This window comes from Vibrio sp. 03-59-1 (genome assembly GCF_013114135.1).
GTDB classification, from domain to species: Bacteria; Pseudomonadota; Gammaproteobacteria; order Enterobacterales; family Vibrionaceae; genus Vibrio; species Vibrio cortegadensis.
Genome location: NZ_VTYA01000011.1, coordinates 1 through 115343 on the forward strand (window position 1 = coordinate 1; position 115343 = coordinate 115343).

100 protein-coding genes, 1 tRNA gene, 1 other RNA gene and 1 pseudogene (1 of these 103 running past the window's edge) are annotated in these 115343 nt (G+C 41.8%); 55 read left to right on the forward strand and 48 right to left on the reverse strand.

All coding sequences use genetic code 11. From position 1 onward, the window contains the following. The first annotated feature begins 11 nt into the window (after positions 1 to 11). Positions 12 to 96: transfer RNA gene (locus tag F0249_RS12275), tRNA-Leu, on the forward strand. A gap of 225 nt (positions 97 to 321) precedes the next feature. On the opposite strand, the gene F0249_RS12280 is transcribed toward F0249_RS12275, so the two are convergent. Beyond that, a complete protein-coding gene (locus F0249_RS12280; RefSeq protein WP_171756878.1) occupies positions 322 to 1476 on the reverse strand; it encodes a 2-octaprenyl-3-methyl-6-methoxy-1,4-benzoquinol hydroxylase in 1155 nt (384 codons plus the stop codon). Between the two features lie 281 nt (positions 1477 to 1757). Here F0249_RS12280 and miaB point away from each other — a divergent pair, with 281 nt between their 5' ends. The 5 genes from miaB to lnt all read left to right on the forward strand — a co-directional run bounded on the left by miaB (position 1758) and on the right by lnt (position 7374). Further along, positions 1758 to 3182, forward strand: coding sequence for a tRNA (N6-isopentenyl adenosine(37)-C2)-methylthiotransferase MiaB (miaB, locus tag F0249_RS12285; protein ID WP_029203265.1), 1425 nt, complete (start codon positions 1758 to 1760; stop codon positions 3180 to 3182). Positions 3183 to 3274: 92 nt separating this feature from the next. After that, positions 3275 to 4342 carry a PhoH family protein gene (locus F0249_RS12290; protein WP_171756879.1) on the forward strand — a complete coding sequence of 356 codons (1068 nt, stop codon included), beginning with the start codon at positions 3275 to 3277 and terminating at the stop codon, positions 4340 to 4342. 38 nt (positions 4343 to 4380) lie between these two features. Further along, positions 4381 to 4845: an rRNA maturation RNase YbeY gene (ybeY, locus tag F0249_RS12295; RefSeq protein WP_017051694.1), complete on the forward strand. Its 465-nt coding sequence runs from the start codon at positions 4381 to 4383 to the stop codon at positions 4843 to 4845. A gap of 72 nt (positions 4846 to 4917) precedes the next feature. Continuing rightward, on the forward strand, positions 4918 to 5811 hold the full coding sequence (corC, locus tag F0249_RS12300) for a CNNM family magnesium/cobalt transport protein CorC (RefSeq protein WP_017051695.1): 894 nt from the start codon (positions 4918 to 4920) through the stop codon (positions 5809 to 5811). Positions 5812 to 5850: 39 nt separating this feature from the next. Beyond that, entirely contained in the window at positions 5851 to 7374 is a 1524-nt protein-coding gene (lnt, locus tag F0249_RS12305; protein WP_113796457.1) for an apolipoprotein N-acyltransferase, read from the forward strand. An 84-nt stretch (positions 7375 to 7458) separates the two neighbouring features. Here the strand turns inward: lnt and F0249_RS12310 are convergent, their stop codons facing one another. After that, positions 7459 to 7929 carry a zinc ribbon-containing protein gene (locus F0249_RS12310; RefSeq protein WP_017053032.1) on the reverse strand — a complete coding sequence of 157 codons (471 nt, stop codon included), beginning with the start codon at positions 7927 to 7929 and terminating at the stop codon, positions 7459 to 7461. A 178-nt stretch (positions 7930 to 8107) separates the two neighbouring features. Here F0249_RS12310 and leuS point away from each other — a divergent pair, with 178 nt between their 5' ends. The 12 genes from leuS to lipA all read left to right on the forward strand — a co-directional run bounded on the left by leuS (position 8108) and on the right by lipA (position 20752). Then, positions 8108 to 10684: a leucine--tRNA ligase gene (gene leuS, locus F0249_RS12315; protein WP_171756880.1), complete on the forward strand. Its 2577-nt coding sequence runs from the start codon at positions 8108 to 8110 to the stop codon at positions 10682 to 10684. Between the two features lie 186 nt (positions 10685 to 10870). Next, the gene (lptE, locus tag F0249_RS12320) at positions 10871 to 11458 is read left to right on the forward strand and encodes an LPS assembly lipoprotein LptE (RefSeq protein WP_171756881.1); all 588 of its coding nucleotides are present in this window, start codon (positions 10871 to 10873) and stop codon (positions 11456 to 11458) included. Positions 11459 to 11466: 8 nt separating this feature from the next. Then, the gene (holA, locus tag F0249_RS12325) at positions 11467 to 12504 is read left to right on the forward strand and encodes a DNA polymerase III subunit delta (protein ID WP_171756882.1); all 1038 of its coding nucleotides are present in this window, start codon (positions 11467 to 11469) and stop codon (positions 12502 to 12504) included. An 85-nt stretch (positions 12505 to 12589) separates the two neighbouring features. Beyond that, positions 12590 to 12907, forward strand: a complete 318-nt coding sequence (rsfS, locus tag F0249_RS12330) for a ribosome silencing factor (RefSeq protein WP_017053028.1) — start codon at positions 12590 to 12592, stop codon at positions 12905 to 12907. A gap of 4 nt (positions 12908 to 12911) precedes the next feature. Then, entirely contained in the window at positions 12912 to 13382 is a 471-nt protein-coding gene (rlmH, locus tag F0249_RS12335) for a 23S rRNA (pseudouridine(1915)-N(3))-methyltransferase RlmH (protein WP_029203417.1), read from the forward strand. Between the two features lie 6 nt (positions 13383 to 13388). Beyond that, entirely contained in the window at positions 13389 to 15272 is a 1884-nt protein-coding gene (gene mrdA, locus F0249_RS12340; RefSeq protein WP_113796463.1) for a penicillin-binding protein 2, read from the forward strand. Continuing rightward, positions 15272 to 16393 (forward strand): rod shape-determining protein RodA, encoded by a 1122-nt coding sequence (gene rodA, locus F0249_RS12345; RefSeq protein WP_017053025.1) that lies wholly within the window; start codon positions 15272 to 15274, stop codon positions 16391 to 16393. The genes mrdA and rodA overlap by 1 nt, the downstream gene beginning before the upstream one ends. Positions 16394 to 16396: 3 nt before the next feature. After that, complete coding sequence (locus F0249_RS12350; protein WP_136996081.1) at positions 16397 to 17221, forward strand: septal ring lytic transglycosylase RlpA family protein; 825 nt, start codon at positions 16397 to 16399, stop codon at positions 17219 to 17221. Between the two features lie 83 nt (positions 17222 to 17304). Continuing rightward, a complete protein-coding gene (locus F0249_RS12355) occupies positions 17305 to 18486 on the forward strand; it encodes a serine hydrolase (RefSeq protein WP_017053023.1) in 1182 nt (393 codons plus the stop codon). A gap of 128 nt (positions 18487 to 18614) precedes the next feature. Beyond that, positions 18615 to 18890 (forward strand): DUF493 family protein YbeD, encoded by a 276-nt coding sequence (ybeD, locus tag F0249_RS12360; protein WP_017053022.1) that lies wholly within the window; start codon positions 18615 to 18617, stop codon positions 18888 to 18890. 232 nt (positions 18891 to 19122) lie between these two features. Further along, positions 19123 to 19782, forward strand: coding sequence for a lipoyl(octanoyl) transferase LipB (gene lipB, locus F0249_RS12365; protein WP_113796467.1), 660 nt, complete (start codon positions 19123 to 19125; stop codon positions 19780 to 19782). 4 nt (positions 19783 to 19786) lie between these two features. After that, positions 19787 to 20752: a lipoyl synthase gene (lipA, locus tag F0249_RS12370; protein WP_171756883.1), complete on the forward strand. Its 966-nt coding sequence runs from the start codon at positions 19787 to 19789 to the stop codon at positions 20750 to 20752. 202 nt (positions 20753 to 20954) lie between these two features. Here lipA and glyA read toward each other — a convergent pair whose 3' ends face one another. Further along, positions 20955 to 22205 carry a serine hydroxymethyltransferase gene (gene glyA / locus F0249_RS12375; protein ID WP_017053019.1) on the reverse strand — a complete coding sequence of 417 codons (1251 nt, stop codon included), beginning with the start codon at positions 22203 to 22205 and terminating at the stop codon, positions 20955 to 20957. 348 nt (positions 22206 to 22553) lie between these two features. Here glyA and F0249_RS12380 point away from each other — a divergent pair, with 348 nt between their 5' ends. Beyond that, on the forward strand, positions 22554 to 23162 hold the full coding sequence (locus tag F0249_RS12380; RefSeq protein WP_171756935.1) for a YitT family protein: 609 nt from the start codon (positions 22554 to 22556) through the stop codon (positions 23160 to 23162). 152 nt (positions 23163 to 23314) lie between these two features. Here F0249_RS12380 and treC read toward each other — a convergent pair whose 3' ends face one another. The 4 genes from treC to gmhB all read right to left on the reverse strand — a co-directional run bounded on the left by treC (position 23315) and on the right by gmhB (position 28297). Further along, a complete protein-coding gene (treC, locus tag F0249_RS12385; RefSeq protein ID WP_171756884.1) occupies positions 23315 to 25000 on the reverse strand; it encodes an alpha,alpha-phosphotrehalase in 1686 nt (561 codons plus the stop codon). 60 nt (positions 25001 to 25060) lie between these two features. Then, the gene (gene treB / locus F0249_RS12390) at positions 25061 to 26485 is read right to left on the reverse strand and encodes a PTS trehalose transporter subunit IIBC (protein ID WP_017053014.1); all 1425 of its coding nucleotides are present in this window, start codon (positions 26483 to 26485) and stop codon (positions 25061 to 25063) included. Between the two features lie 313 nt (positions 26486 to 26798). Next, a complete protein-coding gene (treR, locus tag F0249_RS12395) occupies positions 26799 to 27743 on the reverse strand; it encodes a trehalose operon repressor TreR (RefSeq protein WP_171756885.1) in 945 nt (314 codons plus the stop codon). Then, positions 27743 to 28297 carry a D-glycero-beta-D-manno-heptose 1,7-bisphosphate 7-phosphatase gene (gene gmhB, locus F0249_RS12400; protein ID WP_017053012.1) on the reverse strand — a complete coding sequence of 185 codons (555 nt, stop codon included), beginning with the start codon at positions 28295 to 28297 and terminating at the stop codon, positions 27743 to 27745. Before gmhB ends, treR begins: the two co-directional genes overlap by 1 nt. Positions 28298 to 28489: 192 nt before the next feature. Between gmhB and metN the strand changes: the two genes are divergently transcribed. From metN to F0249_RS12415, 3 genes are read left to right on the forward strand one after another with little or no spacing between them, the layout of a single operon-like run. Then, positions 28490 to 29524, forward strand: a complete 1035-nt coding sequence (gene metN, locus F0249_RS12405) for a methionine ABC transporter ATP-binding protein MetN (protein ID WP_017053011.1) — start codon at positions 28490 to 28492, stop codon at positions 29522 to 29524. Next, the gene (locus tag F0249_RS12410; protein WP_017053010.1) at positions 29514 to 30191 is read left to right on the forward strand and encodes a methionine ABC transporter permease; all 678 of its coding nucleotides are present in this window, start codon (positions 29514 to 29516) and stop codon (positions 30189 to 30191) included. Before metN ends, F0249_RS12410 begins: the two co-directional genes overlap by 11 nt. A gap of 38 nt (positions 30192 to 30229) precedes the next feature. Continuing rightward, positions 30230 to 31039 carry a MetQ/NlpA family lipoprotein gene (locus F0249_RS12415; RefSeq protein WP_113796478.1) on the forward strand — a complete coding sequence of 270 codons (810 nt, stop codon included), beginning with the start codon at positions 30230 to 30232 and terminating at the stop codon, positions 31037 to 31039. A gap of 92 nt (positions 31040 to 31131) precedes the next feature. On the opposite strand, the gene F0249_RS12420 is transcribed toward F0249_RS12415, so the two are convergent. The 3 genes from F0249_RS12420 to syd all read right to left on the reverse strand — a co-directional run bounded on the left by F0249_RS12420 (position 31132) and on the right by syd (position 34066). Further along, a complete protein-coding gene (locus F0249_RS12420; protein WP_017053008.1) occupies positions 31132 to 32337 on the reverse strand; it encodes a carbohydrate porin in 1206 nt (401 codons plus the stop codon). 404 nt (positions 32338 to 32741) lie between these two features. Then, a complete protein-coding gene (locus F0249_RS12425) occupies positions 32742 to 33518 on the reverse strand; it encodes a Zn-ribbon-containing protein (RefSeq protein ID WP_017053007.1) in 777 nt (258 codons plus the stop codon). A 2-nt stretch (positions 33519 to 33520) separates the two neighbouring features. Continuing rightward, positions 33521 to 34066, reverse strand: a complete 546-nt coding sequence (syd, locus tag F0249_RS12430; RefSeq protein ID WP_171756886.1) for a SecY-interacting protein — start codon at positions 34064 to 34066, stop codon at positions 33521 to 33523. Positions 34067 to 34210: 144 nt separating this feature from the next. Here syd and queF point away from each other — a divergent pair, with 144 nt between their 5' ends. From queF to xni, 5 genes are all read left to right on the forward strand, one after another. Beyond that, on the forward strand, positions 34211 to 35056 hold the full coding sequence (queF, locus tag F0249_RS12435; RefSeq protein ID WP_171756887.1) for an NADPH-dependent 7-cyano-7-deazaguanine reductase QueF: 846 nt from the start codon (positions 34211 to 34213) through the stop codon (positions 35054 to 35056). Between the two features lie 43 nt (positions 35057 to 35099). Then, complete coding sequence (locus F0249_RS12440) at positions 35100 to 37358, forward strand: lipopolysaccharide assembly protein LapB (protein ID WP_171756888.1); 2259 nt, start codon at positions 35100 to 35102, stop codon at positions 37356 to 37358. Positions 37359 to 37467: 109 nt separating this feature from the next. Continuing rightward, positions 37468 to 39033 carry a diguanylate cyclase gene (locus tag F0249_RS12445; RefSeq protein ID WP_113796488.1) on the forward strand — a complete coding sequence of 522 codons (1566 nt, stop codon included), beginning with the start codon at positions 37468 to 37470 and terminating at the stop codon, positions 39031 to 39033. Between the two features lie 253 nt (positions 39034 to 39286). Continuing rightward, positions 39287 to 40645, forward strand: coding sequence for a nucleotide 5'-monophosphate nucleosidase PpnN (ppnN, locus tag F0249_RS12450; RefSeq protein ID WP_017053002.1), 1359 nt, complete (start codon positions 39287 to 39289; stop codon positions 40643 to 40645). An 82-nt stretch (positions 40646 to 40727) separates the two neighbouring features. Then, a complete protein-coding gene (gene xni, locus F0249_RS12455; protein ID WP_113796492.1) occupies positions 40728 to 41504 on the forward strand; it encodes a flap endonuclease Xni in 777 nt (258 codons plus the stop codon). A 141-nt stretch (positions 41505 to 41645) separates the two neighbouring features. On the opposite strand, the gene rlmM is transcribed toward xni, so the two are convergent. The 7 genes from rlmM to pomA form a co-directional block, all read right to left on the reverse strand. Next, positions 41646 to 42737, reverse strand: a complete 1092-nt coding sequence (gene rlmM / locus F0249_RS12460) for a 23S rRNA (cytidine(2498)-2'-O)-methyltransferase RlmM (RefSeq protein WP_017053000.1) — start codon at positions 42735 to 42737, stop codon at positions 41646 to 41648. Further along, positions 42734 to 43132 carry a DUF423 domain-containing protein gene (locus F0249_RS12465; RefSeq protein WP_017052999.1) on the reverse strand — a complete coding sequence of 133 codons (399 nt, stop codon included), beginning with the start codon at positions 43130 to 43132 and terminating at the stop codon, positions 42734 to 42736. The genes rlmM and F0249_RS12465 overlap by 4 nt, the downstream gene beginning before the upstream one ends. Next, positions 43122 to 43754, reverse strand: a complete 633-nt coding sequence (locus F0249_RS12470) for an alpha/beta fold hydrolase (protein WP_171756889.1) — start codon at positions 43752 to 43754, stop codon at positions 43122 to 43124. Before F0249_RS12470 ends, F0249_RS12465 begins: the two co-directional genes overlap by 11 nt. Next, positions 43747 to 44655, reverse strand: a complete 909-nt coding sequence (locus F0249_RS12475; protein ID WP_017052997.1) for a transcriptional regulator GcvA — start codon at positions 44653 to 44655, stop codon at positions 43747 to 43749. The genes F0249_RS12470 and F0249_RS12475 overlap by 8 nt, the downstream gene beginning before the upstream one ends. A 505-nt stretch (positions 44656 to 45160) precedes the next feature. Beyond that, on the reverse strand, positions 45161 to 46609 hold the full coding sequence (thiI, locus tag F0249_RS12480) for a tRNA uracil 4-sulfurtransferase ThiI (protein WP_171756890.1): 1449 nt from the start codon (positions 46607 to 46609) through the stop codon (positions 45161 to 45163). Between the two features lie 331 nt (positions 46610 to 46940). After that, positions 46941 to 47882 (reverse strand): flagellar motor protein MotB, encoded by a 942-nt coding sequence (locus F0249_RS12485; RefSeq protein ID WP_017051721.1) that lies wholly within the window; start codon positions 47880 to 47882, stop codon positions 46941 to 46943. A 14-nt stretch (positions 47883 to 47896) separates the two neighbouring features. Next, entirely contained in the window at positions 47897 to 48661 is a 765-nt protein-coding gene (gene pomA, locus F0249_RS12490; protein ID WP_017051720.1) for a flagellar motor protein PomA, read from the reverse strand. A gap of 309 nt (positions 48662 to 48970) precedes the next feature. On the opposite strand from pomA, the gene xseB reads away from it, so the two are divergent. From xseB to dxs, 3 genes are read left to right on the forward strand one after another with little or no spacing between them, the layout of a single operon-like run. Beyond that, a complete protein-coding gene (xseB, locus tag F0249_RS12495) occupies positions 48971 to 49213 on the forward strand; it encodes an exodeoxyribonuclease VII small subunit (RefSeq protein ID WP_113796498.1) in 243 nt (80 codons plus the stop codon). Between the two features lie 22 nt (positions 49214 to 49235). Further along, on the forward strand, positions 49236 to 50120 hold the full coding sequence (gene ispA, locus F0249_RS12500) for a (2E,6E)-farnesyl diphosphate synthase (RefSeq protein ID WP_113796500.1): 885 nt from the start codon (positions 49236 to 49238) through the stop codon (positions 50118 to 50120). Positions 50121 to 50140: 20 nt separating this feature from the next. Next, complete coding sequence (gene dxs / locus F0249_RS12505) at positions 50141 to 52024, forward strand: 1-deoxy-D-xylulose-5-phosphate synthase (protein ID WP_171756891.1); 1884 nt, start codon at positions 50141 to 50143, stop codon at positions 52022 to 52024. Between the two features lie 99 nt (positions 52025 to 52123). Here dxs and pgpA read toward each other — a convergent pair whose 3' ends face one another. From pgpA to F0249_RS12575, 14 genes are all read right to left on the reverse strand, one after another. Further along, positions 52124 to 52627 carry a phosphatidylglycerophosphatase A gene (gene pgpA / locus F0249_RS12510; RefSeq protein ID WP_017051716.1) on the reverse strand — a complete coding sequence of 168 codons (504 nt, stop codon included), beginning with the start codon at positions 52625 to 52627 and terminating at the stop codon, positions 52124 to 52126. 2 nt (positions 52628 to 52629) lie between these two features. Next, positions 52630 to 53601 carry a thiamine-phosphate kinase gene (thiL, locus tag F0249_RS12515; RefSeq protein ID WP_171756892.1) on the reverse strand — a complete coding sequence of 324 codons (972 nt, stop codon included), beginning with the start codon at positions 53599 to 53601 and terminating at the stop codon, positions 52630 to 52632. A 190-nt stretch (positions 53602 to 53791) separates the two neighbouring features. Continuing rightward, positions 53792 to 54259, reverse strand: coding sequence for a transcription antitermination factor NusB (gene nusB / locus F0249_RS12520; protein WP_017051714.1), 468 nt, complete (start codon positions 54257 to 54259; stop codon positions 53792 to 53794). Next, positions 54259 to 54729: a 6,7-dimethyl-8-ribityllumazine synthase gene (gene ribE, locus F0249_RS12525; protein WP_017051713.1), complete on the reverse strand. Its 471-nt coding sequence runs from the start codon at positions 54727 to 54729 to the stop codon at positions 54259 to 54261. The genes nusB and ribE overlap by 1 nt, the downstream gene beginning before the upstream one ends. A gap of 158 nt (positions 54730 to 54887) precedes the next feature. Further along, entirely contained in the window at positions 54888 to 55997 is a 1110-nt protein-coding gene (gene ribBA / locus F0249_RS12530; protein ID WP_136995878.1) for a bifunctional 3,4-dihydroxy-2-butanone-4-phosphate synthase/GTP cyclohydrolase II, read from the reverse strand. Positions 55998 to 56140: 143 nt separating this feature from the next. Continuing rightward, positions 56141 to 56794, reverse strand: a complete 654-nt coding sequence (locus tag F0249_RS12535) for a riboflavin synthase (RefSeq protein WP_017051711.1) — start codon at positions 56792 to 56794, stop codon at positions 56141 to 56143. A 20-nt stretch (positions 56795 to 56814) separates the two neighbouring features. Next, positions 56815 to 58068: a bifunctional diaminohydroxyphosphoribosylaminopyrimidine deaminase/5-amino-6-(5-phosphoribosylamino)uracil reductase RibD gene (ribD, locus tag F0249_RS12540; protein WP_171756893.1), complete on the reverse strand. Its 1254-nt coding sequence runs from the start codon at positions 58066 to 58068 to the stop codon at positions 56815 to 56817. A gap of 5 nt (positions 58069 to 58073) precedes the next feature. Beyond that, the gene (gene nrdR, locus F0249_RS12545) at positions 58074 to 58523 is read right to left on the reverse strand and encodes a transcriptional regulator NrdR (RefSeq protein WP_017051709.1); all 450 of its coding nucleotides are present in this window, start codon (positions 58521 to 58523) and stop codon (positions 58074 to 58076) included. 234 nt (positions 58524 to 58757) lie between these two features. After that, positions 58758 to 60011 carry a glutamate-5-semialdehyde dehydrogenase gene (locus tag F0249_RS12550; RefSeq protein ID WP_171756936.1) on the reverse strand — a complete coding sequence of 418 codons (1254 nt, stop codon included), beginning with the start codon at positions 60009 to 60011 and terminating at the stop codon, positions 58758 to 58760. Positions 60012 to 60059: 48 nt separating this feature from the next. After that, positions 60060 to 61223, reverse strand: coding sequence for a glutamate 5-kinase (gene proB, locus F0249_RS12555; RefSeq protein ID WP_171756894.1), 1164 nt, complete (start codon positions 61221 to 61223; stop codon positions 60060 to 60062). Positions 61224 to 61321: 98 nt separating this feature from the next. After that, positions 61322 to 61711 (reverse strand): sigma factor-binding protein Crl, encoded by a 390-nt coding sequence (crl, locus tag F0249_RS12560; protein ID WP_017051706.1) that lies wholly within the window; start codon positions 61709 to 61711, stop codon positions 61322 to 61324. Between the two features lie 136 nt (positions 61712 to 61847). Next, a complete protein-coding gene (frsA, locus tag F0249_RS12565; RefSeq protein WP_113796516.1) occupies positions 61848 to 63095 on the reverse strand; it encodes an esterase FrsA in 1248 nt (415 codons plus the stop codon). Between the two features lie 87 nt (positions 63096 to 63182). After that, the gene (gene gpt, locus F0249_RS12570; protein WP_017051704.1) at positions 63183 to 63647 is read right to left on the reverse strand and encodes a xanthine phosphoribosyltransferase; all 465 of its coding nucleotides are present in this window, start codon (positions 63645 to 63647) and stop codon (positions 63183 to 63185) included. Between the two features lie 41 nt (positions 63648 to 63688). Then, a complete protein-coding gene (locus F0249_RS12575) occupies positions 63689 to 64984 on the reverse strand; it encodes an NCS2 family permease (RefSeq protein WP_017051703.1) in 1296 nt (431 codons plus the stop codon). Positions 64985 to 66053: 1069 nt separating this feature from the next. On the opposite strand from F0249_RS12575, the gene F0249_RS12580 reads away from it, so the two are divergent. Beyond that, complete coding sequence (locus F0249_RS12580) at positions 66054 to 67523, forward strand: aminoacyl-histidine dipeptidase (protein WP_017051700.1); 1470 nt, start codon at positions 66054 to 66056, stop codon at positions 67521 to 67523. 200 nt (positions 67524 to 67723) lie between these two features. Here the strand turns inward: F0249_RS12580 and dnaJ are convergent, their stop codons facing one another. From dnaJ to grpE, 4 genes are all read right to left on the reverse strand, one after another. After that, positions 67724 to 68869, reverse strand: coding sequence for a molecular chaperone DnaJ (gene dnaJ, locus F0249_RS12585; RefSeq protein WP_113796520.1), 1146 nt, complete (start codon positions 68867 to 68869; stop codon positions 67724 to 67726). A gap of 215 nt (positions 68870 to 69084) precedes the next feature. Continuing rightward, positions 69085 to 70998, reverse strand: a complete 1914-nt coding sequence (gene dnaK, locus F0249_RS12590; RefSeq protein WP_113796522.1) for a molecular chaperone DnaK — start codon at positions 70996 to 70998, stop codon at positions 69085 to 69087. 380 nt (positions 70999 to 71378) lie between these two features. Then, positions 71379 to 72653 carry a dicarboxylate/amino acid:cation symporter gene (locus tag F0249_RS12595; protein WP_113796524.1) on the reverse strand — a complete coding sequence of 425 codons (1275 nt, stop codon included), beginning with the start codon at positions 72651 to 72653 and terminating at the stop codon, positions 71379 to 71381. A gap of 323 nt (positions 72654 to 72976) precedes the next feature. After that, positions 72977 to 73582 (reverse strand): nucleotide exchange factor GrpE, encoded by a 606-nt coding sequence (grpE, locus tag F0249_RS12600; protein ID WP_113796526.1) that lies wholly within the window; start codon positions 73580 to 73582, stop codon positions 72977 to 72979. A gap of 146 nt (positions 73583 to 73728) precedes the next feature. Between grpE and nadK the strand changes: the two genes are divergently transcribed. From nadK to bamE, 3 genes are all read left to right on the forward strand, one after another. Then, the gene (nadK, locus tag F0249_RS12605) at positions 73729 to 74613 is read left to right on the forward strand and encodes an NAD(+) kinase (RefSeq protein WP_017053800.1); all 885 of its coding nucleotides are present in this window, start codon (positions 73729 to 73731) and stop codon (positions 74611 to 74613) included. 208 nt (positions 74614 to 74821) lie between these two features. Next, complete coding sequence (gene recN, locus F0249_RS12610; protein WP_113796528.1) at positions 74822 to 76486, forward strand: DNA repair protein RecN; 1665 nt, start codon at positions 74822 to 74824, stop codon at positions 76484 to 76486. 170 nt (positions 76487 to 76656) lie between these two features. After that, entirely contained in the window at positions 76657 to 77022 is a 366-nt protein-coding gene (bamE, locus tag F0249_RS12615; protein ID WP_171756895.1) for an outer membrane protein assembly factor BamE, read from the forward strand. Positions 77023 to 77275: 253 nt separating this feature from the next. Here bamE and F0249_RS12620 read toward each other — a convergent pair whose 3' ends face one another. Both F0249_RS12620 and F0249_RS12625 read right to left on the reverse strand, forming a co-directional pair. Further along, the gene (locus F0249_RS12620) at positions 77276 to 77626 is read right to left on the reverse strand and encodes an RnfH family protein (RefSeq protein WP_171756896.1); all 351 of its coding nucleotides are present in this window, start codon (positions 77624 to 77626) and stop codon (positions 77276 to 77278) included. 2 nt (positions 77627 to 77628) lie between these two features. Continuing rightward, a complete protein-coding gene (locus tag F0249_RS12625) occupies positions 77629 to 78057 on the reverse strand; it encodes an SRPBCC family protein (protein WP_113796532.1) in 429 nt (142 codons plus the stop codon). 116 nt (positions 78058 to 78173) lie between these two features. On the opposite strand from F0249_RS12625, the gene smpB reads away from it, so the two are divergent. From smpB to F0249_RS12655, 6 genes are all read left to right on the forward strand, one after another. Next, positions 78174 to 78659: an SsrA-binding protein SmpB gene (smpB, locus tag F0249_RS12630; RefSeq protein WP_017053795.1), complete on the forward strand. Its 486-nt coding sequence runs from the start codon at positions 78174 to 78176 to the stop codon at positions 78657 to 78659. Positions 78660 to 78725: 66 nt separating this feature from the next. Continuing rightward, positions 78726 to 79092, forward strand: a transfer-messenger RNA (tmRNA) gene (gene ssrA, locus F0249_RS12635). A gap of 183 nt (positions 79093 to 79275) precedes the next feature. Further along, a complete protein-coding gene (locus F0249_RS12640; protein ID WP_171756897.1) occupies positions 79276 to 80517 on the forward strand; it encodes an integrase domain-containing protein in 1242 nt (413 codons plus the stop codon). A 444-nt stretch (positions 80518 to 80961) separates the two neighbouring features. Further along, positions 80962 to 81627: a hypothetical protein gene (locus F0249_RS12645; RefSeq protein ID WP_171756898.1), complete on the forward strand. Its 666-nt coding sequence runs from the start codon at positions 80962 to 80964 to the stop codon at positions 81625 to 81627. Continuing rightward, a complete protein-coding gene (locus F0249_RS12650; protein ID WP_171756899.1) occupies positions 81624 to 82121 on the forward strand; it encodes an ImmA/IrrE family metallo-endopeptidase in 498 nt (165 codons plus the stop codon). Before F0249_RS12645 ends, F0249_RS12650 begins: the two co-directional genes overlap by 4 nt. Before the next feature lies 1 nt (position 82122). Continuing rightward, positions 82123 to 83250: a protein beta gene (locus tag F0249_RS12655; protein WP_171756900.1), complete on the forward strand. Its 1128-nt coding sequence runs from the start codon at positions 82123 to 82125 to the stop codon at positions 83248 to 83250. 31 nt (positions 83251 to 83281) lie between these two features. On the opposite strand, the gene F0249_RS12660 is transcribed toward F0249_RS12655, so the two are convergent. The 3 genes from F0249_RS12660 to F0249_RS12670 form a co-directional block, all read right to left on the reverse strand. Beyond that, complete coding sequence (locus tag F0249_RS12660; RefSeq protein WP_171756901.1) at positions 83282 to 84037, reverse strand: sce7726 family protein; 756 nt, start codon at positions 84035 to 84037, stop codon at positions 83282 to 83284. 156 nt (positions 84038 to 84193) lie between these two features. Beyond that, positions 84194 to 84631, reverse strand: a complete 438-nt coding sequence (locus F0249_RS12665; protein ID WP_171756902.1) for a ribonuclease HI — start codon at positions 84629 to 84631, stop codon at positions 84194 to 84196. A 77-nt stretch (positions 84632 to 84708) separates the two neighbouring features. Then, entirely contained in the window at positions 84709 to 84903 is a 195-nt protein-coding gene (locus tag F0249_RS12670) for an AlpA family transcriptional regulator (protein WP_171756903.1), read from the reverse strand. A gap of 146 nt (positions 84904 to 85049) precedes the next feature. Here F0249_RS12670 and radC point away from each other — a divergent pair, with 146 nt between their 5' ends. The 6 genes from radC to F0249_RS12700 all read left to right on the forward strand — a co-directional run bounded on the left by radC (position 85050) and on the right by F0249_RS12700 (position 89199). After that, on the forward strand, positions 85050 to 85526 hold the full coding sequence (gene radC, locus F0249_RS12675; RefSeq protein ID WP_171756904.1) for a DNA repair protein RadC: 477 nt from the start codon (positions 85050 to 85052) through the stop codon (positions 85524 to 85526). Next, a complete protein-coding gene (locus tag F0249_RS12680; RefSeq protein ID WP_171756905.1) occupies positions 85523 to 85951 on the forward strand; it encodes a DUF2787 family protein in 429 nt (142 codons plus the stop codon). Before radC ends, F0249_RS12680 begins: the two co-directional genes overlap by 4 nt. 52 nt (positions 85952 to 86003) lie before the next feature. After that, positions 86004 to 86450, forward strand: coding sequence for a DUF2787 domain-containing protein (locus F0249_RS12685; RefSeq protein ID WP_171756906.1), 447 nt, complete (start codon positions 86004 to 86006; stop codon positions 86448 to 86450). A 75-nt stretch (positions 86451 to 86525) separates the two neighbouring features. Continuing rightward, positions 86526 to 86702 carry a hypothetical protein gene (locus tag F0249_RS12690; protein ID WP_171756907.1) on the forward strand — a complete coding sequence of 59 codons (177 nt, stop codon included), beginning with the start codon at positions 86526 to 86528 and terminating at the stop codon, positions 86700 to 86702. Between the two features lie 183 nt (positions 86703 to 86885). After that, positions 86886 to 87644, forward strand: coding sequence for a WYL domain-containing protein (locus F0249_RS12695; RefSeq protein WP_171756908.1), 759 nt, complete (start codon positions 86886 to 86888; stop codon positions 87642 to 87644). 85 nt (positions 87645 to 87729) lie between these two features. Then, positions 87730 to 89199, forward strand: coding sequence for a hypothetical protein (locus tag F0249_RS12700; protein ID WP_171756909.1), 1470 nt, complete (start codon positions 87730 to 87732; stop codon positions 89197 to 89199). 280 nt (positions 89200 to 89479) lie between these two features. Here F0249_RS12700 and F0249_RS12705 read toward each other — a convergent pair whose 3' ends face one another. Together F0249_RS12705 and F0249_RS12710 are read right to left on the reverse strand one after the other, a co-directional pair. Continuing rightward, a complete protein-coding gene (locus F0249_RS12705) occupies positions 89480 to 90148 on the reverse strand; it encodes a hypothetical protein (protein WP_171756910.1) in 669 nt (222 codons plus the stop codon). A gap of 91 nt (positions 90149 to 90239) precedes the next feature. Continuing rightward, positions 90240 to 90899: an inovirus Gp2 family protein gene (locus F0249_RS12710; protein ID WP_171756911.1), complete on the reverse strand. Its 660-nt coding sequence runs from the start codon at positions 90897 to 90899 to the stop codon at positions 90240 to 90242. Positions 90900 to 91298: 399 nt separating this feature from the next. Between F0249_RS12710 and F0249_RS12715 the strand changes: the two genes are divergently transcribed. From F0249_RS12715 to F0249_RS12725, 3 genes are all read left to right on the forward strand, one after another. Beyond that, on the forward strand, positions 91299 to 92147 hold the full coding sequence (locus tag F0249_RS12715) for a helix-turn-helix domain-containing protein (protein ID WP_171756912.1): 849 nt from the start codon (positions 91299 to 91301) through the stop codon (positions 92145 to 92147). Between the two features lie 277 nt (positions 92148 to 92424). After that, complete coding sequence (locus tag F0249_RS12720; protein ID WP_171756913.1) at positions 92425 to 95262, forward strand: hypothetical protein; 2838 nt, start codon at positions 92425 to 92427, stop codon at positions 95260 to 95262. After that, positions 95262 to 97760 (forward strand): hypothetical protein, encoded by a 2499-nt coding sequence (locus F0249_RS12725; protein ID WP_171756914.1) that lies wholly within the window; start codon positions 95262 to 95264, stop codon positions 97758 to 97760. The genes F0249_RS12720 and F0249_RS12725 overlap by 1 nt, the downstream gene beginning before the upstream one ends. A gap of 1095 nt (positions 97761 to 98855) precedes the next feature. Here the strand turns inward: F0249_RS12725 and F0249_RS12730 are convergent. After that, positions 98856 to 99407 (reverse strand): prepilin-type N-terminal cleavage/methylation domain-containing protein, encoded by a 552-nt coding sequence (locus F0249_RS12730; RefSeq protein WP_171756915.1) that lies wholly within the window; start codon positions 99405 to 99407, stop codon positions 98856 to 98858. A gap of 296 nt (positions 99408 to 99703) precedes the next feature. Between F0249_RS12730 and F0249_RS12735 the strand changes: the two genes are divergently transcribed. The 3 genes from F0249_RS12735 (at position 99704) to F0249_RS12745 (ending at position 104368) form a co-directional block, all read left to right on the forward strand. Beyond that, positions 99704 to 100135: a YccF domain-containing protein gene (locus tag F0249_RS12735; RefSeq protein WP_113796548.1), complete on the forward strand. Its 432-nt coding sequence runs from the start codon at positions 99704 to 99706 to the stop codon at positions 100133 to 100135. Positions 100136 to 100385: 250 nt separating this feature from the next. After that, positions 100386 to 102407: an alpha-amylase family glycosyl hydrolase gene (locus F0249_RS12740; protein ID WP_171756916.1), complete on the forward strand. Its 2022-nt coding sequence runs from the start codon at positions 100386 to 100388 to the stop codon at positions 102405 to 102407. Between the two features lie 335 nt (positions 102408 to 102742). Continuing rightward, positions 102743 to 104368, forward strand: a complete 1626-nt coding sequence (locus F0249_RS12745) for an endonuclease (RefSeq protein ID WP_017053790.1) — start codon at positions 102743 to 102745, stop codon at positions 104366 to 104368. Positions 104369 to 104522: 154 nt separating this feature from the next. Here the strand turns inward: F0249_RS12745 and F0249_RS20245 are convergent. Both F0249_RS20245 and F0249_RS12755 read right to left on the reverse strand, forming a co-directional pair. Beyond that, positions 104523 to 105122, reverse strand: a pseudogene (locus F0249_RS20245) (HD-GYP domain-containing protein); the annotation flags it as partial. A gap of 1562 nt (positions 105123 to 106684) precedes the next feature. After that, positions 106685 to 107446, reverse strand: a complete 762-nt coding sequence (locus tag F0249_RS12755; RefSeq protein WP_171756917.1) for an ABC transporter substrate-binding protein — start codon at positions 107444 to 107446, stop codon at positions 106685 to 106687. Positions 107447 to 107838: 392 nt separating this feature from the next. On the opposite strand from F0249_RS12755, the gene F0249_RS12760 reads away from it, so the two are divergent. Continuing rightward, positions 107839 to 109347 carry a sensor domain-containing diguanylate cyclase gene (locus F0249_RS12760; RefSeq protein WP_171756918.1) on the forward strand — a complete coding sequence of 503 codons (1509 nt, stop codon included), beginning with the start codon at positions 107839 to 107841 and terminating at the stop codon, positions 109345 to 109347. Between the two features lie 48 nt (positions 109348 to 109395). Here F0249_RS12760 and F0249_RS12765 read toward each other — a convergent pair whose 3' ends face one another. Next, positions 109396 to 110304 (reverse strand): LysR substrate-binding domain-containing protein, encoded by a 909-nt coding sequence (locus F0249_RS12765; protein ID WP_171756938.1) that lies wholly within the window; start codon positions 110302 to 110304, stop codon positions 109396 to 109398. A gap of 170 nt (positions 110305 to 110474) precedes the next feature. On the opposite strand from F0249_RS12765, the gene F0249_RS12770 reads away from it, so the two are divergent. Together F0249_RS12770 and F0249_RS12775 are read left to right on the forward strand one after the other, a co-directional pair. Continuing rightward, positions 110475 to 111731, forward strand: a complete 1257-nt coding sequence (locus tag F0249_RS12770; RefSeq protein WP_171756919.1) for a D-amino acid dehydrogenase — start codon at positions 110475 to 110477, stop codon at positions 111729 to 111731. Between the two features lie 329 nt (positions 111732 to 112060). Then, positions 112061 to 113608 (forward strand): sodium:alanine symporter family protein, encoded by a 1548-nt coding sequence (locus F0249_RS12775; RefSeq protein ID WP_017053784.1) that lies wholly within the window; start codon positions 112061 to 112063, stop codon positions 113606 to 113608. A gap of 139 nt (positions 113609 to 113747) precedes the next feature. On the opposite strand, the gene F0249_RS12780 is transcribed toward F0249_RS12775, so the two are convergent. Then, on the reverse strand, positions 113748 to 114344 hold the full coding sequence (locus F0249_RS12780; RefSeq protein ID WP_171756920.1) for an acetate uptake transporter: 597 nt from the start codon (positions 114342 to 114344) through the stop codon (positions 113748 to 113750). 235 nt (positions 114345 to 114579) lie between these two features. After that, positions 114580 to 115343 carry the 3' portion of a chitinase gene (locus tag F0249_RS12785; protein ID WP_171756921.1) on the reverse strand. It continues 967 nt past the right edge of the window, so only the last 764 of its 1731 coding nucleotides appear in the window; its start codon lies off the right edge, out of view; its stop codon occupies positions 114580 to 114582.

Below are 115343 nucleotides of genomic sequence, written 5' to 3' on the forward strand. Positions count from 1 at the left end.
AAAGACTTGCTGCGGTCGTGGCGGAATTGGTAGACGCACCAGATTTAGGTTCTGGCGCCGAGAGGTGTGAGAGTTCAAGTCTCTCCGACCGCACCATTATTTCTTGTAAAAGAAAATTAGAAACCCAGCTTTTAGTTGGGTTTTCTTTTATCTGTTGTTTATCTATTTCTACCAGTCCCCATTTCTTTCTATACCTACTTATTTCTAAGTCTATACCCCTGTCTATATATTTCTTCAGCAATAAAAAAGAGCCTATTAAAGACTCTCTTCTACTCTATTTACTCTTCGAGTTAGTTAAACTTACAGCATTGCCCGAAACCGCTACAACCCTAAGGCATATTTCAGTACTTGCTGCTTCATTGGCCCTGAGTTTTCAGCCACTTTAAGCACTGCATTTCTTACCATCTTTAAAGGCATAAGATCATTGCTGAATGTTTTGTAGAAAAAATCCATCCCGCTTTGCATCAATAAATTATCACCACGGCGACATCGCTCATACTTTCTCAGTAAGTCAGTCGTGAGCTCATCTTGTTCAGCCGTTATATCTAATAATGCTGCGACATCTTTAAAGCCAAGATTAACGCCTTGTCCCGCTAATGGGTTAATCGTATGAGCAGAGTCACCCACAAGAACACATCCATTTTTGTGATATTGCTGAGCATGACGGCGAGTAAGTGGAAATGATCCGGTTTGGAGCACTTTGATATCACCTAACTCGCGAGGGAAAACACTCACAATTTCATTACGCAATTGTACATGGCTCATATTCATTAGCTGCTTAACTCGCTTTGGTGAATCATACCAAACGAGTGAACCTTGATTCCCACACAATGGTAGGAATGATCGAGGCCCTGAAGGGGTAAACTGTTGCCACGTAATATCTTGCTGCGGAAGTTCCGTTTCAACATTAATTAACATGCAGTGCTGACGATAATCCCATGCGGTTACGCCTATATTTGCTTGTTGCCTAACTACAGAATTAGCTCCATCAGCACCAACAACCCAATTAGCTGTGAGTTTGGTTCCTGATTCTAGGGCTATTTGATTCTCTTCGACTCCGAATGCAATTGATTTCAATTTATCCGGACAGAAAAGGGATAATGAAGGTTGCTGTTCAAATTGCTCCCATAACCCTAATTGAATCAAACGATTTTCAACAATATAACCAAGCTGGACTAAATTAACGTCATCAGAACTAAAGCGAGTTCGGCATTCAGGGTGTTCCCACGTTTCCAAACGACGATATGGGCACACTCTCATTGAAGAAACAGCCTCCCATGCCCCTAACGAGCTCAATAGATTCACTGATGTCTGAGATATTGCAGAGACTCGAATGTCCATTGGTTGGTCATGTTCGTACCCCTTAGGACGTGCACCTTCAATAAGAGCAACGCTCCTACCCTGCTTTGCAAAACCAAGTGCAATCGCAGCACCAACCATGCCACCGCCCACCACTGCAATATCAAATTTGTTCATTTTTTACACTTCATCATGTTGATTTATCGCCTATTTTTAATTGTACGATTTCGTAACCTTATTGCGAAACTATTTAACGATAAAACTGCCCTTTTTGAGCAGTGAACACCTTGTGGAATGGTGGCTTGAAGAGATTTACGTCGACTACTAGTCAGTTGGTTTTTAAAGCAGTACAATACGCGGCTTGCCGCCTGAGCACAGCTATAGCTGACATATTCTAGGCGGAGAAATACTGGGCGATTTGCTCCCTTAAATTAAACTAACGATCGAGCGAACAAAAGATGAGTAAGAAACTGCTAATAAAAACTTGGGGCTGCCAGATGAACGAATACGATTCATCAAAAATGGCTGACCTGCTAAATGCTGCAAATGGCTACGAGCTAACAGAAGTACCTGAGGAAGCAGATGTACTCCTACTTAATACTTGTTCGATCCGTGAAAAAGCTCAAGAAAAAGTATTCCACCAGCTTGGTCGTTGGAAAACACTGAAAGATAAGAAAGAAGGCGTTGTGATTGGCGTCGGTGGTTGTGTTGCGACTCAAGAAGGCGACCATATTCGTCAACGTGCTCCTTATGTTGATGTAATTTTTGGCCCACAAACGCTGCACCGTCTACCTGAGATGATCCGCTCATCGCTATCAAACGAAAAGCCAGTGATGGATATTTCTTTCCCTGAGATCGAAAAATTCGACAATCTTCCTGAACCAAAAGCAGATGGCGCAACGGCGTTTGTCTCTATCATGGAAGGCTGCTCAAAATACTGCACTTACTGCGTTGTGCCTTACACGCGTGGTGAAGAAGTGAGTCGTCCGATGGATGATGTACTTTTTGAAATTGCACAATTAGCAGAGCAAGGCGTACGTGAAGTTAACCTGCTTGGCCAGAACGTAAACGCCTATCGTGGTCCTATGTTTGACGGCGATATTTGTTCATTTGCTGAATTACTACGTTTAGTGGCTTCTATCGATGGCATCGACCGTATTCGTTTCACCACTAGCCACCCGCTAGAATTTGGTGACGACATCATTGAAGTATATAAAGATACTCCAGAACTTGTGAGCTTCTTACACTTGCCAGTACAAAGCGGCTCAGATCGTATTTTGACCATGATGAAGCGTCCTCATACTGCTATTGAGTACAAATCAATTATTCGTAAGCTACGTAAAGCGCGTCCAGATATTCAGATCAGTTCAGATTTCATTGTTGGCTTCCCAGGTGAAACCGACAAAGATTTCCAAGACACAATGAAGCTGATTAAAGAAATCGACTTCGATATGAGCTTCAGCTTTGTCTTCTCTCCTCGCCCAGGCACTCCTGCGGCAGACTATCCATGTGATACTCCAGAGCAAGAGAAGAAAGAACGTTTGTACGAACTACAACAAACGGTCAACGCTCAAGCGATGCGTTTTTCTCGTCTAATGTTAGGTACAGAGCAGCGTATTTTAGTGGAAGGCCCATCGAAGAAAAACCTTATGGAACTTCGTGGTCGTACTGAAAACAGCCGTGTGGTTAACTTCGAAGGTTCTGCAGACCTAATCGGTCAATTTGTAGATGTTAAAATTACCGATGTTTTCACTAACTCATTGCGCGGTGAGCTGATACGTACAGAAAAAGAGATGGATCTTCGAAGCGTTACTTCTCCAACAGAAATGATGGAAAAAACACGAAAAGAAGATGAATTAGGCGTTGCAACCTTTACACCCTAGTTGCAAAAGCATAATCTCAAAATAACAATATAATGTATCAATAAAGCCCGATGTCCTCGGGCTTTATTAGATAGTCTGAATGTGAGGTCGCATTGAGCAATAAAATAGTAACTTTAGAAATTGATCTAGAACCTTCTGACAACCGCCGTTTATCCAGCCTTTGCGGTCCTTTCGACGATAATATCAAACAGCTAGAGCGTCGCTTAGGCGTCGAAATCAACCATAGAAATAACTATTTCAGTATTGTTGGTAAGGCATATTCAGCCTCTGCTGCACTTGATATTTTAAAAACGCTATATGTTGAAACCGCTCCTGTCCGTGGTAATACTCCCGACATCGAACCAGATCATATCCACTTAGCGATCAAAGAGTCTGGTGTATTAGAGCACGTTGCCGATTCAGTCATGGAGCACGGCAAAGAGGTGTTCATCAAGACCAAGAAAGGCGTCATCAAGCCACGAACGCCTAACCAAGGCCAATACTTGGTCAATATGGTCACTCACGACATTACCTTTGGTATTGGCCCTGCTGGTACGGGTAAAACCTACCTGGCTGTTGCGGCTGCGGTAGATGCACTAGAACGTCAAGAAGTTCGTCGCATTCTACTGACGCGTCCAGCGGTCGAGGCTGGAGAAAAGCTAGGATTTTTACCGGGCGATCTAAGCCAAAAAGTCGATCCATACCTACGCCCTCTTTACGATGCTCTATTTGAAATGCTTGGTTTTGAGCGTGTTGAAAAATTAATTGAGCGTAACGTCATTGAAGTTGCACCGCTGGCCTATATGCGCGGACGTACTTTGAACGATGCCTTTATCATTCTTGATGAAAGCCAAAATACGACTATCGAACAGATGAAGATGTTCTTAACTCGTATTGGTTTTAATTCGCGAGCGGTAATTACTGGCGATGTTACCCAGATAGACTTACCACGTGGCGTGCGTTCAGGTTTACGCCATGCCATTGAAGTGCTCAGTGATGTCGATGAGATTAGCTTCAATTTCTTCCTAGCTGACGATGTTGTACGACATCCAGTGGTTGCTCGTATCGTTAACGCTTATGAGAAATGGGAAAACAACGATCAAAAAGAGCGCAAATTAATCGAACAGCGCCGCCGTGAAGAGCGTGAATCTGCCCTTGCACAAAATACGCAGACAAACTAATTCAATTATTATTACGCACTAAGATTACTGGTGAACCAATGTCAATCGAACTAGATCTACAATTAGCGGTCGAAAATGAAAGCGGCCTTCCAAGCGAGAAAGATATTCAGGGATGGTTAGACAAAACCATCACTCAATTTCAACCTCAAGCTGAATTAACGGTTCGCATTGTGGATGAACAAGAAAGCCACCAGCTAAATTATGACTACCGTGGCAAAGATAAACCAACGAATGTGTTATCTTTTCCTTTTGAAGCGCCTCCGGGTATCGAAATCGATCTCTTAGGTGATCTCATCATTTGCCGCCAAGTTGTCGAAAAAGAAGCAGAAGAGCAAAGTAAGCCTCTACTGGCACACTGGGCGCATATGGTTGTACATGGTAGCTTGCATCTGCTAGGTTATGATCATATCGAGAACGATGAAGCTGAAGAGATGGAAAGTCTCGAAACAGAAATCATGCAATCTATGGGTTATGACGACCCGTACATCGCAGAAAAACAGTAGTATTAAGTATTTAGCTTAGATCTACTTTATGTGTGCTATCACACATCTGATAGCGTTATTTTTTGAGAAATCATGAACGAAGGTAACCCCCCCACTTCTGAGGGAAGTAAAAAGTCTGAAGGTCCGAGTAGAAAGTCCTTCTTAGAACGCATAGGTCAAATATTTCAAGGTGATCCAAAAGATCGCCAAGAGCTCGTAGATGTTATTCGAGATTCTGAAGTTAATGACCTTATTGACCACGACACCCGCGACATGCTTGAGGGTGTAATGGAAATTTCCGAAATGCGAGTACGTGACATCATGTTGCCACGTTCGCAAATGGTTACAGTAGAACGCACTGATGATTTAGATACATTAATTGCGTTGATTACTGATGCTCAACACTCTCGCTACCCAGTGATCAGTGAAGACAAAGACCATGTGGAAGGCATTCTATTAGCGAAGGACCTACTTAAGTACTTAGGTTCAGGAAGCGCACCATTCGATATTGAACAAGTGATCCGCCCTGCGGTGGTTGTTCCCGAAAGCAAACGCGTTGATCGACTATTGAAAGAGTTCCGAGAGGAACGCTATCACATGTCGATTGTCGTCGATGAATTCGGCGGTGTTTCTGGCCTAGTCACCATTGAAGATATCTTAGAAGAGATCGTTGGCGAAATTGAAGATGAATTCGACGATGAAGAAGAAGAGCTTGATATCCGTAAGCTGAGCAAACATACCTTTGCAGTTAAAGCTTTAACCACAATTGAAGATTTCAATGACACTTTTGGTACTCAATTCAGCGATGAAGAAGTAGATACTGTAGGTGGGTTGGTTATGACTAACTTTGGACACCTCCCTTCACGCGGAGAAATTGTCGAAATAGGTCGCTATAGCTTTAAGGTAACGGCAGCAGATAATCGAAGAGTTGTCCAATTGCAGGTAACAATTCCAGATGAAGAGCCTCTTCCGACTACCGAAGAGTAACGCTAGTTTCTTTATATAGAGAACATAGAAAATAATTAGATGAATAATAAACTTACTCATCGCCTACTACGGCCGCTTGCGGCCGTTTTTGTTGGCGCAACAACCACACTTGCCTTTGCTCCATATCAAATCTGGCCGTTAGCCATTCTCAGCCCTGCCATTTTTTTCCTGTTAATTCATAATCGCAGCCCTAAAAGTGCATTAGCGATTGGTTACGCTTGGGGAATTGGTCAATTTGGTGCTGGCATCAGTTGGGTATACGTCAGCATTGCAGGCTTCGGTGGAATGCCACTCATTGCTAACCTATTTCTCATGGCAATGCTGGTCGGCTATTTAGCCATTTACTCAGGCTTGTTTGCTTGGTGTTTAAACAAATTCTTCCCACATACTCAACAGCGCGGATCTCGATCTCGATATTTTCTCGTGCTGCCCGCTCTGTGGTTAGTCTTCGACTGGCTACGAGGCTGGGTAATGACGGGCTTCCCGTGGCTTTGGCTGGGTTATAGTCAAATTGATGGCCCCCTCGCCCCGTTTGCTCCTATTGGAGGTGTGGAGTTACTGACTCTTTTAATTGTCATTTCTGCATCTAGCTTAGCCTATGCAATCATTCATAAACGCTGGGCAGTCTCAATTATCCCAATGGTGATCCTTGCATCAGGTTTTGGAATTCGAAACATCGATTGGGTAACACCAAACCCAGAAAAAACAACGTCGGTGGCACTTATTCAAGGTAATATCGATCAAGAGCTAAAATGGTTACCAAGTCAACGCTGGCCGACCATCATGAAGTACACCGATCTAAGCCGTGAAAATTGGGATGCTGATATCGTCATCTGGCCAGAGGCTGCAATCCCGGCTTTTGAATCTGAAGTCTCATCCTTTCTAAGCAACTTAGATTCAGCGGCCAAAATGAACAGCAGCGCTATCATTACAGGTGTGGTTAACCAAGCTGAAAACCGAAAGTATTACAATAGTGTACTAGCAATAGGAACCACGCCTTACGGTGACTACCGCTATGATGTAAATCAGCGTTACCATAAACACCACCTATTACCATTTGGCGAATTTGTTCCTTTAGAAGCTCTATTAAGGCCATTAGCCCCTTTCTTCAACTTGCCGATGTCTTCGTTCAGTCGCGGTGATTTTGTGCAACCGAATATTGTGGCAAATGGGCGTCACTTAGCTCCTGCACTCTGTTATGAAATCATCTTCAATGAACAAGTTAGGCAGAACGTAACCGAAGAGACCGATTTTATCTTAACCTTGTCGAATGATGCTTGGTTTGGCCGCTCTATCGGGCCTTTGCAACACATGGAAATTGCGCGAATGCGTGCCCTAGAACTAGGCAAACCTCTGATACGTTCAACCAACAATGGCGTCACAGGTGTCACTGATTACAAAGGAAAGATAATTGAACTAGCACCACAATTTGAAACCGCGGTTCTTAACACTGAATTAACCTCAACGGATGGCATGACACCGTATCGAACGGTAGGCACTTGGCCGCTATATATTTGGGTACTATTAAGTTTAGTGATAGGTTGGAAATTCAGAAAAGAATAATCTAAGCCCTATCGTAATGGCATTAAAAAGGAGGTATGAGTGGATCATACCTCCTTTTTTTAGCTATAAAGCCAACTGGCCTCGCTATGGTTTTAACGCTTGGCGACTAAACCCGTTATTACCACAACGAGAACAGGTTGAAATAATAGTTGGGTGGCTATATTGCACTTTATGTCCGCAGTTTTCACAGACCAAAATACCTAGTCCGATCACCTCTCCTGATTGATAAAGCCCCTGATGTTCTAAATCTTTAAATAACTCGACCCATTCAACTTTGGTTCGGTCGGTAATTTCCAGTAACCCCTGCCAGATAGTATCGGTGATCATCAAATAAAATGGACCGCTTTTACTCTCTTCATAATTATCAGCAAACTCTTTCAAGTCAGATTTAACATAGGCAGAAACTAATGAGAGCTCATCTTTTGTCATATCATTGGCAGCATTAACAACTTTGCCCGAGGTTTCAAGCACATTGCCTATCTCATCAGGGCTGTGTTTGAGAGTTTCAACCACATCCTCTAGCACTTCTTCATAACCTTTTTTACGCTTTGGCATACCCCACCTCCGTGAATTTACCTTCATTCTATTGATCATAGTAGAACTCTTCGCCTACAGATAACCAATGGAATAGGTATTTCTATTGTTGTACTACGCTCCTTTAGGTATTCTATGACGATCAACTAGATTCTGTTCTAACCGAACTCACAAATTCCAAGATAACCGGATACCATCGATGCAAGAACAATATAACCCGCAAGAGATTGAACAAAAGGTTCAACAACACTGGGATAACAGCGAGACTTTCGTTGTAAGTGAAGACCCAAACAAAGAAAAATTCTACTGTCTTTCTATGTTCCCTTACCCAAGTGGCCGACTGCACATGGGTCACGTGCGTAACTACACCATCGGTGATGTGGTATCTCGTTTCCAACGACTGCAAGGCAAAAATGTTATGCAACCTATTGGTTGGGATGCATTTGGTCTACCTGCAGAAAACGCAGCAGTAAAAAACAAAACCGCTCCAGCACCGTGGACTTACGAAAACATCGAGTACATGAAAAACCAACTTAAGCTTCTTGGCTTTGGTTACGACTGGAAACGTGAATTCGCGACTTGTACTCCAGAGTACTACCGCTGGGAACAAGAGTTCTTCACTAAGCTTTACGAAAAAGGCCTAGTGTACAAAAAGACTTCTTCTGTTAACTGGTGTCCAAACGACCAAACTGTTCTTGCGAACGAGCAAGTAGAAGACGGTTGTTGCTGGCGTTGTGACACTCCAGTAGAACAAAAGAAAATTCCACAGTGGTTCATTAAAATCACTGAGTACGCTCAAGAGCTACTAGACGACCTAGACAACCTTGAAGGTTGGCCTGAAATGGTTAAAACCATGCAGCGCAACTGGATCGGTCGCTCTGAAGGTGTTGAGCTATCTTTCGCTGTTAACGGCGAAGAAGCACCACTAGAAGTGTATACAACACGTCCAGACACGCTAATGGGTGTTTCTTACGTTGGTATCGCTGCAGGTCACCCTCTTGCAGAGAAAGCATCTAAGAACAACCCTGAGCTTGCTGCATTCGTTGATGAATGTCGCAACACCAAAGTGGCAGAAGCTGAACTTGCAACGATGGAAAAGAAAGGTATGGATACTGGCCTAACAGCTATCCACCCTCTTAACGGTCGTGTTGTTCCTGTTTACGTAGCAAACTTCGTTCTTATGGATTACGGCACAGGTGCGGTAATGGCGGTTCCTGCTCACGATCAACGTGACTATGAATTCGCAACTAAGTACGGCATTGATATCATTCCAGTAATCAAGCCTGAAGACGGTTCTGAGTTAGATGTGTCTGAAGCAGCTTACACTGAAAAAGGTGTACTGTTCGATTCTGGTGAATTCGATGGCCTAGCGTTCCAAGAAGCGTTCGATGCAATCGCTGCGAAGCTAGAAGCTGAAGGCAAAGGTAAGAAGACAGTAAACTTCCGTCTACGTGACTGGGGTGTATCTCGTCAACGTTACTGGGGTGCTCCAATCCCAATGGTAACCACTGAAGACGGTGAAGTTCACCCAGTACCAGCAGACCAACTGCCAGTGATTCTTCCTGAAGATGTAGTTATGGATGGCGTAACTAGCCCAATCAAAGCTGACAAGTCTTGGGCTGAAACCACATTCAATGGCGAACCTGCGCTACGTGAAACTGATACGTTCGATACGTTCATGGAATCTTCATGGTACTACGCACGTTACTGTTCACCACAAGCTGACGACATTTTAGACCCAGAAAAAACAAACTACTGGTTGCCAGTTGACCAATACGTTGGTGGTATTGAACACGCTTGTATGCACCTGCTTTACTCTCGTTTCTTCCATAAGCTTCTACGTGATGCGGGTTATGTGACGTCTGACGAACCGTTCAAGCAACTACTATGTCAAGGCATGGTTCTGGCTGATGCGTTCTACCACACCAACGAGAAAGGCACGAAAGAGTGGATTGCTCCAACTGACGTGACTATCGAGCGTGATGGTAAAGGTCGCATTGAAACAGCGGTTGATAACGAAGGTCGTAACGTAGAACACTCAGGCATGATCAAAATGTCTAAGTCGAAAAACAACGGTATCGACCCGCAAGAGATGGTAGACAAGTACGGCGCAGATACAGTACGTCTATTCATGATGTTTGCATCACCTGCTGACATGACGCTTGAGTGGCAAGAGTCTGGTGTTGAAGGCGCAAACCGCTTCCTTAAGCGTGTTTGGAAGTTGGTTCACGCTCATTCTGCTAAGGGTGCAGCTGAATCTGTTGACGCTTCTGCGCTATCTGGTGACCAAAAAGCACTTCGTCGTGATATCCACAAAACTATCGCGAAAGTGACAGACGATATTGGCCGTCGCCAAACGTTCAACACTGCGATTGCGGCAATCATGGAACTGATGAACAAGCTTGCGAAAGCACCTCAAGAATCAGTACAAGATCGTGCAATCCTTGATGAAGCGCTTAAAGCAGTAGTTCGCATGCTTTACCCAATGACTCCACACATCTCTTACGAAATGTGGATTGCACTTGGTGAATCAAACGTAGACTCAGCAACATGGCCAACATTTGACGAGAAAGCACTTGTTGAAGACGAGAAAACGATCGTTGTCATGATCAACGGTAAGCTACGTGCGAAACTAACAGTTGCAGCTGACGCAACAGAAGAACAAGTTCGTGAACTTGGTCTAAACGATGAGAACGCTAAGAAGTTCCTAGATGGCCTAACGATTCGTAAAGTTATTTTCGTACCAGGTAAGCTTCTAAATATCGTTGCTAACTAAGATTGCGACGTTAATTTAATATGGCAGATTAATTACGAACTATTTTGTAGTTAGTCTGTCTCTAAACAGGACAGCCATTACTGTCCTGTTTATTATTTATAACTAACCCACTATTTATCTCAACCTATTCCATTATCACAACAGTGGGCTGAGATAAGTATTCCACTATATGAGAGCCATCAAACAATGCGCCTATTTTCCCTACCGTCAATGAAGATTTCACTTGTTGTCTTACTTACTAGTTTAGTCAGTGCATGTGGCTTTCACTTACGTGGCGAATACACCATTCCACAAGAGCTTGCAACACTCTCACTAACCAGCTTCGACCAATACAATGAGTTAACTCGTGAGGTCAAAGATCAACTAAAACTCAACAACATCACTCTTGTAACACCATCGAGCACCACTCCCAATATTCACCTCCTCGATGAAACCATCGATGAACGGACTCTTTCTCTATACCAAAACAGCCAAGCAGCAGAGAAAGAGCTGACCTATAAAGTCTCTTATCGAGTGACTCTGCCAACTATTGGTTCAGACGTTTTTTCCACTACCGTTAATCGTAATTACTTAGACAACCCATTAACGGCCCTAGCAAAATCGGTTGAACGAGATGTCATTGAAAGTGAAATGCGTACACAGGCTGCCGCTCAAATCATCCGTCAGCTTGCTCGAACTCGGGCTCAAATCAGTGAAGCTGAACTGAAAAAATCTCGTGATATCGCGACGTCAAGCTTGCCTAATAGCAATAACCAATCAACAAGCAGTAATTAAGATCAATAATGCGCATTTATGCAGACAAATTAACCGAGCACCTTAGCCGTCAACTTCAGAACGTCTATTTGCTATTTGGAAATGAACCATTACTGCTTCAAGAAAGCCGCGAAGCGATTCAACATATCGCTAAAGAGCAAGGGTTCGATGAAAAACATCGATTTTCAATTGATAACAGTTTGGATTGGAATCAAGTTGCGGATTGCTGCCAAGCTCTTAGCTTATTTTCTTCTCGCCAAATTATTGAATTAGAGCTTCCGGAATCAGGCGTAAATGCGGTAATAGCAAAAGAGTTGCTCGCACTATCAAGCTTGCTTCATGGCGATATTCTACTGATCCTTGTCGGCAGCAAACTGACGAAAGCGCAAGAAAATGCCAAATGGTTCAAAGCCCTCTCTGCACAGGGTGACTGGGTCAGCTGCTTAACACCAGACATCCAGCGTCTGCCACAGTTTGTTCAAGCTCGTTGTCGAAAACTAGGCTTAAAGCCAGATCCAGAAGCACTACAAATGCTTGCTCAGTGGCATGAAGGTAACTTATTTGCACTGGCTCAGAGCTTAGAAAAATTGGTTCTACTCTACCCTGACGGACAACTTACGCTCGTTCGCTTAGAAGAAGCCTTAAGCAGACACAATCATTTTACGACTTTTCATTGGATCGACGCCCTATTAATAGGCAAAGCTAATCGGGCTCAACGGATATTACGTCAGCTTGAAGCTGAAGGTGTCGAAACGGTCATTCTACTTCGAAGCATTCAAAAAGAGTTCAGCCTACTGCTTAGAATGCATCAACAATCGAAGCTGATGAATATGGCTCAAGTCTTTGAAAAAAATAGAATATGGCAATCAAAGCGACCGTTTTATAATGCCGCGCTTCAACGTTTATCTGTAGCGAAGATTCATCGACTGCTCATTTTGCTGACTCAAATAGAGCTCACAGCAAAAACGCAATATGAACATTCACCTTGGCCGCAATTGATACAGTTAAGCCTAGAAGTATGTAAGCCTGAGCATGAGATACCGTTCTCGACCGCTTTTCACAACTAAAATCGTGGTATACACTGCCCGCGAAATGAATTTCATTTTTACCATTTTATTTAAAGCTTATATCTAAGCCCCAGAGGAACACACCGTGTTACAAGCAGAATTGAACAACTTCTTAGCTGATAAAGCTGACGACATGAAAGCAGAAAACATTGTTACGATTAATGTAGAAGGAAAATCAAACATCACAGATTACATGATTGTTTGTACGGGCACTTCTAAGCGCCATGTCGCTTCTATCGCAGAACATGTAGCCGATGAAATGAAAAAATCAGGTATTGAACCTATCGCGATTAGCGGTGAGCAAGAAGGTGAATGGGTCGTTCTAGATTTAGGCACAAGCATGTTACATGTGATGCAAGAGGAACACCGTGAGCTTTACCAACTAGAAAAGTTGTGGAGCTAGTCTTTTGAAAATTCAATTAATCGCAGTCGGAACAAAGATGCCCAAGTGGGTAGAGGAAGGCTTTCAAGAATATCGTCGTCGATTCCCACATGACATGCCACTCGATTTAATTGAGATTACAGCAGGCAAGCGCGGAAAGAACGCTGATATTGCTCGTATTCTGCAAAAGGAAGGGGAAGCGATGTTGGCTGCCGTACCTAAAGGCAACCGCATTGTTACGCTCGATATCCCAGGTAAGAAATGGGATACCGAACAGCTAGCTGGTCAATTAGAGAGTTGGAAGTTAGACGCTCGTGATGTCTCTATCCTAATTGGTGGACCTGAAGGGTTAGCACCAGCTTGTAAAGCGGCAGCTGAGCAGAGTTGGTCTTTATCTGCACTCACACTTCCTCACCCCCTTGTTCGAATCGTTATGGCTGAAAGCTTATATCGAGCATGGAGTATTACAACTAATCATCCGTACCACCGAGAATAATTTGTAATGTTACGCAGACGTAGCCAAATACGAGATTACAAAGCAGAAGCACGGCTATTTTCTAGCCGTGCTGTTGTATCATTTATTGGTATTATTGTGATGATGGGGCTTCTCATTGCAAACCTATACAACATCCAAGTCAACCAATACCAAGATTATAAAACTCGCTCTAACGACAATCGCATTAAAGTCGTTCCTATCGCGCCCAACCGTGGCCTGATTTATGATCGTAATGGTGTATTACTTGCCGAAAATCGCCCTGTTTATAATTTAGAACTCACCTCTGAAAAAATTAAAAACATCGATGAGACGATTGAACGTCTTCGAGCAATTTTAGAGATCTCTCCAGAACGAGTGGCTCGCTTCAAAAAAGAGAAAAGACGCGCTCGCCGTTTTAAGTCGGTCCCGTTATTAACTCAGTTAACAGAAGAACAAGTCGCAATCTTTGCAGTTAATCAGCACAAATACCCTGGGGTTGAAGTGACTGCAACACTAAAGCGTTTCTACCCTTTTGGAAGAGAACTTACTCACGTTATTGGTTACGTGTCTCGCATCAATGACCGCGATATGCAGAAACTGATTCGAGAAGAGAAAGACTCCAATTATCAAGCAACCCGTGATATCGGGAAATTGGGCATCGAAAGCTATTACGAAGATGTCTTACATGGGATTGCCGGCTACCAAGAAGTGGAAGTCAATAGCCGCGGGCGAATTATCCGAACTCTAAAATATGTTCCTCCTGTGCCAGGGAAAGATATTGTTCTTAATTTAGATATTAAGCTACAACAGTACGTCACTAAATTATTAGATGGACGCCGAGGCTCTGCCGTTGTTCTGGATCCGAAAGACAATGGCGTACTTGCGATGGTCTCTAGCCCAAGTTATGACCCCAATGCATTTGTGCATGGAATATCGGTGAAAGGTTATAACGCACTACTCAACAACCCAGACCGCCCACTGGTAAATAGAGCCACACTCGGTATTTACCCACCAGCATCAACCATTAAGCCCTTTATTGCTGTCGCGGCATTAGAGGAAGGGGTTATTACACCAAGTACAACACGTAACGATCCCGGTTATTGGAAAATACCCAACTCAAAAACCAAACCTTTCAGAGACTGGCTTCGCTGGGGACATGGCAAAGTTAACATCTCCAAAGCAATTGAAGAGTCTGTGGATACCTTTTTCTATCAAATCGCGTTTGATCTGGGGATCGACCGCCTATCTCGTTGGATGATGATGTTTGGCTTTGGTGATTACACTGGCATTGATATCAACGAAGAGAGCAAAGCCAATATGCCAACCCGAGACTGGAAAATGGGCAGACACAGAACACCATGGTATCAAGGTGATACTATTCCTGTTGGTATTGGCCAAGGTTATTGGACGGCAACACCGATGCAAATTGCCAAGGCAACATCAGTATTGGTGAATGATGGCCAAGTGACAGCTCCTCACCTACTGCGTTCAACCATTGAGAATGGCGGCGAATTTTCTTCTCAACAACTTTCTGAGATCGTGACTTACCCGCCTATCACTAACGTGCCTACTCGTTATTGGGATATCGCAAAAGATGGGATGCGCCGAGTGAATCACGGCAAAAAGGGAACAGCAAGACGCTCATTTCAAAAAATGTCTTATGTGTCTGCGGGAAAATCGGGGACCGCACAAGTATTCGGCCTTAAAGAAGATCAAGAGTACAACGCAGATGAGCTCGCGGAACATTTACGCGATCACGCATTATTTACCGGTTTTGCCCCAGTTGATGATCCACAATTGATCGTGACCCTAGTTCTTGAAAATGCAGGCGGTGGTTCAAGCAATGGTGGGCCTGTGGTTCGCAAAATTTTCGACCATGTCATTCTCAATTCGAAAGAGGCTAACAAGTAATGAAACTGGATCCATCAACCGGTCGCAATCGAATTTTATTTGAGCGCTTCCACATTGATTTGCCTCTCCTTCTTGGCTTACTTGTGCTTATGGGGTTTGGTCTCATTGTGATGTATAGCGCCAGTGGTCAGAGCCTGGCGATGATGGATCGCCAAGCGATGCGTATGGCTTTAGCCTTAGGGGTTATGCTTTTTTTAGCGCAGATCTCTCCGAGAACCTATGAAACGCTTGCGCCCTTACTTTTTGTCAGTGGCGTGGTTCTACTGCTAGGCGTACTGTTTTTTGGTGAGGCTTCAAAAGGGGCACAACGCTGGCTTAACCTAGGCTTTGTTCGATTCCAACCATCAGAATTACTCAAACTTGCAGTACCATTAATGGTCGCTCGCTTTATCGGTAAGCGATCGCTCCCACCGACCTTTCAAACGCTCGTAATATCATTAGTGATGGTATTTCTTCCCACTATTTTGATTGCAAAACAGCCGGACTTAGGAACCTCAATCCTCATTGCTGCTTCTGGCATTTTTGTGATCTTTCTGGCTGGTATTAGTTGGAAGATCATCGCAGCTGCCGCAACAGCCTTAGGTTGTTTTATCCCTATCCTGTGGTTCTTTTTGATGCGTGAATATCAGAAGGTTCGCGTAAGAACACTCTTTGATCCGGAATCTGATCCTCTCGGAGCGGGTTACCACATTATTCAAAGTAAAATCGCAATCGGATCAGGTGGCATCTCAGGCAAAGGGTGGTTGCAAGGTACTCAATCACAATTGGAGTTCCTTCCAGAGCGACATACTGACTTTATCTTTGCAGTCATCGCAGAAGAATGGGGCATGATAGGTATTTTACTCCTATTAACGCTTTATCTATTTATCATCGGTCGTGGGCTATTCTTAGCGAGCCAAGCTCAAACCGCTTTTGGGAGAATGATGGCTGGTAGTATCGTTCTCAGTTTCTTTGTCTATGTTTTCGTAAATATAGGCATGGTGAGCGGCATTCTTCCCGTAGTTGGTGTACCACTGCCCCTGATAAGCTATGGTGGAACCTCTATGGTGACACTTATGGCAGGTTTCGGTATGTTAATGTCGATCCATACACATAGAAAAGCATTCTCAAAGGCAACATAAATTATGACCATGCGCAGCTGTTTCATTTTCGCTCTATTTGGCACCGTTTTAGTTGGGTGTACCTCAACTAAAGAGGATGCTAGCCGCTACTCAATAGATAATGATATTGCCCCTGATGCCCCACTGACTGTTGACCATATTGAAGATGCACATCCAAAATATGAACCTTACAGTCTAGGAGGGAATACGGACTACACACTCAGAGGGAAAGATTACAAAATAATCAAAAATACCAATGAGTTTAAACAGCAAGGAAAAGCCTCTTGGTACGGAGAGAAGTTTCACGGGCACCTAACTTCAAATGGTGAGATTTATGACATGTATTCCATGTCTGCCGCCCATAAAACGCTACCGATTCCGAGCTATGTTAAAGTCACCAATACGGATAATGGAAAATCAGCCGTTGTTCGAGTCAATGATCGTGGTCCTTTTCATGAAGGTCGAATCATAGATCTTAGCTATGCCGCCGCTTATAAACTCGATGTCGTTAAAACAGGGACAGCAAGTGTCGAGATTGAAGTGATCAATATCGATAAACCAGTAGGCGAACAAGCCAATAAGCTACTGCCTAAGTACATTATTCAAGTTGCCACTTCAAAACATCCTGAACGTACCCGAACTTTAGCGGATGAATTAGGTCAAAAACTATCAGTTGCTAGTTTTCTTGAGAGTACAGAGCAACAGCACCGAGTGTTCCTTGGCCCATTTAATGACTACGCTCTGACGCAGACAACTTTAGAACAAGTTAAAATGTTGGGCTATTCATCCGCTTTTATCAAAAAGCATACGCCAAAATTAACAATGAGTAACACTATTGACAATGAGTAGCACTGCTTCTAGTGTTACCATTTCTGACTTGCCAGAATGATTCTGTTAAGATACCGACAGTTAACCAAAGAATTGCACCCAAAATGAACAAAACTAAAAAAATCGTTACATCTATTTTAACTTCATCGGTCGCGCTTTCTGCCTCTATCGCATTTTCAGCGTTTGCCGCTCCTATTGTCGTACCTGACGCTCCGCAAATCGCAGCGAAGGGTTTTGTTCTAATGGACTTCCATTCAGGGAAAGTTCTCGCGCAAAAAGAGATGAACACCAAACTGTCTCCAGCGAGCTTAACCAAAATGATGACCAGCTACGTCATTGGTCAGGAGTTAGATCGCGGAAATATCAGCCTACAAGATGATGTCGTTATTAGCCAAAATGCTTGGGCTAAAAACTTCCCAGACTCCTCAAAGATGTTCATTGAAGTTGGCACAACGGTAAAAGTAGAAGAGCTAAATCGCGGCATTATTATCCAATCAGGTAACGATGCCTGTGTTGCGATGGCTGAACATATTGCAGGTTCTGAAGATTCATTTGTCGATTTAATGAATGCTTGGGCAAGCTCAATTGGCATGACAGATACGCATTTTGCTAACGTGCACGGCCTAGACAACCCTAATTTATACTCAACACCTTACGATATGGCTTTACTTGGCCAAGCGCTTATTCGTGATGTGCCAGCAGAGTACCGAATCTACTCTGAGAAGAAGTTCACCTACAACGGTATTACTCAATACAACCGTAATGGCCTTCTTTGGGATAAAAGCATGAATGTGGACGGCATTAAAACTGGCCACACAAGTAATGCTGGTTACAGCTTAGTTAGCTCAGCAACGGAAGGTAAAATGCGCCTTGTTGCCGTTGTGATGGGAACCAAAAATGCCAACGCTCGTAAATCTGAAAGTAAGAAATTACTGGGTTACGGCTTCCGCTTCTTCGAAACAGTCGCACCGCACACGGCTGGTGAAACGTTTGTTGAAGAGAAAATTTGGATGGGTGACAAAGATACCGTTGCTCTTGGTGTAGATACAGATACATATGTAACTTTACCTCGCGGCCAAGCGAAGAACCTAAAAGCGAGCTTTGTTCTAGAGAAAGAGCTTGAAGCGCCAATCAGTAAAGGTGATGTTGTTGGTAAACTTTTCTACCAAGTTGATGGTGAAGATGTCGCTGAATACCCACTGCTTGCACTTGAAAATGTAGAGCAAGGCAGCCTATTTAGCCGCTTATGGGATTACATCGTATTACTGCTAAAGGGCTTGTTCTAACTTAGAATTTGTTCTTTCTAATAACAAAAGCCGCTAAATGCGGCTTTTGTTATTCTTGAGTTCCAACCTCATTGCCAGTAATATCCCGCCCTTGTTATCGAAAATTGCTTTCCAACTTGGAGTCAAACATGAACATTAATTCTGATGCTAAACTAAAAGACCTACTGGAATTTCCTTGTTCGTTTACGTACAAAGTAATGGGTTATGCTAAACCAGAACTGCCTGAGTTGGTTTTAGAAGTTATCCAACGCCATGCACCAGGAGATTACTGCCCAACAGTAAAACCTAGTGGTAAAGGTACTTATAACTCAGTGTCCATTAATATTACGGCGACCTCTATCGAACAAGTCGAAACTCTATACAAAGAGTTAGGCGAGATTGATATCGTACGTATGGTTCTGTAATTCGGTATATCACCAGATTCCGAACAAAAACATCAAACAGCGGCTCAATAGTCGCTGTTTTGCTATCTAGACATAAGTTTCTTATCTAGCAGACGACTGAAACGTAACAGTATTTAAAACCAGTTGTAACGATTACTACCAACATCTGTTAATTGATACGGATTTCCGGTAGTGAGAAATGCTTTTCGAGTTTATAATGAAAACACTTTATTAATCCTTGAGGGAACGCGGTTTGCACAATCAACTGATCGTTAAAAAGTTAGGCAGACAAGATTATGAACCAGTCTGGAAAGCCATGCATGATTTTACCGATACTCGTGACGAAAATTCAGTCGATGAAATTTGGCTGGTTGAACATAACCCGGTGTTTACTCAAGGGCAAGCGGGCAAAGCAGAGCATGTCTTAAATCCAGGCGATATTCCGATAGTACAAAGCGATCGTGGCGGGCAAGTGACTTACCATGGCCCCGGCCAACTTGTTGTTTATTTTCTAATAAATATTCGCAGGAAAAAATTCGGGGTGCGAGATCTCGTTACGCACATTGAGAATCTCGTAATTAATACGCTAAAAGCATACAATATTGATTCAGCCGCCAGACCCGACGCCCCTGGTGTCTACGTCGATGGTAAGAAAATATGTTCGCTTGGACTTCGCATCCGTAAAGGCTGTTCATTCCATGGACTGGCTCTCAACGTCAATATGGACTTATCCCCTTTCCTGCGTATTAACCCATGTGGTTATGAAGGTATGGAAATGGTTCAGGTGAGTCAATTTGGTGGTCCAGAAAGCCTAGAACCCGTAGAACAACAACTAATACAAGAGCTTGTGGCTCTACTTGATTACGACCAAGTGGATATCCAAGCCGAAAGTAACATTACAGCAGAAGCATAAAATCATGAGCAAACCTATCCAAATGGAAAAAGGCGTTAAATACCGTGACGCTGAAAAGATGGCCTTAATTCCCGTTAAGAATATGCCAACCGAGCAAAAAGAAGTACTGCGTAAACCTGAATGGATGAAGATCAAACTTCCTTCTGACAGTAAACGTATTCAAGATATCAAATCGGCTCTGCGTAAAAACAAACTTCACTCGGTGTGTGAAGAGGCATCTTGTCCAAACCTCGCAGAATGCTTCAACCACGGCACCGCGACCTTTATGATTTTAGGCGCGATCTGTACTCGCCGTTGTCCATTCTGCGATGTTGCTCATGGGCGTCCAATTGCACCAGAAACGAATGAGCCACAAAAATTGGCGAAAACCATTCAGGATATGCAGCTTAAATACGTGGTGATCACTTCAGTTGACCGTGATGACCTACGTGATGGCGGCGCACAACACTTTGCAGATTGTAACCGTGAAATTCGCGCATTAAACCCAGAGATCAGAATCGAAACCTTGGTTCCTGATTTCCGTGGCCGTATGGATACTGCTCTTGAATTACTTAAAGACAATCCGCCAGATGTCTTTAACCACAACCTAGAAACAGCACCACGCTTGTACCGTAAAGCTCGCCCAGGTGCGAACTATAAATGGTCACTCAACCTATTGAAGAAATTCAAAGAACAGCATCCAGATATCCCGACTAAATCGGGTGTTATGATGGGACTTGGTGAAACCAAAGAAGAGATCGTTCAAGTACTGAAAGACCTTCGAGAGCACGGTGTAACCATGTTAACTCTAGGTCAATACCTAGCACCGAGCCGCCACCACTTACCAGTGGAGCGTTACGTGCCACCATCTGAGTTTGATGAGCTAAAAGAGATCGCTCTCGATCTGGGCTTTACTCATGCTGCATGTGGGCCATTTGTTCGTTCTTCTTACCATGCAGATTTACAAGCTCAAGGCATGGAAATTAAATAGTTCCGAGGACGAGAGACAGTGAATAGTCACTTCTCCCTGCTAGACGAATCCGATCTAAAAAGTTGATGTTTACCCATCAACTTTTTTTATGCCTATCACCTTTTCTCCTGCTCTTAGCATTTAGTTTTCAATTTTCTACAAATATAGCACGCACAAAAAAAGGAACGATTACCGTTCCTTTTTCTTTATTCTAGACATTCGATTATGCGTAAACAGGTAATCGCTTACAAATCTCTAATACCTTAGCTTTCGTCGCTTCGATAACGGACTCATCGCCCATGTTATCTAGGATGTCACACATCCAACCCGCTAACTCTTTCGCGTCTGCTTCTGAGAAACCGCGACGAGTGATAGAAGGAGAACCGATACGAATACCAGAAGTAACGAATGGGCTGCGAGGATCATTTGGTACTGAGTTCTTGTTCACTGTTATGTTCGCAGAACCAAGTGCTGCATCCGCTTCTTTACCTGTGATGTCTTTATCGATTAGGTCGACAAGGAACAGGTGGTTCTCTGTTGAACCTGAAACGATGTTGTAACCACGAGCTAGGAATTCTGCAACCATTGCTTTTGCATTAGCAACCACACGTGTTTGGTATTCTTTGAATTCTGGTTCTAGAGCTTCTTTGAACGCTACCGCTTTACCCGCGATAACGTGCATTAGAGGGCCGCCTTGACCACCAGGGAATACCGCAGAGTTTAGCTTCTTGTATAAGTCTTCGCCTTCATTAGAAAGAATAAGACCGCCACGAGGACCAGCAAGGGTTTTGTGCGTTGTTGTTGTAACAACATGAGCATGAGGTACAGGGTTTGGATAAACGCCAGCAGCAATAAGACCTGCAACGTGAGCCATATCAACGAAGAAGTAAGCACCAACTTTGTCCGCGATTTCACGCATACGCGCCCAATCACAAATTTGAGAGTAAGCCGAGAAACCACCGATGATCATCTTAGGTTTGTGCTCAATCGCAAGCGCTTCCATCTCTTCGTAATTGATCTGACCTGCTTCATCGATACCGTAAGGAATGATGTTGTAAAGCTTACCTGAGAAGTTTACAGGCGAACCATGAGTCAAGTGACCACCGTGAGCAAGGCTCATGCCTAAAACGGTATCACCAGCATTCAGTAGAGCCATGTATACAGCGTTATTTGCTTGAGAGCCTGAGTGAGGTTGTACGTTCGCGTACTCTGCACCAAATAGTTCACATGCTCGTTCAATTGCTAGCGTTTCAACTTTGTCAACGAACTCACAGCCGCCGTAGTAACGCTTGCCAGGGTAACCTTCAGCGTATTTGTTAGTAAGTTGAGAACCTTGAGCTTCCATTACACGTGGGCTTGTGTAGTTTTCTGAAGCGATTAGCTCGATGTGTTCTTCTTGACGAATCGTCTCTTCTTGGATTGCTGCGAATAGATCCGCATCGTAATCAGCAATGTTCATGTCACGCTTAAGCATCTGTATCTCCTGACTCAGATTGTACTGAAAGTTTCAAAAAAACCACTCAACGACCGAAAGCAAACGTTTTCGTAACCGTTTTTGATGAAATGCATTCTACATAATTTGATCTAGGTCATAAAGAGTAAATGCAAAATTTATCATGCAGTTTTTTCATAATGACATTCAACGCTCCTCATACTGAAACGACTTCACGCATGAGTCATTACATTGAGTGTCAATTTCACGTTTTACACCCTGTAAAACGCAGATTACATAGGTTTACCTTAATTTAACCTCTCAAGCTACCGAAAAGATCATCTTTTCTCTACTATGCACGCCATTATTAAGCAGTTAAAAATAAGAATGATGGAAAAACACTCACGTAAAGAAGATTGGATGGCAATACTGACAGGCACCTTTTTAGTTGCTCAGGGTGTTTTCTTCCTTCAGGCCGCGAACCTTTTAACCGGCGGCACAACAGGACTAGCACTATTATTAACCCAGTTCATTCCTCTGTCATTTGGCATACTGTATTTTGTGGCAAACTGCCCTTTCTACATTCTCGCTTGGCGACGTTTCGGACATCGATTTGCGATAAATAGTGCTATTTCTGGCGCGTTAGTTTCAGTTTTTGCCGATCATCTATATTTAGTGATCTCACTCGACACAATGAACATCATTTACTGTGCGATTGCAGGGGGATTACTGATGGGATTAGGCATGTTGATTCTATTCAGACACCGCTCAAGCTTAGGTGGTTTCAATGTACTTTGCTTGGTCATTCAAGACAAGTTTGGGATTTCAGTCGGTAAGACTCAGCTCGCTATCGATTGCTGTATTCTTTTCACATCTTGCTTCTTCGTTGCTCCAGAAGTCATTGCAGTCTCTGTACTAGGAGCTGTCGCGCTTAATGTCGTATTAGCAATGAACCACAAACCAACACGCTACACAGTGAAGTACGCACAAAAAAGCTAATTCCACGCAATAAGCAATAAGCAATAAGCAATAAGCAATAAGCAATAAGCAATAAATACAAAATAAGGCTTTGGTTCAATACCAAAGCCTTATTTTTTGGATCTCCTATTCTTTTAAATAGGTTCACCCGTTTTGAGCAGTTGTGGGGGTAATTAATGCTCTATCAGAATCACTTTTGTTTCATATGCTTTTAGCTCTTGATGGTGCGTCAACACTTGCTGTTCACTGGCCATATAGTTATTTAAAATGAATTTCCCTTTATTCAAATTAAGATGAGGGTCAAGCTCAACCTCTGCTTCCGTCGCGTAATAGTTATTTAAGCAAATAAGTGTTTGCGTGCTGGTCTGACGTCGATAACCAAAAACTTGCGGATGCTCAGGAAAGAGATCCACATAATCGCCATTGGTAATCACATCGAACTCTTTTCTTAAACCTATTAACTTACGGTAGAAGTGAAAGACTGAATGTTCATCAGCGACGGCCGATTGTGCATTAATCTCTTGATAGTTTTTCGCCACTTCCAACCAAGGTGTTCCCGCCGTAAAGCCAGCTTGTTTTTCTCGGTTCCATTGCATTGGCGCTCGTGAGTTATCGCGGGATTTTTGCGCTAAGATCGCCATCATATCCAGATGTTCCACCCCTTGTTGGTTCACCATAATGTCGTACATGTTAGTGCTCTCAACATCCTGATATTGGCTGATATCTGTATAATGAGGGTTAGTCATGCCGATCTCTTCACCTTGATAGATGTAAGGGGTTCCTTGCATCATGTGCAAAGACGCGGCAAGCATTTTGGCAGATTCAACTCGATATTGCTTATCATCACCCAGTCGGCTTACAACTCTAGGTTGATCATGGTTACACCAAAATAACGCCCCCCAACCTTTGCCGTTCAAGCCTGTCTGCCAATGATTGAAAATTGATTTCAGCTGAACAAAATCAAATGGCGCTTTTGTCCATTTGTCACCATTCGTATAATCCACTTTTAAATGATGAAAATTGAACACCATAGACAACTCTTTGTTATCCGTACTTGAGTACTGCTGGCAATGCTCTAACGTCGTTGAAGACATTTCACCAACCGAGACACTCCCGTATTTCTGGAAAACCGCTTCGCTGATCTCTTGCAGGTATTCGTGAACTCGTGGGCCGTCAGTATAAAAACGTCGCCCATCTCCAATCTCATCATTAAGGAAGTCTTGCTGTTTAGAGATCAGGTTGATCACATCTAGCCGGAAACCATCCACCCCTTTTTCAGCCCAATAACTGATGACTTTTTTCACTTCATCTCGAACTTGTGGATTCTCCCAATTTAAATCGGCTTGCTCTTTTGCAAAAAGATGTAAGTAGTATTGGCCTGTCGCCTCATCCATCTCCCATGCATTTCCACCAAATTTAGACTGCCAGTTCGTTGGAGTACCTCCGTTTACTGGATCTTTCCAAATATAATAATCACGATATGGACTTGTTTTGTCACCCAGAGCTGACTGAAACCAAGCATGAGCCGTTGAGGTATGGTTCACGACAATATCCATGATAATTCGAATGCCGCGCTGGTGAGCTTCCGACAGCAGACGTTCAAAATCTTCCATGGTTCCAAATTCTGGATTTATCGCGTAATAATCTGAAATATCATAACCATTGTCGATCATCGGTGATTCGTAGACTGGCGTTAACCAGATTGCCTCAATACCCAATGTTTTCAGATAATCTAATTTTGAAATAATGCCTTTAATGTCACCAGAACCTTGAGCACCACTGTCGCAAAAACTTTTTGGGTAAATTTGATAAATGGTTGCTGTTTTCCACCACAACGCATCTTTCTTTTGAATCATCATCTCGACTTACTCTTACTAAAAATCAAAAACGGAGTGACAAAAGCATCACTCCAAAATCTATTATCCGTTAACGGCAGTTAACTCACCTTTCGCTTGTGCTCGCTTGTAGCTGAGTAGTGTTAACGCCACAGGTACAACAATCGCCACCAGCATCGCTATTAAGTAAACTGTCCAGTACTGAGGTTGAATAGACAGAATACCGGGCAGACCACCAACACCGATACCGTTCGCCATAACGCCAGCGCTGCCACAAATCGCCGCCGCCGCTGCGCTACCGATCATCGCGCTAAGCATTGGGAACTTATATTTTAAGTTGATACCGTACATCGCAGGTTCCGTTACCCCTAGGTAAGCAGAGATAGCGGCAGGAATAGAGATATCACGTTCGCCCTCTTTCTTACTCAGAATAATAATACCCACTACAGCTGATGCCTGAGCAATATTAGACAAAGCAATTAGAGGCCAAATTGGCGTGCCACCTAAGTCTTGCATTAATTGAAGGTCGACAGCGTTCGTGGTGTGATGGATCCCGGTAATGACTAACGGTGCATACAAGAAACCGAAGATAATGGAACCAATCACCGCAAAATCTCCTGTCATTGCCGCTTTTGCCGCAAAAGCAACGCCATCACCTAACACACGTCCGAAGGGACCAATGAAAGCATGAGCTAAAATGACGGAAAGAATAATGGAGACAAATGGCACCACCACCAAGTACAAGTAGGCAGGTACAATACGTTTTAAGTTAGTTTCAATAAAGGCTAATGCTACACCGGCTAACATTGCAGGGATCACTTGAGCCTGATAGCCTACCTTCTCAATTACGAACAGCCCAAAATCCCAGACTTCTGGCACTTGTTTACCGATCATGTAAGCATTCATTAATTGAGGCGAGACTAAGGTAACCCCAAGCGTGATACCAAGAATTGGTGTTCCACCTAACTTCTTAACGGTAGACCAACAAACACCAACAGGAAGGAAGAAGAAGATTGCCTCACCAATCAACCATAAGAATGAGTGTACGGTTGCCCAGAATTGACTGATTTCAACAAGGGTTTTTCCGTCGAACATGCGAATGTCACCAATCACATTTCGGAAACCTAAAATCAAACCACCCGTAATAATTGCGGGCAAAAGCGGAACAAAAATTTCTGCTAAATGGGAAATTCCGCGCTCTAATATATTCATGTTCTGACGAGCAGCGAGCTTAGACTCATCTTTTGACGCTTCACTTTTGCCTGATAATTCAATGAGAATAGCGTAAACCTCATCAACTTCAGTACCGATAACAACCTGAAATTGTCCTGCATTAGTAAAACAGCCTTTCACCAAGCGCATTGATTCTAGTTCCTGCTTATTTGCAAGATCCGTATCATTTAATACAAAGCGCAACCGAGTGAGACAATGACTAACACTAGCAATGTTATCATTCCCTCCGACAAGCTGTATAAGACGCTCAACGTCTTGTCTCGCTATTTTACTCATAACTATCCACCCTATTTCTATTCCTGAATTCTGCACGTTAGTAAGGCTGTGCCCGCAAACAAGCTCTACTTTCATACCTATCACGATGGGAACATTCCCAAACACCAATGTGAGTATATTGCACAGATCAATAGAATCTTTAAATGGGAACATTCCCATTAATTGAAAGAGATCACACAATATTTTATTTTAAATGAATAAACAATAGCTTAAATAGATAGGAATCAATGGTGAGTTTCACGGCACGATTTAGGGTAACTTCCTTTAAAATCATGGATGAATAGTCATTATTTAAAAGGGTTACAAGCCTGCTTTAAACAACAGGCTTTTGGGTTACATGTGTGATACCACCCTCACCAGAAAGCTGAACAATCAACAACTTAGCTGCCTTTTCTCCAGCTTGAGAGTAGCCAGGGTCAATGCTATAGATGTTCGGAAAAAGAAAAGAAAGCAGATCATTTCCGCCGACACCTGTCACCGCAATATCCGTACGTTTCAGCTCTTGTAGACGTTTGATTACGCCTAGGGCAAGAGTATCACTCGCACAGACAATCGCTTGTGTTGTTTCCGTAATCACGTCATCGACTAACCCATAAGCACTTTCATGGTGCAGCTGGCCTGTCTTATAATTAGGCTCGACGCTCGTTCTCTTGCACCAATCAAGATAGGCACTTAAACGTAGTTCACCAGTGGAACGATCACTAGGATCTACCCCTATAAAGGCGATATCGTTAATACCCATCAGCTCTAAATGAGAAATGGCCAGTTGGATCACGGCTATGCTGTCATAATTGACCGAAGATACATCTTGAGTATCCAATGCAATAACGACGGCTTTTTCTTGCCATAAATTCAGAGCTTCAACATCACAATCAGTAAAGCCAAATACAATCACACCATCAACATTACGCTTTTGTAATACTGCTAAATGTTCATTGGTTTTACTCCGACTGAACTGGCTCTCCATAATAACGACATCATAGCCCGCACGATAAAGCTCAGCGAGCATCGTACTCACCGCTCGATTTTCAGAGGGAGAATCGAGGCGAGAGATAATAACCCCGATCACTTTTTGACTCCCACCTCGCATCAATTGCGCTGACTTTGATGGAACATAGCCAGACTCTTGTATTACTTGTTCAACTTTTGCTCGTGTTGCAGGTTTCACTTTCGGATCATTGGTTATAACTCGTGAAACGGTTGATTTCCCTACACCAGAAAGTTTGGCAATATCAAGAATAGTGAGTTTTTTGTTCATTAAGCACCTAGCACGTAATCTGGAACATTTTTAATACTATCAAGTACAACGGTGGCAATGGCTTCACCTTTTTCAGTGATTGGTTTACCTGTCCTCACTAAAATTTTCGTTCCAACCCCTGCCGCTTCGGCTGCCATCATATCTTCTGCTTTATCGCCAATCATAATGGATTTTTCCATATCGATTTTTAAGAAATCACGAGCAGAGATAAACATACCGGGTTTAGGCTTACGACAATCACAATCTTCTTTGTATTTACCCACGCCATGTTCTGCGTGATGCGGGCAGTAATAAATCCCATCAAGCTCAACGCCATGATCGACAAAATTCCAGTCCATCCATTGCGTTAAAGACAAAAAGCGGTCTTCACTGAACATGCCACGAGCGATGCCCGATTGGTTCGTCACGAGGACTAACATGTACCCCATATCTTGAAGCTTCTTTGTCGCCTCAAAGACACCATCGATGTATTCAAAATCATGCTCATCATGCACATAGCCATGATCAACATTAATCACACCATCGCGATCTAGAAAAACTGCTGGTTTCGCCAAAATTTATGTCTCTATCTACTCTATATGAAAAGAATTATTACACGCTTTATTTCTTACGGCACTACCTAATTGCCCTTTAGACGTCTAGACGTCAAAATATCTATTGACTTAAATCAAGTTAGCCCATAGCATCTTCTATAGATTCAAACTTTGAACAACATTTTCCACTGTTACTCCTGCATAGGTTTTTAGATGATTAAAATTAATCAAGTTAACAAAACTTTCTATCAAGGTACTAAAGAAATCAATGCCTTAATAGATATAAACCTCCAAGTCCCTCAAGGTGGTATTTTTGGGGTTATTGGTTCTTCAGGGGCAGGGAAAAGTACTCTTATACGCTGTGTCAACATGCTAGAAGCTCCAACCAGTGGCTCTGTCATTGTTGATGGTGTTGACTTAACACAACTCTCTAAATCTGAGCTAAGTGCTGCAAGACGTAACATCGGTATGATCTTTCAACACTTTAACCTGCTCTCTTCTCGAACTGTTTTTGGTAATATCGCCCTACCGTTAGAGCTTGCAGGAGTAGACAAAGGTGACATCAACAAAAAAGTCACTGAACTGCTCAATTTAGTTGGCTTGGCGGATAAGAAAGAGACCTACCCATCAAATTTAAGTGGCGGACAAAAACAGCGTGTCGCCATTGCTCGTGCGCTAGCGTCTGATCCAAAAGTACTGCTTTGTGATGAAGCCACCAGCGCGCTAGATCCCGCAACTACTCAATCAATTCTAGAGTTACTGCGCGAGATTAACCGTAAACTCAATATCACCATGTTATTGATCACTCACGAAATGGATGTGGTTAAAAGCATCTGTCATGAAGTGGCTATTATTGGTGGCGGAAAACTAGTAGAAAAAGGCAGTGTTGGCGATATTTTTGCTCATCCAAAAACAGAGTTAGCCCATCAATTTATCCGCTCGACCTTAGATCTTTCGATTCCTGAAGATTACCAAGCTCGACTACAAGAAACACGAGTACATGGCAGTTACCCTCTATTGCGTTTGGAGTTTACTGGGGAAACCGTTGACGCGCCGTTAATGACGCAAATCGCACGTAAATTCAATATCGATGTCAGTATTTTAAGCTCAGACTTAGATTACGCTGGCGGGGTTAAATTCGGCATGATGGTCGCTGAATTATTCGGAACAGAACAAGATGATAACGGCGCGATTGAATTTTTACGCGCACACAAAGTAAAAGTAGAGGTATTAGGTTATGTCCTTTAATTCAATCATCGATTGGCTAAGTTTAAATGGTGACCTACTACTAGGCGCAACTCTTGAAACCCTTTACATGGTCGCAGTCGCTGGCATTGTAGGTTTTGCTGTGGGGATCCCACTAGGTGTAATTCTGCATACCAGTAAAAAAGGTGGGCTGTTAGAAAATACCAAACTCAATAGTATTTTAGGTGCAGTCGTCAATATCGGACGTTCAGTCCCTTTCTTAGTTTTGATGGTCGCGATTATTCCTTTAACTAAATTGTTAATTGGCACCTTCATCGGCACGACTGCTGCCATTGTTCCTTTAACGATTGGCGCTATCCCATTTGTTGCACGCTTAATTGAAAGTGCGCTTTTAGAAGTCCCTACAGGTCTAGTCGAAGCCGCGCAATCAATGGGTGCTAAGCCACGCCAGATTATTACCAAAGTATTATTACCGGAAGCACTACCAACCATTATTAACTCAGTCACGATCACCATGGTGACGCTAGTCAGTTACTCTGCAATGGCAGGAACTGTTGGTGGTGGTGGTTTGGGTGATGTCGCCATACGCTACGGCTTCCACCGCTACGACGTTGTTATCATGGCAGTGACGGTTGTAATGCTTATTATATTAGTACAAATAATTCAATCGATTGGCGATGCACTAGTTCGCCGCGTTGATCACCGATAGTTAGATAAAAAATATAATCATATAACAAGGAGAGAGTCATGAAATTTAATCTTAAGGGCTTATTAGCCATTGCCGTTGCCGCCTCAGCACTTGTGCTTTCAGGTTGTGGAGAAAAAGAGATCGATACTTCAAAAATCAAAGTCGGCGTAATGGCAGGAGCAGAAGCTCAAGTAGCAGAAGTTGCCGCTAAAGTTGCTAAAGAGAAGTTTGGACTTGATGTTGAGCTCGTCACTTTTACTGACTATGTTACTCCTAATGCTGCGTTAGACGATGGTTCAATCGATATCAACGCGTTCCAACATAAGCCATACCTAGATCAACAGATCGCTGACCGTGAATACAAAATCACGATTGCGGGTAATACCTTTGTTTATCCAATTGCAGGCTATTCAAAGCAGGTTAAAAGTGTTGATGAAATCCAAGACAATGCACGTATTGCGGTACCGAACGATCCTACAAACCTTGGCCGCTCTCTACTTCTTTTAGAGCAGCAAGGCCTTATCACACTTCGTGATGGCGTTGGTCTTCTAGCAACCGTTCGCGATATCGTTGGCAACCCAAAGAATATTACGATTGTTGAGCTAGATGCAGCGCAACTTCCTCGCTCTCTAGACGATGTGGCTTTGTCAGTAATCAATACCACTTACGCAAGCAGCATCAACTTAACACCACAAAAAGACGGTATTTTTGTTGAAGATAAAGAGTCTCCATACGTGAACATCATTGTTTCTCGTATTGAAAATCTAGACGCTGAAAACGTACAAAACTTTGTAAAATCTTACCAAACAGACGAAGTATACAACGCAGCGTCTGAGATCTTCCAAGGTGGCGTAGTAAAAGGTTGGTAATCAACTAAACGACAGCACCCTATAGCTACCCGAAGAGGCTGACATAATGTCAGCCTCTTTTTTGTTGGTTGAGATTAGTTAGAAAAGTCGACTTACCACCAAGCTTCCACCTGCATACCAACGCTCATTTCGCTGTTTTTACCTTCACCGAAAGCATTGTCGTTTTCAGCGTCGTTTAGGTAAGTCGCAAAGATACGAAATTCAGGACGCGACCAGAAACCCACTTGCGGAACCCAAGCCTGAGCCACAGTAAGCTTGCCACCCGCACCATCTTGGTTATTAATAGTTTCAACAAAGCCACCAATTTCAAGGATGGTACGCATACGTTTATCCCACTTGTAAAGCGGGCGAATTACCGCACTAAAAGAATCATCATCACTGTTATTGGCGCCAACACCGGTTGACGCGGCATAACGAACAGTATGACCAAACTCGATGTTCTCACCGATCGCAAGTACGCCCCAGTTAATCAATCGGAAGCCATCGGCGTCATTGTTGTTTGCATCACGAACGATATTTTTACCCGTCCCAAAAGTCGTCATCTGCTCTGCATAACCAGAGTTAGCAACCTGTAGAATGGTTTTATTGAAGCCACCTGAAAGATTCTGATTCAAGCTCGCCGTTAGCATTACGCTGTCATCCGCATCCACAGTTTGACCTTGCTTTTCATTGGCAAAGTTCACATCAATACCGACCTCAAGATCAGCATTGTTCCACAGTGGAATGCCCGCATAACGTACATCAGCAATCATGGCTGTGGTTTCTTTACCATCGGCAATGTCACCCGTGACCGTGTCTTGAATCAAAGCCACCGATAATTTACCTGGGCCCATATTGATGTGTTCAACACCAGCACCAATACCACTTACATCCCAGTAATAGTTATCAACGATGTGCACATCATGACGTTGGTAGTAGCGCTCACCCGCCCAAATCCCAATATCCTTATCTTCAAAAACCCCTACAGCCTGAACATTCAATTGCACCACATCAACGTTTTTATCCGCAGCGTTCTCATCTTGTCCTTGCCAGTACGACAACATAGAATCAACTAAAAACGAAACGTCGCCCTCTGCATACACCTCTTTCTTAAAACCAAACTCACCATACAGGTCATTTTCATTGCCGAGGCGACCAACCTTACTCACCTCCCACTTGCTATTTGAACCACCTTCATTACTAAGGCCAACACCACCGCGCATGTAGCCATTAAATTCCAATGGTGCGGTTTCACCAGCGTATAAACTAGGAGTAAGTAAAGCAGTAGTAAGCGCTGCAGCAATAGGTAACAGTTTCATCGTCCATTCCTTTTAGATTTAGAATCAGGTGATTACCAAAAATGGGAATATTCCCATGGGATCGATCCCATTTATATTGAGATGAATATAAATTGAAAGAGAACTGATTGATTATTGTGATCAGGCTAACTATTGAGGTGACTAAAAGTTGATGAGTGTTGGATTATTTCAATGAATACATTGGAGCTGAAGCAAGAGGGGGATAACACGTTCTGCGCGTATTCAGGGAACAGTAGCTAACAATTAGGGAGTAAGAAATATTGGGAAAAGATCGGTATCGAAGTCATGAAATCGAGTAAGGAAACAAGAAGGTAAATAATTAATACCAAAGGGAAAGTCGATATCAGAACACTTAGGTAGTGCTCCGACATCTAAAATATGACGTTTAAATCAAAACAGGAGAGTTACTTAAGATGATCCCAAGAGATGTTTGACACCAGTCGACAATCATCACACTTGAAATAGAAAATATCGTGGATCGGCGCATCAAGCAGCCATTCACCACCACATTGAGGGCATTTGCGCTCTTTTTCATCTTTCAAGCTGATTCCACCCACACGGTATAAATAGTAGTAGGTTGGTACCTTAGTCAGATACTCAATACGCCCTCTTAACCCCCAACCACGTTTAAACAATACACTCTTAGTATCACTGATTTCAGCTAGCGTTGCATGTTCAGCACGGCAACCACCGCCCATTTGTACTTCATCACAGGCTTGCCATTCTGTCTGCCATTTCAGTACGGCTTTATGGTCGCCGTTGAATGTAGGAGGGTTGCGATACAAAGGGATTGGCAGCAAGCTATCGCCACTGCGCAAAGGTGAACAAGTATGAACGAATGTCGTGTATAACACCTGCCAACTCGGTGTTTCATCTTCTGCCACTTCTTCGGAGTTAAGATCTCGCCCTAACAAACGCATTTTAGGCGCAAGAAGGCACGCGTTAGACAAGCGATCAAAACACACTTTAACGAAGTCTGAGTGATTCCGCGGATGCAAACTATCTTGCTCTGGGCACACTACTCGAACAAAAAATTCTCCGTCGCCCATCACAATAGGAAATTCGCGGCCGAGTACCTGTCCATTGTAACGAAATGCATCCATCAAACCATTTACTGCTTTATCGACAGCTGAAACCGTCGTGTTATCAAAGCACTCAAACTGGAGTTCAACAACGTACATAATTAAACCTCAGGCTCAAGTTTCGTTAAAAATTCCGCTAAATCTTCAGCCAGTACATCACGATTGCTTGTCCCTAGGCGTTCCAGAATGACATTACCCGTTAAATTACAAATAGAGATCACATCCAACTCAGCATCGGTTGCCGCAATAAATACCGTCGGTTTTAACTTTAAACGACGCTGCGTTACTAAATGTCCCAAAATGTTCTCTTGTAAAAGTTCAAAATCATGATCGCTCCAAACTTGAAGCAGCGTCAGTGAGTTATCTTGCCATTTGGCATCCATATCCGCGCTATATTGCGTGCCATAGAAGGTTTTAATATCGTCATGTAACGTCAACTCAATGCCATTTTCAACATTCGTGAAATCCGCTTTCTGATCTCGAGAGTGCGCTCTCCATAACACGTCATCGGCACGTTTTTCTTCTACACAAGGGGAAACTAAATCCACCAGTTCTTGGTTAACTGGCAAGCTATTGTGCTGTTTTTGCCACTCATCAAGATAGCGTTGACTGAATGAATATAAAGCTTTCTCGGCAGATTGATCCATGAAGATCTCCTAAAAGATGGACAAGATAAATGTGTGACCCCACCTTTTATACAAATAGTTGAAGGCAACCAAGCAAATGCTTAATGACAGCAAAAGGGGGATTCAGTAAAATTCATGCCATTCTAATCGAATTTAAACGAAAGTATGAGCAAATATTCTGACGCAAAAGAGCTAGCAGGTTTAACCCTTGGTCAAAAGACTGAATACGCATCTCAGTACGATCCAAGCCTACTACAACCCGTACCACGTAGCCTAAACCGAGATGATCTTGAATTAGGTGACGAGTTGCCATTTATGGGGCACGATATTTGGACATTATACGAACTATCATGGCTCAATAATAAAGGTCTACCGCAAGTCGCCGTAGCTGAAGTGTATATCCCCGCGACGAGCTCAAACTTGATTGAATCTAAATCTTTTAAGCTCTACCTTAACAGCTACAATCAAACTCGCTTCAACGACTGGTCATCCGTTCAAGTAAGCCTTGCAAAAGATCTGTCACAGTGTGCAGGAGAAGCGGTTGAAGTCGAAGTAAACCCTGTTACCCAATACACCAATCAAGCGATTGTTACGATGGAAGGTGACTGTATTGACGGGCAAGATATTGAAATCACTAGCTATGATTTCGATGCTACACTGCTTTCTGGCGCGGCAGGTACTAACATCGTTGAAGAGTCTCTGCACAGCCACCTATTGAAGTCAAACTGCCTAATCACCAATCAACCAGATTGGGGCAGTGTTGAAATCCAATATAAAGGTAAACAGATTAACCGTGAGTCATTACTGCGTTACTTAGTTTCATTCCGTGAGCATAATGAATTTCACGAACAGTGTGTTGAGCGCATTTTCACTGATATTATGAAATACTGTCAGCCGAGCAAACTCACTGTTTTTGCACGCTATACTCGCCGTGGTGGATTAGACATCAACCCGTACCGTTCTACCGAGCAAGCAAAGCCAAGCCACAACTGTCGCATGGCTCGTCAGTAATCGATTTACAAATCAATCGATATATAAACTCAAAGGAATTAAAATGCGCTGGCTAAGACTGTTATTGCTATTTTGTGCACTGCTATCGTCAGGAGTAAATGCCACCATTTACTCATCGCCTCAGCTTAATGATGCAAATAAATTGGTTGAGATCTCACCAATACAGGCAAAAAAAATTGCAAGTAACTATCTTGTACAGCGCCAACTTTCCGATCAAAGTGATAAAAGCCTAACTGCACTTTCAAGAGAAGAGGCAGATAACCGACTTCGTTCACCTAGAGCCAGCATTGATGCATATAAGGTTCTGGCCAAAGCCGAATTCAATCTAGGTAATACTCGTCAAGCATTAGAACAACTCGATTTAGCCTCTACCCTTACCCAAACACATCGCCTTCCTTACCAAAAGATGGACGTTGATATTTTAAGAACTCGCCTTGTTTGGTTAACCGATCACGACTCAACAAAAGCGAAGCTATCCCTTGATAACATCGATCATAACTTACAGTTGCTAGACAACTCACAGCAACTAACCAGAGGCATTACCTACCGCCTAACCATGCTTAGAGCAAAGATCGCATCGAAAGAAAGTGAAATATCAGCGGCGGAGAATTTTTACGCCGAAGCAAAAAACTTCATTAATACCAGTAACTCCGAAAAAAACCTCATTGAATACCATTTACAAGTTGGGGAGTTCTACCTCAACCACAAACAGTACAATCGAGCTTTATCTGAATTACTGTTTGGTTATTGGAAGTCAGTAGAGAGCGATTTAAGCCCGCAACTGGCACAAGTAAACCGATTATTAGCGCAACTGTTCCTTGAAAGACGAGTGCTGGATAAAGCCATTGAGCATCTGTCTCAAGCGGCTGATTTCTACAATAAGTATGACCAGTCACCTATTCTATCTCATGTCTTAAAAATGATGGGCGAAATCTATTTTCAACAAGGAAAATATAATTTAGCCTTAGTGCACTTTTTTAATGTACTGGATCATGAAAGCACCGCACAAAACATAGAACAAGTTATCGAAGTGCGCATCAGTTTGGCGGCCACTTACCTAAACCTTTACAACTACCCTCTTGCAGAGCAGTACCTCAACCGCGCAATCGAACTTTTAGAATACACCGACATCTCAGCACTCAGAGCTAAAGCTGAACTATTAAGATCGGGATTAGCTTATCATCAGCATGAAAGTAAAAATGGCATTATTCACGCTCATAAAGCGTTAGCCATCGCGAAGAACATCAAAAACAAAGATCTTATGCAACGTTCATACGACTTACTTTCAATGGGTTACGAACAAAATGAGCAGTATGCCCTCGCCCTTGATTACATGAAAAAATACAACATGTTAGTGGCGATAAAACAGCAGCAACTCAACCAGATCAGTGAGGATGCCTTTAGACAACAAAAAGAGTTCGCTGAACAAACTCTGCATTACGCCAATCAAGAAAATGAGCTAAAGCAGATGGCGATCGAACATCGAAAATATCAAAAAATCGCGTTTTCCCTGTTTGCTCTCTCTATAATTCTGTTTTTTGTCGTCATGCGCAGAGGGTTCATTATCCAGGCTCTCAACCGACAAAATAGTAAATTAACCAAGCAGCTCTATACTCATTCACGCTCAAAATTGCGTAACTTACGCATGCTTAATGCCAAGTTATCAAGTTCACTCCAAAAAACGAGTGATACCTTTGAGCAGTGGCAAATGGGAGAGCTCATTCACGAGCCATTAAATGACCGACTACGGTTTGTGATGATTGATTTGCCTTTTTTACGCAGTATGTATATCCAACACGGATACAAATCTGGACTACAATTAGAAGAATCCTTTGGACAATACCTTGCTTCCAAAGTTGAAGGTTCCTCACGCCTTTATCACTTCTCTGATGCTAACTTGTTGTATATTGAATCAAATTCAGACCGTAATGCTTCACCAGAGGCGATGTTTAGCAAAATCCAAACTTGGATTAATGAGTTTGAACCCAATCGAAAAATCAATCGTCGTATTCGTATTGGTATCGCGGATTATCCATTTTTGCCACGCGCCTATACGGCAATAAACGATCAAGAACTGCTTGATGTTCTACTGATGTCAACACACCTTGCTCGTGATATAAGCCTCAAAGAACACAGTAGCGAATGGGTATATTTCAAAGCGATTGATAATGCCCCTGCGGCAAGCCTTGCAACTGGTAACATAAGAGAAGCGTGTAAACATGCAATAAATCAAGGCCTAATAAAAATTCAATCTTCTTACCAGAATGAGGATAACATCAAAAAAATGCTAAAAGATGAATAAAAACTGCCCTGTCGGCACTTGCAACACGTGACCTTGTGACTTTTTTTGCTATTATCGAGAGATTCATTAATAAGCTTACGCTTGATCATTTGTCGAAGTTTAACAATCCATGGGCATTCTCGAAAAAGATATTCAAACACAGTTACACCAGCTAAAAAGTCAGTTGGAACAAGTGCGTTTGACACAGAGAGATACATCATTCAAATTTAAACGAGAACAAAAGATTCTTAAGCGTATCGTCACATCTTTAAGTTCAGCTTGTGTAGGTACAAATTCTCAACTTGATAGCAACTTAATCGCGCTAAAACAAGAATTAGAACAACAAAAAGAAATTAGCGCCCTGATACCACGACTTGCGGTATTAGAAAGAATGCTAAAACAAAAAACGTTGGCTATGGAAAAACAAACTGGACATCTTGATGAACAGATCAAGCATAGTGGTGAAACACTTCAGAGAGTGACAGGCTTACCTGCTCAACTGAAACGTGACCTGCGTAATTTACTGAGTTTCCCGGCGACAAATGGGAACAAAAAGGTCGATCACGCGATTCGCTTACTAACAATTTATGAACGTGCCATTAAAATAATGGCGTCTAACTCTAGCCATTCGGTTGGGAGTTTTGATCACTCCCCTGATAAAGAGTTGTTCTCTTGCTTAACAGATGAGTTACAACACTTAATCACGGAACTCGATTTCGATGGTGAGTCCGGTGATGTCCTCATTGATATTCGAGCAAAGCTACTGATCGGAGTATCGACGGAGTCTCTCCTTGAGCTGACATTACAAATATTGAAACTGGTCATTCAGGGTACTCATTTAGAACGTAAAACGTCAGAACAGTTTTTAGAACAAATTAATTCATCACTCGCCTCTTCACTTAAAACCTCGTCACAAAATTCAGATCAAAGCCAAAGCTATTTTGAACACAGAAAAGGGATGAACGATGAGCTAAGCTCACTGGTTAAGCGAAGCCAGGAGTCCGTCCAAGATTCTTCAGAATTAGATGAATTAAAACAAACTATTAACCCACTTCTTAGCCAACTGTCATCACTGTCTGAACGCTTACATCATGCAGAACAGCGTGAACAAGCACTCAACGAAAGAATGGCATATGGTCAAAACCAGTTAGAAGCCCTTTTTGAAGTCACCCAAGATTATCGTCGACGTCTGGATGACCAAGCTCAAAGAATGCTGCTTGATCCTTTAACTAAGGTGTATAACCGTACCGCCTTAACGGATCGATTAGAGTTGGAATATCGTCGCTGGATACGTTCGCAAAAAGCATTGAAAATGGTGCTTTTTGATATCGATAACTTCAAAAAAATCAACGATAGCTTTGGTTATACTGCCGGAGATAAAGCGCTTAAAATCATTGCACGCACCATAGCAAAAGCGGCAAGTGATACCGACACTGTCGCTCGTTTTTCAGGTGAAGAGTTCATTTTGATCTTGCCTGAACAAACCGACGAATATTGCCATGAGTTAATCAAAGGCATTCAGCAAAGTGTCAGCAAGTTACCGTTCAAATTTAGAGATCAGAGCATCACGATCACTCTCTCGGCATCAACGACTAGCTTTAAAGATTCTGATACTCCCGAAATCATTTTAGAGCGATTAAATTGCTCACTGAATGAAGCGAAAAACCTAGGAACGAATCAAGTGGTATGGAAATAGTTTAAGTACTATTTCCACCTTTCCTCATTCCCTTTTGTCCTAATTATTCATTTGCTATAAATTTTTCAATCAGTTATCACAAAACAATCCCCAATTTGTTTGCTAAGCTAAATGATACCCACTACAAAAATGAACCTCTCCAAGTTGTTCACAACTGAACCATTTGCATTTGTTCTGTCATCAAATTAGTCCAGTAGCATCGATTCTAATTACAACGTGGGTATTTTGTTCACCTCTCACCAAAGGAGGCATTATGATCACTCATATTAGCCCAGCAGGTAGCATGGATCTGCTTTCTCAACTTGAAGTTGAGCGTCTTAAAAAAACTGCATCTAGTGATCTATACCAGTTATATCGAAACTGCACACTGGCGGTATTGAACTCAGGTAGCCACACCGATAACTCGCAAGAGTTGCTCGATAAGTATCAATCTTTCGATGTTAATGTGATGCGCCGTGAACGCGGAATAAAACTTGAGCTCCATAATCCACCAGAGCATGCCTTTGTGGACGGAGAGATCATTAAAGGGATCCAAGAACATCTGTTTTCTGTGCTTCGCGATATTGTTTACGTCAATATGCACTTAGCAGATAACCAGCATCTTAACCTCACGAATGCCACTCACATTACGAACCTCGTCTTTGGGATATTACGCAATGCAGGTGCTCTTACCCCTGGCATTGAGCCAAATTTAGTGGTGTGTTGGGGTGGTCACTCAATTAATCCTAGCGAATACCAATACACCCGTGAAGTTGGGCACGAGCTTGGGCTGCGTGAATTGAATATCTGTACAGGATGTGGCCCAGGGGCGATGGAAGGGCCGATGAAAGGTGCCGCTATCGGCCACGCTAAGCAGCGCTACGCTGAACAGCGTTATCTTGGATTAACTGAACCGTCAATCATTGCTGCAGAGCCGCCTAACCCAATTGTGAACGAACTTATCATTATGCCTGATATAGAGAAGCGTTTAGAAGCGTTTGTCCGCATGGCCCATGGGATCATTATTTTCCCTGGAGGACCGGGAACGGCTGAAGAGCTGCTGTATATTCTCGGCATTATGATGCACCCAGAAAATAAAGATCAGCCGATGCCAATCGTATTGACGGGCTCAAAAGAGAGTGAAGCCTACTTCCGCTCCATTGATAAATTCATTGGTGACACACTAGGCGAAGCGGCACAGAAACATTACCAAATCGTTATTGATGATCCGCAAAAAGCGGCGCAAATAATGAGCCAAGCCATGCCTGAAGTACGTGAGCATAGAAAACAGAGCGGCGATGCATACAGCTACAACTGGTCACTAAAAATAGCCCCGGAGTTCCAACTTCCTTTCGACCCGACTCATGACAATATGAAGAATCTGGATCTACACCTAAACCAACGCCCTGAAAACTTGGCCGCCAATTTACGCCAAGCGTTCTCTGGTATTGTGGCTGGTAATGTAAAAGCGGAGGGGATCAAAGAGATCAAACGTCACGGTCCATTCACCATTGATGGCGATGCGTCACTGATGAAAAAAATGGATAAGCTACTGAATGATTTTGTTGAGCAGCAACGCATGAAGCTACCGGGCAGTGCTTATGTTCCCTGCTACCGAATCGCAAACCGTTAAGATCATCGGCAACAGCGTTTAAACTGATTCCTAAGTCAGTTACTATAAGGGGCTAAATGGCCCCTTATTTTATTGGAATGTTATGTCTATTCATCTTGTTATTATCGATGCGCTCAACCTGATCCGCCGGGTGCACTCTGCCCAGCCAGATCCTAACGATATTGCAAGAACCATCACCACCACCACTCGCACATTAAATCGCATTTTATCGGAATCTCAACCGACTCATATCATCGCTGTATTCGATCACCACGAACAAGACAGAGGGTGGCGAGCCGAGGTACTTCCTACTTATAAGCAGAACCGCAAACCCATGCCTGAACCGCTTATGAAAGGGTTGGATGCGATCCAGCAAGCATGGTGGGAGCTAGGAATAGACTCACTGCTGTCTGAGGGCGATGAAGCCGATGATTTAGTCGCAACACTGGCAACCAAAGTCGCCAGTCACGGTGAGAAAGTCACCATCATTTCAACAGACAAAGGCTACTGCCAACTTCTTACCCCGACATTACAGATCCGTGATTATTTTCAGCACCGCTGGTTAGACGAACCCTTCATAGAGAAAGAGTTTGGCGTTACACCAGATCAACTAGCAGATTACTGGGGGCTCACGGGCGTAAGTTCTAGCCAAGTTCCCGGAATCCCCGGCATTGGCCCCAAAGCAGCAAAAGAGATTTTGACGCAGTTTAAAGATATAGAACAAGCACATGCTTCAGAAGAGTTGCTACCAAAATACCGTAAGAAATTCGATGAGCACATTGAATCAGCTCGAATCTGTAAGCAAATATCGGCACTCAAAACCGACATTGAACTCGGTTTTAATTTACAAGACCTGAGGTTCGAACAGCCAGACTCATAGCAAGCAGCTTTGACAATCCTACGGCTCAATAAACGAAAAGGCCGCTGTCTTAAAGTATAAGACAGCGGCCTTGAATTATTTGATGTAGAACATGCAAGCTTAAGCGAAGAACTTAACTTATCACTCTCACATTACTCGATATTAATAGGGTGAAATATTCGATAGAGATTGGATATGCACCGTGATCTCTTCGCGATCATGATAAAGATGCTTCGCTTGCAGCTTATATTTCACATCATTGTCACTCAAAAACTGCTTCAAGTTCTCGATATCTTGTAGCACTTCATCGTATCGACCTTTCATTGGCAGCTTAAGGTTAAAGATTGTTTCTTTCGCCCAACCACGGATCAACCACTCACCCATTAACTGAGCAACACGTGATGGTTTCTCAATCATGTCACAAATAAGCCATGTCACGTTCTTACGTGGTGGTTCAAACTTGAAGCCATCTTCCATATGGTGCTTAACTTGGCCAGTTTGCATTAAGCTATCTGCCATCATGCCGTTATCAACACAGTGAACGAACATTGAACGCTTAACAAGTTGGTAAGTCCAACCACCCGGGCAAGCACCTAAATCGACACCCCACATGCCTGATGCTAAACGCTCATCCCACTCATCACGAGGAATAAATACGTGAAACGCTTCTTCCAATTTCAGTGTAGAACGGCTTGGTGCATCAGATGGGAACTTCAGGCGTGGGATACCCATGAAGAACTGAGAGTTGTTAGTTGGTAGTGAATAACCAACGTAGCAGTGCCCAGGCGCAATAAAGCAAAGGTGCAGTACTGGTTTTTTAGGGTGGTCTTTATTGAACAAGATCCCTTTACCACGTAGAGCTTGACGCAGCGGCACCGTAAATTTACGACAGAACTTCAGCAACTCTTTCGCTTCGTTAGTGTCTGGAGTTTCGATGCGGATATCACCACAACGAGGGAAACCATCAATATCACCAAGTTCAGCCAAAATTGGCGAGATGCGGTCTTCAGACGGCAACTCTTTTAGTTCAGCGGCAACCGCAAACATTTGGCGAGCAAAAATCAATGATTGAAAATCGATTCTCTGGATCAGTTTTTCCGCGTCACCATCTTGGTAGCATTCAAAAAGAACATAACCACTATTATTCTTTACACGAGGAAAACCAAACACCTCAAGTTGCGTTGCTTTGTCTTGAATTTCACCTGCGCACTCTTTTTCAAAACCAGAACGACAATACAGTAATACGTGTTTCACTTAGTAACCTCATTAATATTGAATGCCGCGAAAGAGAAACTTCCCCATCCGACAATAAACAACAAACCACCAAATGGAGTGACTGGGCCAAACCATTTTATGCCTGTTAGTGCTAGCGCATACAAACTGCCGCTAAAACAAAGGATGCCGATAATAAAGCAAATTGCCGCAATGAAAAAATATTTTTGCGACTTTATTCCAAGATTAAAGCGCAGCAACACCGCACAAGCAATGATCGCGAAGGAGTGAAGCAATTGATAAAGCACTCCCGTATTAAAAACATCAAGCAAGTATGGCGCTAATTGAGCCTTTAAACCATGCGCGGCAAAGGCCCCTAACATCACACCAAGCCCAGAAAACATCCCTGCAATAGTGAGTAAATACTTACTTTTCATCTAAAACCTCAAAAATGAAAGCAGAGAGCTTATCTATTGTTAAGGTTAAATTCCCCTGCTCGGTAAAACCAGAACGTTTACGCGGTTTAAAGCCATGATCGCCATCAGGGAGAAACGCCACATCAATCATCGGAGATAGATCAAAGTCAGTAAACTCTTCACGCTTACCAAATGTATCCCTTTCCCCTTGCAAAATTAAACAAGGCTTTTCGATTGTCGCTAAGTGATCGCCTTTAAATTTTTCAGGCTTACCCGGAGGGTGAAATGGAAAACCCAAACAAGCCACTCCCGCGACGAGAGGGTTATCGGCTAATAAACTCGCCATCCTTCCCCCCATCGATTTGCCACCAATAACGACTGGTACGCCTGCATGTTCATTGATGACGTCAACATAAGCATCGAGCAACTTAGGAGCGCGATCGGGCGGACGCTTGGTGCCCATTTCTGCTCGCTGAATCATATAAGGAAAATTAAAGCGCACCACTTTAATGCCTTTTTCAGCTAACCCTTGCGCGACAGAAACCATAAAATGGTGATCCATTCCCGCGCCAGCGCCATGAGCAAAAATAAACGTCGCCTTATGCTCTGCGCCATTAATCAGCTGATGATTATTCTCAGTCATCCAGTAACTCTTCCTGCTCTTTATGCGCTTTCGCTAACATCCAATCACGGAAAGTGGCAATTCGCCCCATGTCAGCCTGTTTATCGTGGCACACTACATAGAACGCATTCTTACTCACCAATATTTCATCAAAAGGCGCAATCAGACGACCCGCTTCGATTTCCGGCTGAGCCAGTACATTATTACCAAGTGCAATCCCTTGTCCATGAGCCGCAGCTTGAAGCACCATCGTCGAGTGACTGAAAATTGGCCCTTGGTTAACATTTACACCTTCGATTGAGTTCTGCTTCACAAACGATTTCCAATCTTTCCTTGAGGTATCATGAAGCAAAGTGTGATGATTTAAATCAGTTAGAGTTTCTAATGGTTTGTTACTTAAAAGTAACGAGGGTGAACAGAGTGGAATCAGGAATTCTTGATAGAGTTTATCGGCTCTTAATCCTGGCCAATTTCCTCGTCCATAGTAGATCGCCACATCCACATCATCGGTCAGTGAACCTTCATCCATATCAACCGCTTTGATTCGTACATCAATATCAGGTTGCTGTTGATTAAAATCAGAAAGCCGAGGGACAAGCCATTGAATTGCAAAACTTGGCGGAAGGCTGATGGTCAAAGCCCCTTTTTCACTACGTTCAAGCACTTTATCGGTCGCTTCGGCTAAAGAAGTGAAGATATCTTTGATATCAAGAAAATAGCCTTGTCCTTCTTCTGTTAGTAACAAAGAGCGGTTTCGGCGGCGAAATAATTTCAACGCAAGGAACTCTTCCAGCGCTTTTATTTGATGGCTCACAGCGGCTTGAGTAACAAAAAGTTCTTCAGCGGCACGGGTAAAACTTAAGTGTCGAGCCGCAGCTTCAAACACTTTTAACGAGTTTAATGGTGGCAATCTTCTGGACATAAATACGCTCTAAAAAATACATTAGTTTTTTTAATCTGAAACATTATAAATTGTCCATTGCCTAAGGGCTAGAGAAATTCTATATTTCATCCCGCAGCGCTAGCCTGAACGGCTTGGTTCTCTCAGAATCAATTGGCTTAGTTGTTGCGATGTTGTGTTTGCAAACTCGTATTTCGAGTTAGGTAGAATTTCTACCGTAGTTTATTGCCCATTATCCCTGTGGCGATAAGACTGCTTCCTGTTTTTTTGACCTGTCTGTCAAATTTTTATACACCGCCTATATGGCGGTGTTTTTTTATCTGTCACTTTTTTCTTATCTTCTTATCTTCTTATCTTCTTATCTTCTTATCTTCTTATCTTCTTATCTTCTTATCTTAGAAAATCAGAAAGGCTTACGACAAAGAAACAATCTCAAAATAAAGTAGTGGCCATAAAAAAACCGCTCACTACTCACTTTATCAGTGAATCGTAAACGGTTTTAATTCAGCTAACGCTCTAACGGTTTCTAAGGGCGATAAACTTTTACATTGCTAAAACCTTGCTCTTGCAGGTAAAGCGCCTGTAAGCGGCTCATTACGCCACGGTCACAGTACAATAGGTATGTCTTAGACTGGTCCAAATCACCAAATTGAGTCGCAAGCTTAAAGAAAGGCAAATGCTTCACTTCAACGCTATCCAGTTCAAGTGGGCTAGCCTCTTCTTCTTCAGCACTACGAATATCAAGTACTACCGCATTCTCTTCAACCGCAGTCACTTGTTCAACTTCTGGCGCTTGTTCTTTACTCTCTTTCTCAATATCACGAATATCCATGATACGAGCATTCTCAATCACACCATCTAAGATAGAGAAATCAAAGTTCGCTTCTTCAGCTTCTAACTTCGCCTTTTCAGCTTTAATGGTCGGCTTCTTAGAGATAACACCACAATACTCTGGCATTACTTTGGCAAAATCTTCCGTGCCAATTTTTCGAGATAGATCGATAATGTCTTCTTTATCCCAGTTAATCAGTGGGCGCAAAATAAGAGTATCGGTCACGTTATCGATATGGCGTAAGTTAGTTAACGTTTGGCTTGAAACTTGGCCTAACGCTTCACCAGTCACTAAGGCTTGAATACCAAAACGTTCTGCCACCATGCCACCAGCACGCATGAACATACGTTTTAGAACGACACCCATTTGGCCGTCATCGACGTTTTCTAAAATTTCAGCCACGACAGGTTCAAAATCCACCGCAATAAACTTCACTTTTGCAGAAGATCCGTACTTATTCCAAAGATAGTGAGCAACTTGCTTAACACCAATCTCATGAGCAGGGCCGCCTAAGTTAAAGAAGCAGAAATGCGTTTTAGAACCGCGCTTGATGTGTAAGTAACTGGATACACCAGAATCGAAGCCACCAGAAATTAAGCTTAATACATCCTCTTGAGTACCTAGAGGGAAACCGCCTAATCCTTTGTGACGTTCAATCACTTGGTTTAATTTATCGTTTTCAACTTCAATGTTGATTGATACATCTGGCTTCTTCAGTTTAACCTTCGCACTTTCTACTGCTTGGTTTAAACCACCGCCAACATAACGCTCAAGTTCAATTGAAGTAAAATCATGCTGGCCGCGACGTTTAGCACGAACAACGAATGTTTTATCAACAATCTTGCTACCACTGCGCTCTAACACTTGCTCATAGATATTGTGCATATCAGTGAATTCAGTTTGAAGAACTTCAAGCGTATGGTGAATACCTGATGTATGAGTCAGGATTTCAAGCACTTGCTCGTAGTATTTATCACAGCTTGCGCTCACTTCAATATGATCGCGACGGTTGTATACCGCAACAGATTCAGTTCGGCGCTTAATGATAATGCGAAGGTTAGATTCTAAAATTTTGATGAAGCGCTTACGCACCGACTCACTTTTTACAAAAATTTCCGGATGGGGCTTAACAATAAATTTCATATTTTCTTCACAATAATTTTAGGGTTTGCAAGATGAGGTTGTCTCTCTGCGTGGGCATCAGATTGATTTATTCAACCTTGATTAGGTGCTAGCTTGTTTATATCCAAACTTTCGATTTTATATTCAAACTGTCGATAGGCTGAAACCTTCGAATGCACAGCCCCACTGAGGGCGCAAGATTATACATGAGATCTCAAACTAAAGGAAAGAGGGAGATGAATAACCACCTTCGAGTTTAGTTTATCTCAGAAATAAAAAAGGCTCCTAAAGCTAACGAATCGCTAATTAGAAGCCTTTATTAATGAGTGCTAACTATATTAATAAGAGTTAACTATAAGACAGGAACTTCATCACTAAAAATAGGTTCGCCTTGCATGATGCTGATTTCAACTCGTCGGTTAATTGAACGTTGAGCTTCTGTATCATTCGGCCCCAGAGGTGCGGTATCCGCCATGCCTCTCACTCGTAATCGCTGATGAGAAAATCCGCGAACTTTCTCCATCTCTTGGGCCACAGAAACCGCTCGCTGAGAAGAGAGATCCCAATTTGAACGATACAGTTCAGAATCGAGGCGTTGATCGTCTGTATGACCTGAAATTCTAACAATACCCGGAATGTCTTTAACCAACTCGGCAACTTGTCTTACCAACGGGCGGAATTTAGGCTGTAAGAACGCCGAACCACTAGGGAATGCGCCTTTCTCTCGAATACGAATGACAATCTGCTGACCTAGGTTTTCAACTTCAATCGCCCCCTGATCAATCTCTCGCTCCAGCGCTTTCTTGATGTTCTCCATCAATGTTTCCATCTCTTCCGACATGGATTCCGCTTGCTGTTGCTGCTGTTCAGATTCCGTATTTTGGTTATCTTGAGTAGAGGTTTCAGGCGATTGTCCGCCGTTCAACTTACCTTGATCACGCTTATTACCACCCGCACGGTCCGATTCACCTTCATGAAACTCTAACGTTTGTTGGGTAATATCAATCGTCTGCTGCATGATCACATCAATCGGCGTTGGCTCAGGTCTGCCCGGACGAAACTCTTGAGCAATAATACTGGTCCCCTTCGGAATATCTTTTACTTCAAGCTTATTCTGAACACCAAAGGCAAACTTCATCGAACCAGCGATTTGCTTGAACTTCAGTACATCCATTTCTGAAAAGGAAAGCAACAGAACGAAGAAGCACATCAGTAGTGACATTAAATCGGCAAACGTTCCCATCCATAACGCGAGACCTGGTGGTGGACATTTGCATTCATTTTCATCATCCATCTTAAGAGTCCTGTCTATTCACCATCAACACCAAGAAGTCGCTTACCTTCGTTGAGGTAGTTTTTCAGGTAGCTATCAATCACACGAGGGTTTTGCCCATCTTGAATCGCAAGCACACCATCCATAATTAAACGGCGGTTCAGTGTCTCTTGCTCTCGACGCAAGGCCAACTTATCGGCGATAGGGAAAAAGATCATATTGGATAATACCGCTCCATATAGTGTCGTTAGCAAAGCAACCGCCATCGCTGGACCGATGGATTTAGGGTCATCCATGTTTGAAAGCATTGCCACCAAACCAACTAAGGTACCGATCATCCCCATCGCTGGAGATACATCACCATAGGCCATGAATACTTTACCGCCTTGTTCATGACGTTCATTGGTTAAAGCGATATCTTTTTGCAAAGCGGCGCGCACCACATCAGCATCGTGACCGTCTACGAGAAGATCGATACCTTTTTGCATGAAGCTGTTCGTGATTTCCATTTCTTCAAGAGCAAGGAAGCCCCCTTTACGAGCTGCATCTGCCATTTCGACAACTTTAGCGATCAAATCTTCAGGTTCGTCTGACTTAAACATGAAAGCTTTACCTGCAATTTTGGCGGCTCCAAAGAACTGCCCCATGGTAAATTTCATTAATACAACAAACGTAGAGCCACCAACCACAATCAGAATCGAAGTGACATCAATAAACATGGATAGACTGCCACCAAGAATCATTGCCATGATTACAAAGGCGAAGCCACCTATTAGACCTATCAGCGTTGCTAAATCCACAAAGCACTCCTCATGCTATCTGTTTTGTGCCAACTATATGGAGAATAATCTTGTTATCGGCAAGATCGTAAGATCTTTAAGTGAAACCTTGGAGTAAATCTCATACTTTTTCATTAAATTTGATCAATACTCATTCTTAGCTATTTGAGTCTACGTGGGTTTTGTTCATCACACGAGCTGATATGTTAAGTTTTATCTTCGACTCAAGCACGTATGAGCTCCATTTTTCTAACAATTTTACTTGGTTAAATTTGACCATCTTCACGCCCTAAGGTAACTTTCGTGCATCTTTTGCAATGCAGAATTATTATGGCGACTAAGAAACCTGAAAATATGACCTTCGAAGCAACGATCGAAGAGCTCGACGGCCTAGTTGATCAACTAGAAAATGGTGAACTGGCTTTAGATGATGCGCTAAAGAAATTCGAGCGTGGCATCGCATTAGCCCGCGCCGGACAAAATAAATTAAGCGATGCTGAACAGCGTGTCAGTATTTTGCTACAAAATGACGACAATGCTGAATTAAGCGAATTTAATCCTCAGCAAGACTAGAACAAAATATATGAGACCCCCTATGGTTGAGGCCTTAACCTCTTATCAGGAAAGAAATAATTCCCAATTAAATTATTGGCTCGATCGCCTACCTCATCAAGATCAACCTCTCGTGCAAGCAATGCGCTATGGTTTATTACTTGGAGGAAAGCGAGCGCGCCCATTTTTGGTTTACATCACAGGGGAAATGCTCGGGTGCTCATCAGCCACTCTAGACACACCAGCATCAGCGATAGAGTGCATCCATGCTTACTCTTTAATTCATGATGATCTTCCTGCAATGGATGACGATGAACTGCGCCGTGGGCAAACGACTTGTCATATTAAATTTGATGAAGCCACCGCTATTTTAACTGGCGATGCTCTACAAACGTTAGCCTTTACCATCCTTGCAGAAGGTGAGCTATCCGCTGATGGCGAAGCGAACCGTATTAAGATGGTTCAAGTCTTAGCTCAAGCATCTGGCGCCTCAGGCATGTGCATTGGTCAGGCTCTTGATCTTGCAGCAGAAAACCGCTCGGTTTCGCTCGAAGAGCTAAAAGATATCCACAAAAACAAAACGGGCGCACTCATGAAGTGTGCTATTCGTTTAGGCGCGTTGGCTGCGGGTCAAAAAGGCGTGGAAATTTTACCTCAACTTGATAAATATGCTGATGCGATTGGTTTAGCCTTCCAAGTCCAAGATGATATTTTGGATATTATTGGCGATACTGAAACATTGGGTAAACCACAAGGTTCAGATCAAGAATTGAACAAGAGCACTTACCCTTCATTGCTCGGATTAGATGGCGCAATGAAAAAAGCTCAAACTCTGTTAACTGAAGCCCTTCAAGCTTTGGATGCAATCCCATACAATACCCAGTTACTCGAAGAGTTCGCCCGATACGTCATCGAGCGCAAGAACTAAGACTATAAGCGCGCAATTATATGACTCTTGATATTTCAAAGTATCCAACATTGGCTTTAGCAGACACTCCTGATGATCTGCGCCTTTTGCCAAAATCCACTCTGCCACAATTATGTGATGAACTACGCTCATACCTTCTAAACTCAGTGAGCCAATCAAGTGGTCACTTAGCGTCTGGTTTAGGTACAGTCGAGCTCACGGTAGCGTTGCACTATGTCTACAACACTCCATTCGATCAACTTGTTTGGGATGTTGGCCACCAAGCTTACCCGCACAAGATCCTTACTGGTCGAAGAGAGAAATTATCAACGATTCGCCAGAAAGATGGGTTACATCCTTTCCCTTGGCGTGAAGAGAGCGAGTACGACACCCTTTCAGTTGGACACTCTTCAACGTCGATAAGTGCCGCTCTTGGTATGGCAATTAGTGCTGAGAAGGAAGGCAAAGACCGCAAAGTGGTGAGCGTTATCGGTGACGGTGCAATTACCGCTGGTATGGCGTTCGAAGCGATGAATCACGCAGGTGATGTTCATTCGGATATGCTCGTGGTATTAAACGATAACGAAATGTCGATTTCAGAGAATGTCGGTGCGCTGAACAACCATTTAGCTCAAGTACTTTCAGGAAACCTTTACACATCTATTCGTGAAGGCGGTAAAAAAGTTCTTTCTGGTGTTCCACCAATCAAAGAATTAGTACGCCGCACTGAAGAACATCTTAAGGGCATGGTTGTTCCTGGAACCCTTTTTGAAGAGCTTGGATTTAATTATATTGGCCCTGTGGATGGTCACGACGTAAATGAGCTGATTAAAACGCTGCGCAACATGCGTGGGCTAAAAGGCCCTCAATTTCTGCATATTATGACCAAGAAAGGCAAAGGTTATGAGCCCGCAGAAAAAGATCCTATTGGCTATCATGGTGTCCCTAAATTTGACCCTAGCCACAGCAGCCTGCCTAAGAGCACAAGCAGTAAACCAACTTTCTCTAAGATATTTGGTGACTTCTTATGTGACATGGCCGCGCAAGATCCTAAGTTAAGAGCAATCACGCCAGCAATGCGTGAAGGTTCAGGCATGGTGCGCTTCTCCAAAGAGTTCCCAGACCAATATTATGATGTGGCAATCGCAGAACAACATGCTATTACTTTGGCAACAGGCATGGCTATCGCAGGGGATCACCCTATCGTCGCGATTTACTCTACCTTCTTACAGCGTGGTTATGACCAACTGATTCACGATGTTGCGATCATGGATTTACCCGTGATGTTTGCAATTGACCGAGCAGGTCTTGTGGGTGCCGATGGTCAAACTCACCAAGGAGCCTTTGATTTAAGCTTCATGCGCTGCATTCCTAATATGGTCATCATGGCACCAAGTGATGAAAATGAGTGCCGTCAGATGCTTTATACTGGCCATAAGCATACAGGTCCAAGTGCTGTGCGTTACCCAAGAGGTAATGGCATGGGCACTGAGTTAGTCGAAACGTTCACCGCACTTGAAATTGGCAAAGGTCGAATCATCAAGCAAAGCGATGCACCAAAAGATGGGAATAAAGTCGCGATTTTGAACTTTGGTACTTTCTTGCCAAATGCTTTGGAAGCGTCAGAAACACTAAACGCAACCGTTGCGGATATGCGTTTTGTTAAGCCTCTCGATGAAGAGTTAATCCGGCAACTGGCCGCTGATCATGATGTGCTTATTACTCTGGAAGAGAATGCCATCATTGGTGGTGCAGGCGCAGGCGTGATTGAATTCTTAATGCAAGATAAGCGCCCAATGCCCGTTCTTACTCTTGGTCTTCCTGACAAGTTTATTGCTCAAGGTACGCAAGGCGAACTGCATCAAGAGCTTGGGTTAGACAGTGATGGCATCATTCGTTCGATTCAACAATATCTTGAAAAATAACCAAAATTAGAAAGATACAAAAAAGCCCACAGCAAAATCTGTGGGCTTTTTTATTACCATTTAAGAACCGTTCATTTGTCTAACATTAGGCAGCTACCATTATAACCAACCAGAAAAATGCCCAACAAGATACAAAGCGACACCCGCCATTACACCAGCGACGATATCGTCTACCATGATCCCAAAGCCGCCATCGACGCGCTTATCTAGCCAACCAATAGGCCACGGCTTAACCATATCGAAGAAACGAAACAGTACAAAACCGGTGATAAGCCATTTCCAGTCATCTACGGGAAGGTCTAGCATAGGCACTAAGCTCATGGTGATCCAAAAGCCCGCAAATTCATCCCACACAATTGAACCATGATCGTGAACTTTCATGTCATCTGACGTAACTTGGCAGATCTTAACGCCAATAATGCATGAAATAACCACCACCACTAAATACATCGGAAGCGGCAACTGAACAAGAAGCAAATAGAATGGAATAGAAGCAAGAGTCCCCATTGTTCCCGGAATGATCGGCGATAAACCGCTGCCAAAGCCCGTCGCCAACAGATGCCATGGGTTTTTTAATGAAATTAAAGAGAGAGGGTTAGTCATAATTATTTAACCTTAAAGTGATCATAGCCATCTAAGTGCCAATCAAGAGGTTGCCCGTTGCTATGCAGTTCTAACATTCCTTGCGGACGGATCTGACCAATACATGTTACTTTCGCGCCAATATGAGCTAAAGCAGTTTCCAGTGATCCTTTATTCTCTTCAGGAACGGTAAAGCAGAGTTCATACTCTTCCCCACTCGTCAGAGCATACTGCTGAGCACTGTCCACATTACCACTAAATTGTATAAGTTCAGAAGAGAGAGGCAACAAATTAGCATTAATACTGGCCCCAACATTTGAGCGTTTGAGTATATGACTAAGATCAGATATCAACCCATCTGAGATATCAATCGCCGATGACGCTAAACCTAACAATGCTTGTCCTGCAAGTACTCTAGGTTGGCTAAGGTAATGACGTTTTTCAAGTTCTTGTGCAAAAGGTTGGCAACGGAGGCTATCATCTAAAATCACGGATAAACCCGCTTTACTGTCACCTAAGTTCCCAGTGACATAAATCCAATCCCCCACACTAGCGCCATCTCTGCGCAACGCTTTATCTTCAGGAACAAATCCTTGCACCGTTAAGGTTAAACTTAATGGGCCTTTGGTGGTATCTCCACCGATCAATTGAATCCCAAAATAGTCAGCTAACTCAAAGAACGCATCACAAAATGGAGCCAGCCACGCTTCATCAGCGTCCGGCATGGTCAACGCAAATGATACCCACGCAGGTGTCGCGCCCATCGCGGCTAAATCACTCACGTTGGAGGCTAATGCTTTATGTGCTACCCATGCAGGGTTTGCATCGGCTAAGAAGTGTGTACCTGCGACCAGCGTATCTGTACTAATCGCAATTTGAACATTACTTGGCGGTTTGACTAAGGCACAATCATCGCCTAATGATAACTGCACATCTTTTCGCTGACTTTGGCGATTAGAAAAATACTTTTCGATTAAATTGAATTCACCAGACATACATACATCCTTGATGTCTCGTTCAGACCCATCATTATAGAGCAGATATCAACACAGTTAGGTTTAATCACGAAAAGGCTTTATCACTAAATTTCATGATGTGTTGATTTAGGATCTAGAACGTTTGTTGAAAAAATACTCACAAAAAAGGCCAGCATATAGCTGACCTTTTCAATTCTTAGATAATCAATTACTTTTTACGCACGTGTGGCGCAGCTTTATCAAGCACACCATTAACGAACTTATGGCTATCTTCCGCTGCAAATACTTTTGCTAGCTCAATAGCTTCATTGATTACGACTTTGTATGGTACATCTTCACGACGAGTCATCTCGTACATAGCAAGACGTAGCAGAGCAAGTTCCATCATATCCAAATCTTGCATTGGACGTGATAGGTATGGACGCAATTTGCTGTCCAGCTCCATATGACCAAGTACAACACCAGAAAATAGATCACGGAAATACGCAACGTCTGTTTCTGGAGCCGACAAAGCCGGTTCTAATTCATGATGCTCTTCTTCATCATACTTGCCACCAGTTAGGAACTGTTCCTCAACTGTTGCGACATTTTCTTTAGTAATTTGCCAAGAATAAATTGCTTGCAGAGCAAATTGACGTGCGTTACGACGTGCGGCTGGTTTCACACTGGCCCCCATTAGGAATCGATTTCAGAAAGAACGTTAATCATCTCAAGTGCGCTTAGTGCAGCCTCTGCACCTTTATTACCAGCCTTGGTTCCTGCGCGTTCAATAGCTTGATCGATTGTATCAACAGTAAGTACACCAAATGCTACAGGAAGACTGAACTCCATAGACACTTGAGCTAAACCTTTATTACATTCACTGCAAACATAGTCAAAATGTGGCGTTCCGCCGCGAATTACAGTACCAAGTGATACGATAGCATCAAATTTTCCTGTTTTCGCAACACGTTGAGCAACTAACGGTAATTCAACTGCACCAGGGCAACGAACTACAGTAATATTGTCTTCGCTAACTTGTCCATGACGCTTTAAAGTATCGATTGCACCAGAAAGTAAACTTTCGTTAATAAAACTGTTGAAACGAGAAATAACGATAGCAATTTTTGCATTTGGCGCTGGGAAGCCACCCTCGATCACTTTCATAAGCCTTCCTTTAACTATGTTCATCAAGTGAGAATCGACGGATTCTAGCACAGAACTGTGAGCGATATCTAATACCAATTAACTTAATTAGCCCTATTCAAATAAAAAAGCGAACACAGCTTTCTGTATTCGCTTTTTTTGTATTGAATAAACGCTAATTATTCACAAACATACTCAACGACATTAAGGCCAAACCCGCCTAATGCATGGTAACGTTTTGAACTAGAAGAAAGCAGGCGCATATCGCTTACTCCTAAATCCGCCAAAATTTGAGAGCCAACACCAACACGGCGAGATGTACCCTGCTTTTTCGCCATTGTCGGAGCTTCACCTTTATCTTGTGCTTCAAAGGTTTTCACTTTATTGATCAAGGTGTCAGACGTCTCTTCGTTACCCAAAATCACTAAAACACCACCATCTGTGCCAATACGTTGCATCGCTTTATCTAACGTCCAGCTACGCTCTGTGCTGCGGTCTGAGTGCAGTAAATCGGTAAACGTATCATGCAGGTGAACACGCACAAGTGGAGCGCCCGTTTTCACATCGCCTTTTTTCAGCGCGTAGTGAACTTGGTTATCAATGGTGTCGCGGAAAGTCACAAGGTCAAAATCACCAAATTCCGTTGGCAACTTACACTCAGCAACACGCTCAATAGTGGTTTCTGTGTTGTTTCGGTATTCGATTAAATCAGCAATGGTGCCGAGTTTAATATCGTGTTTTTCTGCGAAGACTTCTAAATCTGGACGACGAGCCATTGTGCCATCTTCATTTAGGATCTCAACGATAACAGAAGCTGGCTCCAAGCCTGCGAGTCGACCTAAGTCACAGCCTGCTTCAGTATGTCCAGCGCGAGTTAGCACGCCACCTTCTTGAGCCGTAAGAGGGAAAATATGACCCGGCTGAACAAGATCAGCGGCTTTCGCATCTTTCGCTACAGCGGCTTGAACAGTAACCGCACGATCAGATGCTGAAATACCCGTTGTCACTCCTTCAGCAGCTTCAATAGAAACAGTAAAGTTAGTTGTGTATTGAGCATTATTATCTTGAACCATTGGCGGTAATCCAAGACGCTCACAACGCTCTTTTGTCATAGTTAGACAGATCAAACCGCGACCATACATTGCCATGAAGTTAATCGCTTCAGGGGTAATATGTTCCGCTGCCATGATTAAATCGCCTTCGTTTTCACGATCTTCGTCATCCATCAGGATAACCATTTTACCGAGGCGAATATCTTCAATAATTTCTTGAGGCGTACTAATTGGCATTATGTTGTTCCTATTTTATTAGGCGCTAGGTGTTAAGACTCTAGGCTTACATCTACGGTGATCATGAAAGTCTACTGTAATCATGAAAATCTTCGGTAATTCTAAAAGAGTGTAGGAGAAGCTCCCCTTACTTTTTCATTGAATCAAGCAAATCCATTTTGTTGCAAAAATTCCATCGTTAAACGAGATTCCGGTTGTTCTTCTTGTTGTCCTTGAAGTAGACGTTCCATATAACGAGCAAGCACATCTACTTCTAAATTAACTTTTCTGCCGACCTGAAAATCATCAATCGTCGTCTCTTCGGAGGTGTGAGGTACGATAGTTAATTTGAATGCATTTTTACGTAGAGCATTAACCGTTAAGCTAATTCCATCTACGGTAATAGAGCCTTTCTGAGCAACGTATTTTGCAATATCTGCTGGCATGTTGACCCAAAATTCAATCGAACGTCCGACATGGTTTCGCTCTACAATTTCACCAACACCATCCACATGGCCTGAAACAATGTGCCCACCAAAGCGGGTTGTCGGTAACATCGCCTTTTCCAGATTAACCTTATCGCCAGCTTGGTATTGAGCAAAACCTGTTTTTTTCAATGTTTCAAGTGAGAGGTCGGCGGTATAACTGCAAGCATCAAATTTTACAACCGTCAGACAAACGCCATTAGTCGCGATACTATCGCCTAAATTAACGTCTGACATATCTAACTTATCAGCATTAACTGTAATGCTAATGTCTTCCCCTTTTGGGGTGATAGCCGCCAATGTTCCGACAGCTTCTACGATTCCTGTAAACATATGATTCCTATGAATATCATCTATTTGTTTTCTTTCAATACAGGCTTAGCAATTAAGCGAATATCTTGACCCACTTGGCGAACATCTTGAATATCAAGCTCAATCACTTGCGACATACATTCTAAGCCGAGCGCTCCGATTAAGCCTCTGCCATCGCTTCCCATGAGTTTAGGTGCTAAATAAACGATCAACTCATCAACTAAACCATTAACGAGCAACTGTCCGGCCAGAGTCGCCCCAGCTTCAACCCACACGTGATTGATATTATGCTGCTCCGCTAACTGTGACATCAACTCAGCTAAATCCAGTTGATGACCCGTCTCCGTTAGGTTGATATCCGACCCTTCAGAGCCAACTCTCAGCACTTCACCTTGAGTTTGAAACAGATTAAGATCTTCGGTCAACTGATGCTGCCTATCAAGAATCACGCGAATAGGCTGCCTAACCGCACTCTTCTGAGCTTGAGAGTTCACCTCATCACTTAGCTTAAGTACATCGCTAGGTTTCAGTACATCGCTAGGTTTCAGTAAAGCACTAGGTTTCAGTAAAGCACTAGGTTTCAGTAAAGCACTAGGTTTTAGTAAAGCACTAGGTTTTAGGCCATAGCGAGACTGAACACTGCAAGGTAAGTCATCCCATCGCACATTCAACGAAGCATTATCGTCAATCACCGTCTTACTGGTTGAGAGAATAGCGCCAGACATCGCACGGAAAGTCTGAACATCTTGTCTTGCTTGGGGAGAAGTTATCCACTGGCTTTTACCATTGTTTAATGCGGTTTGCCCGTCTAAGCTCGCGGCCATTTTTAATTGAACAAATGGCATCCCCGTTTGCATTTTTTTGATAAATGCAGGGTTCAAAGCTTTTGCATCGGCTTCTAATAAACCGACTTCAACGTCAATACCAGCATCACGCAGCATTTGAATACCGCGGCCAGACACTTGAGGGTTCGGGTCTTGCATTGCACAGATAACTTTCGCGACTTTCGCTTTTATCAAGCCTTCAGCACAAGGTGGCGTTCGACCATAATGCGAACATGGCTCTAAAGTGACATAAGCCGTGGCTCCCACCGCTTTTTCACCCGCCATTCGTAAGGCATGAACTTCAGCATGAGGCTCACCTGCTTTTAGGTGAAAACCCTCTCCAACGATTTCGCCGTCACGCGCAATCACACAGCCGACATTAGGATTCGGAGCCGTGGTATAAATGCCACGCTTGGCAAGCTCAAGCGCACGCACCATAAATTGATAATCTAGAGGAGTGAAATTAGACATAACGGTTAGTCTTCTAGCTTGGCAATTTCTTCACCAAACTCTCGGATATCTTCAAAACTACGATAAACAGACGCAAAACGAATATAAGCCACTTTGTCTAAGACTTTAAGCTGTTCCATCACTAAGTTACCGATAAGGTCACTCGGAACCTCTCGCTCACCCGTTGCTCTCAGCTGAGATTTAATCGTACTGATTGCTAACTCAATCGAATCAGCACTGACTGGGCGTTTTTCTAGTGCGCGCTGTACTCCGCCCACCATTTTATCTTCATTAAATGGTTCACGGTTGCCATTTGATTTGATCACTTTAGGCATCACAAGCTCAGCACTTTCAAAAGTAGTGAAACGTTCACTACACGCTAAGCACTGGCGTCTACGACGAACTTGGTGACCGTCTGCGACTAAGCGCGAATCAATCACTTTAGTGTCATTTTCTGAACAAAAAGGACAATGCATATCACCTCCAATTAATTGGCATCAGTGTAACGGAATTGGGACAGGGAGTGAATGAAGAAGTCGATAGTTAGGCCGAGATTTGCCGAATAATGGTGCGTATATTGCGTTTTTCATATCAAATACGCAAACGCTTCACTCAAGAACTTAGGATAGAGATGGGATCTCCCCAATTCTAACCAAAACTCTATATGTGAAGCGTTTCATTATAGAGGCATCTCTGCCTAACGTTACGCGCTATGGACGAACCAAGTAATTCGCTTTACCTACCCATTTATAGCTGGTGAGTTCTTCCAGTCCCATCGGACCACGAGCATGTAGTTTCTGAGTCGATACTGCTACTTCAGCCCCTAAACCAAATTGAGCGCCATCGGTAAAACGCGTTGAAGCATTCACATAAACCGCCGCAGACCCTACCGAATTAATAAACAATTCCGCATTCGTTAAGCTGTTGGTCATGATGGCATCAGAGTGACTTGCATTGTGAACTCGCATGTGATCGATCGCCTCTTTCACACCCGATACCACTTTAATGCCCAAAGTGTAACTGAGCCATTCAGTATCAAAATCACCAGAAATTACATCACGTAATTGCAGGTCAGCATCCGTTTTCACCGTCTCGCTTAATAATGACTTTGCTTTCTCTTCGACCACAAACTCAACTTTACCACTCAAGCGTTTCGCTAACATTGGCAGAAAATCAACGGCAATGGATTCGTGCACCAGCAGCGTATCTAATGAGTTACATGCAGATGGGCGCTGTGCTTTCGAGTTTTCGACTACATCAACTGATTTTTCTAAATCTGCACTCTCGTCGACAAAGATATGGCTGATACCAAAACCGCCAATGATGACAGGAATGGTGCTGTTCTCTTTACACATTTTATGCAGACCAGCGCCGCCGCGTGGAATGATCATATCCACATAGTCATCCAATTTAAGCAGTTGTGACACTAATTCACGATCAGGTTTTTCAATGTATTGCACAGAAGCTGCTGGTAATTGTGCCTTTTCTAAAGCTGATTGAATGACTTTAACCAACTCCATATTTGAGAAAAAGGTCTCTTTACCACCACGCAAAATACTCGCATTACCGGTTTTCAGACACAACGCCGCGATATCAATCGTCACGTTTGGGCGAGCTTCGTAAATCACGCCAACCACACCCAGTGGTACTCGACGTCGCGACAATGACATGCCGTTTTCTAATACTTTACTGTCGATTTCACTGCCAACAGGATCGTTTAAGCTAATAACATTACGTACATCGTTAGCGATACCCGTTAAACGCTCTTCGTTCAGCATCAGTCGATCAAGCAGAGCATCGGTTAGCCCTGCATTGCGTCCAAGTTCAATATCTTTTGCATTCGCGGCTAAAATGGCCGCTGAATTGATTTCAAGTTCATCAGCAATCGTTGCTAATGCTTGGTTTTTTTGTGCCGTCGATGCGGTTGATAAATGGAAAGCCGCCTCTTTTGCCGCTATGCCCATATTTTGTAAGCTAGTCACGTTGAACGCTCCCTAAATTCGTTTAAATCGTTAATCTTGAATAACCACGAGGTCGTCACGGTGAATAACTTCTGAGCCATAGTCATAACCCAAAATCAAACCGATATCTTTACTGTGTTTACCGACAATTTTTGCTAAATCTTGGTTGGAATAACTCGAAATACCACGGGCGATAAGCTGGCCTTTCGTGTTGGTCACTCGTGCCACTTCACCACGTGCGAATTGTCCGCTCACCTTTACCACGCCTTTGGCAAGCAAGCTACTGCCCTTTTCAACCACAGCGCTTACCGCGCCATCATCAATAACAATATCTCCAGAAGCCGCTGGGCCCGCTAAGATCCAACGTTTGCGGTTTTCTAACGCTTCCGCTAAAGGCAAGAACCTTGTGCCTTGAGGTTCATCACTCAATGAATCAAAAATGACATTTTCTGCACTACCCGCAGCAATGATCACTTCGATTCCTGCTCGGCGTGCAATATCGGCAGCTTGAAGTTTAGTTGCCATTCCGCCCGTGCCTAATGTGCTTCCGCTACCACCTGCGATTTGACGTAACGTTTCATCAATGGTGGTCACTTCACGGATAAGTTCTGCATTCGGATTACTTCTTGGATCCGCCGTAAACAACCCGCGTTGATCCGTCAGCAGAAGCAGTTTATCGGCACCGCACAAAATCCCAACCAAAGCAGACAAGTTATCGTTATCGCCAACTTTAATCTCATTCGTCGCCACTGCATCGTTCTCATTCACAATAGGAATGATGTCGTGATCGACTAAAGCATTAATGGTATCGCGAGCATTTAAAAATCGCTCACGATCATCAAGGTCCGCTCGTGTCAGTAGCATTTGGCCGATTTTCAGGCCGTAGATAGCAAAAAGTGATTCCCACGCTTGAATCAGCTGGCTCTGCCCTACTGCCGCAAGTAGTTGTTTACTTGCCATTGAGTTGGGGAGTGCGGGGTATCCTAGATGTTCACGTCCAGCCGCAATAGCACCAGACGATACCATTACAATTGAGTGCCCTTGCTTTTTAAGCTCCGCACATTGACGCACAAGCTCAACCATATGAGCTCGGTCAAGCGCTAACGTTCCACCAGTTAAAACACTAGTACCTAGTTTAACAACCACTGTCTTGGAGTGTGTTGTGTTCCCGCTTTTCTGATTCGTATTCATGGGTTCTTTTGAATTAAAAAACATATAAGAACCGTTGTTTTAACAATCAAACCATCAATTCACAAGTAGAAAAGGTGCTAATAAGCACCTTTTTGTTCTAAGAAGAAGTTAGTTGGGTAAAATCAGACAAATTCGGCCGAATCTGCGTGAATAGTCACTTCCAAGTCAAATTTCGTCGCAAGTGTCTCGACAAGCTTAGCGTGGAAATTTTCTTGGGTTCGATTTATTTCGGCATGGGCTTTCTTTGGCACTTTTTCACCAACCCAATCACCCGCTTGATTGTATTTACCAATATGGTATTTCGCGGCAAAGCCCTCATCATTCCGCTCAAGCTCTAACCACCAGCACCAAAATTCTCGCTCTTCTGGTGATTTTTTATCGTTAACACAGACTGACAAGCAGTCGAATAGGTAATGACCGTCTTCCGATTGAGGCTCTCTCAAATATGGGCCAATCGCTTTTAGTGCTGGAAGTAGACGAAAGTGAGTCGACTTTGTGATTTCATCTGACATATTGAATCTCCATTTCAATGAAAAGCATAATATCCTTTATGACAATGTCCTCCCCACCCTCTCCAATAAATTATGAATGGGGATCATAAGCTTACGCTACATTGCTATATCATGCTTAACTAAATTAGGAAAAATGTCACCTAAATAATTCCTCTTCAAGCCACTTTATTGCTAAATCGAGGGATTGCTCATACCCTTTTGAAATAGTTTTAGAATCAATTTTTTTTGCTTTTCCATACTCACTAAAAAGTGCAACCAATTGATTATCAGAGTATGGCGAAATAGGATCGCCCTCTAAACCAATGGCAAGAATTGGCACTTTAGTTCGTCGGCTCGATAATATGCCTTGAACTTTTAATGACCACGCCATCATTTGCCCTGCAAGGCTATTGATATCCACCCCACTCTTTCCAAGTCGAGAGGCTAATACATCAAGATACATCTTGGGCATCTGTTTTAATTTTCCAGGAGTAGCGAGCACATCATGGATCGGAGCACCGAGGCTAATGCATGCTTTTATCTTAGTCTGCTCAATAAAAGAGAGGCGAACCATAGCATTACCACCAAAGCGAAAACCGATTAGACCAACCTTATAGTGATCCACCCAGGGTAAATTAGGCAGTTCATTCAATACAGCTTGATGCAAACATGAAGAGTCTTCAGTCAAACTCCAATGAGAACTATGCCCAACCGAAGGCATATCTACAGTCAGCATCGCTATATTCTTAGGCGCAAGATAATCTCTAAACAGACGCCACATATCCGTCTGAAGGCTGTCTAACCCCGCACTTACTATCACGACTGGCTGCTGTTTGTCAGTTGAAGACATATGTAAATTAGCGATAATTTTCTTATTCTTATATGGGATCTCTATCTGCTTAATTACATGTTTCGTGTGTTTCGCGGCTTCTTGGTAGGCACCTGTCGCAAGGGTTTGCGCTTGTAAGGCAAGGTTATCATTTTTAAGGTGTGGGTAGCCTGCAATGCTGAAACACAGAGAGGCAGAAAAAAGCTCATTGGCTGCTTCTTCATTCTGCATATCATTGGCTCTTTTTTGATGAAGCATGCCAAGCTTTGTCCACTCATAAGCCCAATTTCCACTGTGATAACCCATAACGGTATCGAGCCACTGTTCATCTGTTCGTGAGTGCGTTGAGCAAGCGATTCTAGACAATACCCCCTCTTGCTCAATAGGATCGATGCCCTGCCAAATCCATTGCAATCTACGTAGGTTACGATACCACGAAAAATTGTCCTGCTGTTTACGCTCATTGAGGATCTCTAATGAGCTTGGTAGGTAACGTGTTAAGGCAGAGGTTTCCTGTGCTTGTTTGTACTTAACAAACAGGGTCTCAGACAAATTTTTACTTGTTTCGTCAGTCATATCTACGCTTCTTACAATGATTTGCCTTAATCATAATAAAAAAAATGACCCAATAAAGGGTCATTTTCAAATAATCACATTTTGATCTTATTTTTGCTTACGATTAATTGGCTCTACGTAAGTAATCGCGGTATCCCACGGTTGTTCAATCCATGTGTCTTGAGCAATATCAACAATGTATTCGTCAACTAGATCTGCGCCCGCAGGTTTTGCACATACCGTCACAAATTTAGCTTTTGGGTACATTTCACGGATTTTACGTGCTGTATCGCCACTGTCTACTAAGTCATCAACAATCAAGAACCCTTCACCGTCATGCTCTGGCGCTTTCAAGATACGCATATCACGCTGATGATCGTGATCGTAGCTTGCAATGCACACTGTATCTACGTAACGAATACCAAGTTCACGAGCTAAAATTGCAGCAGGAACCAAACCACCACGGCTTACACCAAGGATCCCTTTCCATTGTTCTGCTGGCATTTGCTTCTCAGCAAGCTGGCGACAATATGTTTGCATGTTGTCCCAAGTAATGATGAATTTAGTCGTCATAATAATAAAACCTAATAGTTATAAACTTATTGTTTTACGAATTAAGCAGCTGTTAACACGTATTTTAGAATAAAGATTGCAGCCATGACCCACACGCTCATCGATACATCACGACCTTTACCACTGAATAACTTGATCGCCGCATACGCGATAAAACCAAGAGAAATACCTTCAGCAATCGAAAAAGTCAGTGGCATAAGCAAGCAAGTAACGACAACTGGAGCCGCTTCTGTCAGATCACGCCAATCAATACTAACTAAACCAGATAGCATCAAGATCGCGACATAAAACAGTGCGCCAGCGGTTGCGTAAGCCGGGATCATTCCAGCTAATGGCGAGAAGAATAAAGCAAGTAGGAAGAAAATACCAACAACAACCGCAGTTAAACCTGTTCGTCCACCCGCAGCGACCCCTGAAACACTTTCAATATATGACGTCGTATTTGAGGTACCAAGCAGAGCACCAACCGATGTTGCTGTTGAATCCGCAAGCAGTGCTTTATTAAGGCGAGGGATTTTGCCATCTTTACCGATAAGATCCGCTTTTTGTGCGACACCAACTAAAGTACCCGCAGTATCAAATAAATCGACAAATAAGAACGCAAACACAACAGAAATCATACCCAGTTCAAATACAGCAGAAAAGTCTAGCTGCAAGAAAGTCGGCGCAATGCTCGGTGGCGCAGACATAATACCGTGGTACTGCACATCACCAAAAATAAGACCAAGACCCGTGACCGCCAGAATGGCAATCATCACTCCACCTTTCACACCACGGTGAACTAATGCAATCGTAAGGAAAAACCCAATCGCACCCAGTACCGCAGGAACAGAAGTAATCGCACCCATAGAAACTAATGTCGCTGGGTTATCCACCACGATGCCTGCATTCTTTAGAGCAATGAACGCCAAGAAAAGTCCAATACCCGCAGAGATACCCGTTCTAAGAGACATAGGAATTGAATTGATGATCCATTCACGAATCTTGAAGATACTTAAAAGGACAAACAAAATACCTGAAACAAATACGGCTGCCAGTGCAACTTGCCATGTATATCCCATCCCAAGTACGACTGAATAGGTAAAGAAGGCGTTGAGTCCCATCCCAGGCGCTTGTGCAATTGGGTAGTTCGCCACAAATCCCATGATAAAACAGCCAATCGCCGCCGCTAAACAGGTCGCTACAAATACGGCTCCATGATCCATTCCTGCATCAGACAAAATCGCCGGGTTAACAAAGATGATGTATGCCATTGTCAGGAAAGTCGTCATACCTGCAATGATTTCAGTTCGAACGTTCGTTCCATGTTCGCTGAGTTTAAATAGCCTTTCGAGCATTTTGTTATTCCTAAAAAGTGTAATCAAATTCAGTAGCCCTCTTATCCGCTAAAAGTGGCTAGTGAATTATCAAAGTAAACGGTTGCGTAATCGATTGGCAGGGATTATAAAGTTATCAAATAACAAATTCCAGATAGAATTCATACTCTAATAAATATTTCTTTCTATAAAAGATAGAAACCATCAATCAGAAAGTATCCGTTCCACAACAAATAACTTTAAAAACAATGAATTAAACATAAATTTAAAAACCATCAATATGGATGTTATTTAATCTATTCGGTATTTTTCTACTGAATTCAGTGGTTCTTTAATTACGAGTTTATCCAGAATAATGGACTGTTGTGGCTAAGGGAGAAGAGAGTTGGTGGAATGACAACCGTTAAAGGTCAAAGATTAATCAAAAAATGGTTCAGATAAAAAAACGCCACTCAAGAGGAGTGGCGGTTGAATCTTGTCAGTCAAGGACTGTAGAAAAATTCTAATATATAGGGGTGAACATAATGTTCAATCACATGCGTTGGTATTAATTAGTAACCAAAGCTTGTTGGGTATGCAAAGTTGTTAGTAAAAACAGAGTTGTTTGTCCAAAACATTGCAGCTGGTAAACCTTTCATAAATATCACCTTAATAAATCAATAAACAAAAATTTGATTCTCAGTTCCTTGGAGGCGATTAACGGACTCATCCTTTGAGCATTTCTTCTTCGCTTCAGAAGTTGGGTTTAATATACCATTGAGAAAAAAAATTACAACAAAAAAGTAGACTTAAGTCACACTTATTTAAAAATAACGATCTAGATCAAATGATTTTCGTAATTAAATTACAGAAATGTTAGTTACAGAGCCTCTGTTGGACACTTCTAATAAAACGACACTCATATACTGAAATTCCCATTTAGATAAAAATTGAGAGCTCAGAGACATTTCACGATTTCTGCCACTACTAGCCCCATTCGAGTAGTGGTATGCTGTGGCCATACCAACGCAACTGTCGGTAGATAATAAATCTACTATTACTACGACTTTGCAATCATAAATCTGGTAATTAATCCATAAAGGAGTCATCCGTGTCTGAATTCCATTCTGAAATCAGCAGTTTATCACCTGCACTAATCTGGCAATTTTTCGATAAAATTTGTTCTATCCCACACCCATCTAAACATGAAGAACCTTTAGCGTTATACATTGTTGATTGGGCTAAGAGCCAAGGGCTAGATGTTCGTCGTGATCCAACAGGTAATGTTTTCATCAAAAAGCCTGCGACTGCTGGAATGGAAAACAAGAAAGGTGTCGTACTTCAAGCTCATATCGATATGGTGCCACAGAAGAATGAAGACACTGAGCATGACTTCGTAGCCGATCCAATTCAGCCATACATTGATGGTGAATGGGTGACAGCGAAAGGAACAACATTAGGTGCAGATAACGGTATTGGCATGGCTTCATGTCTTGCTGTGTTAGCTTCTAACGACCTTAAACACGGCCCATTAGAAGTTCTACTGACTATCGATGAAGAAGCAGGTATGACAGGCGCATTTGGCTTAGAAGCGGGCTGGCTAGAAGGTGACATCCTTCTTAACACCGATTCAGAGCAAGAAGGCGAAGTTTACATGGGCTGTGCTGGCGGTATTGATGGTGAAATGACTTTCAACATCACTCGCGAAGCTCAACCTGCCGGTTACGTAACTCGTAAGCTAATCCTAAAAGGTCTAAAAGGCGGTCACTCTGGCTGTGATATTCACACTGGCCGTGCTAACGCAAATAAACTGCTTGCTCGTTTCCTTGCTGGTCACGCTCAAGAACTTGATCTACGAATGATCGAATTCAAAGGCGGCAGCCTACGTAACGCAATCCCTCGAGAAGGCTTCGTTACTGTTGCGGTTCCTGCTGAGAATGAAGCAAAACTAGCAGAACTTTACACTTACTACACTGAGTTACTTTCTACTGAGCTTGGTAAAGTTGAAACTGACATCGTTACGTTTAACGAAGCGATTGAGACAGAGCAAGGCGTATTTGCGAATGCTGACCAAAGCCGCTTCGTTGCTGCGTTGAATGCTTGTCCAAACGGCGTTATTCGCATGAGTGACGAGATTGAAGGTGTAGTAGAAACCTCTTTGAATGTTGGTGTAATTACAACTGAAGACGATAAAGTATCTGTACTTTGCCTAATCCGCTCACTAATGGATTCAGGCCGTATGCAAGTAGAAAGCATGATTGCTTCTGTTGCTGAACTTGCAGGTGCTGATGTTGAATTTACAGGTGCTTACCCTGGTTGGAAACCTGATGCTGATTCTGAAATCATGGGTATTTTCCGTGATATGTACGAAGGTATCTACGGTCATAAACCAAATATCATGGTGATCCACGCAGGTCTTGAATGTGGTCTATTTAAAGAACCTTACCCGAACATGGATATGGTCTCTTTTGGTCCAACAATTAAATTCCCACACTCGCCTGACGAGAAAGTGAAAATCGATACCGTTACACTTTACTGGGAACAGATGTGTGCGCTATTAGAAGCGATTCCAAACAAGTAATCGGTTTGTGCTAAACGGCTAAATCTACTGCCGCATTAAACACCCAAAAGCCCAGTAATTTGATTGCTGGGCTTTTTGTCATCAACTCGCTAAATGTCCATTCACTTTCAGTTACGTCTTGGAACATCAGCACCCAAGCCCCCAACCTATAGATACAAAAAAGGCCTACCGCAGTAGACCTCTCATTTCATCTAATCCAATTAGCTGGTTAGATCATCGAAGAACTTCTTAACGCCATTAAAGAAACCTTCTGATTTTGGATTGTGCTTATTCGCAACTGCACCACCACAAGTGTCTTCAAATTCACGAAGTAACTCTTTTTGACGTGAACTTAATTTCACCGGAGTCTCAATCGCAAGTTTCACAATTAAGTCACCAACGCCACCGCTACGAACGCCTTTAACCCCTTTACCACGCATACGGAACATACGGCCTGTTTGCGTCTCTTCTGGCACTTTAAGGTTAACACGACCATCAAGTGTTGGAACTTCAACTTCACCACCTAGAGCCGCTTGAACAAAGCTTACTGGCACTTCACAGTAAAGGTTGTTGCCGTCACGCTCAAAAATATGGTGCTCTTTTACATGTACTTGAACATATAAATCACCGGTTGGCGCGCCCATTTCTCCGGCTTCACCTTCACCCGATAAACGGATGCGATCGCCAGTGTCCACGCCTGCTGGGATCTTAACATTAAGCGTTTTCGTTTTTTGTTTGCGACCTTGACCATGACAAGAGTTACAAGGGTCTTTAATGATCTGACCTTTACCATTACACGTAGGACATGTTTGCTGAACTGCAAAGAAACCTTGGCGCATTTGAACTTGGCCATGACCATGACAAGTGCCACACGTTTGTGCCGAAGAACCTTTCTTCGCACCACTACCATCACAAGTGTCACACTCGACTAATGTCGGTACTTGGATCTCTTTAGAACAGCCACGTACCGCTTCTTCTAATGATAGTTCCATGTTGTAACGTAAATCAGCACCACGTTGTGCACGTTGCTGACCACCGCCACGACGACCGCCGCCGAAGATATCACCAAACACATCGCCGAAAATATCACCGAAATCGCCTTGACCGCCGCCACCGAAGCCGCCGCCGCCCATTCCACCTTGCTCAAAAGCAGCGTGACCATACTGATCGTAAGCGGCTTTTTTCTGAGCGTCGGTTAGGATCTCATACGCTTCTTTTACTTCTTTAAACTTTTCAGGCGCACTCTTATCATCCTGATTACGGTCAGGGTGGAATTTCATTGCTAGGCGTTTGTACGCCTTTTTAATATCGCGCTCTGATGCATCGCGGCTCACGCCTAATACTTCGTAAAAATCACGTTTTGACATGTTCTAGGTCACCAATTATTGCTACCACATCGCACTCAACGTGCCATGGGCGGTTTATGTATCAATCTAGATAAAACCCCTAAAGAGATCATTAAAAATTGAGCTATTTATCTGAGTATTATCTAGAGTGATTCGTTACTTACAAGATTGCGGGCGTAAGAGTTACCTCTGACGCCCGCAAGACTATTAGATCTGAAGTTGATTAGCGAGAAGTATTACTTCTTAGCGTCTTCTTTAACTTCTTCAAATTCAGCGTCAACTACATCGTCTTCTTGCTTAGGTTGCTCACCTTCAGCGCCAGCTTGTTGAGCTTGAGCTTGTTGTTGAGCAATTTCCATTAGCTTTTGAGCCGCTTGCATAAGTTCTTGAACTTTAGCATCGATCGCTTCTTTATCATCACCAGACTTAACGCCTTCTAGTGCTGTAATAGCCGCTTCGATTTTCTCTTTCTCGTCTGCAGGTAGAGCTTCACCAGCTTCTTCCATTTGCTTACGAGTGCCGTGGATCATTTGGTCAGCTTGGTTGCGAGTAGTCACTAACTCTTCGAATTTTTTATCTTCTTCTTTGTTAGCTTCAGCTTCTTGTACCATTGCTTCGATTTCGTCGTCTGATAGACCGCCAGAAGCTTGGATAGTGATCTTCTGTTCTTTACCAGTCGCTTTATCTTTAGCAGATACGTTTAGGATACCATCAGCATCAAGGTCGAATGTAACTTCGATTTGTGGCATGCCACGTGGTGCTGGTTGAATACCTTCTAGATTGAATTGACCTAGAGACTTGTTGTAAGTCGCTTGCTTACGCTCACCTTGAAGAACGTGGATAGTTACCGCGCTTTGGTTATCTTCAGCTGTTGAGAACGTTTGGTTCGCTTTTGTTGGGATAGTTGTGTTTTTCTCAACTAGTTTAGTCATTACGCCGCCCATCGTTTCGATACCGAAAGATAGAGGAGTTACGTCTAGTAGAAGAACGTCTTTAACATCACCAGCAAGTACACCACCTTGAACTGCAGCACCCATTGCTACTGCTTCATCAGGGTTTACGTCACGACGAGCTTCTTTACCGAAGAACTCAGCAACTTTAGCTTGAACCATAGGCATACGTGTTTGACCACCAACTAGGATTACGTCAGTGATATCGCCTACTGATAAATCAGAGTCAGCTAGAGCAACTTTTAGTGGCTCAAGAGAACGTTGTACTAGGTCTTCAACTAAAGATTCTAGTTTTGCACGAGTCACTTTAACGTTCATGTGCTTAGGACCAGTCGCATCAGCGGTAACGTAAGGAAGGTTTACGTCAGTTTGCTGTGCAGAAGACAGTTCAATTTTCGCTTTTTCTGCAGCTTCTTTAACACGTTGCATTGCAAGAGGATCGTTCTTAAGATCGATACCTTGCTCTTTTTTGAATTCTTCAACCAAGTACTTGATCATGCGGTTATCGAAATCTTCACCACCAAGGTGAGTGTCACCGTTAGTTGCTAGTACTTCGAAAGTTTGGTCGCCGTCTACTTTGTCGATTTCAATGATAGAGATATCAAATGTACCGCCACCAAGGTCATATACAGCGATAGTGCGATCGCCATCTTTCTTATCAAGACCGTAAGCAAGTGCCGCTGCTGTTGGTTCGTTGATGATACGCTTAACTTCTAGACCAGCAATGCGACCAGCATCTTTTGTTGCTTGACGTTGTGCATCGTTGAAGTATGCAGGAACAGTGATTACTGCTGCTGTTACTTCTTCGCCTAGGAAATCTTCAGCTGTCTTCTTCATCTTCTTAAGAATTTCAGCAGAAACTTGAGGAGCAGCCATTTTTTGACCTTGCGCTTCAACCCAAGCATCACCATTGTCAGCTTTAACAATGTTGAAAGGCATGATTTCGATATCACGCTGAACTTCTTCATCCTCAAAACGACGACCGATTAGACGCTTAATTGCGAATAGTGTGTTTTGAGGGTTTGTTACGGCTTGACGTTTAGCTGGCTGGCCTACTAGCGTTTCACCTTCAGTATATGCAACTACTGATGCTGTAGTACGTTCGCCTTCAGCATTTTCAATTACGCGTGGTGCGTCGCCGTCTAAAACTGCAACACAAGAGTTAGTAGTACCTAAATCAATACCAATGATTCTACCCATCAGGCTATCTCCGAAATAAATTCTGTTTAGTTTTTGCTATGCCCCAAAATTGGAGCGAGTAAACAAGGACGCAATCCTCATTCACAAATTATGAAGCATAATCATGTTTGCTTCTTGTATGCCCAATAGATAGGGGCGGACAATTCCTTTTCAAGGGTCGCAAGCAAAAAAAATCACTTTTTTATCTGTATTAGTCAAAAAGCGAAGGGTTATTTTCAAAAAGGCGGTTTCTACTCTTTAAAAATGACACAGGTGCTCATAAGCAACTGTCTATCCTAAACACTGAAAACCACCAAAAGAAAGCGGAGCCAATTGGCTCCGCTGATTATATTCGTTGTATCGTTTCTTATGAGTTAGCTCGTCTTATGAGTTAGCTCGTCTTATGAGTTAGCTTGAGCTGGCTCTGCTTCTTTCTCAACTGATACCGAGATTTCATTCTCTGATTTAGCCACAATGGTATTCACAGCGGTATCACCAACCACATTTGAAGAAGTACAGAACATATCATTAATACGGTCAACCGCAGCAATGATTGCAAGACCTTCCGGTGGCAAGCCTAGTTGATGAAGAAGCACGCCCACCATCACAACACCACCACCAGGAACACCACCGGCACCAATAGACAGAAGTAGAATCGTTAATCCTAGAGTGAAGATGTCTGCAGAGTTAATTGGCTGACCAAATGCGTTCGCAACGAAAATAGTCGCCAGTGCAATATAGATAGACACACCTGACATGTTCATTGTCGCGCCGAGCGGAACACCAAAACCAGCCACTGACTTAGATACATTAAGCTTTTCAGTCAAAGTACGCATCGTTACAGGGATAGTTGCGTTAGAACTTGCTGTAGATAGTGAGAACAGTATTTGTTCACGAGTTGCACGCAAGAATTGGCGAGGAGAAATACCTGTTGTCAGTCCAACCATCATTGGATAGAAGACAAAAATCCAGAATACAAGCATTGCGACAACAAGCGCCACGTAACCAGCAACAGAAGCTAGAGTATTCGCATCTAAAGTGGCACCCAGTTGAATCATAAGGGCAAATACACCAAATGGAGCCAAGCTCATCACCAAGCCTACAAGCTTCATCATGATCTCATTGGCCATTTTGAACGTTTTGATCGCAGGGCCACCACGAGAGTCAAGCGCCTGAATAGCAAGACCAGTCAAAATAGCCATGAAGATGATTTGGAGCATGTCACCATTAGCAAAAGCTTGCACAGGGTTGCTTGGTACAATATTAACCACTAGAGAGAAAATGTCTGGCGTTTCTGTTGTCGTCAGCTTAACCGCTTCAGAGACCGTTCCAGCAAGATTTGCATCAGCACCCGGTTGGAAAATCATACCAACGGTTAAAGCAGCCGTAATCGCAATGATGGTGTTAATAATGTAAAGCGCAAAGGTTTTACCACCAAGACGACCAAATGCAGTGATGTCTTTTAAATCGACGATGCCACAAACGATAGAGACATAAACTAGAGGCACAACCAAAAGTTTAATCAGTGAAACAAACATGCCACCAGCGCCTTCTGCAAGGCCTAGTAAGTATGTATCGAAAATTGTTATCCCATTAAATAGATACTGAATGGCAGTACCAATAAGCAGACCAGCGAACAAGCCTACAAAAATTTTACTTGAGAGCGATTTATCCATCGTTCGTCTCCGGTTTGTTGTGTTGAATAATTGTAATATTTTAGTGAGCAAAGCGTTTAAAACGCTAAACTACCGCGCATAATACACAGCAAAATTACAATTTAAAGCATTTATTTACATTAATGTTACATAAAGCAAATCAGAACAAACAATCACCAACTCATAGCATTGCAATACAAAACTCCAATCACCAAAGATAACAATATGTTATTACATCGAACTCAATAAAGATTAGAAAGCCCTTATATATCGAGCCTCCCTTGAATTAAAAACAAAAAAAAGAGAAGCCTAAGCCTCTCTTTTTATGCATTCGATTTGGTATTTTATTTTGCAACCATAACCATTGCAGGGCGAACCACACGCCCGTTCAACTCATAGCCTTTTTGCATCACAAACATAACCGTGTTTGATTCGTGATCTGGACTTTCTTGAATTGACATAGCTTGGTGGAATTCTGGATTAAACACTTCACCTTCAGGGTTAATCTCTTTCAAACCAAACTTAGACACGGTATCTACGAATGTCTTGTGAGTCAGCTCAATGCCTTCAAGAATTGGCTTCACCGCTTCATGTTCTGCATCTGCTGCTTGAATTGCACGCTCAAGGTTATCAATAACCGGTAGCAAGCCTTCCGCAAATTTGTTCAGTGCGTATTTACGAGCTTTATCGATCTCTTGCTCAGTACGGCGGCGCATGTTTTCAACTTCAGCCTTAGCACGTAATACAGACTCTTGTTGCTCTTTAATTTTAGCTTCGCTAGAAAGCAATGCAGCTTCAAGTTGAGCGACTTGAGACTCTTCTTCTGGAAAAAGTTCTTCTTCTGGGTTCCAGTCCACATCCGCTTCAGTACCAACAGCTTCAACTTCTTGCTCGGCTGTTTCTTGCTGTTGCAGCTCTTCTTCTTTCAATTTGTTCTCTTCGTTGCTCATGTTCTCTCCAGAATTCAATTTTCTATGCATATCAAAAGGCGATATTAAACCTCTAAATTGAGATAAAAAACTCGCATAGACGTTCGACTTGCCTTTATTATGGGGACGAAGATTTGTGATTCAAGCATTAATAGTTTGGAAACGTTATGAAAAAGCCATTTGAGGTCATTGCCATCATAGGTAAACCTCGTGATCAAAAAGCAATTCAAACCCATCGAGAGCTATTTAATTGGCTAACTTCTGAGGGTTATCAAGTATTTATTGACGATCGTCTTGCTGCGATCTTAGATGATATCCCACAAGAACAATTTGCCAGCCTAGTCAGCCTAGGAAAAAAAGCCGATCTTGCCATTGTTGTTGGTGGTGATGGGAATATGCTTGGAGCGGCAAGGATCCTTTCACGCTTTGATATTTCCGTCATTGGAGTCAACCGTGGAAGCTTAGGATTTCTTACCGATCTCAACCCAGAAGACTTCCAAACCTCACTGCAAGCCGTATTGAGTGGTGAATACTCTGAAGAAGAACGCTTTCTATTAGAAACTGAAATACATCGCCATGGTCAAATAAAAAGTCATAATGCCGCATTAAATGAAGCCGTTTTACACCCGGGTCAAGTCGCACGAATGATCGAATTCGAAGTGTATATCGATGATAGTTTTGCTTTTTCTCAGCGTTCAGATGGATTAATCGTTTCCACACCTACAGGATCCACCGCTTATTCGCTTTCAGGTGGAGGCCCTATCCTCTCTTCAAGCCTTAATGCCATTTCACTTGTGCCTATGTTCCCACACACTTTATCGAGTCGACCGCTTGTAGTAGATGGAAATCGAAATATTAAGCTCATTGTTTCTCCTGATAATCCGGGCACTCAAGAGGTGAGTTGTGATGGACAAATATCGCTACCTGTTTCTCCTGGCGATGAAATTCATATTTACCGAAGCCCCAACGTACTTAAGTTGATTCACCCGAAAGATTACAGCTATTACCATGTACTGCGAAACAAACTTGGGTGGTCTAGTAAGCTGTTTTAATTCCGTGCTCGCTTAAGGCATTGGGCGGATATAAATCTACCAAGTTACTAAAACATAAATAGATTAAAGAGAAACGGCCATTAGATTGATGCTGCTCACAAAATGAAATCGCATAAGCAACAAAAATTACCTGTATAACTTTACTGTATAAAGAAACAGTATATACTGTCTTCTTATACAGTAGTTTTAGTTATACAGGTAATAAAAGATGCTGGCTCATTTAAGTGTTAATAATTTTGCAATTGTTAAGTCGCTACAGCTAGAGCTCTCTAAGGGCATGACCACCATCACTGGTGAAACAGGCGCAGGTAAATCTATTGCAATAGATGCACTCGGGTTATGTTTAGGCGGTCGAGCTGATGCAGGAATGGTAAGACAAGGTGAAGAAAAAACCGAAGTCAGTGCCGCGTTCTTACTCGACAACAATCTCAATGCCACTCGCTGGCTAGAAGACAACGATCTTTTTGATGGAAGCGAATGCATTTTACGCCGAACCATCACCAAAGAGGGTCGATCTCGCGCTTTTATTAATGGCAGCCCTGTTCCGCTATCTCAACTAAAATCACTCGCTCAACTATTGATCAACATTCATGGTCAACATGCGCACCATCAATTAATGAAAAGTGATTACCAACTCTCCATGTTGGATCAATATGCAGGCCATACTAATCTGCTAAAAAATGTCCGTAACGCTTATCAAGCGTGGCGACAAGCCGACAACACCCTAAAAACTTTACGTGATAATAGCCAACAGAACCAAGCTCAAAAGCAGCTTCTCGAATACCAAATTAAAGAGTTAACTGAACTCGCCATTGGTGAAGAGGAGTTCCAAACGTTAGAGCAAGAGCATAAACGCTTATCCAATAGCGGAGAGCTTGCCTCAAGTTGCCAACTCGCCATTGACCTCATCTATGAAGGCGATGAATACAATGCCCTCAGCGTGCTTCAAAAAGCCAATAGTTCGTTAATCCAACTGGCTGAACTAGACGAAAAACTATCCTCACTTCCTAATATGCTTGAGGAAGCGATCATTCAAATTGAAGAGACCAACAACGAACTGCGCTCATATCTAGACAGCATTGATGTAGATCCAGGAAGAATGGCCTTTGTGGAAGAACGCTTCTCAAAAATTATGTCTATCTCTCGTAAACATCATGTTCAACCCAATGAGCTCTATCAGCATCATCAAGATTTGTTGAAACAGATCGAAGAGCTTGATTGTTCAGACGAGAAACTCGACGAACTCGCTCAAGAAGTGCAGCAAAAATTCCAATTATTCCTCAATCATGGCGAGAAACTGCATAAGTCTCGTAGTCGCTATGCGAAAGAGTTAAATAAACTGATCACACAAAGCATGCATGAATTGAGCATGGAAAACGCGAAATTTGCGATTCAGGTTGAAGCTCAAGGTTCTCATCCCTCTCCTCTTGGATTAGATTGCGTCACTTTTGTGGTTTCGACTAACCCTGGGCAACCAATGCAGCCCATTGCGAAAGTCGCTTCTGGTGGTGAATTATCACGTATCTCATTGGCGATACAGGTCATCACCGCACAGAAGGTAGAAACACCAAGCCTTATTTTTGATGAAGTCGATGTCGGTATCAGCGGCCCAACCGCTGCCGTTGTCGGGAAGATGCTTCGTCAACTAGGAGAGTCCACTCAGGTAATGTGTGTTACTCACCTTCCTCAAGTCGCAGGGTGTGGGCATCAACAGTTGTTTGTCGCGAAAAATACTAAAGCGGGAAAAACTGAAACGCAGATGAACGTTTTGGATGAAACTCAGCGTATTGGAGAGCTAGCACGACTGCTTGGAGGCAGCACAATCACCGACTCGACATTAGCCAACGCGAAAGAACTACTCATGGTTGCTTAAGCCGAAAGTTTGTTTGAAAAGTTCAATCAGAGCACTATTTTTGTCCAATAATGCAACTTAACTCAAAAATAGCAGTCTGATTAGCATCAAATAACAGGGAGTTTTTTACTTCTGCCTCTAGCTTGTTTATTATCAGGCCAGATTTACGGATAACGACTAAGAATTTTACTATGCGATTTAAGAAGTGGTTAGTAGCAGTCCCACTAGCACTAACACTAACAATGTTGACGGGTTGCTCCGTATTAGAAAAGCTGGTTTATCGAATTGATATAAACCAAGGTAACTATGTAGAACAAGAAGCAGTTAGCCAACTCAAGTTTGGTATGACTAAAGACCAAGTTCGATATGTCATGGGATCCCCTATGCTAATTGAAAATGGCTACCCTGATACTTGGTACTACATCTACCATCATACCAAAGGCCATAACGATCCGATCCAAAAGGACTTAATCGTGAACTTTGGTGAACATGGTACATTATTGAATATTGCGGGTGATTTCCCGGAAAGCGACACATTTTTCGAAGGCTTAAACTAACCCTCACCGGAAAACACAACTCGCAATAAAAAGGCTCGCAATGACGAGCCTTTTCTATATCTGGCGCATAAGCAATCTTCCACAATGACATCACATTACGGTAACGACAACGGTTTCAAGTTAAACGCAGCAACGCCAATGCAGATGTGGTTAACGAAACCATTTTTACCGAAGACATCGTTGCCGAAGACATCGTTACCATAGATATAGTCAACGAAGACATGATAACAAAGAGATTGCAAACAAGACCTAACTAGCTTTTACGCATCTCATTCATCTTACCGCCTGTCACAGGGTCAATAGTCCCTGCGGCTTTGGCTTGTTCCGCTCGCCTACGTCTGATTTCTTTAGGATCAGCAAGCAGTGGTCGGTAAATCTCAATGCGATCTTTGTCTCTAACCGTCGCATCTAACTTAATATTGCGACTAAACACTCCCAGCTTATTTTTGGCTAAGTCAATCTCAGGGTACAAAGCCAACACGCCAGACTGCTGTACAATCTCTTCCACGGTCATATTACGGTTAACCACCAAGTTAAATACTCGCTGCTCGTGTGGCAACGCGTACACAACCTCTACATGGATCATGTCCGATTCAATACTCATCTTTAATACACCTGTTTCGCGCGTTGGGTAAATGCACTGACCATATTACTCGTCAGATCATTGAAGATCTTCCCAAAAGCCATCTCAATCATCCGGCTTGAAAATTCGAACTCCAACTTCAACTCAACCTTGCATGCCTGTTCATCTAATGGGATAAAAGACCAACCACCTTGTAACTTTCTGAACGGACCATCTACCAACTCCATCATAATAGAAGTACCATCAGTTAACTGATTAGAAGTAGTGAACGTTTTACTAATACCGGCTTTTGCAACATCAACTGATGCGACCATTGTCGTACTTGATGATTCCAAGACACGAGAGCCTGAACAACCAGGCAAAAATTCGGGATAACGAGCAACATCATTAACCAAAGCATACATCTGGTCAGCACTAAACGACACTAACGCTGAGCGAGTGACTTGTGGCATATAGACTCCTGTAAGTAACAGCGATACATTTAGCTGTCGAAAAATTTAATTCTATTGAGCTAGCGCGCAAATAAAGGATTCCCCAATTCAGGTGCAATCCGTATAATGAGGCCATTATGGCAAAGAATAAATCAAAATCAAAAGCGGGTAGCAATACCATTGCGCTAAATAAGAAAGCTCGCCACGAATATTTCATTGATGATGAGATAGAAGCGGGGCTTGAGCTACAAGGCTGGGAAGTAAAATCTCTACGTGAAGGTAAAACTAATATCGTGGAAAGTTACGTCTATGTTCGGGATGGAGAAGCATTTATCAGTGGTATGACTATCACTCCGCTTATCCAAGCATCAACACACGTTGTCGCTAACCCAACTCGTATTCGTAAACTTCTCTTATCTAGAAAAGAACTCGATAATCTTATCGGGCGCATTAATCGTGAAGGTATGACGCTAGTTGCAACTGCTATGTATTGGTCTCGCTCATGGGCGAAAATCAAAATTGGCGTAGCAAAAGGTAAAAAACTGCACGACAAACGTACTGATATGAAAGAAAAAGATTGGGCGAGAGATAAATCGCGAATTATGAAGAGTAGTTTGCGTTAATTTTAAGCACTTAAACGCACAGCGCTAGACAGGCTATGCTTTTCTGGTACTATGCAAATAACACTTGGGGCTGATTCAGGATTCGACAGGAATTTTGAAGTCTGAGGTGCATGCCGTGGGGCGGTTGGCCACGTAAAAAGCCGCAAAAAAATAGTCGCAAACGACGAAAACTACGCACTAGCAGCTTAATAACCTGCTGAGAGCCTTTCTGCCCTAGCTTCCGCTTGTAAGACGGGGAATAACAGAGAGTCAAACCCAAACTAGCTAGATCGGATTCTCCCGCCTGAGAGATGAAGTTCGAAATTTAATTCAGGATAGTCATTTACTAGCGTGTCGGTTCGCAGGTACTTGGTGAAATTAAAGATCGACTAAGCATGTAGTACCAATGATGAATGATTTCTGGACGCGGGTTCAACTCCCGCCAGCTCCACCAAATATAAGTTTAAAGACGTCCTAGGGCGTCTTTTTTCTTGCCTGCAATATAGTAAAATCAATAACTTAGCTTCCATTAACATCCATATCGTTCACCTGCTTCCATACACTTTGGTATTCCACGTGGTATTCCATGCGACAAATGGTAGTATCTTGGAATACCATTTCTTAAGGAGTTGAAGCAATGGGAACTAGAGCGACCAGACTAACGAATAAAGAAATAACCAATGCTAAACCTAAGGAAAAGGATTATGTCCTTTCAGACGGAGATGGCTTACAGCTACGAGTTAGGACGAATGGCTCTAGGTTATGGAACTTTAATTATCGCCATCCTATCAGCAAAAAACGCATCAACATGGGACTAGGTGCCTATCCTGAAGTATCCCTTGCCAACGCTCGTAAAAAGACAATTGAGGCAAGAGAGTTTGTTGCAGAGGGAATAGATCCTAAAGAAGAAAGAAACTCACAACTATCTGAACTACAAAAAGAGCTTCAAGATACATTGCTCAACTTAGCCAAAGAGTGGTTTGAAAGGAAAAAAGATACTGTCACTCCTAGTTACGCTGATGATATCTGGCGATCTTTGGAGCTACATATCTTCCCAGACTTAGGGAATCACCCTGTATCAAGAATTGACGCCCAAACGGTCATCAAACAACTAAAGCCTATTGAAGCAAAAGGAAACCTAGAGACCGTAAAACGTCTATGCCAGCGACTAAATGAAATCATGGTGTATGCAGTTAACGTTGGCAAATTAAGCTATAACCCAATAGATAAGATTTACTCTGGTTTCCGAAAGCCGAAAAAGAAAAATATGGCAGCTCTGGAGCCTAATGAGCTACCAGAACTGATGTATGCTATTTCTATCGCTTCGATTAAACGAGTAACACGCTGTTTGATTGAGTGGCAATTACACACCATGAGCAGACCAGCCGAAGCCGCTGGTGCTAAGTGGGAAGAGGTTGATTTAGAAAACAAACTTTGGATCATTCCCGCTGAGCGGATGAAAAAAAGAAAAGAACACAGAGTACCTTTAACGGATCAAGCTATTGCCTTGCTTGAAGTATTACAGCCTATCAGTGGCCACAGAGAATTCATTTTTCCTTCTGACCGAGATCCTAAAAAGCCTTGTAACAGCCAGACAGCAAACATGGCACTGAAAAGAATGGGATTTGAGAATAGGCTAGTCAGTCACGGCTTGAGATCCCTTGCCAGCACTACGTTGAACGAGCAAGGCTTTGACCCTGACGATATTGAAGCTGCCCTAGCCCACGTGGACAAAAACCAAGTGAGAAGCGCATACAACCGCACAGACTACTTAGAGCGCAGACGTCCTATGATGAGCTGGTGGAGTGATCATATCACCACAGCTGCTGAAGGTAATGTCTCAATGGCGGGGAAGAAAGCGTTGAAGTTGGTAGGGTAAAATATCACTAATATACTTCACACTCGATGCTAGCGGCTCTTGACTTAAAAAGTGCATTTGCAATGCCTATCGCATATACCTTAGCGACTAATTAATCCATTTAGTGACTTAGCATGAAAATAAGCTCTGTGTAGCGCTTGAAAGGGAAACCGAGCTATTAGTAACAATCGATATGAGAAATTTGAGATTTTATTGATTCATCCATCAGCAGTAAGGACTTGATGTAAATCAATATTTTCATGAATTTTGGTTCAAATATTTACAGAAAAGTTTAGATTGAAACGAATAACTATAAGCTATTCTCATAAAGTTTGAATTCTTTGCTATCAATAGGTCTGGTAAGCGGATAAAGCAACATGAGTATTAAGCTATTTCCGATCTTTTTTACTGTTTTGTGATTTAACGCCTTTTTAACGAATGTTTTGAATTTAGGAGTTTGTACCGTTGGTTGATAGCATAGTGCATTTTAATATAAAACTAGTGTTCATATTACTGCTCATTTTTACTGGAACGGCTCATGCTAGCATGATAGATGCTAATAACCCGCTTCACAACGGCCAAGCAACAATTAGTAACATCGAAAAATCAGAGCATAGCGAGCCGAAGGTTGTTCATGGTAGTTCCATCATAGAGAACGAATCAAAACAACATGATTTGATTCAGACGGTTCAAATTCAAGAGTTGAAATATGACAATTTAGTATCGGCACATAAAATGTTGCAGTCTGACTATTTTGACTTGATGAAGAAGTTTAAAATACTATCTAGTGACCTAACGACAATTAACAACCAGATTAAAGAATCTAAGGAAACAAAAACCTTGGAGGATGAAAGTATGCGATTTGAAGTCTGGATTGGTTTGTTGTTAGCTTGTGTAACTCTTATCGTTACTGGATTTGGTGTATTTATTGCTCTCTCAGCATTTTATGGTTATTCCAACATTAAACAGGCCGCCATCAACGGAGCAGTTATGAAATCAGAATCATTGATTGAAAATGCAATTCAGGAAGGTCATTTCAATGTTCTGATTTACTCTGCGGTAGAGAGAGCCGTATATAGAGATATTCTATCTGAGGAAGATTTTCCTGAAGATATAGAGGATAATGCATGAAAAAATGTAAAGAATGGGCACAATTGTCATCTAGTCAGCAGGATATAATTCTAAGACACCAAAGTTGCTTTCCTATCAAGATTGGAGCTCTAGCAAAAGAGTTGGGTATTATTGTCAAAAGATCTACTCTTAGCCCCGGAATTTCAGGTGTCATTAAAGAAACAGATGGTGTTGTAGTTGCAAAGATCAACCGACACGACTCACCAGAAAGACAGCGATTTACCTTAGCACATGAAATCGCACACTTTTTATTGCATAGGAATAAAATCGGAGATGGTATTGAAGATACCATGTTGTTTCGTTCCTCTCTATCTAATACCTTGGAAGCCGAAGCAAATAGATTAGCCGCAGATCTCATCATGCCATTCTCATTAATAGACAAAATTGAATTTCCTGAAGAAACAAGATTAGAAGTAAAGATTGAATACGTGGCCTCATTAGCAGAGTTATCTATACCAGCCTTAGAAGTAAGGTTAGGAAAAAAAGGGTTTTAGTATGTTTAATAATAAATTTCAATACTGTTACTGCCCTATTTTAGCTATTAGCCCATCTGAGATAACAGCATTAAAAGAATTACCTGATAAGGATAAAGACCTAATTTTACCTGTATTTCCACTGAAATCTTGGACTACAGCTAAGGAGATCTCAAGCCCGATTAATAAGATAGAAGAAGCAATAGGTAAAAATAGAAAGTGGATTGTAGATCTAGATTATGACGACTTATTAAATCGCGAGAGTAGTAAGTTTCGCCCTGTTCATCACGATATACTTAAACTTACTGATCCTGCTAATGGTTATCAAAATTGGTGTAATTTCATTAAAGAACATCCAAATACCATTCCTTGCCTTCAATTAAAAAACCTAAATGAACTTTCAACACAGCTAAAAGTACTGAGTTCGTTTCAACGAGGAGTGGTAGTCATACTCAAGCAAGTCGATATTGAATCTCAGGCTTATCAAGTTATTCTTCCAAAATTGAAAGAAACTGATAATTTACTAGTTATTTTGGATTTAGAACAGATAACTAAGGAACACGTTGAACTTAAAAATCAAATACTCATGTATTTGCAAGCAATAAAATTGATTCTACCTCAAGCATTAATTTCTCTTTCCTCAACGTCATTTCCAGATGGTTTTGGTGGGTATCACAAAGGAGTAAAAAGTATTTATGAAAGAGCTTTATTTGATAAATTAAGAGGCAGTTTTGATAATTTAGTTTACTCCGATAGAGGTAGCGCTAGAGCTACAAAAATGTCAGGTGGGGCGGGAGTTCCACCACCACGGATTGATTATTCTTGTAGGAATGAGTGGAACTTCATCCGCATGGAGTTTAGTGATACTTCACCTTCACTCGAAAAAAATGAGAAACAAGCAGCCTTAAAAAAAGAAAAAAAGGAACTATATACTCTCATCTCAAAAAAAATCATGGCTGAACCATACTGGGAAGAAAATTTAGGCTTATGGGCCAATTATATAATCGAATTAACCAGTAAAGGCGATGATTTTGGTATCAATAGCGCCCAAAAAGCCACGGCTGTAAGGATCAATAAACATCTTCATACACAGTTACATTATGATTCACTAGATGAATTTGGTGATACAGATGATGACTGGGAAGATTAGTTAACAGGTTATTATTTGTGGTGACACGCCTTTATCCTGACTGGGTCGAGGCTTTTACAAACTGACTTAGATCAGCAATATGTTGCTCAATATTATCCCAAAAGACTCTACTTTTGTTTTGCTCAGACTTCATTTTCTCCCGATGCGTACTAAACCTACTTAGGATTTTTAGATCATCTTTTGAAATTGCTCTATCTTTGGTTTCTTCAATGAAAGAGTGGGTAACACCTAAAAATTTACGGCTTAGTGATGCATGTACACCAGATCTCAAATTTTTATTCGATACTCGTTTCAAGGAGTCTTCTAACGAACTCCTATTCCTTTCACTTTGTATATTCAATTTTGTAGATAACTTCGATAAATCAACAACATCCATCATGCTTATCAATTTTGAGTTATCAATTTTGCACTGGTATTTACCTCGCTGTTTAACTATTATTTTTGAAGAATTCACTTCCCAAAGTCCTACGTTTTTAGGTAAAGAATTTGTTAACGTTGGAATAAACTTCGTATCGGAAACTACAATTACTTTATCAAAATATTCTAAATACTTATCAAGTTGGCCGTTCAAGCGAGCTAAAGTATCTGCTTCACTTTTTATTTCAAACGCAACTAGCTTACCGTTGCTATAGATGGCTAAATCCACACGACGAGCAAAGTTCCCAACAGTTAATTCGTTCATAATAATCGAATCTTCAGCAATTATTCTTTTATCTCTTAAGTAATTCAGTGTCAAAGCTTTGACATCAGGTTCAAGCAACCTCTTAAGTTCTTTGTTTTCAGCCATTTAGTCATCATTACTGCTAGTTTAGATAATATCATTTTAGCATAATTGAAGTAATAAGTGAGTATGGAAAGTTGCTAGTTTTACTTGATCACTACATAGAGTGAGTTGATGCACTACATCAACTCAACCCAAGTACAAACGGCCTTACGTTCTTAATCAAAAGTTGGCAGCCTCCACAGCCAGCACATCCGCCTTTTCATTCCCTTCATTTCCAGAATGCGCTCTGACCTTTACCACTACCACATACTTCTCAGAGCGCAAATCATCGACTTGCTTCCACAGCTGACGGTTTGCTACAGGCTTCTTGTCGGACTTACGCCAACCTTTGCGTTTCCAGTTATCCAACCATTCGTTAAACCCTTTCACGCAATACTCACTATCCGAGTAAATCACGTCACCATCTTCGGCATACTCTAAGGCTTCAACCAAAGCCATTAACTCAAGCTCTGCATTATCTGTTAGCCTGTCGACGGTTATCCCTTCCTCATGGACTAACTCATTGTCTTCGTTGTATACCGCCAGCCCAATCCCACCTCTTGTACAGCCGTTTTGATTATCAGGCGCTGATCCATCTACATAAATTGAATAACCCATTTTTATATCTCCTTAAATAGAAAAGGCTGACAATGATTTTTTGTCAGCCTTCTTAGAATTGTTGTTTTCGATTCGTCTTACGCTTGTGCTGAATTATCACGCTTATTGAGTCGCTCACTCATCCAGTCTTCGATTTCGCTTTCTACCCATGCCACAGCACGACCGCCGAGCGGTACGCTTTTCGGAAAAGTATTCTCGTCCATAAACTTGTAGATACTTGAACGGCCTAATCCGGTTAACGCCATCACTTCTTTTAGTCTTAAAAATCTCATGGGAAGTCTCCTATCTGTATATACCCATGAGAAAAGCCATCAGCGTTAAAAAATAAGGTTTACCCCTGCCCCACTTCGATTCAAAAAAAGAACAGGTATATGTCATTGATGTGCATACCTGTAATGAATCAAAAAAGGAGACTGTTATGCACAAACCAACGAGTTCGGATTACTCCAAGGAACAGCGTTACCAAGAAAACCAAATCTTGGAGCATGCAGCTGAGATACTGGCTAATCGCTATGTACGAGGCGATGCTTTCTGCAACCCTCAAGCCACCAAAGACTATGTGAGCTATAAACTCGCTAACCATGAGCGAGAGGTGTTCGCAATGTTATTACTGGATAACCAACACCGACTGATTGAATTCAAAGAGCTGTTTTACGGCACCATCGATGCGGCAAGCGTCTATCCAAGAGAAGTCGTCAAACTGGTGTTAGAAACCAATACTGCCGCCGTCATCTTTGCTCACAACCACCCATCAGGTGACCCAACACCGTCCCAATCCGATAAACGAATAACGGAGAGATTGAAAGATGCTTTAGCTTTGGTGGATGTTCGAGTTCTCGATCATTTAGTGGTCGGCGAAACATGTGTGTCATTTGCTGAGAAGGGATGGTTATGATTGAACGTGAATATGGGAAAGTTGTGTTGTCTCATGAGCTGAGTGAAGTACTCACTTTAATGATGGCCCATTTCGATATACCGGAGAATGCAAAGAGGATTGCTCTCAATTGTCGTCACCAGCATTACTACCAACATAGAGAAGGGCTGCACCCCATTGAAATACAATTGGATAAGCAAGCTTCTCAACATTGGACAATCGTGTGCATGGCGAGCTTTTCTTATCCAACAGAGGAACATCAAGAGCTTGACGTAGAACTGTATTTTCATCTTAAAAATGGTTGGTGCTATCAACCCGATGCTGGTGGTGAACTGAGTATGGCCCAACCCACAATACTCAGCGTATTTCAGTCATGGACACACGCTCTCTATAAGCACCTCACCAGCAAAGCTTTTGACGATATTGCCTTAACGCTCGTTCACTAGTTTCTTTCTCTTCTTAAATTTCATTTGTCTTACTGCCGTAGGAGGCATCACTATGTCTGACGTTTTATTCCACCCATCAAGTTTACCTATCGCTAACAAGCTTCATGACTTACTGCGCAGCAAGCTCAGTGACCAACTGCTTACCGACGATAAAACCTTAGCCACCAGCTCTTTTCTGGTCTTTAACTTTCGAGACAGTACCTACCGTCCTGAGCAAGGTGGATTTCATCCTGTCGAAATCGCCATCGTGCAATCAGCTAATGGACGCTGGAATATCGAATACATCACCGACTTTGCTTATGTTGGTAGTCATTACCCTGAATTAGAACGTTGCTTGGATTTTGATTTCAGAGACCAAGCATTCTTTGCTCAATACACTGGCTGGAAACCAATCAAAAGCAGCACAGCCGCAAGAGAGCTCTATCAATTGTGGGAAGGAAACTTTCTTAGTTATATAGATATGGACGCTTATGATGACATTACGCTAAAGCCGCAATGAAGTTGCCTTGGTACATTCGTCCATTCCGCCAACCAACTCATTCCTTTCATTCATCAACTCACTAAGCATATCGCTATGTCATGGGAAAAGACGCTTAGCCGCATTATCAAACTCACAGCCTCTATTGCAGCCTTGCTTATTGCCTCTCCTCTCTTTGGTGCTATCGGAACACTGACTGCTATCGGTTTTCTCGTGGCATTAGGGCTAGGTTTGACTGCCGCAATCAAAGACGGCTGGAATGCCAAGCCGTAACTCATCCATGAGCTAAATGTTAATAAGCTCACAGTTTGATAAGGAGATTTTCACTCTCTTACGGTGGTGGACATTACTTGTCCACCTCATCCGTACCCTCTCGACATTAAATATCCAATGATGCACATAGACCCGTTTCTTTTTCATAGCCGCAAGAGAAGCATGTCATAGATGTGGTGACTTATGACCGCTACGAATAAGAGTAACTCAACCAGCAACAAAACCACGATTGATGGCATCTCAGCGTTACTCCATACCCTTATGCTTATTCCTCAAAGCTCTTCAGTATCTGCTCAGGAGATCCAAGGGAAATTAGCAGAGCTCGATATTCATCGAAATACAAGGAGCATAAAGCGTTATCTTGATGAAGTGATAATCGAACTGTTTAACGTCGAGCGTGATGAATCCGGCGTTCCTCACACTTACCGTAAGACAGCAGACAACCTATTGAAGCTTGGCCCTAGGGAAGCTTTAGTCTTTTGCTTAATCGACAAGTACCTTGATCCGTTACTACCGGAGCATATTACAAAAGCCTATCAGTCGAAATCAAAAGACGCGAAAGCCTTGCTGTATAAGGGATTACCTCTCTCCAAGGAACGACTTTGGTTAAATAAGGTTGCCATTAATATCCCTTCAAACCATCACATAGAGACCGTCCAACCGGATACCTTAGCGGTGATAAGTCGCGCTCTATTTGATAACCGATTAATAACGCTTAACAGCTCCTCACTCAACCTGAATCACATTCGAGTTGAACCGCTTGGGCTGGTTATGGATAACGACAACTTATCGCTGGTGTATCGCCACCAGCAAACAAGTGCCGTCAGAAAAATAAACCTAACGCTTATCGATACCGTGAAAATATCTACTTTTCATTTCGACTACCCCAATCACTTTCATCTTGAGGATTATCTATACGACTCCTCTGAATTCTGTGAATAAACCAAAGATTCAATTCTCTAAAACCTAATAAACCCTACCTGTGTTCACTTGCAGGTAACTAATAAACTCATTAAAGGAAAATATCATGAAAAAGTTAATTGCTTTAGCTGTGGCCACATCTCTATTAACTGCCTGTGGTGGTGGTAGCTCTAATACAACTCCAACAACTCCAACTACACCAGCTGCTAAAGTTGGCGGTACTGCAATCGATGGTTACATCACTGGTGGTGTGGCATACATTGATTACAACTTCAATGGCAAGTTAGATGCGGGTGAGCCTTCCGCCATTACTGGTGATAAAGGTACTTTCGATATCACACCAACAGGCCAATATGCTGACTGTGCAGATTATGCGCCTGTTATGATTGACGTTCCTGTTGGGGCGATTGATAGTGACTTCGGTGAAGTAACTGAAGCCTATCAATTGGTTCATCCACCTGTCTTTGCTACACCGGGTTATGAAGATACCCGTAACACTACACCTCTAACCACACTGGTCTGGAATTCTATCAGCCGTGAGCTGCAAGGCGATGACAGCATTAAGAACTGTGCTGACCTTAAAGCGAATGTTGGTCTACGTGAGAGTATTGGTAAGCGTGTAGAACAACAAGCATGGAACATCGCCCATCGCTATGGCATTACGGTCGATGAACTGTACTCTGACTTCATCGCCGAAGGTAATGATAAGGTGCATCAACTAGCAATTGATATCGTACCGTCGCTTCAGAAGTCATTTGAAGAAACCAAGACATTGTCTGATGCTAACCCTAATGCAAATTATGTGGGAGTTGAGTACTACCTTGGCCGTTGGGATTGGCAGACTCAGGCTCTTGACAACAAATGGTATCGTGAAGAGTACGTTTATAGTGATAATGGTTGGACACGTGAAATAGCAGAGTATGCTGAAGACTTGACTACAAAGATTGCAGTTATCTTCAAAGCCGATGCGACTGTTAACTCTGACAACACTTCCGGTGTTAGCTATGAGATGCTTCGCGAGTATGACCTAATAGGAACACAAGGTCACTGTAGTGTTAATGAGTATATTAAACAAGCACGTATCTTCGATGGTGGTGAACTGGTTGGTAACACGGGTACACTGTATGGTGTTCGTAACTTAGCCAATGGTGACGTTGCTGATATCTCTGAGTGTGATGGATTTGACTTCATTAGCAACATCGATTCTCGTATGCTTCTTACAAACTCTCAAACTGGTGAGATGTCTGAGCACCTTTACTTTGGTACTGGTCTAGTTGGTTACGATAACCTACTTAATCTTAGTGATACTTACCAGAACCTAGGAACAAGTGACTTTGCACCTATCAGTGTTATCCCTACTGACTTCAATGATGATGGTGATTATGGTGCTGATATCTGGTTGCGTTCTAAGTTCACTGAAAACGCTGAAGGTCTACAAGTGCTACTAACACGCAACAACAGTGGTAAGTGGACTCGTAGTACGACCCAAGTCAGTGGCATTCATACAATCGAGTGTAGCAACGATGGTTCAGTGTGGACTGAAGCAGAAACGCTACGTCAGTGTTCTGAAATGTAACTTTGTAATTAGAGGGACATCGTGTCCCTCTAAATAACTGACCGCCATTATCAAATATTCGATTTACCCGAAACCAATTACATCCTCATCGTTCAGCTCTCTTTTTTTGTCTCTTCAGAATTTAATACCAGATATATATTATTAATAAAAAAACATTTATCGGCGCTGTAAACGTCGGTAACGCGACTTGTGGTCAGAAACAAAAATCTGAGGAAGATGCTACCAAATAAAAGGAAGCTGAAACTAAGTAGTAATACTTGTTGAATCATTATTCCTTTTTTTATCCCGAGCTAGCACTAAATACTTGTATCTTGCTATTAGCTTCAAAGTCATCATTGGCGACGTAGTGATAATCTAAAAATAAATCATCTGTAATGCGTTCAGCAGAAAACTTGTACCACCCTATCCAATCAATATCGTAACTATCCAATGATACCCTTGAGTTACGTAAAATATTTTCCCATACATCGATTATCATGTTTTTTAGCTTGTTCTTAGAACCTCTCCCTTCAATAGAAAATCTGTTGCCATTAAATAAAAATACAGCATTTAACGATTCTGTAAGCTCAGGGGGGTTAAACCACCCCTGCTTTCTTACCGTATTTCTGGAGTAAAGACTTTCTTCCACTACATACACATACCTGACAAGCCTTGATGAATCTCTAGACTCATTGAGTATTGAAGAAAATCTTCTGCGAGCTTTATTCTGTTCAGACATTTCTTGCCGAAACAACCTCAAGAAAACATTGAAAACATCTTTTCCATCTTGATTTAAGGCTTGATAAGGATAATTAATTTTGAACATTACCGCCGTCGTATTCCCATGATTATCCTGTGCATTACCACACACACGAATCAAATCATCCAATCTCTTTTTTAGCATCCCTTTTCGACTAGGGTTAATCTCGAAACCTCGATATACCTCATCGAATACTCTCTCTTCACTCATACCTACTACCTCGACCATCGTGACAGAGAGAATGATAGCTCTTTTACACTCTTAATCCGATTCTAGGTATATGTTATCTATAAAAAACCATTTAAACGCGACTAGTACCAAAGTTCTTGTGACTCTTGCCATAATTCTTGGTTCTAAGTTTGGCTAAGTAACTCATCCGATAGAACACTTTATTATTCACTTCCTGACCTGTATCCTTTTTCGCACCAACAGAATAAACACCTTGGGTGGGAAAATGCACCATTGCTCTCTCTGCCCCCTTATAGCTTACTGTTACTGAACGCTTCCATGCAGTGCGAATACGGTTAGCTAAATTGCTTCTACCATCCTCCAATAAGCCTAAGCAATTATAGACATCTCGATTAAGAAACAGCATTACGTGATAGTGGCTTGATGTCGATGTACAGCACTCTTTTGCCCATACATACCTGAGCGAACAGTCTCTGTATTTACACCATCCACTTTTTGACTTCTGCTTCATATCTGCTTCTATCTGCGATTTCAAAGAGCGAAAAAATCGGGTTAATACTTCTGAAGAATCATCGTTAAAGTCCTTGGGAAGATTTAGATCAACTCTTACCGCTAAACTTCTCGGATGCTCATCCAGTGCGTTGTCCAATACCTGTTCCATTTTCTCCAGATACTCTTCAACCAATCCCTCTTTGTCGTAATACAGAGGATAGCCGTTATAGGTTCTTTCTTTGGTGATTGTAAGGTTCTTAGACTTGTTTGTTTTAGCCATGTTTTGTACCTCGTTATTTACATTCCATAGGTACAGTCGATGCCGTTATTTTTTGTTTTTTGAACTGTCTCTATCACGTGAGATAGAGAGGGTATTGAGTAGATACTTGTGATGATTTTATTGAGGCTTATAGTTGGCTTATAAGTATTATTATTTACCGCACATACGATTTTCAAAACTGTTGCACTCTAGCGGCAATAACCTTTACTCCCCCTCCTAATTCAACCTTCTAGCCCTAAGAAAAGCACCATTAAACTCGTTCATTTCGATAATTTTACCAATGGTAATCACTCACATATAAAGGGAAACAATAATTCATGTGTAATCCAACAATTACGTCGGATTACACTTTGTGGTAAGGTTGATTTTAAAATCATAATCTAACCTAAGATCAAAGAAATGAAAGAGATACTACAGACCTCAAATGACAAACATTCTTCAAATGCGCAAACACAAAATGTCGCAATTGAAAGCGTGATTAACCTCATCAACCCTTATGATGCAAAGCGAGAATTCCAAGTTTTTGTAGATGGGAAGAGAACACAAAAATTACAATTTTCTCATCAAAAAAAGGCTATTGATTTAGGGAGAATTCTGAGGGCTAACAGTGGAGAAAAATTGCTTGAGATACCTTTCTTTAAAAACTATGTCACCAGCAAGGAAGTAATATTGCTACCTAGTACACCATTGTCAAAAAGCTACCCAGAAATCGATAGGCTTAAGCCTAGGGATGTCAAACATGACTCCATTATCGATACCTTTTGGCCTAAGCACACCAAACAGAAATTTGAGAAGACCGAAGCATTGATTCTTATAACAACTTTCTTAGCTGAACATGCTGATAAAAACTCAATGGGATTTAGTGCTTCGCTAGGAGAATTAGCGGTGTATCTAGGAATGAGTATTCGAAGAGTATCCAACAACATCAAATTGCTCGAAGAGGAAGGGTATATCTGCTTTCATACCAAAGTGACCAAAAGAGGACATACAGGTCTTCAGAGTTTTGTTGAGCTAACTAAAGAGTTTTGGCTAAATTTTACGAGTGTTTTTGAAGATGTTCACGAATACCAAAAGCACATACACCAAACTCTGACTTCAACTAACTCACCATATATCGTCAAGAGCCCTACTGAGCACTTTCAATTCAGAACCAATCTTCATCATTTAAAACAGAACTTGGTTGAGTTAGTTAGGCGACAAGATTGCCCTAGGGATGTGAGGGTTGCGGTGTTTCGAGTGTTGGGGTAAGTCAGTTGTCTCTAGTTGAGACATCAAAACTGTATAAAATTAACACTTATGATTGGTTACGTTCAATAGTACGTTCTTGTATTGAAGATACAGAATATCCAATGCCTAGAGAGTTGCTAATTCAGTTGTACTTTATCTTAAAAGCTAGATGTTGTGATTTTTGATTCAATATCTCGGAATGAATGAGCTAGTTCAAAAAGATAAATTATAAAATGATTCTTAAATATCAACATGTTACAATGCATCATATTCTTGTTTTACTAAATCGGAAGTTAAAATGTCAGATGATAAATCCGCTAGGCTATCTACAGAAATAACCATAAATTTAGCGGAGGCGTTAAATGCATCTGCCTGTGATACTGGAACCTTGCTTCAAATGCAAGCAAAGGAGCAGTTAGATGCATTACTAACAAAATTTGAACAACAATCTGAAGATATAAAACAAGAAAAAATTTCAGCAGGTCATTTCCATAAAGAATGGGAACTTGAATTTAATCCCCAAAGGTATAATAACACCATTTTTGTCAGTGGACAGCGAGGGGCTGGTAAAACGACTTTCTTACGTTCTGTTTTATTAGAACAAGCCAAGTCAGACAACAAAATAAAGCCCATTGCGTTTATTGACCCAACGTTAATTGAAGTTCATGAGCATATTTTGGTGCAAATTATTGCCAAAATTCAAGCAAGTGTGAGCAAAGCATTAAGCCGAACGTCTGATGAACTACAAAGACACGAATTTCAAACTTGCATGGCAGAAATGGCTGAAGGTCTTAAATTACTTGGGAGTGGTGCTAACAGTAAGGTTCAAGATCCTGCTTTCTTTTTAAATAAAGCGTTAAAACATGCCATTGGCGGACAGAATTTAGAGCATAAATTTCACGAACTTATTGATAAAGCAGCTCAAATTTTAAATGTTAATTTATTAATAATCGCTTTTGATGATGTCGATACGAAAACGACAGAAGCTTTCGAAGTATTGGAGCTAATTCGTAAATATTTATCTAGTCCAAAATTGGTGGTTTTAATCTCAGGCGACCCTTCTCTATACAGCCATATAGTACAAGGTCAGCGAGCAAAAGAGCTAAACAATGGCAATTCTGCAATCAAAGGAATGGATGAATTATCTAAAAATTTACCAGAGATGGTGTCTCATTTAGAGCAACAATATTTAGCTAAAGTGTTACCGATAGAGCATCGGATTGAGCTTAAAAATATTGCCAACTTAGTTGAACATGATATTAAAATATATGTAGAACTAAAAAATAAAGTAAAAGTACTGCAAAAAATAAAAGATACAAAAATTTATGAGACAAAAGAAACAACCACTCTAGAAATAAAAAAATATATTGAAACGATCATTAGCGAAAGTCTTAAAATTAATAACAATGATATTAAATCTTATGTTAACTTTCTTTTAGAGCAACCCATTAGAACTCTTTTTCAAATATTGAAATCTGTAGATGAAAGCACCGAATCAACAAAAATTGATGCTAACTCTTTATTTAAAGCACTACGTGACAGTTATATTGGTGATTTACGTAAAGAAAACATTCCTACTGAAAAACTATCAGACCAATCTATTCATCCTCATACTATCGGTATGGCATTGTTTAATCTATGCAAAAACAATGGAGAATTAGAAACAGGATTTTATGCAAGACCTGACGGTAATTCATCGAGCTATAACTCTTCTATGTTTGTTTTATCAAGTGTAATAAGCAATCATTTAAACCCTAAAGAAAGCAACTTCAACAAATCAACAGGGAAATTTTTACAGCTAATGCTTGCTGGTCCTTCCACCAGTACAATCTTTATGAACAATGTCAGAGAGAAGATGATAGAAAAATCTAACCATAATGACTTCATTGATTATATTGGTTTAAACAAAAGACAAAATTCATTTAGTTTAGTGGCTCATTTTAGTCGTTTGTTATGCACCAAAGATATTGAATTAGGTGTTTTGATGGTTCCAAGAAAAGATCCTGAAAATTTCCCACATGACAAATTCAAGAAATATATTAATAATAATATTAAAACGAAATCAGGCGGTGTATACGGTTCAAACGCAGCAATGGCGATGGGTGGAATAGAAAGACTAGAATTCTTAACTCCAACCAACGCTGATGAAAAGGATATTTTTATTCTTGCATCTAAAACAATAGCTCTAGCATCTCATTCAGTATCAATGACTAGCAGTAAAAGTGATTTTATATCTATTCACTGTTTACTTGCTTCTATTTCAGAAATCCTTCTTTGTGAAAATAAAGACTTGAATAGGACATTAAACTTACTTTCTCAAATGCCAACCTATGGCTCGCCTGATTTCATAAAAGATATTAACACGAGAAGCAATGATGGACCAGAAAATACCGACAACATAACACCTGGTAAATCGAACACTGTTACAACTGAATATATTAAATCATGGAAAGAGCAAAATAGAACTAACCGTACTGCTTTATCTTCACTTTTACTTGGGAAAATATGGACTAGGATTCATTACACTCTGCAAACAGTTTCTGACAACATAAACTCATCCAAAGACTTAGTGTTATCTGAAGTAATTGAAAGATTTATTTGGGTTATTTTAAATTCATTTCTAATTGAGGAAGCTCGTTATGTTTTCGATTCAAATCATGATATCAAAGATAAATTAAGCACAGCGAAAAATGTCGCTTCAGCTTCCACTACTTTAACAAACAACTTAAAAAGTATTGTAAAAATAGTCAATGGAAATAAAGTGAATTTGAAAGATAAACTCCCTTTAACTTATCTGATGCTAACGTGCCCTTTATTTTTACCTTTTTTAGCTTCAGAACCACCTGTACCATCACTACCACCTGTACCATCAGCACCACCTGTACCATCAGCACCACCTGTACCATCAGCACCGCCTGTACCATCAGCACCGCCTGTACCATCAGCACCAGTAGGTTCAGATATTCTGAAAAGAAAAGAACAAAAATCAGATTTATTTAAAGAAATAAAGTTAATTATGGCTCCTTATAGTGACGCAGCAATTTCAACTCAATTAAACGCCATAGAAACACACTCATCAAGCGCGATGGTGATTATTTCCCGATTTGTTATTAAAGGAAAATTTGGAACTAAATAATGCCAAACCTTAACCAATATTTACTTTCAGAGCCGAGATTTTTTGAGCCACTCTGTAAGCAGTTAAAATCATTGCTTACTGGTGACACACTAGTTCTTGGTGAAAGTAAGCTTAAACAATTAACTTATGCTTCATGGCAACAAAGGAATTTTCACTGGACTGACCAAGTTTTTCATGGTCACTGGAGGCAATTAGAACAGAAAAAAAATGCTCATGGCTGGTGTTATAGTTTACTTGATCAAGCTGCTAGATTTCATTTGATTGATGACAATCGTAGATTGGCTGTTAAAGACGATAAATTTAATGATTGGCAATATTGGTTATCAAACCAAAGTGGCTTCCCAGTAATAGCACTACAACTGTCTAAACAGTTAGACAAAAGCCTAATCGATAATAGAAACTCATTATCCACGGCAATAAAAGAACGTATTGGTCGACGGGGTATTATTTCACCATTTAATGGCGAAGTGGAAGATTATATCCACAACGAAGGTCTGCATGAAGCTCATTTACATTTAAACGGTACTACTTTATTTGAGCAGTTGTGGAATGAAACGCTAATGCAACCATGTGCATTAATTGAGGAAATGAGTACAGCTTGCGATGAGAAAGAAAGAGTACAATTACTTTATGCAAGTTACCATTTTTTAGATAACCCTAAGAAACTTTTAGGTATTTTTCACCTTTCAAGAAGACTAAGAGAAACCCTTTTGCTTTGGTTGGTAAAGAATGACTCAAGTTTAGGGCTTACAAATTATAATGATAGCTGTACGCGTTTATCTAAACTTTTAAGCTTTTCATCAGTTGAAGAACCTGTTAGATTTTTTGAGGAAGCAAAAAGATTTGATGACGTTGAGCAACATTGGTCTCATATTGAAGAATTAAACTGGCAAGTAAAGTTATTATATCAATTAAAGCTAGAGCCTACACAATCGCGAAATATTGCCGACGCTTGCTATTTATTATACCTGCAATGTATGAACTGTTTTCATCACTTACTTGTTCAAAGATCTGACCAATATGGTTTTGATCAGTTTCAAAAATTTGCAGACAATGATGCTCGTAGTCAAATTGAAAAATCATACAAAGCCCGATTTTTCCAATTACATGGCCCAAAGGTCAACGACAGACCAGATCTTAGTACATTAGAAGGACGTTTTGCACCAAAAGGAGAGCTAAGTAAAAACCTTGATTTAATATCAGATATTTTAACTGGTTTTCTGCAATATGCCGGAGGTTTACAACCGCTAAAACTAGAGACAGATATTAATCAGCTGGCTTTGGAAGTTACCAAATATAATCGTCCAAATTTACGTTTAGTTGCACATTTCATAAAACTACCTTGGAGTGTAAGAGATGGCGGCTACCATTTTCAAAGCAAAAGAGAAGATCTAGATAAAAAAGCTTTTTTACTCTGTGAAATGCTAGATGCTCACCCGAATTTGCGCGCAATCATTACTGGCATTGATGCTGCAGCCAATGAACTAGAATCACCTCCAGAAGTATTTGCACCTGTCTATCGCTATTGTCGCTCTCGTGGGATCAGAAATTTCACTTTTCATACGGGAGAAGATTTCGAACATTTATTAAGTGGTATTCGTTCAATTTACGACTCAATTAAATTACTCGAATTACAAGATGGTGACAGAATTGGACATGGCACAGCAATTGGGATTGACCCACAATTATGGCTCAATCTTATGCCAGAGAAAATATATTTAAAACAAGCTGAATGGCTAAATAATTTATTATTCTTAAGAAAAATAGCATTAGACAATTTTAAATCTAAAATTCAGATTGGCCGAGTTGAAACTAAAATTCGTGAGCTATGTTTGAATATTTATAGTGAACTTTACCCGATTGAAGATTTACAAGAAGCTTGGAAGTTTCGAGGCTTACGACCGAGTATTATCGTCGATGTATTGGTTGATTCCGCGGGGCCATTAAAACACGTAGGAACTCTTGCGAGCGAATTTCAATTGACCAAAAAAGTTGATAAACGCATTTTGCAATTATTAAAAATACAAACAAGCAATCAACAGGTTTTACAAAATAATGAGGTTGAAATTGAAATAGACCTTAGTGATATAAGCTTTGATGTTCTTTTAGAAGCACAGCAATATACACAAGCTTATGTTGCAAAACAAAAAGTTGTCATTGAAACTTTACCTACGAGTAATGTACGTATCAGCCATTATAAATGTATTGAAGAGCATCATGTATTTCGCTGGTTGCAAATTCCAGATAGAGCTATAGCTGGTGATAGCAAAATGCTACTTGCTCTTGGCTCTGATGATCCGGGAATTTTTGCAACTGATATAAGAAATGAGTTTTACCATTTATTTACTGTTTTGACACAAAAATTCAAATACAGTGCAAGGGATGCGTTAAGCTTAGTCGGTCCCATTAATGAAAATGGCAGGATTTATAGGTTTGACGGACCGCAACAATTGGAATTAATAGACGAATCAAAAGGCTTAGCTGAGAGCCAATTTTAATAACTGAAGTGGTCAATTGATATTGGCCATTAATTTGTAGCTTGCTAAGGCGTAATTATGGTGTTGATGATTGAAGCATTGTATTTCACCTAAATCATGAATATTATTCTATATCTAAGTATCGCTACAGATCTGCTGTATATACTCGATTCCTTCATGTTTAAGTAGATAAAATCCGCTTGATCTGACTACTAGATCTAATCAATCAAACCATAATTTACCGAGATAACAGATGATCGACGAATGGCCTTCATTATTTTCAGCCGAACGAATTTATAGCTGCCCATGCCGCTGTATTAGTTTTAGTTTTATTACTATCTGGCTCTTCTGGTTGTTAACAATATTGGCTCATCCGATTTATGCCAGCGTAATAACAATTGCTCATTATTACCAAGGTTATGGTGCTAGTCTTGCTACCAATATCTTTTGGGCTAATTTTCCTAACTCTAAGGAACTGCGTTAGATGAATCACCTTAACTCGCTATGTCCATTTCTGAATTAATAAAAGCTCATTCATGAAATGCTGACGGTTAGATTTAATCGCGTCGCGAACACCAAAATAATCAGATCGCGTATGAGATAATTCTTAAAATGAGATACAAGTCACTAAAAACTCAGGTATTCCAAAAAGTACTCCAGACAAAAGTATGAATTTTAAAAATAGCTATAAATCAGACGCTTACCTCACAAATTCAACTCCCGCCAGCCCACCAAACGTTTGGAAAGGACCAACTCGAAAGAGTTGGCCCTTTTTGTTTGCCTTGACCGTCCGAACTTTCACTCACAGGGCGACTCATAATGTAAAGTGCTTTTGATTGCCATAACTTTAGTTGCGGATCATTCCGTTGCGCTTCAAAATCAGTATTTCTCATTAACTTTTGTATGCCATATATTTGAGCGGCTTACGTGTAGTCGTCATCTCACCTTCCCATCAAGTAATAGTAATTAGTCTAACTGCCCTTTCTGCATTAATCACTATTCACGTCCGTCACGGGTAATTGCTAGAAGGCAGAAGAACTCGTGCTAGGTCACTACAATCCTATATAACGAAGTGTAAGCCACACTTTAGATACCTCAAAGCCTCATGGATGCAACCTAACACCCATCAGTAAGCGTCGAGACCTCTCTAAATACAATACTGCTTCCGTCTTGCTGGAAAACATAAAACGCGAGGCATTTATCTGCAACGGTTTTTCCTCTTGGGATAAAAAACATCCCCCAACCAGGGTAGCCAGGTAAAACACTATTTGCTGGCGTTTGATCGACAACACAGATAGAGGCTTCAGTGCATGGCGTTGTAAGCGATGCAGGGGTGTAATAACCATTACCTAAATAAGCAATATCACTATTCATCAGTGACGCGATATTATTATCCCAAAGCTCTTGCGGTGTGCCGAAGTACGTATTGATGTTTACGCCACCAACATCAACAGCAACATTACTTTCATGCTCTTTCCCTTGCACGATTGCACTGTAATTAACTTGTTCTACCACCACTCTGAAGCTGGACGCAATACCATCCATGACCGCTTCTGTCGCATCACTTTTTATATTCAGAAAACGAGGGGCAGCAACCACCGCTAAAACCGCGACAATAACAATCACGACAACCATTTCTATTAGTGTAAATCCTTTTTGATTACTCATTGTTATTACTCAACTTGCAGCTAGGCGGGATATTATTGTATAAAAACCAAACTCTATGTGAAGTTATTATAAAGTTCTATAGTGACACGCGCATATTTGGGCTTCGCTTATCAATTTCTGTCCAAATCCACAATTTTCTGTGATTTAGAGGGAATCATAAGTACGTCTAGCAATAAATGAGTGCCACTTTAAAGCAATCTTTTGCCTCTATTCATGCTAGGTTAAGCAAATAAGCCCATAATTAAGCTTCTACTAGCGTTAGTCTCCATAAACTGGCATTTAAACAAGGTAATAAAATGAGAACTCTTGGTAACATTATTTGGTTTCTTTTTGGTGGCATTATCATGGGCCTAATGTGGTGGTTCTTCGGTCTGCTCGCTTTCATTAGTATCATCGGTATTCCATGGGGTCGAGCTTGCTTTGTGATGGGGAATTTTTCTTTCTTCCCATTTGGCAAAGAGGCAATTTCCCGGGATGAACTGTTCAATGAAATGGATATAGGGACAAGCCCACTCGGCGTGATCGGCAATGTCATTTGGTTTTTATTTGCGGGCATATGGTTAGCGATAGGCCATATTTGTTCTGCCGTGGCGTGTTTTATTACGATTATAGGTATTCCATTTGCTATACAGCACTTGAAATTAGCCGTAATTTCACTGGCTCCTATCGGTAAGACTGTCGTCACGAAAGAAGAAGCGGCGGTCGCTCGCTATTCAATCAAGCGTTAAGTTTATCTTCGAAAAATATCCCCTTTTCTTCTCTTGAAACGGGGATATATAAAATTTATTTTTCACTCATATTCCATAATCCCCTCTTAAAATGTGATCGCTATTTTGTATAAAAAGCCATCAACACCTACCAAGCGTGAGCTTGATCTCTCAGCCTTTCTTCTACTCCTAACATGCTTATTTTAAGGGCGATTTCACAATCTATTGATTAATTGATAATCAGATAAATATATATAATAAGGAACATAACGTGAAACACTCTGCTACCACACTCACTTTAGCGGTTGCTGCTGCGTTACTTGCAGGATGCAGCTCTTCGTCGAAAACTGAACCTCAACCAACAGTGCCAAAATACAGCTGTGAAATGTCTCAAACTAGCCAAACTGATGATCTGCGTATCTATCAAGTGATGGTGGAAAGCTTTGTTAATGGCGATGAAAGCATCGGCCATGGTACAGGGTATGGAACAAGCCACCATATGGGTGATATTCAAGGCGTCATCGACTCGTTAGATTATATTCAGTCACTTGGCATGAATGGCTTATGGCTCACACCTATATTTAATTCTGTTCCCGTTGGCGGACAGGAACATTGGGCTGACCGCTTAGACGCCACTGGGTATTTTGCGACCAACTACTTTGAAATAGACCCGCGTTTCGGGACACTTGAAGATGCGAAGCTGTTAGTTGATGAAGCACATGCTCATGGTATGTATGTCTTCTTCGATGGTGTCTTTGGTCATCACAAAGGCAATGTTGTTCCATCACCAACCGGTAAGATGCCTGCGGGCGCAGATAACCCAGTTGACTACCCTGAGAGCCTCCCTTTTTATCAAGAAGTTGCTGAGTACTGGGTAAAAGAGCTAAAAATTGATGGCTGGCGATTAGATCAAGCTTACCAAGTACCAAAAGATGCATGGGTAGAGATCCGCAAAACCGTCGATCAAGCATCAAAACAAGTAACCTATCTTAACGACAAAGGTGAATCAGTTAATCCACTTGGCTACATGGTTGCTGAGATTTGGGCTGGCGAGAACCGCATCATAGAAACAGGTTATGGCACGAAACAAAACCCAGCATTATGTTCTGCTTTCGACTTCCCTGTTCGTTACCGCTTAGTGGAAACTTTTGCGGTAAATGAAGCGGGTGTCGGTAATAAAGGTGGAGAATGGTTAGCGGAAGGGATGAATTTGCACTCCCTATACCCACCTCATGCTAAACCGAACCTAATGATTGGTAATCACGATTTAGTTCGTTTTGGTGACTTATTGCAGCGCGGTGGCATTGCACAACCACAAGATGCTGAATATTGGCTGAGACATAAAGCCGCCTTCTCTTTCCAAGCCGCTTATACAGGCCCAATTACACTTTACTACGGTGATGAGATCGGTGATCAGGTCGATAACTTCGCAGCGAAAGTCGAGAAAGATTGTGCCATCAAAGGGATTTGTGATGATCACGTCGCTCGCTCAAGCGCAAAAATAGAAGGTGTCACTGCCACTCTGAATACTAGTGAATCAGATTTGAAACAGTACGTGGCTGATTTAATGAAACTTCGTAGTGAGCACCCTGCACTGTCGAAAGGCGAGCGTATCAATGTCATGGCCGATAAAATCGCTTATGTCGATCACAAGCAGACAGAGCAAGAAGCACTGCTTTATGCTGTCAACCTAACGCCAGATGATCAAGCCATCACTCTCAGCAAAGAAAAGATAGGTTCTGAAGGTTATCTATCAGATTTACAAACACAGGAAACGTTCAGCGCACAAGGGAATGATTACACCATTTCACTATCACCATTTGAGGCTCGATTTATTAAGATTGAGCAGCCATCAAAAGCAGGCCCAGCCGTTGCGGCTGCCGCAGTGAGCGACGGTATTGGCCAAGGATTCATGGCTCAATGTGATAACCCGACGCTCGATGAGAAAGGCCCAATCCCGAAAAAAATCTATGTGGTCGGTGACTTCTCTGACTCGGCATGGCAACACAAAGATCACCGCAAATTTGAATACAAAGGTGATGGGGTTTACCAAGTCGTAACCAATGAGAAACCTGGTAGCTACCGCATGCAATATGCAGCGAAAACATGGCACCCACAATTTACTGCGACAGGACTGAGCTTAAAACTAGGTAAAGAAAATCCATTAAAATTTGGTGGTTACGGTAAAGATACTGCGGTTACGATTATGGATGAAGGACAGTATGTTTGGAGCCTTAAATTTGATAAAACGGGTTTACCACTCAAAATCATGGCATCAAAATGTGCTGAATAGTGACCAGTTTTCCGTTACTCGCTTTTATGCTGCGAGCTACTAGATAGCTCGCTTTCAAATAGCAAATGATCATTGTCCACATTGGGGATGCAGTGCTGAGATTTTCAAACTATATGAAGATCATTAACCAGCAAGCATTCCCTTTTTTTATCTATTCTGCATATCAACAACTTGCACACCAACCCATAACAACAGTAAATTCGACTTGGAATTAACATCACATTTATCAATAAAAGTAACCTTACATATAGTTTCTTTTGAGACGTACATCCACTTTAACCTGTTGGTTAATTCTTATGCTTAATTGATTTTTATGTCATTAAACAGAAGGTTATATGTTAAATAGAATAATTACACTAAGTACCCTCGCCCTTCTTTGCACTCCCAACGCCTATGCGCAGATAACGAATGGAGACTTTGAACAGTGGAATGGTAACACCCCGAGCAACTGGACCACGATTGATAGCGGCATCTCAGTATCTCCGACATCAGCTCAAGTAAAAACGGGAGGATTGGCCGCAAAAATTGATGTGAATACTGGTACACAAGGCAGTACTGATTTTTTACAAACCGTTACTGTCGAGCAAGGGAAAACGTACGATTTCTCCGTTGCGCTGTACCATACCGAAGGCAAGGTAAAAGCCCGCCTATACGTCGATGGCTATCAGGGCTATTCAAATAACGGTCAAACCAATCAATGGCAAGATCTTAGCTTTAGCTATACCGCAACTGCGAATAAAGACATTAATGTTGGTTTAAGGTTCTACGATGTCACTGGATTTGATGGTTCTGAAACGGTGTATGTAGACAATTTCAGACCAATGGATTCTGTCACACCACCGCCACCAAGCTGTACAGATACCAGCACCACCTTAACTCTAGTGACCGATGATTACGCTGTAGAAACAAGCTGGACACTTAAAAATGCCAGCAATCAAACCCTTTTTTCCGGCACAGGTTACAGCAATAACACAACAAACAATCAAGAGATGTGTCTAAGCGATGGCGATTATCAGTTCGAAATTATAGATTCTTATGGCGATGGTATTTGTTGTAGCACAGGCAACGGTTCGTACACATTAACTGCGAATGGAAAAACCCTCGCCTCTGGTGGTGACTTCCAATCGAACCAAGTTACCAGCTTCACACTGGGTGATACCACGACGACACCTCCTACCGAGCCACCAGTCTTGGGCGATTACTACAAAGCCGCTGAAGGTAAAACAGGCTTTAGTTTAAAAACCTCGTTGTATCAAATTATCGACAATCACAATAGCCAAGGCTACACGGCGATTTGGGCACTCACGAAAGTGGCAGACATCGATAATTATTTTGAGAAAGATGGATCCATTCTAGACATGTATTCAGAGAAACCTTCTGGCAGCGATAGCGTGCAATTTACTAAAGTGACCAATCAATGCGGTCAATATAGTAAAGAAGGCGATTGTTATAACCGTGAGCACTCTTTCCCTAAAAGCTGGTTTGGTGGCAAGGTAGAGCCAATGAATTCTGATGGTCACCATTTATTTGCAACTGATGGCTACGTGAATTCTAAACGCAGCAACTGGCCATTTGGCGAAGTGGGCAGCGCAACTTATACATCAAGTAATGGGTCAAAAGTCGGTTCATCAGCTTCTAATTTAGGTTATTCCGGTACCGTTTTCGAACCAATTGATGAGTTTAAAGGTGACTTTGCTCGTGCCTATTTCTATATGGCAACACGTTATGAGAATGAAATTGCAAATTGGGAAGGAAATTCAACCAGCTCAAATGCCGTATTAAATGGCACGAACACCACGGTATTTGAACCTTGGTTACTGGCAATGTTGAAACGCTGGCACCAAAATGATCCCGTGAGTCAAAAAGAGATTGATCGTAACCAAGCAGTCCAAGATTTCCAAGGTAACCGCAACCCATTTATTGATCATCCAGAGTTTGTTTCAGCTATTTGGGGGGACTAACTTTCTAACATTAAAACTCATTAGATTCGCTATTTTGAGTACCTCCTTCGTCATTTGAGTATAATCTGAAATTTAGATAACAACTTTAAATGTACGAAGGAGATACCGCTACATACAATATAATGACAACCAAAAGTAGCGTTCACAATTTATATTAAGCATCGTGATACTTATTTTTAATCGCTTTAAATTCAACTAAAGAGTGCTTAAACACTTCTACTAATTTAGGGTCAAAATGCTTCCCTGATTCCGAAATAATAAGGTGAATAGCATCTTCAATTGGCCACGCTTTTTTGTATGAACGTTCACTGGTTAACGCATCAAAAACATCTGCAACGGCAACGATCCTAGCTGAAATAGGTATATCCTCACCTTTAGTTCCATATGGGTATCCCGTACCATCCCATTTTTCATGATGGTACAACGAAATTTCACGAGCCATTTTTAACAAACCAAAAGAGTGCTCCCCAATAATATCGGCACCGAATTCAGGGTGTTTCTTCATAATATCCCACTCTTCACTTGAGAGTTTTCCTGGTTTATGAAGAATTGCGTCGGGAACACCAATCTTCCCAATATCATGCATAGGTGACGCATTAAAAATACTCATTTGTAAATGCTCAGGCAGTCCATACTTTTCAGCAAGCACTCGAGAATAGTGGCTCATTCTAACAATATGTAGCGCTGTTTCATTGTCTTTAAATTCAGCGGCATGCCCTAATCGCCGTATAACTTCTTGCCGGGAGTCTTTTAATTTCTGATTTGATTTACTACCCGCATATAATGTAAACATCATAGATGGAACCGTAAATAAGGCCATCGATAAGATAATAAGCATAATGCTATTTCTAAATCGAACGTAATCTAAAAGAACCTCATCCTCATCAATCTTAATCAACATACCTGCATTAACATATGGGTTCCAAAACACCATGGAGTAAACATTTTTAGATCGGTAATCGACAAATTTATAGAGATGGCTTGATGCACGGTTAGTATCGTAAGCTCGTTTACTCTTTCTAACCGCGTCAATAGTACCAGTGCTATCTCTATCGCTTAAAGTAACCGAAGTTGACTTATTTAGTGGTGGAAAACGATGACTAGATAGCTGATTTGCATTTTCATCATAGGCTATCATTTCTCCGGTTTTAGCAAACTGATACACGGCTAACTTGTCGAAGTAAGTACTACTATTATCCATCTCAATAATGACGACAGCTGTTATCTTTTTGGTCTCAACATCACGATATGGCATAGCAAAAAACAGGACAAACTTCTCAATACCACTTTCCGGATCAGCCACTTTTCTTGCTGGTAATATGCTTGATTCGCCATTGAGTGCTCGGATGAATGAACTTGTTTTCGACATATCAAGTTCAGCTAGAGGATAAGCATCACCATAAGAGTAAATGACATCTAAATCAGATGATATAATGGACTTCGCTCCCGCATATCCCATTCCAGCATAATGTTCAAAGATAGTCGTTAACGTATCGCGAGACGACTGAACAGCACTAGTATCAGCATATTGAATATTATCAATTATATATCTGACACTATCTTGTAGTGGCTTCTTATTTAGAATATGTCTAGTAACACTTGACTTTACATGTCCATCTAATACAAAAGACTCATTCAAAGATTTATTATACTGAACAAATGAATCCTCTAACCGAGTTTCAATTAATTGTTTATTATAAGTTAATAGTAACCAACTCCCTGCAAGGCTTAAAGTAATAAACGTTGACAATGCTCCCATCACTAAATAAGCAAACTTTTTTGTACCAAAAGCCAGGTATACTTTATTACCTCGATAATCACTGATTAATATTTTAAATATAAAGAAAAGAATTACGGTAAGTAGTAAAAATACAATTAGCAGTAAGCCTAGATTTGAAACGGTACCGTCTATTTCTGCTAGTGTTTTTTGGGCTTCACTATAGACAGTGACAGAACCGATCAAATGCCCATTAAACACAATATTAGATTCACCAACATCATATCTAGAAAAATCATCTGGAATCGCTTCGCCTAGGACCGTTTCACCATCATTGATAAAATATAAAAAGAGTTCTCTTGATGTGGCTATATCAACTACCTTTACGGCTTTAACGCTGTCATCTTGAGATAGAATAGCAAGGATAGTACGCTTTAGTTGAGTTTCATCCATATTATAAACAAGCCCTGAGGTAATCTCTGATAGCTCATTAGCCACTCGTAATGCATTGCTGTCTTTGGTATTTAAAACTGGAGATGCAAGACTAAGCGAAGACATTAGTGCAACCATGAATATAGCAACACTCTGGATTAAAACGTTCATTGGCTACCCTTTGTATAGCTATCGATTATAGCTTGCAGCTTTCCGCTCTTTTTCATACTAGCTATCGCATTGTTAATTGCTTCTAAATAAAGCTTTCGGTCTCGGTGTAATCTAATTCTTAACTGGTAAGTTGCAACAGGTTTTGTCATCTCAAGTCCGTATTGCTTTATTTTTTTACTGATAACATCGATAGGGAATATCGCATAATCACAGCGACCAAATTCAACTAGCTTTAGTAATTGATTTTCACGGACTACATTAGGCTTTACCTTTGATGTATCGTGACTTTTTTTAGCATTAGGTTCTTGATTAAAAAGATCAAATCCAAGCAAAGTACATAACTGCAACGACTTAAAATCATCAACAGAGGGAGGTGAAATGAACGCTTTAGGGTTATACACGATAACTTCATCTGAACTAAGGATAACATCAGAATACAGACTTATGGATTCTTCTCCTTGCTCAGTTCTCCAGCTAGGATCAATTCCGGGTTCTATATCTAGGATCCCATGCTTCATATAGGCTCGAAGTCGTGCTTGAGGATAATATTTGAATTGAAAATTTATCCCTGTTTGAGCGCCAACTTCACGTAAAGCATCGACGTAAATACCGTGATCTGGTAGATCATCCGTTGCGGTCATAAAATAAGGTGCCCTTCCCCCTTCAATAAGCCCAACATCTAATGACACCGCATTGGCTAATGAAGAATAGAGAAAACCACAAACAGCACTCCACACCATACACTTGATGGCTTTCATTCTTCACCTTGTTGTTTTTTATTATGCTTCATGAACTATAACATTCATTCTATTTATCTACTGACATTAATAATTTTACTAAACTATCAAATAAAAAACAGACCGTATAGTGAATAATGTGCGCTATGTGAATAATAGACCCAGTTTAGTTTTGAATAAATTAAAACTAGTACATACAAATAATGTCAGATGATGTAATTAATATTTTCACTCCCACATCTTAATATTTTATAAAAATACAAATCTAGCAAAGCACTCTTGTAAAATACGCATGTCAGGTTTTCTAATTTTTAAGAGCATGATCACTACTAAATTGTAACCTAATATGAAACTTATGAAATATTTGCTATTACTATTACTTAATTAATCTTATGCACCCTGATGAGCTGTAAATGAATCGACTAAAAATATTTCTGCCATCTCACGCTAAAAGTGTTCTGCTTGCTGTCGTTATAGTTACTATGGCTATTTTGTCTATCACTATATTTACCCAATCTAGTGCCAATAAAGCGTTATTCCAAGCGAGTATTGACACTGAACTCTCGATGCTCAAGGCTTTAGTCGAGCGAGATATTGAAAAAATTGGGTCTGTTGCTAATTTTTTTCATACCATGCCTGAAGATGAGTGGAACCGATTCGATTCATTTTCAGAGCAAGTTCTTGGACAAACTCAATCAATCATCGCTCTAGAGTGGTTTGAAAAATCCACCTCACGTAAATCCATAGAAAAAATTAACAAGCTCAAACTCATATCACCAGAATCAGAACCATTTACCTTTACTCAAAAGGGATTACCACTCGAGTTTGATAATATCTATATCATGACGGATATAACGCCGAGAACAAAAGAGAATATCAAACTTCTTGGTTTTTACGCTGACACGGAAGATTTCCAAGAAGTCGCTCGATATATTGAAACCACGAAACTTCCTGCTATATCCGAAAAGTTAGAGCTTTTTCAGAATGATAAAAGCCGACAAGGCGTTTTACTCTACTACCCAGTCTTCGACCCATCCGATAACCATATGATAGGTATCGTTGTAGGTGTTCTTGATATTGCTAAATATACTAAAAGTCTGCTACTTCAAATCCAAACGACAAATGATATTTCAATTCGAATCAGCGAGATTAACCCTAATGGCTCAAGCTCAGAGTTTTTTACTAATAATGTAGAAAGAATACTAGATGACCTATATTACTTTGAAAGCATTAACATCTATAATCGAGTCTGGGGTTTTGAGTTAACAAAAGAGTTAAGTCTAACGCCAAGTCAATGGATCACATTGCTCATTGAGCTATTTTTAAGCTTACTTCTAGCACTCTTTGCCTTCATGATCGTCAACATATTGGATGCCCGAAAGAAATATGTTGAAGAAGAGTTAGTTAAAAAAACTAAAGATTTAAATTACTTAGCAATGCATGATTCATTAACTAACCTCATGAACCGTAGAGCTTTTGATGTTCATCTGAAAGAGGTATTAGAGAGGAAATCTAGAGTATCTCTCGCCTTCATTGATCTCGATAATTTCAAATCAATTAATGATAACTACGGTCATAATGGGGGAGATGAAGCTCTGATCCACCTTGCTCGAATTTTGAAAACCTGTACTCGCTCATCTGATGTGTGCGCAAGGCTTGGTGGTGATGAATTTGCTATCACCATTGTGAATGCGGAAGAAAGTAAAGCGATAGAAGTCGCTAACCGATTATGCACCACTCTTGCGAATTCTCCTTTGCAATGGCACCACCAAGATATACACGCCACCCTTAGTATTGGTATTTGCACGCATACTGGCGAAGGTGAAGATGAGTTTCGACACCGAGCCGATGTCGCTTTATATCAAGCCAAAGAAAGAGGCAAAAACCAAGTAGTCGTATATCGTGAACCCGTAAATAAGTAGACGTGATGGTTCAAAACCAGCTTGAAATTATGCCAAAGAGGCAGAGCTTCAGGACTCATTCTTAATTTGCACTCTCAACCATGCCGTGAATTTTTCAACAGCTGGTGATGTGGTATTGGATATTAGAAAATAACCGGCTCCTGCAGGTATGGGCTCAAAAGGTGTGACCAATCTTTTGGTTCGTAGCTCATCTTGAATTAATGCGGTACGAGCCATCGCAATTCCAACGCCAGCTTCCGCAGCCGACATCGCCATATCAGTTCGATTAAAGAAGTGGCCTTGATTAACTTTAATTTCAACGCCATAGATTGAAGCCCATGATTTCCACTCTAGATCTCTGCTCGCGTTGTCCCACGGCATCGCATCATGTAGCAATACAACTGAGTCGAAATCAGAATGCTGTAAACTCGTCGATTCTAACTGTGGATGTCCTTTTAAATATGATGGACTCATGACCGGCAGCAACTTCTCTTTCATCAGTAATTCAGGCTTCAATAACATTGAGTCAGCATGTTTATGAGTAAGTGGGCCATAATCAATCGCAAGATCATAGTCTTTTATCTCACTTTCAACCAACGCTCCTTCCGCAAATATTTGTATTTGAATATCTGGGTATTGCTTATGAAAATTTTCTAAACGTGGTACTAACCATTTAAAAGCGAAAGATGGAGTGAGCTTCAAACGGATCTCATTACTGTCCACTTCTGACCTCAATATCTTATCAATCACGCTATCAGTATCTTCTAAACCGCTTTCAACGACATCAAGTAACTCTTTCCCCTCATCAGACAGTTGAATACCTCTTGAGTGCCTATGAAATAAAGTGAAACCTAACTGATTTTCAAGCTGAATCAACTGCTGGCTTACCGCCCCCGTCGTTACACATAACGCTTTTGCGGCACTGGTTAAGCTACGATGTTTGGCAGTTTCGACAAAAGTAATCAACCCACTTCCCATGCTACTTTTTACATGCTTCACAACCACCAGCCTTTAGAATTTCTATAAACAGGATTCAAATAATATCGATTGTTATGAAAATGTAAAGCCCTCACTATTTCGCCATTAACAAAGATTAAGAATTAGACACCATCACTCAACGATTCAATGCATAATGGGCAGGAATAATAATGGAAATCATCATTTTAGGTTCAGGAGTAATAGGTGTAACTTCTGCTTGGTATCTTGCCAACAAAGGCCATCAAGTTACGGTCATTGATCGTCAACCCCGCAGTGCTGAAGAGACCAGTTTTGCCAATGCAGGACAAATATCCTATGGCTACTCCTCCCCTTGGGCAGCTCCGGGGATCCCGCAAAAAGCGTTAAAATGGCTATTCCAAGAGCATGCGCCACTGAAGATAAAGCCCTCTCTTTCTCCCGAGCTCGCAAGCTGGGCCTCTCAAATGCTGATAAATTGTAGTGCCTCACGATATAACAAAAATAAACAGCGCATGCTGAGCATTGCCAACTATAGCCGTCAATGTTTAGCGGATTTAAGAGAAACGTATCAACTTAATTACCAAGGAAGACAGAAAGGGACACTGCAAGTTTTTCGAAACCAGAAACAACTACAAGCGATTCAAAAAGACCTCAAACTCTTACAAGAGAGTGGCACCCATTACCAAATGCTTGATGTTGAAGGCTGTATTACTCATGAACCGGGGTTAGCCGCTGTACAAGAAAAATTAGTGGGAGGCTTACTTCTTCCTGGGGATGAAACCGGCGATTGCTTTCTCTTTTGCCAGCAGTTGACTGAGCTTGCCCAAAAAGCAGGGGTCTCCTTTAAGTTCAATACCCAAATTGAACAACTATTATATGAAGATAACCAGATCATTGGTGTCCAAACCGATCAAGGTACTTTCACCGCCGATCAATATGTTGTCGCTATGGGCAGTTACTCTACTGAGCTGCTTCATCCGTTAGGGATTAACATTCCTATTTACCCTGTTAAAGGTTACTCACTCACCGCTCCAATCAAGGATCCGGACCAAGCTCCGTTATCAACGGTAATGGATGAAACCTATAAAGTCGCCATCACACGTTTCAGTGATCGAATTAGAGTCGCAGGTACGGCTGAACTAACAGGCTATGACTATTCAATACCAGAAAAGCGCAAAGCCACAATCGAAATGGTCGTACGTGATCTTTTTCCTCAAGCGGGTGAATTTGATGATGCTGAATTTTGGACAGGTTTACGCCCAATGACGCCAGACGGGACACCGATTATCGGAAAGACCCCTTTCCTGAACCTCTATACCAATACCGGACACGGAACTTTAGGTTGGACAATGGCTTGTGGCTCCGCAAAGTTACTTGCCGATATCGTTTCTGGATCGCCTTGCGAGATCGACGGCACGGATCTCAATATGTTTCGGTATCAATCTTAAAAGGTGCATCAAGATGAATATTAGCAGTTATTAAATTCAAAAACCGCCCCTCATCTAGCATGAAAAGCTAGCTGAAAAATCAAAATGTGAATAGACATTCGTCGACAGGCATAGTCATTCATTGTCGAAACCTATGACCGTCACCACCGTTAACGGAGTGATACAACTGCGTTTTAACATTTTATTAGCATTTTGTGTCCGTAGTCACGCTACGAGACTAAAACAGATAAATCAGTTAACAAATGAGTTACAAGTCGATTAATATATCGAACACAAAACAACCATAAGAAACACAAGAGCCATACAATTACTAAACAGGGAAAATACTCATGCAGTCTATAGTTGATTTTTTGAATGGAATAATCTGGAGCCCAGTACTGATTTATTTGTGCTTAGGTGCTGGATTGTTCTACTCGGTTCTAACCCGCTTTGTACAAGTCCGTCACTTCTTTGAAATGTGGCGTTTACTCCTATCAGGAAAAAGTTCAACCAAAGGTATTTCATCTTTCCAAGCACTTGCGGTATCGCTTTCTGGTCGTGTTGGTACTGGTAACATCGCTGGAGTTGCTGCTGCTATCGGTTTTGGTGGCCCTGGTGCGGTATTCTGGATGTGGGTGGTTGCCTTCTTCGGTGCAGCAACAGCATACGCAGAATCAACACTGGCTCAAATCTATAAAGAAGAAGATGAAGGTCAGTTCCGTGGCGGCCCTGCTTACTACATTGAAAAAGCGATGGGTCAAAAGTGGTACGCTTGGATCTTCGCTATTTCAACTATTTTCGCTTGCGGTATTTTACTTCCAGGCGTGCAATCGAACAGTATCGGTAACGCAGTAGAAGCGGCGTTCGGTTCTGGCGATATGATCGAAACAGCTATCGGCACCTTTAGTTTTGCCAAAATTTTTACTGGTACTGTTATCGCAATCATTCTTGCTTTCATCATCTTCGGTGGTGTTAAACGTATTGCAAACTTCACTCAAATCGTAGTGCCATTCATGGCATTGGCTTACATCATTGTCGCTTTCGTCATTATTCTTCTAAACATTGGTCAAGTACCTGCTGTTTTTGCAATGATTGTTGGTGATGCATTCACACCAATGGCTGGCTTTGGTGCTGCAATTGGTTGGGGTGTTAAACGTGGTGTTTACTCAAACGAAGCGGGTCAAGGTACTGGTCCTCACGCAGCAGCGGCTGCAAGTGTTGATCACCCAGCTCAACAAGGTCTCGTTCAAGCATTCTCCATCTACATTGATACGCTTCTAGTATGTTCTGCGACCGCATTTATGATCATCATCACTGGTGCTTATAACGTTCATGGTGGTGCAGAAGGTGTATTCTTAGTACAAAACCTTGCTGCCAATATTGGTGCTAATGGCCCTGTATTTACGCAAATGGCAATTGAAAGCACAATGCCTGGTATCGGTAAACCGTTCATCGCATTTGCACTATTCTTCTTCGCATTTACTACGATTCTTGCTTACTACTACATTGCTGAGACGAACATCGCTTACCTGCGTCGTACCATCAAAATTCCTGGAATGATGTTTGTTCTAAAAGCGGTTCTCATCACAGCCGTTTTTTATGGCACAGTAAAAACAGCGAACCTTGCATGGGCAATGGGTGATGTGGGTGTAGGCTTAATGGCTTGGTTAAACATCGTCGGTATTATCATTATCTTCTTCATGTCTAAGCCTGCGGTTAAAGCTCTGCATGATTATGAAGAGCAGCAGCGAGCAGGTGTCACTGAATATACATTTAACCCTGTTAAACTTGGTATTGAAGGGGCAACTTACTGGGAAGAGAAGTACAAACGTAAAACTGGTCAGGCTCCAACCTCAAAAGAAAAAGAGTCCCAAGCGGTTGAACAACCATCGACCTAACAAGGTAGATGACAATCTAGACGTTACCTAAAAAATATAGCGCTAGATAAATTTAAGAAAGGCAGTGGATATGAAAAAGGGTTAGCTTAATCGCTAACCCTTTTCTTTTATCTTCTAACAATGATATTTAGACGATAACTTATGCTGTTGCAGTTTGAGCAGCAACAGTACGACCGATTGTCGGTTCGCCAACAGGCATAAAAGTACGGCCAAATTCGTTGTTCAGTACTTGTGCCATTGCAAAGTAAACTGCAGATGCACCACAGAAGATACCTTCAAAGCCAGCAATAGTGCCGATCAGTTCACTACCCGTAAAATCACGAGCCGCTAATAGGAAGAAAAGTACGGTTAGTGAAGCAAATACCACTTGTTTTGCTTTCGGGTAGCATAGTGAACCGATGAACATGAAGCCTGTAAATACGCCCCAAAGCAGTAAGTACCAACCCATGAAACCAGCAGGGCTAGCAGGAAGACCCATGTGTGGCATAACAATAAGTCCAACAAGAGTTAGCCAGAATAGACCGTATGAGGTAAATGCTGTAGTACCAAATGTATCACCACGTTTAAAGCACATCATGCCAACTAGCACTTGACTCAAACCACCGTAGAAAATACCCATTGCTAGGATCATTGAATCAATTGGGAAAAAACCTGCATTATGGATGTTAAGCAGGATTGTCGTCATACCAAAACCCATAAGGCCAAGTGGAGCCGGGTTTGCTAATTTTGTTGACATGAAGGAGTACCTTTCAAAAATATTAGTAAAAATTACGCGCGGAGTTTAATGGAGCTAAGAGGAAAAAGGAAAAGACGATAACGAAAACTAAGATTGCAAAATAACACACTAACTTGTTCACAAAGTAAACAGGCGCTAACCTAAAGATAACGCCTGCTGTTTTGGCTTATACCACTATAATTACCGGATAATCAGGATTAAGTCCTTTGGCTCACATCAAAGTACTTCATTACCTTTACTGGCACACAATTTCATCCCAGAACCAATTACTCCTCGATGGTGACTCCCATACTCCTGGGCCATTTCTTGCTATGAAACATTTTCCGAGATAAGTCACTTTCTCACCGTTACTGACTTGAGAAACGCCAGGTTTCCACTCGATATAAGTATCCGGCACTGGCGCTACAGGGGGCTCAACGACCGGTGGGTCAATAACGGGAGGTTCTGTAGGGTTAGGGTCTGTCGGCTCAGGATCTACCGGGGTTGGTTCTGTCGGTGTAGGTTCTGTTGGTATTGGGGAGCCCGAAACTAACTTCCACGGATCACCTTTCGCAGGAACATTGCCTTGTGACCACCACTTCGCTTCATAGACGCTCTCTTGAAAGCTCACCTGATCACCACCAGTATAGACTTTATTTGCATCCCAACTCTCAACACCGGGAACAGGGTTCGTTGGATCGGTAGGTTCTACAGGGTCAAGCTTATCCACCACTCGGATTTCAGGCCAATTCGCGTGAGAGCCATAAAAATTAGCCACACACTTTTCATAATCACCTTCAACTAATGCTGAATATGCCGTTTGGAAGCCGACTAACTCACATTCAAATGAGACTCCTCCAGGGCGATCCGCATAATACTTCCAGTTACCATCCCAGTTGGTATAAAGCACATCTTTTGCACCATCAAGGTTCAAACTTCCATAGGGGGTTTGCTGCCAACATGTGTTCTTTTCATCCGCTTCAACTGGAATTTGATAATAATCCGACAAGCCCTCCCAGT

Coding starts and splice junctions, on each gene's coding strand:
- F0249_RS12280 (WP_171756878.1), bottom strand. CDS start 1,476: ATGAACAAATTTGATATTGCAGTGGTGGGCGGTGGCATGGTTGGTGCT.
- miaB (WP_029203265.1), top strand. CDS start 1,758: ATGAGTAAGAAACTGCTAATAAAAACTTGGGGCTGCCAGATGAACGAA.
- ybeY (WP_017051694.1), top strand. CDS start 4,381: ATGTCAATCGAACTAGATCTACAATTAGCGGTCGAAAATGAAAGCGGC.
- corC (WP_017051695.1), top strand. CDS start 4,918: ATGAACGAAGGTAACCCCCCCACTTCTGAGGGAAGTAAAAAGTCTGAA.
- lnt (WP_113796457.1), top strand. CDS start 5,851: ATGAATAATAAACTTACTCATCGCCTACTACGGCCGCTTGCGGCCGTT.
- F0249_RS12310 (WP_017053032.1), bottom strand. CDS start 7,929: ATGCCAAAGCGTAAAAAAGGTTATGAAGAAGTGCTAGAGGATGTGGTT.
- leuS (WP_171756880.1), top strand. CDS start 8,108: ATGCAAGAACAATATAACCCGCAAGAGATTGAACAAAAGGTTCAACAA.
- lptE (WP_171756881.1), top strand. CDS start 10,871: ATGCGCCTATTTTCCCTACCGTCAATGAAGATTTCACTTGTTGTCTTA.
- holA (WP_171756882.1), top strand. CDS start 11,467: ATGCGCATTTATGCAGACAAATTAACCGAGCACCTTAGCCGTCAACTT.
- mrdA (WP_113796463.1), top strand. CDS start 13,389: ATGTTACGCAGACGTAGCCAAATACGAGATTACAAAGCAGAAGCACGG.
- rodA (WP_017053025.1), top strand. CDS start 15,272: ATGAAACTGGATCCATCAACCGGTCGCAATCGAATTTTATTTGAGCGC.
- F0249_RS12350 (WP_136996081.1), top strand. CDS start 16,397: ATGACCATGCGCAGCTGTTTCATTTTCGCTCTATTTGGCACCGTTTTA.
- F0249_RS12355 (WP_017053023.1), top strand. CDS start 17,305: ATGAACAAAACTAAAAAAATCGTTACATCTATTTTAACTTCATCGGTC.
- ybeD (WP_017053022.1), top strand. CDS start 18,615: ATGAACATTAATTCTGATGCTAAACTAAAAGACCTACTGGAATTTCCT.
- lipA (WP_171756883.1), top strand. CDS start 19,787: ATGAGCAAACCTATCCAAATGGAAAAAGGCGTTAAATACCGTGACGCT.
- glyA (WP_017053019.1), bottom strand. CDS start 22,205: ATGCTTAAGCGTGACATGAACATTGCTGATTACGATGCGGATCTATTC.
- F0249_RS12380 (WP_171756935.1), top strand. CDS start 22,554: ATGGAAAAACACTCACGTAAAGAAGATTGGATGGCAATACTGACAGGC.
- treC (WP_171756884.1), bottom strand. CDS start 25,000: ATGATGATTCAAAAGAAAGATGCGTTGTGGTGGAAAACAGCAACCATT.
- treB (WP_017053014.1), bottom strand. CDS start 26,485: ATGAGTAAAATAGCGAGACAAGACGTTGAGCGTCTTATACAGCTTGTC.
- treR (WP_171756885.1), bottom strand. CDS start 27,743: ATGAACAAAAAACTCACTATTCTTGATATTGCCAAACTTTCTGGTGTA.
- metN (WP_017053011.1), top strand. CDS start 28,490: ATGATTAAAATTAATCAAGTTAACAAAACTTTCTATCAAGGTACTAAA.
- F0249_RS12410 (WP_017053010.1), top strand. CDS start 29,514: ATGTCCTTTAATTCAATCATCGATTGGCTAAGTTTAAATGGTGACCTA.
- F0249_RS12415 (WP_113796478.1), top strand. CDS start 30,230: ATGAAATTTAATCTTAAGGGCTTATTAGCCATTGCCGTTGCCGCCTCA.
- F0249_RS12420 (WP_017053008.1), bottom strand. CDS start 32,337: ATGAAACTGTTACCTATTGCTGCAGCGCTTACTACTGCTTTACTTACT.
- F0249_RS12425 (WP_017053007.1), bottom strand. CDS start 33,518: ATGTACGTTGTTGAACTCCAGTTTGAGTGCTTTGATAACACGACGGTT.
- syd (WP_171756886.1), bottom strand. CDS start 34,066: ATGGATCAATCTGCCGAGAAAGCTTTATATTCATTCAGTCAACGCTAT.
- queF (WP_171756887.1), top strand. CDS start 34,211: ATGAGCAAATATTCTGACGCAAAAGAGCTAGCAGGTTTAACCCTTGGT.
- F0249_RS12440 (WP_171756888.1), top strand. CDS start 35,100: ATGCGCTGGCTAAGACTGTTATTGCTATTTTGTGCACTGCTATCGTCA.
- F0249_RS12445 (WP_113796488.1), top strand. CDS start 37,468: ATGGGCATTCTCGAAAAAGATATTCAAACACAGTTACACCAGCTAAAA.
- ppnN (WP_017053002.1), top strand. CDS start 39,287: ATGATCACTCATATTAGCCCAGCAGGTAGCATGGATCTGCTTTCTCAA.
- xni (WP_113796492.1), top strand. CDS start 40,728: ATGTCTATTCATCTTGTTATTATCGATGCGCTCAACCTGATCCGCCGG.
- F0249_RS12465 (WP_017052999.1), bottom strand. CDS start 43,132: ATGAAAAGTAAGTATTTACTCACTATTGCAGGGATGTTTTCTGGGCTT.
- F0249_RS12470 (WP_171756889.1), bottom strand. CDS start 43,754: ATGACTGAGAATAATCATCAGCTGATTAATGGCGCAGAGCATAAGGCG.
- F0249_RS12475 (WP_017052997.1), bottom strand. CDS start 44,655: ATGTCCAGAAGATTGCCACCATTAAACTCGTTAAAAGTGTTTGAAGCT.
- thiI (WP_171756890.1), bottom strand. CDS start 46,609: ATGAAATTTATTGTTAAGCCCCATCCGGAAATTTTTGTAAAAAGTGAG.
- F0249_RS12485 (WP_017051721.1), bottom strand. CDS start 47,882: ATGGATGATGAAAATGAATGCAAATGTCCACCACCAGGTCTCGCGTTA.
- xseB (WP_113796498.1), top strand. CDS start 48,971: ATGGCGACTAAGAAACCTGAAAATATGACCTTCGAAGCAACGATCGAA.
- ispA (WP_113796500.1), top strand. CDS start 49,236: ATGGTTGAGGCCTTAACCTCTTATCAGGAAAGAAATAATTCCCAATTA.
- dxs (WP_171756891.1), top strand. CDS start 50,141: ATGACTCTTGATATTTCAAAGTATCCAACATTGGCTTTAGCAGACACT.
- pgpA (WP_017051716.1), bottom strand. CDS start 52,627: ATGACTAACCCTCTCTCTTTAATTTCATTAAAAAACCCATGGCATCTG.
- thiL (WP_171756892.1), bottom strand. CDS start 53,601: ATGTCTGGTGAATTCAATTTAATCGAAAAGTATTTTTCTAATCGCCAA.
- nusB (WP_017051714.1), bottom strand. CDS start 54,259: ATGGGGGCCAGTGTGAAACCAGCCGCACGTCGTAACGCACGTCAATTT.
- ribE (WP_017051713.1), bottom strand. CDS start 54,729: ATGAAAGTGATCGAGGGTGGCTTCCCAGCGCCAAATGCAAAAATTGCT.
- ribBA (WP_136995878.1), bottom strand. CDS start 55,997: ATGCCAATTAGTACGCCTCAAGAAATTATTGAAGATATTCGCCTCGGT.
- F0249_RS12535 (WP_017051711.1), bottom strand. CDS start 56,794: ATGTTTACAGGAATCGTAGAAGCTGTCGGAACATTGGCGGCTATCACC.
- ribD (WP_171756893.1), bottom strand. CDS start 58,068: ATGTCTAATTTCACTCCTCTAGATTATCAATTTATGGTGCGTGCGCTT.
- nrdR (WP_017051709.1), bottom strand. CDS start 58,523: ATGCATTGTCCTTTTTGTTCAGAAAATGACACTAAAGTGATTGATTCG.
- F0249_RS12550 (WP_171756936.1), bottom strand. CDS start 60,011: ATGGGCATAGCGGCAAAAGAGGCGGCTTTCCATTTATCAACCGCATCG.
- proB (WP_171756894.1), bottom strand. CDS start 61,223: ATGTTTTTTAATTCAAAAGAACCCATGAATACGAATCAGAAAAGCGGG.
- crl (WP_017051706.1), bottom strand. CDS start 61,711: ATGTCAGATGAAATCACAAAGTCGACTCACTTTCGTCTACTTCCAGCA.
- frsA (WP_113796516.1), bottom strand. CDS start 63,095: ATGACTGACGAAACAAGTAAAAATTTGTCTGAGACCCTGTTTGTTAAG.
- gpt (WP_017051704.1), bottom strand. CDS start 63,647: ATGACGACTAAATTCATCATTACTTGGGACAACATGCAAACATATTGT.
- F0249_RS12575 (WP_017051703.1), bottom strand. CDS start 64,984: ATGCTCGAAAGGCTATTTAAACTCAGCGAACATGGAACGAACGTTCGA.
- dnaJ (WP_113796520.1), bottom strand. CDS start 68,869: ATGTCAAAACGTGATTTTTACGAAGTATTAGGCGTGAGCCGCGATGCA.
- dnaK (WP_113796522.1), bottom strand. CDS start 70,998: ATGGGTAGAATCATTGGTATTGATTTAGGTACTACTAACTCTTGTGTT.
- F0249_RS12595 (WP_113796524.1), bottom strand. CDS start 72,653: ATGGATAAATCGCTCTCAAGTAAAATTTTTGTAGGCTTGTTCGCTGGT.
- grpE (WP_113796526.1), bottom strand. CDS start 73,582: ATGAGCAACGAAGAGAACAAATTGAAAGAAGAAGAGCTGCAACAGCAA.
- nadK (WP_017053800.1), top strand. CDS start 73,729: ATGAAAAAGCCATTTGAGGTCATTGCCATCATAGGTAAACCTCGTGAT.
- recN (WP_113796528.1), top strand. CDS start 74,822: ATGCTGGCTCATTTAAGTGTTAATAATTTTGCAATTGTTAAGTCGCTA.
- bamE (WP_171756895.1), top strand. CDS start 76,657: ATGCGATTTAAGAAGTGGTTAGTAGCAGTCCCACTAGCACTAACACTA.
- F0249_RS12620 (WP_171756896.1), bottom strand. CDS start 77,626: ATGAGTATTGAATCGGACATGATCCATGTAGAGGTTGTGTACGCGTTG.
- F0249_RS12625 (WP_113796532.1), bottom strand. CDS start 78,057: ATGCCACAAGTCACTCGCTCAGCGTTAGTGTCGTTTAGTGCTGACCAG.
- smpB (WP_017053795.1), top strand. CDS start 78,174: ATGGCAAAGAATAAATCAAAATCAAAAGCGGGTAGCAATACCATTGCG.
- F0249_RS12640 (WP_171756897.1), top strand. CDS start 79,276: ATGGGAACTAGAGCGACCAGACTAACGAATAAAGAAATAACCAATGCT.
- F0249_RS12650 (WP_171756899.1), top strand. CDS start 81,624: ATGAAAAAATGTAAAGAATGGGCACAATTGTCATCTAGTCAGCAGGAT.
- F0249_RS12655 (WP_171756900.1), top strand. CDS start 82,123: ATGTTTAATAATAAATTTCAATACTGTTACTGCCCTATTTTAGCTATT.
- F0249_RS12660 (WP_171756901.1), bottom strand. CDS start 84,037: ATGGCTGAAAACAAAGAACTTAAGAGGTTGCTTGAACCTGATGTCAAA.
- F0249_RS12665 (WP_171756902.1), bottom strand. CDS start 84,631: ATGGGTTATTCAATTTATGTAGATGGATCAGCGCCTGATAATCAAAAC.
- F0249_RS12670 (WP_171756903.1), bottom strand. CDS start 84,903: ATGAGATTTTTAAGACTAAAAGAAGTGATGGCGTTAACCGGATTAGGC.
- radC (WP_171756904.1), top strand. CDS start 85,050: ATGCACAAACCAACGAGTTCGGATTACTCCAAGGAACAGCGTTACCAA.
- F0249_RS12680 (WP_171756905.1), top strand. CDS start 85,523: ATGATTGAACGTGAATATGGGAAAGTTGTGTTGTCTCATGAGCTGAGT.
- F0249_RS12685 (WP_171756906.1), top strand. CDS start 86,004: ATGTCTGACGTTTTATTCCACCCATCAAGTTTACCTATCGCTAACAAG.
- F0249_RS12690 (WP_171756907.1), top strand. CDS start 86,526: ATGTCATGGGAAAAGACGCTTAGCCGCATTATCAAACTCACAGCCTCT.
- F0249_RS12695 (WP_171756908.1), top strand. CDS start 86,886: ATGACCGCTACGAATAAGAGTAACTCAACCAGCAACAAAACCACGATT.
- F0249_RS12700 (WP_171756909.1), top strand. CDS start 87,730: ATGAAAAAGTTAATTGCTTTAGCTGTGGCCACATCTCTATTAACTGCC.
- F0249_RS12705 (WP_171756910.1), bottom strand. CDS start 90,148: ATGAGTGAAGAGAGAGTATTCGATGAGGTATATCGAGGTTTCGAGATT.
- F0249_RS12710 (WP_171756911.1), bottom strand. CDS start 90,899: ATGGCTAAAACAAACAAGTCTAAGAACCTTACAATCACCAAAGAAAGA.
- F0249_RS12715 (WP_171756912.1), top strand. CDS start 91,299: ATGAAAGAGATACTACAGACCTCAAATGACAAACATTCTTCAAATGCG.
- F0249_RS12720 (WP_171756913.1), top strand. CDS start 92,425: ATGTCAGATGATAAATCCGCTAGGCTATCTACAGAAATAACCATAAAT.
- F0249_RS12725 (WP_171756914.1), top strand. CDS start 95,262: ATGCCAAACCTTAACCAATATTTACTTTCAGAGCCGAGATTTTTTGAG.
- F0249_RS12730 (WP_171756915.1), bottom strand. CDS start 99,407: ATGAGTAATCAAAAAGGATTTACACTAATAGAAATGGTTGTCGTGATT.
- F0249_RS12735 (WP_113796548.1), top strand. CDS start 99,704: ATGAGAACTCTTGGTAACATTATTTGGTTTCTTTTTGGTGGCATTATC.
- F0249_RS12745 (WP_017053790.1), top strand. CDS start 102,743: ATGTTAAATAGAATAATTACACTAAGTACCCTCGCCCTTCTTTGCACT.
- F0249_RS12755 (WP_171756917.1), bottom strand. CDS start 107,446: ATGAAAGCCATCAAGTGTATGGTGTGGAGTGCTGTTTGTGGTTTTCTC.
- F0249_RS12760 (WP_171756918.1), top strand. CDS start 107,839: ATGAATCGACTAAAAATATTTCTGCCATCTCACGCTAAAAGTGTTCTG.
- F0249_RS12765 (WP_171756938.1), bottom strand. CDS start 110,304: ATGGGAAGTGGGTTGATTACTTTTGTCGAAACTGCCAAACATCGTAGC.
- F0249_RS12770 (WP_171756919.1), top strand. CDS start 110,475: ATGGAAATCATCATTTTAGGTTCAGGAGTAATAGGTGTAACTTCTGCT.
- F0249_RS12775 (WP_017053784.1), top strand. CDS start 112,061: ATGCAGTCTATAGTTGATTTTTTGAATGGAATAATCTGGAGCCCAGTA.
- F0249_RS12780 (WP_171756920.1), bottom strand. CDS start 114,344: ATGTCAACAAAATTAGCAAACCCGGCTCCACTTGGCCTTATGGGTTTT.